This is a genomic window from Actinosynnema sp. NPDC037264 (genome assembly GCF_055603705.1).
Genome location: NZ_JBVJVK010000028.1, coordinates 1 through 106,537, shown reverse-complemented (window position 1 = coordinate 106,537; position 106,537 = coordinate 1). Strand labels below are relative to the sequence as shown.

General features: G+C 72.4%; 110 protein-coding genes and 1 pseudogene. 55 read left to right on the top strand and 56 right to left on the bottom strand.

Annotated features, from left to right (window positions below):
* Positions 1–220 precede the first annotated feature (220 nt).
* A complete protein-coding gene (locus tag ACZ7GX_RS27030; protein WP_498780570.1) occupies positions 221–1,429 on the bottom strand; it encodes a hypothetical protein in 1,209 nt (402 codons plus the stop codon).
* A gap of 408 nt (positions 1,430–1,837) precedes the next feature.
* On the opposite strand from ACZ7GX_RS27030, the gene ACZ7GX_RS27025 reads away from it, so the two are divergent.
* Positions 1,838–2,905, top strand: coding sequence for an adenosine deaminase (locus ACZ7GX_RS27025; protein ID WP_498780568.1), 1,068 nt, complete (start codon positions 1,838–1,840; stop codon positions 2,903–2,905).
* Positions 2,906–3,059: 154 nt separating this feature from the next.
* Here ACZ7GX_RS27025 and ACZ7GX_RS27020 read toward each other — a convergent pair whose 3' ends face one another.
* The 5 genes from ACZ7GX_RS27020 to ACZ7GX_RS27000 form a co-directional block, all read right to left on the bottom strand.
* Positions 3,060–4,268 carry a SatS C-terminal domain-containing protein gene (locus ACZ7GX_RS27020; RefSeq protein ID WP_498780567.1) on the bottom strand — a complete coding sequence of 403 codons (1,209 nt, stop codon included), beginning with the start codon at positions 4,266–4,268 and terminating at the stop codon, positions 3,060–3,062.
* Positions 4,269–4,333: 65 nt separating this feature from the next.
* Positions 4,334–4,891, bottom strand: a complete 558-nt coding sequence (locus tag ACZ7GX_RS27015; RefSeq protein WP_498780565.1) for a YbaB/EbfC family nucleoid-associated protein — start codon at positions 4,889–4,891, stop codon at positions 4,334–4,336.
* Positions 4,888–5,262, bottom strand: a complete 375-nt coding sequence (locus ACZ7GX_RS27010) for a YbaB/EbfC family nucleoid-associated protein (RefSeq protein WP_498780564.1) — start codon at positions 5,260–5,262, stop codon at positions 4,888–4,890. Before ACZ7GX_RS27010 ends, ACZ7GX_RS27015 begins: the two co-directional genes overlap by 4 nt.
* A gap of 14 nt (positions 5,263–5,276) precedes the next feature.
* Positions 5,277–6,446: a C40 family peptidase gene (locus ACZ7GX_RS27005; protein ID WP_498780562.1), complete on the bottom strand. Its 1,170-nt coding sequence runs from the start codon at positions 6,444–6,446 to the stop codon at positions 5,277–5,279.
* A gap of 1 nt (position 6,447) precedes the next feature.
* Positions 6,448–6,771 carry a hypothetical protein gene (locus tag ACZ7GX_RS27000; RefSeq protein ID WP_498780560.1) on the bottom strand — a complete coding sequence of 108 codons (324 nt, stop codon included), beginning with the start codon at positions 6,769–6,771 and terminating at the stop codon, positions 6,448–6,450.
* A 185-nt stretch (positions 6,772–6,956) separates the two neighbouring features.
* On the opposite strand from ACZ7GX_RS27000, the gene ACZ7GX_RS26995 reads away from it, so the two are divergent.
* From ACZ7GX_RS26995 to ACZ7GX_RS26955, 9 genes are all read left to right on the top strand, one after another.
* Complete coding sequence (locus ACZ7GX_RS26995) at positions 6,957–7,466, top strand: SMI1/KNR4 family protein (protein WP_498780559.1); 510 nt, start codon at positions 6,957–6,959, stop codon at positions 7,464–7,466.
* Between the two features lie 161 nt (positions 7,467–7,627).
* Positions 7,628–9,001 carry a collagen-binding domain-containing protein gene (locus tag ACZ7GX_RS26990; RefSeq protein ID WP_498780558.1) on the top strand — a complete coding sequence of 458 codons (1,374 nt, stop codon included), beginning with the start codon at positions 7,628–7,630 and terminating at the stop codon, positions 8,999–9,001.
* A 79-nt stretch (positions 9,002–9,080) separates the two neighbouring features.
* The gene (locus ACZ7GX_RS26985; protein WP_498780557.1) at positions 9,081–9,668 is read left to right on the top strand and encodes a type II toxin-antitoxin system antitoxin SocA domain-containing protein; all 588 of its coding nucleotides are present in this window, start codon (positions 9,081–9,083) and stop codon (positions 9,666–9,668) included.
* Positions 9,668–10,243 (top strand): Fic/DOC family protein, encoded by a 576-nt coding sequence (locus tag ACZ7GX_RS26980; RefSeq protein ID WP_498780555.1) that lies wholly within the window; start codon positions 9,668–9,670, stop codon positions 10,241–10,243. The genes ACZ7GX_RS26985 and ACZ7GX_RS26980 overlap by 1 nt, the downstream gene beginning before the upstream one ends.
* 59 nt (positions 10,244–10,302) lie before the next feature.
* Positions 10,303–10,830 (top strand): RNA polymerase sigma factor, encoded by a 528-nt coding sequence (locus ACZ7GX_RS26975; protein ID WP_230570390.1) that lies wholly within the window; start codon positions 10,303–10,305, stop codon positions 10,828–10,830.
* Complete coding sequence (locus ACZ7GX_RS26970) at positions 10,827–11,594, top strand: zf-HC2 domain-containing protein (protein WP_498780552.1); 768 nt, start codon at positions 10,827–10,829, stop codon at positions 11,592–11,594. Before ACZ7GX_RS26975 ends, ACZ7GX_RS26970 begins: the two co-directional genes overlap by 4 nt.
* 14 nt (positions 11,595–11,608) lie before the next feature.
* Positions 11,609–12,397, top strand: coding sequence for an ABC transporter ATP-binding protein (locus ACZ7GX_RS26965; protein ID WP_498780550.1), 789 nt, complete (start codon positions 11,609–11,611; stop codon positions 12,395–12,397).
* Positions 12,394–13,737, top strand: coding sequence for a hypothetical protein (locus tag ACZ7GX_RS26960; RefSeq protein WP_498780548.1), 1,344 nt, complete (start codon positions 12,394–12,396; stop codon positions 13,735–13,737). Before ACZ7GX_RS26965 ends, ACZ7GX_RS26960 begins: the two co-directional genes overlap by 4 nt.
* Entirely contained in the window at positions 13,734–14,303 is a 570-nt protein-coding gene (locus ACZ7GX_RS26955; protein ID WP_498780547.1) for a hypothetical protein, read from the top strand. The genes ACZ7GX_RS26960 and ACZ7GX_RS26955 overlap by 4 nt, the downstream gene beginning before the upstream one ends.
* Positions 14,304–14,308: 5 nt before the next feature.
* On the opposite strand, the gene ACZ7GX_RS26950 is transcribed toward ACZ7GX_RS26955, so the two are convergent.
* The 9 genes from ACZ7GX_RS26950 to ACZ7GX_RS26910 all read right to left on the bottom strand — a co-directional run bounded on the left by ACZ7GX_RS26950 (position 14,309) and on the right by ACZ7GX_RS26910 (position 22,566).
* Complete coding sequence (locus ACZ7GX_RS26950; protein ID WP_498780545.1) at positions 14,309–15,202, bottom strand: aldehyde dehydrogenase family protein; 894 nt, start codon at positions 15,200–15,202, stop codon at positions 14,309–14,311.
* Complete coding sequence (locus tag ACZ7GX_RS26945) at positions 15,195–16,622, bottom strand: aldehyde dehydrogenase family protein (RefSeq protein ID WP_498780544.1); 1,428 nt, start codon at positions 16,620–16,622, stop codon at positions 15,195–15,197. Before ACZ7GX_RS26945 ends, ACZ7GX_RS26950 begins: the two co-directional genes overlap by 8 nt.
* Before the next feature lies 1 nt (position 16,623).
* Entirely contained in the window at positions 16,624–17,589 is a 966-nt protein-coding gene (gene deoC / locus ACZ7GX_RS26940) for a deoxyribose-phosphate aldolase (protein WP_498780543.1), read from the bottom strand.
* Positions 17,590–17,774: 185 nt separating this feature from the next.
* Positions 17,775–19,973 (bottom strand): bifunctional polysaccharide deacetylase/glycosyltransferase family 2 protein, encoded by a 2,199-nt coding sequence (locus tag ACZ7GX_RS26935; protein WP_498780542.1) that lies wholly within the window; start codon positions 19,971–19,973, stop codon positions 17,775–17,777.
* Positions 19,973–20,344: a hypothetical protein gene (locus ACZ7GX_RS26930; RefSeq protein ID WP_498780541.1), complete on the bottom strand. Its 372-nt coding sequence runs from the start codon at positions 20,342–20,344 to the stop codon at positions 19,973–19,975. Before ACZ7GX_RS26930 ends, ACZ7GX_RS26935 begins: the two co-directional genes overlap by 1 nt.
* 66 nt (positions 20,345–20,410) lie before the next feature.
* Positions 20,411–21,067: a DUF1707 SHOCT-like domain-containing protein gene (locus ACZ7GX_RS26925; RefSeq protein WP_498780540.1), complete on the bottom strand. Its 657-nt coding sequence runs from the start codon at positions 21,065–21,067 to the stop codon at positions 20,411–20,413.
* Positions 21,068–21,101: 34 nt separating this feature from the next.
* Positions 21,102–21,536 carry a hypothetical protein gene (locus ACZ7GX_RS26920; RefSeq protein WP_498780539.1) on the bottom strand — a complete coding sequence of 145 codons (435 nt, stop codon included), beginning with the start codon at positions 21,534–21,536 and terminating at the stop codon, positions 21,102–21,104.
* 8 nt (positions 21,537–21,544) lie between these two features.
* Positions 21,545–21,712 (bottom strand): DUF397 domain-containing protein, encoded by a 168-nt coding sequence (locus ACZ7GX_RS26915; RefSeq protein ID WP_498780537.1) that lies wholly within the window; start codon positions 21,710–21,712, stop codon positions 21,545–21,547.
* Positions 21,713–21,729: 17 nt separating this feature from the next.
* The gene (locus tag ACZ7GX_RS26910; RefSeq protein ID WP_498780535.1) at positions 21,730–22,566 is read right to left on the bottom strand and encodes a helix-turn-helix domain-containing protein; all 837 of its coding nucleotides are present in this window, start codon (positions 22,564–22,566) and stop codon (positions 21,730–21,732) included.
* Between the two features lie 95 nt (positions 22,567–22,661).
* On the opposite strand from ACZ7GX_RS26910, the gene ACZ7GX_RS26905 reads away from it, so the two are divergent.
* The gene (locus ACZ7GX_RS26905; RefSeq protein ID WP_498780533.1) at positions 22,662–22,850 is read left to right on the top strand and encodes a hypothetical protein; all 189 of its coding nucleotides are present in this window, start codon (positions 22,662–22,664) and stop codon (positions 22,848–22,850) included.
* Here the strand turns inward: ACZ7GX_RS26905 and ACZ7GX_RS26900 are convergent.
* Positions 22,838–23,821 carry a Gfo/Idh/MocA family protein gene (locus ACZ7GX_RS26900; RefSeq protein WP_498780532.1) on the bottom strand — a complete coding sequence of 328 codons (984 nt, stop codon included), beginning with the start codon at positions 23,819–23,821 and terminating at the stop codon, positions 22,838–22,840. The two genes, ACZ7GX_RS26905 and ACZ7GX_RS26900, sit on opposite strands and share 13 nt — an antisense overlap.
* A gap of 1 nt (position 23,822) precedes the next feature.
* Positions 23,823–28,943 carry an NACHT domain-containing protein gene (locus tag ACZ7GX_RS26895; protein ID WP_498780530.1) on the bottom strand — a complete coding sequence of 1,707 codons (5,121 nt, stop codon included), beginning with the start codon at positions 28,941–28,943 and terminating at the stop codon, positions 23,823–23,825.
* 29 nt (positions 28,944–28,972) lie between these two features.
* Between ACZ7GX_RS26895 and upp the strand changes: the two genes are divergently transcribed.
* A complete protein-coding gene (gene upp / locus ACZ7GX_RS26890) occupies positions 28,973–29,599 on the top strand; it encodes a uracil phosphoribosyltransferase (protein WP_498780528.1) in 627 nt (208 codons plus the stop codon).
* 64 nt (positions 29,600–29,663) lie between these two features.
* On the opposite strand, the gene ACZ7GX_RS26885 is transcribed toward upp, so the two are convergent.
* A complete protein-coding gene (locus tag ACZ7GX_RS26885) occupies positions 29,664–30,539 on the bottom strand; it encodes an NAD(P)H-binding protein (protein ID WP_498780527.1) in 876 nt (291 codons plus the stop codon).
* Between the two features lie 163 nt (positions 30,540–30,702).
* On the opposite strand from ACZ7GX_RS26885, the gene ACZ7GX_RS26880 reads away from it, so the two are divergent.
* Complete coding sequence (locus ACZ7GX_RS26880; RefSeq protein WP_498780525.1) at positions 30,703–32,010, top strand: glycoside hydrolase family 18 protein; 1,308 nt, start codon at positions 30,703–30,705, stop codon at positions 32,008–32,010.
* Between the two features lie 66 nt (positions 32,011–32,076).
* Here the strand turns inward: ACZ7GX_RS26880 and ACZ7GX_RS26875 are convergent, their stop codons facing one another.
* Positions 32,077–32,673 carry a TetR/AcrR family transcriptional regulator gene (locus tag ACZ7GX_RS26875; protein ID WP_498780524.1) on the bottom strand — a complete coding sequence of 199 codons (597 nt, stop codon included), beginning with the start codon at positions 32,671–32,673 and terminating at the stop codon, positions 32,077–32,079.
* A 75-nt stretch (positions 32,674–32,748) separates the two neighbouring features.
* On the opposite strand from ACZ7GX_RS26875, the gene ACZ7GX_RS26870 reads away from it, so the two are divergent.
* The 5 genes from ACZ7GX_RS26870 (at position 32,749) to ACZ7GX_RS26850 (ending at position 36,168) form a co-directional block, all read left to right on the top strand.
* Entirely contained in the window at positions 32,749–32,955 is a 207-nt protein-coding gene (locus ACZ7GX_RS26870; RefSeq protein WP_015105038.1) for a type II toxin-antitoxin system VapB family antitoxin, read from the top strand.
* 408 nt (positions 32,956–33,363) lie between these two features.
* On the top strand, positions 33,364–33,747 hold the full coding sequence (locus ACZ7GX_RS26865; RefSeq protein ID WP_053718933.1) for a type II toxin-antitoxin system death-on-curing family toxin: 384 nt from the start codon (positions 33,364–33,366) through the stop codon (positions 33,745–33,747).
* A gap of 85 nt (positions 33,748–33,832) precedes the next feature.
* Positions 33,833–34,216, top strand: coding sequence for a MerR family transcriptional regulator (locus tag ACZ7GX_RS26860; RefSeq protein WP_498780523.1), 384 nt, complete (start codon positions 33,833–33,835; stop codon positions 34,214–34,216).
* Positions 34,217–34,260: 44 nt separating this feature from the next.
* Complete coding sequence (locus ACZ7GX_RS26855) at positions 34,261–35,169, top strand: aldo/keto reductase (protein WP_498780588.1); 909 nt, start codon at positions 34,261–34,263, stop codon at positions 35,167–35,169.
* A 69-nt stretch (positions 35,170–35,238) separates the two neighbouring features.
* Positions 35,239–36,168, top strand: a complete 930-nt coding sequence (locus ACZ7GX_RS26850) for an aldo/keto reductase (protein WP_498780587.1) — start codon at positions 35,239–35,241, stop codon at positions 36,166–36,168.
* Positions 36,169–36,171: 3 nt separating this feature from the next.
* Here the strand turns inward: ACZ7GX_RS26850 and ACZ7GX_RS26845 are convergent, their stop codons facing one another.
* Positions 36,172–36,597, bottom strand: a complete 426-nt coding sequence (locus tag ACZ7GX_RS26845) for a TM2 domain-containing protein (protein WP_498780522.1) — start codon at positions 36,595–36,597, stop codon at positions 36,172–36,174.
* A gap of 89 nt (positions 36,598–36,686) precedes the next feature.
* On the bottom strand, positions 36,687–37,136 hold the full coding sequence (locus ACZ7GX_RS26840) for a flavodoxin family protein (protein WP_498780585.1): 450 nt from the start codon (positions 37,134–37,136) through the stop codon (positions 36,687–36,689).
* A 205-nt stretch (positions 37,137–37,341) separates the two neighbouring features.
* Between ACZ7GX_RS26840 and ACZ7GX_RS26835 the strand changes: the two genes are divergently transcribed.
* Complete coding sequence (locus tag ACZ7GX_RS26835; RefSeq protein WP_230570411.1) at positions 37,342–37,674, top strand: hypothetical protein; 333 nt, start codon at positions 37,342–37,344, stop codon at positions 37,672–37,674.
* Positions 37,675–37,678: 4 nt separating this feature from the next.
* Here ACZ7GX_RS26835 and ACZ7GX_RS26830 read toward each other — a convergent pair whose 3' ends face one another.
* Positions 37,679–39,295: a phospho-sugar mutase gene (locus ACZ7GX_RS26830; RefSeq protein ID WP_498780521.1), complete on the bottom strand. Its 1,617-nt coding sequence runs from the start codon at positions 39,293–39,295 to the stop codon at positions 37,679–37,681.
* Complete coding sequence (locus ACZ7GX_RS26825) at positions 39,292–40,104, bottom strand: purine-nucleoside phosphorylase (RefSeq protein WP_498780519.1); 813 nt, start codon at positions 40,102–40,104, stop codon at positions 39,292–39,294. The genes ACZ7GX_RS26830 and ACZ7GX_RS26825 overlap by 4 nt, the downstream gene beginning before the upstream one ends.
* A gap of 331 nt (positions 40,105–40,435) precedes the next feature.
* On the opposite strand from ACZ7GX_RS26825, the gene ACZ7GX_RS26820 reads away from it, so the two are divergent.
* Complete coding sequence (locus tag ACZ7GX_RS26820) at positions 40,436–41,581, top strand: MFS transporter (protein ID WP_498780518.1); 1,146 nt, start codon at positions 40,436–40,438, stop codon at positions 41,579–41,581.
* A gap of 41 nt (positions 41,582–41,622) precedes the next feature.
* Here the strand turns inward: ACZ7GX_RS26820 and ACZ7GX_RS26815 are convergent, their stop codons facing one another.
* Positions 41,623–43,293, bottom strand: coding sequence for a serine/threonine-protein kinase (locus tag ACZ7GX_RS26815; RefSeq protein ID WP_498780517.1), 1,671 nt, complete (start codon positions 43,291–43,293; stop codon positions 41,623–41,625).
* Positions 43,294–43,395: 102 nt separating this feature from the next.
* On the opposite strand from ACZ7GX_RS26815, the gene ACZ7GX_RS26810 reads away from it, so the two are divergent.
* The 7 genes from ACZ7GX_RS26810 (at position 43,396) to ACZ7GX_RS26780 (ending at position 52,951) form a co-directional block, all read left to right on the top strand.
* Complete coding sequence (locus ACZ7GX_RS26810) at positions 43,396–45,360, top strand: methylmalonyl-CoA mutase family protein (RefSeq protein WP_498780583.1); 1,965 nt, start codon at positions 43,396–43,398, stop codon at positions 45,358–45,360.
* Positions 45,357–47,567 (top strand): methylmalonyl-CoA mutase, encoded by a 2,211-nt coding sequence (gene scpA, locus ACZ7GX_RS26805; protein ID WP_498780516.1) that lies wholly within the window; start codon positions 45,357–45,359, stop codon positions 47,565–47,567. The genes ACZ7GX_RS26810 and scpA overlap by 4 nt, the downstream gene beginning before the upstream one ends.
* Positions 47,560–48,561, top strand: coding sequence for a methylmalonyl Co-A mutase-associated GTPase MeaB (gene meaB / locus ACZ7GX_RS26800; protein WP_498780515.1), 1,002 nt, complete (start codon positions 47,560–47,562; stop codon positions 48,559–48,561). Before scpA ends, meaB begins: the two co-directional genes overlap by 8 nt.
* 104 nt (positions 48,562–48,665) lie before the next feature.
* A complete protein-coding gene (locus tag ACZ7GX_RS26795; protein WP_498780513.1) occupies positions 48,666–48,992 on the top strand; it encodes a hypothetical protein in 327 nt (108 codons plus the stop codon).
* Between the two features lie 193 nt (positions 48,993–49,185).
* Positions 49,186–50,352 carry a M20 family metallopeptidase gene (locus tag ACZ7GX_RS26790; protein ID WP_498780511.1) on the top strand — a complete coding sequence of 389 codons (1,167 nt, stop codon included), beginning with the start codon at positions 49,186–49,188 and terminating at the stop codon, positions 50,350–50,352.
* Positions 50,349–51,611, top strand: a complete 1,263-nt coding sequence (locus tag ACZ7GX_RS26785) for an amidohydrolase (RefSeq protein ID WP_498780509.1) — start codon at positions 50,349–50,351, stop codon at positions 51,609–51,611. Before ACZ7GX_RS26790 ends, ACZ7GX_RS26785 begins: the two co-directional genes overlap by 4 nt.
* Positions 51,612–51,775: 164 nt before the next feature.
* Positions 51,776–52,951, top strand: coding sequence for a hypothetical protein (locus tag ACZ7GX_RS26780; RefSeq protein ID WP_498780507.1), 1,176 nt, complete (start codon positions 51,776–51,778; stop codon positions 52,949–52,951).
* Positions 52,952–53,078: 127 nt separating this feature from the next.
* On the opposite strand, the gene ACZ7GX_RS26775 is transcribed toward ACZ7GX_RS26780, so the two are convergent.
* The gene (locus tag ACZ7GX_RS26775; protein ID WP_498780581.1) at positions 53,079–54,809 is read right to left on the bottom strand and encodes a glycerol-3-phosphate dehydrogenase/oxidase; all 1,731 of its coding nucleotides are present in this window, start codon (positions 54,807–54,809) and stop codon (positions 53,079–53,081) included.
* Positions 54,810–54,991: 182 nt separating this feature from the next.
* Here ACZ7GX_RS26775 and ACZ7GX_RS26770 point away from each other — a divergent pair, with 182 nt between their 5' ends.
* Positions 54,992–55,732, top strand: a complete 741-nt coding sequence (locus tag ACZ7GX_RS26770) for an MIP/aquaporin family protein (RefSeq protein ID WP_498780506.1) — start codon at positions 54,992–54,994, stop codon at positions 55,730–55,732.
* A gap of 14 nt (positions 55,733–55,746) precedes the next feature.
* Entirely contained in the window at positions 55,747–57,252 is a 1,506-nt protein-coding gene (glpK, locus tag ACZ7GX_RS26765) for a glycerol kinase GlpK (RefSeq protein ID WP_498780505.1), read from the top strand.
* Between the two features lie 49 nt (positions 57,253–57,301).
* Here the strand turns inward: glpK and ACZ7GX_RS26760 are convergent, their stop codons facing one another.
* Positions 57,302–58,705: an NAD(P)H-quinone dehydrogenase gene (locus tag ACZ7GX_RS26760; protein ID WP_498780504.1), complete on the bottom strand. Its 1,404-nt coding sequence runs from the start codon at positions 58,703–58,705 to the stop codon at positions 57,302–57,304.
* Between the two features lie 136 nt (positions 58,706–58,841).
* Between ACZ7GX_RS26760 and ACZ7GX_RS26755 the strand changes: the two genes are divergently transcribed.
* Positions 58,842–59,291, top strand: a complete 450-nt coding sequence (locus tag ACZ7GX_RS26755) for a gamma-glutamylcyclotransferase family protein (RefSeq protein ID WP_123745455.1) — start codon at positions 58,842–58,844, stop codon at positions 59,289–59,291.
* A 197-nt stretch (positions 59,292–59,488) separates the two neighbouring features.
* Here the strand turns inward: ACZ7GX_RS26755 and ACZ7GX_RS26750 are convergent, their stop codons facing one another.
* From ACZ7GX_RS26750 to ACZ7GX_RS26715, 8 genes are all read right to left on the bottom strand, one after another.
* Positions 59,489–60,283, bottom strand: coding sequence for an ESX secretion-associated protein EspG (locus ACZ7GX_RS26750; RefSeq protein ID WP_498780503.1), 795 nt, complete (start codon positions 60,281–60,283; stop codon positions 59,489–59,491).
* Positions 60,283–61,587: a PPE domain-containing protein gene (locus tag ACZ7GX_RS26745; protein ID WP_498780501.1), complete on the bottom strand. Its 1,305-nt coding sequence runs from the start codon at positions 61,585–61,587 to the stop codon at positions 60,283–60,285. Before ACZ7GX_RS26745 ends, ACZ7GX_RS26750 begins: the two co-directional genes overlap by 1 nt.
* A 28-nt stretch (positions 61,588–61,615) precedes the next feature.
* Entirely contained in the window at positions 61,616–61,993 is a 378-nt protein-coding gene (locus tag ACZ7GX_RS26740; protein ID WP_230570428.1) for a transcriptional regulator, read from the bottom strand.
* 114 nt (positions 61,994–62,107) lie between these two features.
* The gene (locus ACZ7GX_RS26735; protein ID WP_498780500.1) at positions 62,108–62,695 is read right to left on the bottom strand and encodes a DUF3558 domain-containing protein; all 588 of its coding nucleotides are present in this window, start codon (positions 62,693–62,695) and stop codon (positions 62,108–62,110) included.
* Positions 62,696–62,701: 6 nt separating this feature from the next.
* Entirely contained in the window at positions 62,702–63,142 is a 441-nt protein-coding gene (locus ACZ7GX_RS26730; protein WP_498780498.1) for a GNAT family N-acetyltransferase, read from the bottom strand.
* A 135-nt stretch (positions 63,143–63,277) separates the two neighbouring features.
* Positions 63,278–64,150, bottom strand: a complete 873-nt coding sequence (locus tag ACZ7GX_RS26725) for an HAD family hydrolase (RefSeq protein ID WP_498780497.1) — start codon at positions 64,148–64,150, stop codon at positions 63,278–63,280.
* Entirely contained in the window at positions 64,147–64,536 is a 390-nt protein-coding gene (locus tag ACZ7GX_RS26720) for a DUF1707 SHOCT-like domain-containing protein (RefSeq protein ID WP_498780495.1), read from the bottom strand. Before ACZ7GX_RS26720 ends, ACZ7GX_RS26725 begins: the two co-directional genes overlap by 4 nt.
* 10 nt (positions 64,537–64,546) lie before the next feature.
* A complete protein-coding gene (locus ACZ7GX_RS26715) occupies positions 64,547–66,325 on the bottom strand; it encodes an acetyl/propionyl/methylcrotonyl-CoA carboxylase subunit alpha (protein WP_498780493.1) in 1,779 nt (592 codons plus the stop codon).
* Positions 66,326–66,488: 163 nt separating this feature from the next.
* Here ACZ7GX_RS26715 and ACZ7GX_RS26710 point away from each other — a divergent pair, with 163 nt between their 5' ends.
* Positions 66,489–67,115, top strand: a complete 627-nt coding sequence (locus ACZ7GX_RS26710; protein WP_498780491.1) for a hypothetical protein — start codon at positions 66,489–66,491, stop codon at positions 67,113–67,115.
* 86 nt (positions 67,116–67,201) lie between these two features.
* Here ACZ7GX_RS26710 and ACZ7GX_RS26705 read toward each other — a convergent pair whose 3' ends face one another.
* Complete coding sequence (locus tag ACZ7GX_RS26705) at positions 67,202–68,527, bottom strand: dicarboxylate/amino acid:cation symporter (protein WP_498780489.1); 1,326 nt, start codon at positions 68,525–68,527, stop codon at positions 67,202–67,204.
* A gap of 178 nt (positions 68,528–68,705) precedes the next feature.
* Positions 68,706–69,314 carry a Maf family protein gene (locus ACZ7GX_RS26700; protein WP_498780488.1) on the bottom strand — a complete coding sequence of 203 codons (609 nt, stop codon included), beginning with the start codon at positions 69,312–69,314 and terminating at the stop codon, positions 68,706–68,708.
* Between the two features lie 184 nt (positions 69,315–69,498).
* On the opposite strand from ACZ7GX_RS26700, the gene ACZ7GX_RS26695 reads away from it, so the two are divergent.
* Positions 69,499–69,900, top strand: a complete 402-nt coding sequence (locus ACZ7GX_RS26695; protein WP_498780487.1) for a hypothetical protein — start codon at positions 69,499–69,501, stop codon at positions 69,898–69,900.
* Between the two features lie 196 nt (positions 69,901–70,096).
* On the opposite strand, the gene ACZ7GX_RS26690 is transcribed toward ACZ7GX_RS26695, so the two are convergent.
* The gene (locus ACZ7GX_RS26690) at positions 70,097–70,312 is read right to left on the bottom strand and encodes an acyl-CoA carboxylase subunit epsilon (RefSeq protein ID WP_498780485.1); all 216 of its coding nucleotides are present in this window, start codon (positions 70,310–70,312) and stop codon (positions 70,097–70,099) included.
* Positions 70,309–71,940 carry an acyl-CoA carboxylase subunit beta gene (locus tag ACZ7GX_RS26685; RefSeq protein ID WP_498780483.1) on the bottom strand — a complete coding sequence of 544 codons (1,632 nt, stop codon included), beginning with the start codon at positions 71,938–71,940 and terminating at the stop codon, positions 70,309–70,311. Before ACZ7GX_RS26685 ends, ACZ7GX_RS26690 begins: the two co-directional genes overlap by 4 nt.
* Before the next feature lie 235 nt (positions 71,941–72,175).
* Between ACZ7GX_RS26685 and ACZ7GX_RS26680 the strand changes: the two genes are divergently transcribed.
* The 9 genes and pseudogenes from ACZ7GX_RS26680 to ACZ7GX_RS26640 all read left to right on the top strand — a co-directional run.
* Positions 72,176–72,964, top strand: a complete 789-nt coding sequence (locus ACZ7GX_RS26680) for a biotin--[acetyl-CoA-carboxylase] ligase (protein ID WP_498780482.1) — start codon at positions 72,176–72,178, stop codon at positions 72,962–72,964.
* A gap of 45 nt (positions 72,965–73,009) precedes the next feature.
* A complete protein-coding gene (locus ACZ7GX_RS26675) occupies positions 73,010–73,540 on the top strand; it encodes a PH domain-containing protein (protein ID WP_498780481.1) in 531 nt (176 codons plus the stop codon).
* Complete coding sequence (locus ACZ7GX_RS26670) at positions 73,527–74,456, top strand: hydroxymethylglutaryl-CoA lyase (RefSeq protein ID WP_498780479.1); 930 nt, start codon at positions 73,527–73,529, stop codon at positions 74,454–74,456. The genes ACZ7GX_RS26675 and ACZ7GX_RS26670 overlap by 14 nt, the downstream gene beginning before the upstream one ends.
* A gap of 10 nt (positions 74,457–74,466) precedes the next feature.
* Positions 74,467–75,024 carry a GNAT family N-acetyltransferase gene (locus tag ACZ7GX_RS26665; RefSeq protein WP_498780477.1) on the top strand — a complete coding sequence of 186 codons (558 nt, stop codon included), beginning with the start codon at positions 74,467–74,469 and terminating at the stop codon, positions 75,022–75,024.
* Positions 75,021–75,686 (top strand): adenosylcobinamide amidohydrolase, encoded by a 666-nt coding sequence (locus ACZ7GX_RS26660; RefSeq protein ID WP_498780475.1) that lies wholly within the window; start codon positions 75,021–75,023, stop codon positions 75,684–75,686. The genes ACZ7GX_RS26665 and ACZ7GX_RS26660 overlap by 4 nt, the downstream gene beginning before the upstream one ends.
* 15 nt (positions 75,687–75,701) lie before the next feature.
* Positions 75,702–76,184 carry a YbaB/EbfC family nucleoid-associated protein gene (locus ACZ7GX_RS26655; protein WP_498780473.1) on the top strand — a complete coding sequence of 161 codons (483 nt, stop codon included), beginning with the start codon at positions 75,702–75,704 and terminating at the stop codon, positions 76,182–76,184.
* Positions 76,181–76,489 (top strand): WXG100 family type VII secretion target, encoded by a 309-nt coding sequence (locus ACZ7GX_RS26650; protein ID WP_498780472.1) that lies wholly within the window; start codon positions 76,181–76,183, stop codon positions 76,487–76,489. The genes ACZ7GX_RS26655 and ACZ7GX_RS26650 overlap by 4 nt, the downstream gene beginning before the upstream one ends.
* A 14-nt stretch (positions 76,490–76,503) precedes the next feature.
* The gene (locus tag ACZ7GX_RS26645) at positions 76,504–79,245 is read left to right on the top strand and encodes a TNT domain-containing protein (RefSeq protein WP_498780471.1); all 2,742 of its coding nucleotides are present in this window, start codon (positions 76,504–76,506) and stop codon (positions 79,243–79,245) included.
* Positions 79,242–79,490 (top strand): annotated as a pseudogene (locus tag ACZ7GX_RS26640) (hypothetical protein); the annotation flags it as partial. The gene ACZ7GX_RS26645 and the pseudogene ACZ7GX_RS26640, both read left to right, overlap by 4 nt.
* Before the next feature lie 73 nt (positions 79,491–79,563).
* Here ACZ7GX_RS26640 and ACZ7GX_RS26635 read toward each other — a convergent pair.
* Together ACZ7GX_RS26635 and ACZ7GX_RS26630 are read right to left on the bottom strand one after the other, a co-directional pair.
* On the bottom strand, positions 79,564–80,838 hold the full coding sequence (locus ACZ7GX_RS26635; RefSeq protein WP_498780470.1) for an ATP-binding protein: 1,275 nt from the start codon (positions 80,836–80,838) through the stop codon (positions 79,564–79,566).
* Entirely contained in the window at positions 80,838–81,503 is a 666-nt protein-coding gene (locus tag ACZ7GX_RS26630; RefSeq protein WP_053718971.1) for a response regulator transcription factor, read from the bottom strand. The genes ACZ7GX_RS26635 and ACZ7GX_RS26630 overlap by 1 nt, the downstream gene beginning before the upstream one ends.
* Positions 81,504–81,542: 39 nt before the next feature.
* On the opposite strand from ACZ7GX_RS26630, the gene hisN reads away from it, so the two are divergent.
* Positions 81,543–82,328, top strand: a complete 786-nt coding sequence (gene hisN, locus ACZ7GX_RS26625) for a histidinol-phosphatase (RefSeq protein ID WP_498780469.1) — start codon at positions 81,543–81,545, stop codon at positions 82,326–82,328.
* 7 nt (positions 82,329–82,335) lie between these two features.
* Here hisN and ACZ7GX_RS26620 read toward each other — a convergent pair whose 3' ends face one another.
* The 3 genes from ACZ7GX_RS26620 to ACZ7GX_RS26610 are packed head-to-tail and all read right to left on the bottom strand — an operon-like array spanning position 82,336 to position 85,728.
* Positions 82,336–82,887, bottom strand: coding sequence for a GtrA family protein (locus ACZ7GX_RS26620; protein WP_498780467.1), 552 nt, complete (start codon positions 82,885–82,887; stop codon positions 82,336–82,338).
* 36 nt (positions 82,888–82,923) lie between these two features.
* Positions 82,924–83,439, bottom strand: coding sequence for a GtrA family protein (locus ACZ7GX_RS26615; RefSeq protein WP_498780579.1), 516 nt, complete (start codon positions 83,437–83,439; stop codon positions 82,924–82,926).
* Between the two features lie 36 nt (positions 83,440–83,475).
* On the bottom strand, positions 83,476–85,728 hold the full coding sequence (locus ACZ7GX_RS26610) for a sigma-70 family RNA polymerase sigma factor (protein WP_498780465.1): 2,253 nt from the start codon (positions 85,726–85,728) through the stop codon (positions 83,476–83,478).
* A 147-nt stretch (positions 85,729–85,875) separates the two neighbouring features.
* Here ACZ7GX_RS26610 and ACZ7GX_RS26605 point away from each other — a divergent pair, with 147 nt between their 5' ends.
* On the top strand, positions 85,876–86,682 hold the full coding sequence (locus ACZ7GX_RS26605; protein ID WP_498780463.1) for a GGDEF domain-containing protein: 807 nt from the start codon (positions 85,876–85,878) through the stop codon (positions 86,680–86,682).
* Between the two features lie 238 nt (positions 86,683–86,920).
* Here the strand turns inward: ACZ7GX_RS26605 and ACZ7GX_RS26600 are convergent, their stop codons facing one another.
* The gene (locus ACZ7GX_RS26600) at positions 86,921–87,403 is read right to left on the bottom strand and encodes a ricin-type beta-trefoil lectin domain protein (protein ID WP_498780461.1); all 483 of its coding nucleotides are present in this window, start codon (positions 87,401–87,403) and stop codon (positions 86,921–86,923) included.
* A gap of 261 nt (positions 87,404–87,664) precedes the next feature.
* Here ACZ7GX_RS26600 and ACZ7GX_RS26595 point away from each other — a divergent pair, with 261 nt between their 5' ends.
* From ACZ7GX_RS26595 to ACZ7GX_RS26565, 7 genes are all read left to right on the top strand, one after another.
* Entirely contained in the window at positions 87,665–88,081 is a 417-nt protein-coding gene (locus ACZ7GX_RS26595) for a GntR family transcriptional regulator (protein ID WP_498780459.1), read from the top strand.
* Positions 88,078–88,950 carry an ATP-binding cassette domain-containing protein gene (locus tag ACZ7GX_RS26590; RefSeq protein WP_498780457.1) on the top strand — a complete coding sequence of 291 codons (873 nt, stop codon included), beginning with the start codon at positions 88,078–88,080 and terminating at the stop codon, positions 88,948–88,950. The genes ACZ7GX_RS26595 and ACZ7GX_RS26590 overlap by 4 nt, the downstream gene beginning before the upstream one ends.
* A complete protein-coding gene (locus tag ACZ7GX_RS26585) occupies positions 88,947–89,927 on the top strand; it encodes an ABC-2 membrane transporter-related protein (protein WP_498780455.1) in 981 nt (326 codons plus the stop codon). The genes ACZ7GX_RS26590 and ACZ7GX_RS26585 overlap by 4 nt, the downstream gene beginning before the upstream one ends.
* A 130-nt stretch (positions 89,928–90,057) precedes the next feature.
* Positions 90,058–91,254, top strand: a complete 1,197-nt coding sequence (locus tag ACZ7GX_RS26580) for a 5-(carboxyamino)imidazole ribonucleotide synthase (RefSeq protein WP_498780453.1) — start codon at positions 90,058–90,060, stop codon at positions 91,252–91,254.
* A gap of 17 nt (positions 91,255–91,271) precedes the next feature.
* Positions 91,272–91,757 (top strand): 5-(carboxyamino)imidazole ribonucleotide mutase, encoded by a 486-nt coding sequence (gene purE, locus ACZ7GX_RS26575; protein ID WP_498780578.1) that lies wholly within the window; start codon positions 91,272–91,274, stop codon positions 91,755–91,757.
* A gap of 52 nt (positions 91,758–91,809) precedes the next feature.
* Positions 91,810–92,973 carry an acyl-CoA dehydrogenase gene (locus ACZ7GX_RS26570; protein WP_498780451.1) on the top strand — a complete coding sequence of 388 codons (1,164 nt, stop codon included), beginning with the start codon at positions 91,810–91,812 and terminating at the stop codon, positions 92,971–92,973.
* Positions 92,974–93,189: 216 nt separating this feature from the next.
* Entirely contained in the window at positions 93,190–93,519 is a 330-nt protein-coding gene (locus ACZ7GX_RS26565; protein ID WP_498780450.1) for a hypothetical protein, read from the top strand.
* 25 nt (positions 93,520–93,544) lie between these two features.
* On the opposite strand, the gene ACZ7GX_RS26560 is transcribed toward ACZ7GX_RS26565, so the two are convergent.
* The 4 genes from ACZ7GX_RS26560 to ACZ7GX_RS26545 all read right to left on the bottom strand — a co-directional run bounded on the left by ACZ7GX_RS26560 (position 93,545) and on the right by ACZ7GX_RS26545 (position 95,733).
* Complete coding sequence (locus tag ACZ7GX_RS26560; protein WP_498780448.1) at positions 93,545–93,742, bottom strand: hypothetical protein; 198 nt, start codon at positions 93,740–93,742, stop codon at positions 93,545–93,547.
* Between the two features lie 9 nt (positions 93,743–93,751).
* Positions 93,752–94,813, bottom strand: coding sequence for a VanZ family protein (locus tag ACZ7GX_RS26555; protein WP_498780576.1), 1,062 nt, complete (start codon positions 94,811–94,813; stop codon positions 93,752–93,754).
* Between the two features lie 112 nt (positions 94,814–94,925).
* Positions 94,926–95,405, bottom strand: coding sequence for an SRPBCC family protein (locus tag ACZ7GX_RS26550; RefSeq protein WP_498780446.1), 480 nt, complete (start codon positions 95,403–95,405; stop codon positions 94,926–94,928).
* Positions 95,395–95,733 carry an ArsR/SmtB family transcription factor gene (locus ACZ7GX_RS26545; protein WP_498780444.1) on the bottom strand — a complete coding sequence of 113 codons (339 nt, stop codon included), beginning with the start codon at positions 95,731–95,733 and terminating at the stop codon, positions 95,395–95,397. Before ACZ7GX_RS26545 ends, ACZ7GX_RS26550 begins: the two co-directional genes overlap by 11 nt.
* 143 nt (positions 95,734–95,876) lie before the next feature.
* Between ACZ7GX_RS26545 and ACZ7GX_RS26540 the strand changes: the two genes are divergently transcribed.
* Positions 95,877–96,284, top strand: a complete 408-nt coding sequence (locus ACZ7GX_RS26540) for a DoxX family protein (RefSeq protein ID WP_498780442.1) — start codon at positions 95,877–95,879, stop codon at positions 96,282–96,284.
* Between the two features lie 3 nt (positions 96,285–96,287).
* On the opposite strand, the gene ACZ7GX_RS26535 is transcribed toward ACZ7GX_RS26540, so the two are convergent.
* The 4 genes from ACZ7GX_RS26535 to ACZ7GX_RS26520 all read right to left on the bottom strand — a co-directional run bounded on the left by ACZ7GX_RS26535 (position 96,288) and on the right by ACZ7GX_RS26520 (position 100,911).
* Positions 96,288–96,983 (bottom strand): TIGR03089 family protein, encoded by a 696-nt coding sequence (locus tag ACZ7GX_RS26535; RefSeq protein WP_498780440.1) that lies wholly within the window; start codon positions 96,981–96,983, stop codon positions 96,288–96,290.
* Between the two features lie 54 nt (positions 96,984–97,037).
* Positions 97,038–97,910 (bottom strand): hypothetical protein, encoded by an 873-nt coding sequence (locus ACZ7GX_RS26530; protein ID WP_498780439.1) that lies wholly within the window; start codon positions 97,908–97,910, stop codon positions 97,038–97,040.
* A 173-nt stretch (positions 97,911–98,083) separates the two neighbouring features.
* Entirely contained in the window at positions 98,084–99,295 is a 1,212-nt protein-coding gene (locus ACZ7GX_RS26525; RefSeq protein ID WP_498780438.1) for an LCP family protein, read from the bottom strand.
* A gap of 83 nt (positions 99,296–99,378) precedes the next feature.
* Positions 99,379–100,911 carry an LCP family protein gene (locus ACZ7GX_RS26520; RefSeq protein WP_498780437.1) on the bottom strand — a complete coding sequence of 511 codons (1,533 nt, stop codon included), beginning with the start codon at positions 100,909–100,911 and terminating at the stop codon, positions 99,379–99,381.
* Between the two features lie 170 nt (positions 100,912–101,081).
* Between ACZ7GX_RS26520 and rfbB the strand changes: the two genes are divergently transcribed.
* A complete protein-coding gene (gene rfbB / locus ACZ7GX_RS26515) occupies positions 101,082–102,074 on the top strand; it encodes a dTDP-glucose 4,6-dehydratase (RefSeq protein WP_498780435.1) in 993 nt (330 codons plus the stop codon).
* A complete protein-coding gene (rfbD, locus tag ACZ7GX_RS26510) occupies positions 102,074–102,967 on the top strand; it encodes a dTDP-4-dehydrorhamnose reductase (RefSeq protein WP_498780433.1) in 894 nt (297 codons plus the stop codon). The genes rfbB and rfbD overlap by 1 nt, the downstream gene beginning before the upstream one ends.
* A 9-nt stretch (positions 102,968–102,976) precedes the next feature.
* Here the strand turns inward: rfbD and ACZ7GX_RS26505 are convergent, their stop codons facing one another.
* Positions 102,977–103,459, bottom strand: coding sequence for a GNAT family N-acetyltransferase (locus ACZ7GX_RS26505; protein ID WP_498780431.1), 483 nt, complete (start codon positions 103,457–103,459; stop codon positions 102,977–102,979).
* A gap of 36 nt (positions 103,460–103,495) precedes the next feature.
* On the opposite strand from ACZ7GX_RS26505, the gene ACZ7GX_RS26500 reads away from it, so the two are divergent.
* Both ACZ7GX_RS26500 and ACZ7GX_RS26495 read left to right on the top strand, forming a co-directional pair.
* Positions 103,496–104,239, top strand: coding sequence for a hypothetical protein (locus tag ACZ7GX_RS26500; protein ID WP_498780429.1), 744 nt, complete (start codon positions 103,496–103,498; stop codon positions 104,237–104,239).
* A gap of 44 nt (positions 104,240–104,283) precedes the next feature.
* Positions 104,284–105,150: a GNAT family N-acetyltransferase gene (locus tag ACZ7GX_RS26495; RefSeq protein WP_498780427.1), complete on the top strand. Its 867-nt coding sequence runs from the start codon at positions 104,284–104,286 to the stop codon at positions 105,148–105,150.
* On the opposite strand, the gene ACZ7GX_RS26490 is transcribed toward ACZ7GX_RS26495, so the two are convergent.
* The 3 genes from ACZ7GX_RS26490 to ACZ7GX_RS26480 form a co-directional block, all read right to left on the bottom strand.
* Positions 105,147–105,587 (bottom strand): Imm1 family immunity protein, encoded by a 441-nt coding sequence (locus ACZ7GX_RS26490; protein WP_498780425.1) that lies wholly within the window; start codon positions 105,585–105,587, stop codon positions 105,147–105,149. The two genes, ACZ7GX_RS26495 and ACZ7GX_RS26490, sit on opposite strands and share 4 nt — an antisense overlap.
* 237 nt (positions 105,588–105,824) lie before the next feature.
* Positions 105,825–106,088 carry a DUF397 domain-containing protein gene (locus ACZ7GX_RS26485; protein WP_498780423.1) on the bottom strand — a complete coding sequence of 88 codons (264 nt, stop codon included), beginning with the start codon at positions 106,086–106,088 and terminating at the stop codon, positions 105,825–105,827.
* The gene (locus ACZ7GX_RS26480; protein ID WP_498780575.1) at positions 106,070–106,471 is read right to left on the bottom strand and encodes a DUF5753 domain-containing protein; all 402 of its coding nucleotides are present in this window, start codon (positions 106,469–106,471) and stop codon (positions 106,070–106,072) included. The genes ACZ7GX_RS26485 and ACZ7GX_RS26480 overlap by 19 nt, the downstream gene beginning before the upstream one ends.
* Positions 106,472–106,537: the final 66 nt, after the last annotated feature.

Below are 106,537 nucleotides of genomic sequence, written 5' to 3'. Positions count from 1 at the left end.
CCACACCCCCCCCATCCCCCACCACGGAGGGGGTGTTTTTGTCCGAGTTTGTTGGGGGGGGGGGGGGGACCCCCCGAAACCCGACCAACAACGGACCCGCCGCCGAACCACCCACCGGCACACAAAAAAGCCCGGCCCGCACACAATCACGGACCGGACCTTCTCGGTTTACTGCTCACAAGCGATCAGCGGCACCACACCGTGATCAACCGGGAGCGGATCAGGCGCCCTCAGCCGTCAGATCGTCATCGTCCACGTTCCGGTTCTCCCCGGGCTTCGGCCCGTTCTTCCGGGTCCGCCGCTGAGGCCGCGGCAACGCGGTGGGCGGCGGGGGCGGCGTGGGCGAACCCCCGCCGAGGATCAGCTCGGCGAACGTCGCCATCGCCTCGTCCAACTGCCCGCCGATGCGCAGCTCCGACTCCTGGTTGCTCTTGCGCACCAGGCCGGCCAGCGAGTCGACGTCCGGCCGGGTCGCCAGCGTGCCCTCGACCTTGGCGATGCCCTGCTCCACCACGCCGGACAGCTCGCCGAGCCGCGACGCGAAGTCGTCCTCGACCGAGTCGAGCCGGGTCGCCATGGTGTCGAGCCGGGACGTCACCTGCTCCAAGCGCTGCGCCAGCGCCTCCAGGCGGTCGGTCGCGTCGACCTGGTCGCGGGTCTCGTCCAACGCCGCGTGCAGCGCTTCGCGGGCCTCGTCCAGCTTGCCCGTCATCGTGCTGCGCGTGTCGGCCAACTGCGCCACGAGCGACTCGCGCGTCTCGGTCAACGCCGCGTGCAGCCCGTCCCGCGTGCTGTTGACGTTGTCGCGGGTCTCGTCCAGCTTGCCGGTCAGGCCGTTCGCGGACTCCGTGACCGAGCGCTGCAACGCCTCACGCGTGCCGTCGAGGTGCTCGTGCACGCCCTCGTCGACCTCGTCCAGGCGACCGCGCAGCGCGGCCTCCAACGCCTCGATGCGCTCGCGCAACGGCCCGGTCACCGCGGCCGGCACCTGCTCGACCTTGCCGTCCTGCTTGTCCAGGTGGCCGTCGAGGTCGTCGAGGCGCTTGTGGATGTGGGAGAGCTTGTCCTCCAGGCCGTCCATCCGCCCGGCGACGCCCTCGAACCGACCCGTCACCCCGTCGAGCCGACCGTCGAGCTGCGCGAACGGCTTGGCGAGCTTGTCGACCAGGCCCTCGACGGCCCGACCGATGCCCTGCACGGCGGCGTCCTGGGCCTCCAGCTTGGCCAGCGCCTCGTCCAGCCGCTCGGCCAGCACGCTGACCTCGGTCCGGTCGGGCAGCTCGGACAGGCGCTTGCGAACGGAACCCAGCGACTCGAGCGGGGACATCCGCGCGTGGATCTCGTCCAGTGCGTCGAAGATCTGCTGCTGTTCGCTCTCACGGATCTCCGCGGCGCGCGTGAGCATGTTGCGCATCCGATCGAAGGACATCGTGGAGTTGTTGTTCTCGTTCACGGCTCGGGTGCCTTCGTCCAGGGGAGGGGAGACCTCCGGGAGCCTAACCAGGTTGGGGCGGCGGGCAGTAGCGCCCCCCGACCGGGACCGCCTGGATCGACCTTGCGTGTACTCCGTTGGAGTGACAGTTGTCGACCTTACCCCAACGTAACCGGCAGCGCGCCTGTGACTGCTCCGTGTGAGCATCCGCCGAGTGAGTGACTAAAGCCCGGTCACCAGTAGCGGAAAGTTCTGCATCACGACTGCACAACGGGTTCACGACAGCGAAAGCGGCACCTGATCGAGTGGTTCTGAACACACCGGGTGACGTGGGGGTGATCATACCGGTTCTTGATCAACGCAGCTCCGAACGACACGGCGTGTCACCGGTATACGGTGGCGCCCATGCCGACCCCGCTTACCCAGGAAGACCTTCGCCGCGCGCCGAAGGTGCTCCTGCACGACCACCTCGACGGTGGCCTCCGCCCGCAGACGGTGATCGAACTCGCCGAGGCCTGCGGCCACCAGGGCTTGCCCACCACGGACCCGGTGGCGCTGGGCGAGTGGTTCCGCGACAACGCCAACTCCGGCTCGCTGGTCCGTTACCTGGAGGGCTTCGCGCACACGTGCGGCGTCATGCAGGACGAGTCCGCGCTGGTGCGCGTCGCCTCCGAGGCCGTGCAGGACCTCGCCGCCGACGGCGTCGTGTACGCCGAGATCCGCTACGCGCCGGAGCTGTTCACCGACAAGGGCCTGAGCATGGAGCAGGCCGTCGAGGCGGTGCAGGAGGGCTTCCGCCAGGGCGAGGCCGCGTCGGGCGGCCGCATCCGGGTCGGCACGCTGCTGTGCGCCATGCGCCAGAACGACGGTTGGCAGCGCATCGCCGACCTCGTGGTCCGCTACCGGGACTCGGGCGTGGTCGGCTTCGACATCGCGGGCCCGGAGGCCGGGTTCCCGCCGAGCAAGGAGCTGTCCGCGTTCGAGTACCTGCGGCAGCAGAACGCGCACTTCACCATCCACGCCGCCGAGGCGTCGGGCGCGGAGTCGGCCTGGGAGGCCGTGCAGCTCGCGGGCGCCGAGCGGCTGGGCCACGGCGTGCGGCTGGCCGAGGACATCAAGGGCGACGAGGTCGGCCCGCTGGCCGCGTACGTGCGCGACCGGCGCATCGCGCTGGAGATGTGCCCGACGTCGAACGTGCACACCGGCGCCGTGGCGTCGCTGGCCGAGCACCCGATCAAGCGGATGCACGACCTCGGCTTCCGGGTCACCGTGAACACCGACAACCGGCTGATGAGCATGGTGTCGCTGACCGGCGAGTTCGCCACCGTGGTCGAGAACTTCGGCTTCGGCTGGGACGACCTGCGCAAGTTCACCGTCAACGCCGCCAAGGCCGCGTTCATCTCGCACGACGAGCGCCGCGCGCTGATCCAGGACGTCATCGAACCGGCTTACGCCGCTCTGTCCCAGGACTAGTCGCACGAACCAGTAGTCGCACAGACCGGTGGTCGCACAGACCGGTGGTCGCACAGACCGGTGGTCGCACAGACCGGTGGTCGCACAAACGCAGAGGTCGCGGGCTCCGATGGCTGCCCGCGACCTCTGCCTTTTCACTCGACTCTCTCGGCCTTTAGTGGACCTTGAGCCGGTCCTCGAACGCCGCCACGAGCGTCCGCCACGCCACCTGCTCGTCGTCGAACGGCGCGCTGGGCGCGAGCCGCGTCGGGTCCGGCTTGAGCACGTACGACACCAGCCACCCCAGCCGCTCGGACTGGTTCAGCGCGACCTTCACGGTGTCGTCGTTCGCCCACTCGCCGGCGTCCTCCAGCAGTTCGACCACGAGGTCGAGCTGCGTGGGGTCGATCGCGTCCGGGCCGTCGGCGATGTCCTCGTCCAGCCCCGTGAGCACGTAGACGTTGTCCGGGTCGACCTCGACCTCCAGGTCGCCGCCGGTCGCCTTGGTGACCAGCTCGCCCCAGGTCGACACCTCGGCCAGGTCGTTGTCGTCGGCCTCGACGATGAACCGGGCCAGCGCGCGCGGCGACCCGAACACGTCGATCCGGCCCTTGCGGCCGAGGAAGACCGGCTGGTCGTCCAGGTAGCAGCGCAGCGTGTAGTACTCGCCCGCGCCACTGATGATCTTGATCGGGTCGATGCCGACCTCGCCCCAGAAGCCGACCGGCTCGTCGCCTTCCTCTTCGTCCTCCTCCGCGGCGGCCGCGGCGGCCGCGTTGGCCTCCTCGAACTCGGCCAGTTCGTCCTGCGCGGCCTTGAGCGTGGTCTCGTCGACCTCCGGCGTGGTCACGACCTCGTCGATCGCGTCCAGCACCTCGTCCCACTTCTCCGCGACGACCTGGGAGATCTCGGTCCACAACGCCTGGCCCTCGCGGCCGGTGAACGGCAGCGTGCCCTGCGGGAGCAGCGCGAAGCCCTCCGCCGAGTCGAGGACCTCGTGCACCTTCTCCAGCTCGCAGACGTCCGCCAGCGACCGCACGATGGAGATCACGTCGGCGAGTTCGCCGATGACCCACGTGTCGGGCTCCTCGGAGACCAGCTCGGGCACGCCGACCAGGTCGAACTGGTGGTTGTCGTCCGGCGACAGCTCACCGACCGACAGCGCGGGCACGACGTGCCACGCGGGGTGGTCGGTCAGGTCGTGCTCTTCGGCCTTGCGCACGAACGCCGCCAAGTGCGCGGCATCGGGGAACGCGTACAGGTCCTCCTCGTGGCCGAGGAAGGCTTCCCACTCCTCGCCCTCTTCCCGCCAGCGCGGGGCCCACAGGGTGACGACATCACCCTGGGTGAGCCCCAGCTCGATCGGGACGATGTCCTGTGCCATCCGACCTCCCGGTCACGCCATGCCCCTTTGCGATGCGGGGGCAAGAGTACGGGGTCGATCACGCACTACTGCCGTTGACCACGGAAAGGGTCCGCGAAGTAGTCGTCGTCGTCCGTTTCCTCGGGTTGCGGGCGGGGCGCGGGGCGGCTCTTCACCTGTCCCGCCCACGGCGGCGGAGGCGTCCCGGTCGCGCTCCGCCGGTGTGCCGCCGGCGGCGTGACCTGCGACTGGACGGCCGCCTGCGGCTGAACGGCCGCCTCCGGCCGAGGGATCGCCGCCGACTCCGCCTGCGACCGAAGGGCCGCACCCGCCGTCTGCAAGGGCGGCGGCCCGGCGAACGCCTCCACCGCCATCGCCATGCTGTCGCCCAACGACTTGGCCAACTCGTTGTAGCTCTTCTGCACCGCCGCGTCCGTGGCCAGCCGCGCCGTCTCCACGACCAGCCTGCCGACCGCGTCCGGACCCTGCGCCAACGCGTTCGGGTGCAGGTCGAGCGCCTTGAGCTCACCCGACGCGGTCGCCGTGGCGCGGGCCAGGCGGGTCGGGTGCTCGGCGCTGCCGGTGGTGCGGGCCAGCACCTCGGTCAGGCCCTCGGCCGCCGCGAGCCGTTGTTCCTGCGTCACCGCGACTCCCTCAGGTACGTGCCGTCGAACTCGTCGTCGTCCGGACCGCGTTCGAAGCCGATCTCGGCCAACGCCCGCACCGCCGCCGGGTCGACCACGCGTTCCACCGTCCGGTGCAGGCGCGACGCCGCGTCACGGGACGCCCGCGCCGACACGCGCAGGATCTCGTCCGCCAGCGCCCGCGGTCCCATGTTCAACGCCGACGGCGAAACCCGCACCTCCTGCGGCGGCCCGCCGGGCGCGGCGACGACCGTGACCGCGCCGTCGGGTGACGACGCCCGGCCGAGCACCGGGCCGGTGCGGGCCGCGTGCTCGACGACCTGCCGCTCGGTGTCGGCGACCCGCCGGGCCGCCCGCTGCGTCTCGTCCACGTCCTCAGCCCGTCTCAGCCGGTCGGTCGGTAGAAGCCCATGAAGCCCATACCGCTGTTGCTCGTGCGGATCGGGTTGACCTGCACGGGGTCGCCCGCCTCCACCATCTGCCCGTTGCCGATCACCATGGCCACGTGCCCGTCCCACACCACCAGGTCGCCGGGCAGCAGCTGGTCCGGCGGCACGGACGCGCCCATCGCCTGTGACGACGCGGGCCGCGGGATGTCGAACCCGGCGCCGCCGTACGCCCACTGGGTCAGGCCGCTGCAGTCCGTGCCCTGGGGCGGGTTCGCGCCACCCCACACGTACGGGGTGCCCAGAGCGGACAACGCGTTGCGCACGGCGCGTGCGGCGGTCTCGTTGGGCGCTTCGGCGGAGCTGCCGTCGGGCAGGTTCACGCCGACACCGGTGCCGGGCTGCGGCGGGATCGCCACGGGCAGGCGCGGCCCGGTGGGCTCACCGCCACCGCCACCGCCACCGCCACCGCCACCGCCACCACCGCCACCACCGCCGCCACCGGACCCGCCACCCGACCCACCGCCGGACGAGGAGGACGACCCGCCGCTGCCACCCGCGTCACCGGCCGACGACGTCGACGTGGCGCCACCGCTCTCCACGCCCAACGGGTCGCCGATCCCGGCGAAGTTCGGGTGCGCCAAGCCCTGCAACTGCGCGACGACGGCCGTCAGCTCGTTGCGGACCTTGTCCAACTCCTGACCGGTCCTGCCCTCGTACTCACGGGCCTTCGCGGTCACCTCCGCCGCCACCGCGAGCACCGCGCCGATCCCGCCGAACGCGCCCGCCGCGACCGCCGCCGCCAGCCGGGGCCACGCCCAGCCGGTGAACTCGTCGATCAGGCCCTGGATCGCGGTCTTGCCGGCGTTCACCGCGTCCACCGCCGTGGTGGCGGCCTGCTGGGTGGTCGTCGCGTTGCGCGCCAACGTGCCGACGCCACCGGAGAACGCGGCGACGCGGGTCTGGAACGCGTTCGCCTTCTCCCCGTACCACTGGCTCATCGCGGCGTTCGCCGCGCCCGTGTGCCTGCCGTCGAGCTCGGTCAACGCCGTGGACGCCCGCCCGAACGCCTCGGCCGCGCCCGTCGCGCCGCCGGTGTCGCCCTCCAGCTTGGCCAAGTGGTCCTTCATCGGCTGGACCAGAGCCGCCAGGAAGCCGCCGACGTCCACGTCAGACCTGTGCCGCCCGGTCGAGGTCGGCGCTGGTGCGCGCCTCCTGCTCGGTGTACGCCTGGCCGGTCTTCGCGACCTCCGCGGCGAACGCCGACAACCCGGCCGACGCGGCGGCCACACCGTCCACTTGGGCCTGTGCCGCTCGCTGGAACGCCGCGCCGAGGCCGACCTCGTCGCCGATCTTGCCGAAGCTGCCCGCGGCCAACGACGTCGTGCCCGCCAACGTGGACGTGCCGACCGCGCCGACCTCGCTCGCCAGACCCGCCGCCGTGCTGCCGTACGCCGACAGCGCCGCGGTGTCGACGCCGAAACCCCGTTCCACCCTCGTCCCCCTTTTGGTGCCGTGCGAGCGCGATCCTGCCCCATCCGCCGGCGGGTTGTGCGGCGTTCGGCGAGATCCTGCCCCGATGAGCGGTACCACGGGCGGTGTCGTCACCTGATCATGTGTGTGTGGGTGTTTTGCGCCATTGGGAACGGATTGTGGCGTGGCTCGACCACCACGCCCCCTTGACCGGATCGGCGTTCGTGCCCCCCGAGGACAGCGCCGCGGTCGAGGCGTTGGCGGTCGCGAGCGGCCTCGAGCCGCCCGCCGACCTGCGCGCGTGGTGGGCGGTGTGCGGTGGCACCGCCGATTTGGCGTTCGCGGAGGTGCTGCCGCCGTTCTACACACCGCTCGGTCCGTCCAACGCGTTGCGCTCGTGGCGGTTGAAGGAGCGGTTCTGGCCGGCGGACCTCGCCACCGAGGCGGGCACGCCGACGACCGGGTTCCACCCGATGTGGCTGCCGATCGCGTTCGACGGGTGCGGTGACGCGTTGGCGGTCGACCTGCGGCCGGGCGTGCTGTCGGGGTGCGTGGTCGAGTGGGACCGCGAGGCGGGCGAGATGCTCAAACCGGAGTGGACGAGCCTGGACGAGATGCTGGACCAGGTCGCGACGGCCCTGGAGCACCGCGGCCGGCTCGGGCACTGCGAGCCGTTGGTGACGACGGACGGCCGGCTGGGCTGGTTCACGAACTAGTGGTCGTCGGTATTGGGCGTCGAACTCGGGGGTCCCGGGAGTCCGATCCGCGCGGGTGATCACCCTGGCGGGTGAAACGCGAGCGTGCCGGCGTGCCGAGTCCGGGTAGTTGCCCTTGGCTGCTCGGTGGGGTGGCGGATCGACCTCACCGGGAGCCGGACATGCAGATCAGTCGCGTTGGCGCGGTCGGCGCCGCGGTCGTCGTCGCCGTTGTCGCGATCGCCTGGGCGCCCAGCGCCGAGCCGAGGCTCCTGGCCGAGGTGAACCCCCTGCGGCCGGTCGCGCCGGGTGACGTGTACGCCGACCCGAGCCACGGGTTCCTCGTGCTGGTCGAGGGCGACGCCGGGCTGTACGAGAACGAGACCGAGGGGCCGGTGGCGGTCGGCGGCGACGTCCGGTTCCGGCAGTACAACGCGGGGCTCAACCACGCGGGCACCTACGTCCTGCCCGGTGACACCCGACCGACCAGCTTCGTGGTCGGCGGCGCGATCGACTTCGCCGGGAGCACCGGCACGCTCAGCGTGCTCAACAACTCCTACGCCAAGATCGGCGACCTGAGCGGAGCGGACGTGATCCCGTCCGGCGGCGTGACGTGGGTCGTGCCCGACGGCGCCGGTCCGGGCACCACACCGGGCGTCTCGATCCAGACCTCGGAGCCCGCCGAGTCGGTCGGCGGCGCGAGCGGGTTCGACTTCGCTTCGCTGTTCACGACGTACCGGAGCCTCAACGCGGAGATGTTCGCCTGCCCGTCCACCGTGACGCTGACCGACCAGAACGGCCAGGGCCCCTGGAACGGCACCGACCCGAACGCGACGATCGGCCTGCAGCCGGGCCAGAACGTGCTGACCCTGACGCCGGAGCAGCTCAGCGCGCTGGACAACATCAACCCGCGCAACGGCTACCTGCAACCCGGCGACGACGCGTGGTTGATCATCAACGTCGACGTGTCCGGCGACTACACCTTCGACCCGCCGAACGTGAGCTGGCAGGGCAACGAGCCGTCGCAGCACGTGCTGTGGAACTTCACCACGTCCGGGACGATCACGCTGCCGCCGAGCTCGCCCACGGTCTGGGGCACGATCTACGCGCCGAACGCCACCCTGGTCGACCTGAGCCCGTCCAACATCGAGGGCGCGGTGGTGGTCAAGTCGCTCGTGCACGGCGGTGAGACCAGCGGCAGCGGCGGCGAGATCCACTACGCGCCGTTCGACGACATCGTCACCACCTGCCGCACCAGCCCAACCACGACCACCACCACAACGACCACGACCACCACCACGACCACCACCACCGGCTCCACCACCACCGGCTCCAGCACCACAGGCGCGACGACCACCGGCACCACGACCGGCACCACGACCGGCGGCGCGACCAGCGCGACCACGAGCCACCCGGCGGCCGTCCTCCCGGAGGACGACCACCACCTGGCCGCCACCGGCACGTCCGTGCGCGGCCTGCTGGTGCTCGGCGGCGCGCTGCTCCTGTCCGGCGCGACCGCGCTGGGCCTGACCGGGCGGCGCGACCGGCGGAGCTGACCCACCCCAGCGCGCCCACCGCCGCCGCGATCTCCGGTAGAATGAGTAGTCGCAGCTCAGAGCACTCGCTGGAGGTGGCATGGCGGACGTCCACGACGTGGCCGCGGCCGTGCTCGACGGCACCGGGCCCGAGTCGCCGATGAAGTTGCAGAAGCTCCTCTACTACGCCCAGGCGTGGTACCTGGCCGAGCACGGCGAACCCCTGTTCGACGCCCGGATCGAGGCGTGGCGGCGAGGTCCCGTGGTGCCCGACGTCTACTACCGCCACCAGGGCCAGTCCGAGGTCTGCGCGTGGGAAGAGGGCGATCCGCACCGGCTCACCGACCGTGAACGCGCCGTCGTCGGTTCGGTGGTCGAGCGGTACGCGCACTTCAGCAGGCACGAGTTGAGCGACATGGCGCACGACGAGGAGCCGTGGCGCGCCGCGCGCGGCGACTTGGCCGAGTCCGAGCCGAGCAGCGCACCCCTCTCGCACGAGGTGATGGCCCGCTACTTCCGCCGGTTGACCAGCGGTGGCGAGGAGGCGATCGCCGAGGCCGTCGGCAGCGCCCGGCTGGAGGGCCTGGACGTGCCGGACGACGTGGTGGCCACGATGCGCGCCGTCGCGGCCGGCGAGCTGACCGCGGACGAGGCGATCGCCAGGGAGATCGAGGCGCTGCGCCGGTAGTGGACGACGACCCCTACCTGGACCCCGCGTCCGGGGTGCTGCGCAACAACCTGGGCCTGACCGACCCGATCGAGTGCGATTTCGCCGAGACGCGCCTGAGCACGATGCGCGTCGAGCAGCTCGCGCTGGCGCCCCTGCCCGGCCTGTACGACCTCGCCCACCTGCGTGCCTTCCACCGCCGCATCTTCGGCGACTTCTACCCGTGGGCCGGTGAGCTCCGGCGGGTCAACATCGGCAAGTCCTCCTTGTTCGCCGCCTGGCGGCAGATCGAGCCGTACGCGATCGGCGTGTTCGACGACCTGAAGAAGGAGCGCTACCTGCGCGGCCTGCCGCGCGAGGCGTTCCTGGACCGGTTCACGCACTACTTCGCCGAGGTCAACGCCGTGCACCCGTTCCGGGAGGGCAACGGGCGCGCGCAGCGGGCGTTCTTCCGCCAGCTGGCGCGGGAGGCGGGCTGGCGGGTCGCGGTGCACACGCTGGACCGGGTCGCGTTCACCGCCGCGTGCGAGCAGAGTCTGACCAGTTCGAACGACTCGTTGCGCGACCTGTTAGACACGGTGCTCAGCGTCGCGTGATGCGACTCAGCTCACACTGAGTCGAGAACCTTTTCCGCGAGCGGGGCGTCTTGCCGGGTGTGAACGAGGAGCAGTTGGTGCGCGCGGTGGCCCGTGGCGACCGCGCGGCCTTCGAGGAGCTCTACCGCCGCACGTCGCCGTGGCTGGCCGTGCGCCTGCGCCGCCGGTGCGCCGACGAGCAGGTCGTGGCCGAGGTCATGCAGGAGACGTACCTGGCGGTGTGGCGGGCGGCGGGGTCGTTCGCGGGCGCGGCGGTCGACGGCACGGCGGTCGGCTGGCTCTGGACGATCGCGGCACGGCGGCTGGTGGACGCGTTCCGCCGGCGTGCGCACCAGGCCCGGCCGCTGCCGGTGGCCGAGACCGCGGCCGCGCCCGCCGCCGAGGACGAGGTGCTGGCGGGCGCGCTGGGCGACGACGTGGGCGGCGCGCTGCGCGACCTGGCGCCGGAGCTGCGGCAGGTGTTGCAGGCGATGGTGCTGGACGGGCTGACCGTGCGCGAGACCGCGGTGCTGCTCGGGGTGCCCGAGGGCACCGTGAAGACCCGCGCCCGGCGGGCCCGGATCGCGATGCGGGAGGCGCTGTCATGAACGAGCACCCGAGTGCCGACTCGATCGCCCGCTACGCGGGCGGTGACGACCTGCCCGCCGACGTGCTGTGGGCGGTCGAGGCGCACCTGGAAACGTGCCAGACGTGCCGGCTGCGCCTGGCCGACGTGGCTCCGCCGCAGGTCACGGCGTTGACCGAGACCGTGTGGGCCGGGTTGGAGCCCGCCGGGCCGCCCGCCCACCGACGGCACCGGCTCGCGCGGTGGGCCACGCCGTCGTTGCTGCCGTGGCTGGCCATGACGGCGTTCGTGGTGCTGGCGGCGTTGTCGCTGGACGGGCTGCCCGGTCCCTCGGCGTCGTCCGCGGTCCTGCTGATCGCGCCGATCGTGCCCGTGCTCGGCGTGGCCGCGGCGTGGTCCCGGGGGATGGACCCGGCCTACGAACTGGTCGTCTCCACGCCACGGGCCGGGCTGCAGCTGGTGTTGCGCCGCACGTTCGCGGTGCTCGTGGCCGTGCTGCCGGCGTTGCTCCTCGGCGGGTGGCTGGCCGGCGCGTCGCCCGCGTACTGGCTGCTGCCGTGCCTCGGCGTCACCGCGGTGACGCTCGCGCTCGGCGGCGTGATCGGGATGCGCCGGGCCGCCGTGGCCGCCGCGTGCGCGTGGGCGGTGCTGGTGGTCGGTCCGGCGGTGGTCGTCGGCGGTGTGCCCGGTGTGCTCGCGCCGGGCGCGGCGCCGGTGTGGGCGGCGGTGCTCGTCGGGGGCGCCGCCGCCGTGTTCTTCAGGTCCGCGGCCTACGCGCGGCTGTGACGGAGGGAGGGCTCGTGGCACGTGTGGTGAGCGCGGCGGAAGTCGCGCCGACGGGGTACGCCTGGCAGGTCGAGGCGAGGGGTCTGCGCGTGCGCGCCGGCCGGACGATGGCGGTGGACGGGCTGGACCTGCGGCTCGGCCGCGGTGTGCACGGGCTGCTCGGGCCGAACGGCGCGGGCAAGACCACGCTGATCCGGTCGCTGGCGACCGTGCTGCGGCCCGTGTCGGGGACGTTGGAGGTGTTGGGCACGTCGGTGTCCGGGCGGCTGGACCTGCGCCGGGTGCGCCGCGCGCTCGGCTACCTGCCGCAGGACTTCGGGTACTACAAGCGGTTCACGGTGCGGGAGTTCGTCGAGTACATGGCGTGGCTCAAGGAGATGCCGAAGCGGGACGTCCCCGGCGCGGTGCAGCGGGCCGTCGAACGGGTCGGGCTGGCCGACCGCGCGGACGACCGGCTGAAGACGCTGTCCGGCGGCATGGTGCGGCGGGCGGGCATCGCGCAGGCGATCGTGAACGACCCCGAGGTGCTGCTGCTCGACGAGCCGACCGCCGGGCTGGACCCCGGCCAACGGGTCCGGTTCCGGGAGTTGTTGCAGGAGTTGGGTTCCGACTCGTGCGTGGTCGTGTCGACGCACCTGGTCGAGGACGTCGCGGCGGCGTGCACGGACGTGGTGCTGGTCTCCGCGGGCAAGCTGGTCTTCCAGGGCACGCCCGCCGAACTGGCGGCGGCCGGCGGGCCGGACGACGTCGGCGACAGCCCGATCGAGCGCGGCTACTCGGCGCTGCTGGGCGGTGCGTGGTGAGGATCCTCGGGATCGAGGTGAAGCGCAGCACGGCGTTGGTGCTCGGCGCGCTGATCGCGGTGGTCATGGTCGGCATGCTGTTCTGGGGGCCGTCGACCAAGAGCAGCACCGCGTGGAACCGGCAGTGGACGACGTTGGCCGAGTGGATCCGGTTCATGCTGGCGTTCTCGTGGCCGTTGGCGCTCGGCGCGGGCGCGTTGCAGGGCCTGCGCGACCGGCGGTCGGGGGTGGAGGAGCTGTTCGGCTCCACGCCGCGGCCGCGTGCCCAGCGGGTCGGGTGGACGCTCGGCGCGGTGGCGGTCGGGATCGTCGTGGCGTACGCGGTGGTGTTCGCGGTCGGCGCGGTGCAGGTGGTGTCGGCGACGGACTACTTCCACTGGGGCTGGCTGCCGGCCGCCCTGGTCGGCGCGCTGGCGCTGGTCGGCGTGGCGTGGCTGGGCGTGGGTCTGGGCCGGCTGGTGCCGTCGCCGTTGACGCCACCGGTGCTGGCGGTCGCCGGGTTGGCGTTGACGTCGCTGGGGGTGGGCCGGCCGGGGGACGGTCTGCCGTGGACCGCATTGCTGCCGACGCTGCCGTTCCCGAGGTCGGTGTTCGCGGCGGTGCCCGGTCCGGTGAGCGCGGTGCAGGCGGTGTGGTTCGTCGGGATCGCGCTGACCGGGTTCCTGCTGGTGGCGCTGCGCCGGCGGTGGCTGGGCGCGCTGCCGGTGCTGGTCGCGGCGGCGGTCGCGGTGCCGTTGCTGCCCGCGACGGCGGAGGAGGCCGTCAAGGCCGATCCGGTGGCCGCGGAGCTGATCTGCGTCGAGCAGCTGTGCCTGACGCGGGCGCACGAGCACGAACGGGCGGCGTTGACGGGGCCGGCGCGGGAGGTGCTGCGGTTGATGGCGAAGCTGCCGTCGCCGCCCACGTCAGTGCGGGAGGTCGGGCTGGAGGAGCGCGGGGAGCGGGACCTGCGCCTGCCGGAGGCGACCGACGCGGTGTGGGTCGACCTGGACGAGTTCACCTACTTCCGCCGCACACCGCTCACGGCGGACCAGGTGACGACTTACTGGTTGGCCGGCGCCGGGACGCGCACCTGCTACGGCGATCACATCCCGAGGACGGTGACGCGCGAGGTCGCGGCCCGCACGGTGATGACGGGGTGGCTGACGGGCCGCCTGGAACCGCTGCCCGTGTACCGGCTGTGGTTGGGCGAGGAGACCGACGGGCTGGTCGCCGACGCCTGGGAGCACCTGCGCGCCCTGCCGGAGCCCGAGCAGGCGGCCCGCGTCCAGGCGGCGCGCGAGGTGCAGGCGGCCTGCTCCGGCGACCCGCTGACCACCCTCACGGGCGGTGCCCTGTGACGCGGTGGCTGGTCCTGCACGCCCGGTCCCGGTTGGTGCCGGCGTCGGCGGCGGCCGTGGTGGGTGGGGTGGTCGGGCTCGTCGCGCTCGCCCCGCCGCACGGCAGCCCGCAGTTGGCCGCCTTCGGCGCGGCCATCGGGGTCGCCGCGGTCGCGACCGGCTTGGGCTCGCACGACCTGGAGCTCGACCGCACGGCCGCGTTCGGCTGGCCGCCCCGCCGGGCCGCGCACCTGCTGCTCGGCGGCACGTTCGTCCTCGCGCTGCTGCTCGTGGCCGGCCGCGTCGCCGACCCCATCGCCACCGACGCGTTCCTGCTCCGCGACGTGGTCGGCCTCGGCGGCCTGGTGGCACTGGGCGCGCTGCTGTTCGGCCCCCGTGCCGCCTGGGCGCTGCCGGTCGGCTGGACCGGCGTCACGCTCGTCGTCCCGCGCGGCGACGAGCACTGGCTCAGCCGCCTGCTGACCTGGCCGGTGCAACCGCCCGGCACCACCTCGGCCACCGTCACCGCGGTCGTGCTCGGCTGCACCGGCCTGCTCGCCTACAGCTGGTTCGGCTGCCGCCGCTGACCGGCTCAGACGCCGATCGGGTGCCAGACCGTCTTCAGCTCCAGGAACGCCCGCAGCCGGGCCAGGTCCGGCTCGCGGGTGAAGTCCTCCGACGGGCGCGCGCGCAGCACGCGCTTCACCGTCCCCGCCGCCGCGCGCTCCAGGTCCGCCCGCGTCGACTCCGGGGCGCCGGTCAGGTCCAGGGCGTTCACGTCCGCGTGCGACGCCAGCCAGGGCGCGATCTCCGCCGTCCGCCCGGTCAGCACGTTCACCACACCGCCGGGCAGGTCGGACGTCGCCAGCACCTCCGCCAACGTGACCGCGGGCAGCGGCCGGTCCTGCGAGGTCACGACCACCGCCGCGTTGCCGGTCGCGATCACCGGCGCCACCACGCTGATCAACCCCAGCAGCGACGACTGCTGCGGCGCGAGCACCGCCACCACGCCCGTCGGCTCCGGCACGGAGAACGAGAAGTACGGCCCGGCCACCGGGTTCGACGCGCCGAGCACCGTGGCGACCTTGTCGGTCCACCCCGCGTACCAGACCCACCGGTCGATGGCCGCGTCCACCAGCGACTGCGCCTTCTTCACCGCGACGCCCTCGCCGGCGGCGACCTCGGCGGCGAACTGCTCCCGCCTGCCCTCCAGCACCTCGGCCACCCGGAACAGCACCTGCCCGCGGTTGTACGCCGTCGCGCCCGACCAGCCGGGGAACGCCTTGCGCGCCGCCGCGACCGCGTCCCGGGCGTCCTTGCGAGAGCCCTGCGCCGCGTTGGCCAGGAACGCGCCCTTCGCGTCGACGACCGGGTAGGACCGGCCGGACTCCGAGCGGGGGAACGCGCCGCCGATGTAGAGCTTGTACGTCTTCGCGACGGCGAGCCGGTTTTCGGCCTTGCCGAGGGAAATCCGGTTCTCAGACATCGAGGTAGGCCTCCAGCCCGGTGCGGCCGCCTTCGCGGCCGAAGCCCGACTCCTGGTAGCCGCCGAACGGGGCGGTCGGGTCGAAGCGGTTGAACGTGTTGGCCCACACCACGCCGGCGCGCATCTTCTGCGCCGCCCACAGGATGCGCGACCCCTTCTCGGTCCAGATGCCGGCCGACAGCCCGTACGGCGTGTTGTTCGCCTTGGCCACGGCCTCGTCCGGCGTGCGGAACGTCAGCACCGACAGCACCGGGCCGAAGATCTCCTCGCGCGCGATCCGCATCGCCTGCGACACGTTGGAGAACACCGTCGGCGCGAAGTAGAAACCCTTGTCCGGCAACGGGCACGCGGACGTCCACCGCTGCGCGCCCTCGGCGTCGCCCGTCTCGACCAGCTCCTGGATCTTCGTCAGCTGCTCGCGCGAGTTGATCGCGCCGACGTCGGTGTTCTTGTCCAACGGGTCGCCGACGCGCAGCGTGGACACCCGGGCGTGCAGCTTCTCCAGCAGCTCGTCGGCCACGGACTCCTGCACCAGCAGCCGCGAACCCGCGCAGCACACGTGACCCTGGTTGAAGAAGATGCCGTTGACGATGCCCTCGACCGCCTGGTCCAGCGGCGCGTCGTCGAACACGATGTTCGCCGCCTTGCCGCCCAGCTCCAGGGTGAGCTTGCGGCCGGTGCCGGCCAGCTGCCGCTGGATGATCTTGCCGACCTCGGTCGACCCGGTGAACGCGACCTTGTCCACGTCCGGGTGCGACACGAGGGCCGCGCCGACGTCGCCCGCGCCGGCGAGGATGTTCACCACGCCGGGTGGCAGGTCGGCCTGCTGGATGATCTCCGCCAGCACCAGCGCGCTCAGCGGCGTCGTCTCGGCGGGCTTGATCACCACCGTGTTGCCGGTCGCCAGCGCGGGCGCGATCTTCCACGCCGCCATCAGCAGCGGGAAGTTCCACGGGATGACCTGGCCCGCCACGCCGAGCGGGCGCGGGTCGGGGCCGAGGCCCGCGTAGCCGAGCTTGTCCGCCCAGCCCGCGTGGTAGAAGAAGTGCGCGGCGGCCGTCGGCACGTCCACGTCACGTGATTCCTTGATGGGCTTGCCGTTGTCCAACGACTCCAGCACCGCCAGCTCCCGCGACCGCTCCTGGATCAGGCGGGCGATGCGGAAGATGTACTTGGCGCGCTCGGAGCCGGGCATCCTGCCCCAGACCCGCTCGTAGGCGCGGCGCGCGGCCTTCACGGCCTTGTCGACGTCGGCGGGCCCGGCCGTGGAGACCTCGGCCAGCACCTCCTCCGTGCCGGGGTTGACGGTCTTCAGCGGCTCACCGGAGCCCTCGACGAACTGGCCGTCGACGAACATCCGGTAGTTCGGCTTGAGGTTCGCGATGTCCCGTGATTCGGGCGCGGGCGCGTATTCCCACATGTCAGTCCACCGTCACGTAATCGGGGCCGCTGTAGTGGCCGGCCAACTGGGTGCGCCGCTGCATCAGCAGGTCGTTGAGCAGCGTGGAGGCACCGAAGCGGAACAGGGTCGGGGTCAGCCACTCCGGTCCCGCGACCTCGTGCACCGCGACCAGGTACTTGATCGCGTCCTTGGTCGTGCGGATGCCGCCGGCCGGCTTCACGCCCCTGAGCTCGCCCGTCTGGGCGTGCCAGTCGCGGACGGCTTGCAGCATCACGTGCGTGACGGGCAGCGTCGCGGCGGGGGACACCTTGCCGGTGGACGTCTTGATGAAGTCGCCGCCCGCGAGCAGGCCGAGCCACGACGCCCGGCGCACGTTGTCGTAGGTCGCGAGTTCGCCGGTCTCCAGGATCACCTTGAGGTGCGCGTCCCCGCAGGCGTGCTTGACCTGCACGATCTCGTCGAACACCTGCCCGTACCGGCCGGACAGGAACGCGCCCCGGTCGATCACCATGTCGATCTCGGTGGCGCCCGCGTCGACGGCGTAGGCGGTGTCCTCCAGCTTCACCTTCAGGCTCGACCGGCCGGACGGGAACGCGGTCGCGACGCTGGCGACGTCGATCCCCGTGCCCCGGAGCTCCTCGACGGCCGTCTCCACCATGTCCGGGTACACGCAGACGGCGGCGACCTTCGGCACGTCCGGGTTGTCCGGGTCGGGCCGCCGGGCCTTCGCCGCGAGCGACCGCACCTTGCCGGGGGTGTCCGCGCCTTCGAGCGTGGTCAGGTCGACCATGCCGATGGCGGTGTCGATGGCCCACATCTTGGCGGCCTTCTTGATGCTGCGGGTGCCCAGACCGGCCGCGCGCTGTTCGACGCCGACCTGGTCCACACCGGGCAGTCCGTGCAGGAACCGGCGCAGCGACGCGTCGTCGCGGACGGCGTCCGCGAGCGCCGGGGGCAGCGACGGCGATGTCGATGGAGCAGCCATGTCGCCGAGTCTAGGCGGAATGGGACGGGCGTCCTAAGTGAGCGGCTTCGGGCAGGTCAGAGGGGTTGTGCGGGACGTGCGGCGGGTGCCTGGCGCGGGTTGCGGACGGCCGTCGGGCCGACTTCGGGCTCACCGGCTCGGTCCGCCCTCGAGGCCGCTCCCGGACCAGGGACCGCCACGCCTGCTCAGCCGACGTGAAGCGGCTTCGTGACCTCGTCCTCGACGGCCCACCCGCGCCGGTCCAGCGGCTTGGTCACCTCGTCCGCGGGCGCCAGGTCGGGCGGCGCCAGGTCGGGCGCGTGCTGGGCCGCCGTGCCGGCGCGCTTGAGCTTCTGCCACGGCAGCCGCGCGCCGGCCAGCGCGGTGATCAACGACTGGATCACCACGAGGTACATCAGCTGCCGGTAGACGACCGGTTGCAGGGCCACCGCCCACAGCGGGCGCAGGCTCTCGCGGTCCAGGCGGAACGCGATCACCGCGGGCACGAGCTGCAGCACCAGGAACCCCAGCCACGCCGCCGCGCCGCGCACCGGGTCGGTGAACAGGCTGAGCACCGCGAACACGTCGATCACGGGCGCCAGCACCGGCAGCACGACCTGGTACAGCGCCAGGTACGGCAGCCCGCGCCGGCCCAGCCGACCGCCGAGCCCGCGCTCGCGCACCGCGCCCCGGTGCTTCCACATCGCCTGCAACGTCCCGTAGCACCACCGGTAGCGCTGGCGCCACAGCTGGCCCAGCGTCGCGGGCGCCTCGGTCCACGCCCGGGCGGTCTCGCGGTACGTCACGGCCCACCCGGCGCGCTCCAACGCCATCGTCAGGTCGGTGTCCTCGGCCAGCGTGTCCTCCGGCACCCCGCCGACCTGCCGCAACGCGCTGAGCCGGAACCCGCCGACCGCGCCCGGCACGGTCGGCATGCACTCCATCACGTCGTACATCCGCCGGTCGAGGTTGAAGCCGATCACGTACTCGATGTGCTGCCACCGCCCGAGCAGCCCGCCCCGGTTGCCGACCTTCGCGTTGCCCGACACCGCGCCGACGCCCGGATCGGCGAACGGCTGCACCAGCTCGGCCACGGTGTCCGGCTCCAGCACCGTGTCGCCGTCCACCATCACCACCAGCTCGGTCCGGCAGTGCCGCAGACCGGTGTTCAACGCCGCCGCCTTGCCCGCGTTCGCCTGCCGGATCAACGTCACCCCGGGCAGGTCCAACGCGCGCACGACCTCGCTGGTGCGGTCCGTGGAACCGTCGTCCACCACGATGACCCGCACGTCGGTCGTGGCGGCGAGGATCGAGCGCAGGGTCGCCTCGATGCCCGCTTCCTCGTTGTACGCGGGCACCAGCACCGTCACCGGTTGCCGGGGCAGCCGCCGTGCGTGACGCCCGATGTTGCGCGCACGGCGCGCGTGGACGCCGGTCGTGCCCAACAACAACAGCGCCCGCAGCAACGCCAGCACGCTCGACACCACGACCAGCCACGTCATCACCGAGGTCGTCGCCGCGGCGGCGCGCACGGCCAGCGACACGGCCGTCCCCTCCGCCTGCTCGACGAAGCTCGCCGACCGGGCGATCGGCACGCCCAACGCGTCGCTCGCGGTGCGGAACTGGCGCCCCTCCGCCCGCAGCTTCGGGATGACCTGCTCCAGCGCCGCCACCGTCTGCGACCGGTCACCGCCGCCGTCGTGCGCCAGCACCACCGCGCCGCGCCCGTCGGTCGGCGTGGCGGCGGCGACGATCGCGTCCACGCCCGGGTTGCGCCAGTCCTCCGTGTCGTGGGTGGACAGCAGCACCAGGTGCCCCGAACCCACCATCCGCTCGACGGCGGCCAGGTCCTCGTCGTCCAGCGCGTCGGCGCTCGCGGAGTACGGCGGCCGCACGAGCGTGCTCGCCCGACCCGTCGCCGCGGCCACCACGAGCTGCGTCTGACCCAGCTCCACCGCCGTGCGCGCCTCGCCGACCGTGCCGAGGTCGACGTGCGTGAACGTGTGCAGGCCCACCTCGTGACCGTCGTCGGCCATCCGCTCGACCAGGTCCGGGTACCGGGCCGCGGCGACGCCCGTGACGAAGAACGTCGCCTTGACGTCGTTGCGCCGCAACACGTCCAGCACCTGCGGCGTCCAGCGTGGGTCCGGCCCGTCGTCGAACGTCAGCACCACCGCGCCGTCCGGCACCGCGCGCGACGTCAGCCCCTTGCCGTCGGTGCCGATCAGCGGGCCGCCCGTGCGCACGGACTCGGGCACGCGATCCGCCGGACCGGCCGTCGGCGCCTCGCCCTGACCCACCCGCTGCACCACCAGGAGGTCCAGCAGCAGGAAACCGAGCACCACCACCAGCGTCAGCGCCAACAACAGCCAGTGCGCGCGTGGTGACGGCAGGTGCGCGCGCATCAGCCCCTGCCGACGGACGTCGGCCGGTTCGAGGCGCCGGGCGGAGGTTCGGTGCGACGACCCTGCGTCTTCGTCGTCGTGGTCGTCGTCGGTTCGGCCGCCGTCGTCCTCGGCACGTCCGCGACCGTCGTCCCGGTCGTGACGCGCACCGGTGGCTCGGTGGTGGTCGGCACGGCCGTGGTCGTGGCGACGACGGCCGGCGCCTCCTCCTCCGGCACGGGGAGCAGCGACGACGGGTTCACCGGGCCGCCCGCCAGCGCCACGGCGAGCAGCGTCAGGTAGGCGAGCACGCACGCCACGGCGGCGCCGATGACGATGCGCAGGACCCACCGGCGGCGGCCGGACGGGTCGACGAACACAGGGCTGGACATTCGCGGCTTCGCAGGAGGGGGCGGCGGGCGGGGACGACGAAGGGTAACGCCCCCCGTTGCCCGCGACTAGCCCTCCAGCTCGCCGTGGTTGCGGCCCTTGAGTTTCTTCTTCTTCGGGTTCTTCGGGCGCCGCACCTCGACCGCGCCCATCATCGCGAACCCGGTGATCTTCACGACCGGTCCGCCGGGGATCGTCGGCGCGCCCTTGTGCGTGGCGTCCTCGAACGCGCCCATGAAGCCGATGCCGGTCACGTGGACGGTGACGTCCTCCGGCACGATGATCTCCACGGCGCCCATGAGCGCGTAGGCGTTGATCGTCGTCTCGCCCTGCGCGAAGCGGGCCCGGGTCAGGTCCAGCTCGACTCCGCCCATGACGGCCACCGCCGTGTGCGTCGGGGGCACGACCCACTCGCCGCGGCGTTCCACGCCGGACCAGAACGCGACCGAGACCGTGGTGCCGGGCGTGCCGCCGATGCGCGACGCGGGGGCGTTGTGCGGCATCGGCACGGGCATGACGGACGGCGCGGGCACGCCGAGGTCGGAGGTCAGCGGCACCAGGTCGCCGTAGGTCTTGGCCGAGTACAGGGCCGCCAGGCGTTCGTCCAGCTCGTGCAGGTCCAGCCGGCCCTCGCCGTGCGCCTGCTGGAGCACTTGGGCGACCTTCTCGCGGTCGGCGTCCGAGGCACGCATCTGACGGGGATCCGGCACCAACTCGTCGCTCACCCGGGTGAGTCTAGGAGGGTGGTCGTCGGTTTGGTCAGTTTCCCGTCGCGACGAGGACCAGCTCGCCGGATTCCGGTTCGAGGAAGGCCGACGCGTGCCACCGCTCGTGGTCGAACGCCGCGTCCAGCGCGTCCCCGGTCAGGAACGGCCCGTCCGGCAGTTCCGCGCGCATGCCGTCGACCACGTCGGGCGTCCTGCCCTCGGCGGTCGGCGCGTACGCGGTCATCAGCCGTTCGGCCGCGGCCGGGTCGAGCGCGACCACCGCGTCGATCCAGTAGGTGGACGGTCCGGGCACGTCGGCGCGCCCGAACGTGCCGGACATCCACCGCGCCCCGCCCGCCGCCTGGAGCACCGGGAAGCGCGTGACGAGCGGCTGGAGGTCGGTCCTCAACTCACCGGTTCCCGACTTCGCCGCCGGTTGCGCCTGCCCTTCGCACCCGACCAGCACCACGGCCGCGACGAGCGCCACGACCCACTTCACCTCGCGAACGCCGACCAGTCGACCTTGCCGAAGAACAGGACCGGGCCGTCGGGGTTCTTGGAGTCGCGGACGGCGGTGCGGTCGGCGACGCGGGCGACCTCGACGCAGTTGGCCTGGCCACTGCTGCGGCTGCTCTTGCGCCAGTGCGCGTTGGTGAGGTCCATCGGGTGCGCTCCTCGCATCACGTCGACTTGCCGGCGAGCTCGGCCATCAGCCCGACCGACTTCTCGGGGGACAGCGCCAAGTCACGCAGCTTCTGCCAGGCAAGCGTAGCGTCGTTCAGGTAGCGCTCCTCCTCCAGGAAAGTGCTGGTGCTCCGGCTCTCCACGTAGACGAGTCCGGGCTGGTCGGCGAACTCCAGGCGAACGAACGGGCCTTCCAAGCCGGGGTGCGCCGCCGCCTCGAACGGCACTACCTGGATCAAGATGTTCGCCCGCCCGGTCAGCGCGGTGAGATGGCTCAGCTGGGCTCGCATCATGGCGGGATCGCCGAGGTGGCGGCGGAGTGCGCCCTCGTCGATCAGCAGGTGCACCTGCGCGCGCCCCAGCACGACCTGCCTGCCCATGCGCGTGGCCACGAGGGTGTTGACCTCCGCTTCCGACAACCCGTCGTGGGTGCCTCGGATGATGGCGCGGGCGTAGTCGGGGGTCTGGGCGAGACCTGGCACGAGGAGCGGCTCGTAGTTGTAGAGGGCCGTCGCTTCCGCCTCGAAGCCGATGAGGTCCTTCCAATTGCTGGGGAGCTTGCCGTGGATGGCGTGCCAGTTCCGGTGTTCTCCGGCGCGGACCAGGTCGACCAGTTCTTGCCGCAAGGCGGCCGGCGCGCGCAGGTAGCCGAGGATCGCGGCCACCTCGTCGGCGCGGAGCCCTCGCGTCCCCGTCTCCATCCGGCTGATCTTGCTCTCCGAGCAGCCGATCGCGCTTGCCACGTCGGCGCAGCTCAGGCCCCTGGCCAAGCGCAGCGCGCGCAGTTCCGTCGATACCCGCCGTTGTCGGACGGATGCCCCCTTGCGTGTCATGGCGCGACTGTTCCGCCTTGCCACGTGGGCAAGGAAGTCGTGTCACCCGAAGGGGAGCGTTGCGGGACCGCGTGGCAAGGGGCGACCGTTCCGGTGTGGAGAAGACCTGGGAGATCACGGGCGTGACCGGCACCTGGAAGATGACCGTGGCCCTCGACCCCGAGGACACCGACCTACCGCCGGCGCCCGAGGGTGCCGAACCGGATTTCGAAGGGCTGGTCGAGCACTTCCGCACGCTCGTCGACCTGAGCGACGCGCACCGGCGACTGGATCAGCTCGGCTGACGCACCGGCAGCCCGGCGGCGCGGTAGATCTCGTCCACGACGCGCAGCGTGGCCACCGCGTCGTCCGCCGTCGTGGGGAACGGCTTGCCGTGCAGCACAGCGTCCGCGAACGCCTCCAACTGGTACTCGTAGGACGGCCGCCGGTCGAAGCGCTCGACTCGTCGGTGCCCGTTCAGCTTGACGACGAGCCGGTGGCCGAACTGCGGCGCGAACGGGTTGAACACGCGCAGCTCGCCGTTGGCGCCCAAGACCTTCGCCGACAGCCTCAGCAACGACCGCGACCACATCGACGTCACCACGGTCCCGGTGTGCCCGGCCGGGAACTTCAACTCCGCCCGCATCGCCCGGTCGACGCCGTCACCCTTCAGCAGGGCCCGCGCCGACTTCACCTCCGGCTCGGCGCCGCCCAGGTGCCGCACCAGGTTCACCGGGTAGCACCCGGCGTCCATCAACGCCCCACCGGCCAGCTCCAGCGAGTACCGGATGTCGCCGAACCTCGGCAGCGGGAAGCACATCCGCGCCTCCACGTGCCGCAGTTCGCCCAACTCCGCGACCACGTCCGGCAACCGCAGCGCCAACGGGTGGTACCGGTAGTGGAACGCCTCCATCACCACGAGCCCGCTCGCCCTCGCCGCCTCCGCGACGGCCGCCGCCTCGTCCGCGTTGGCCGCGAACGGCTTCTCGCACAGCACGTGCTTCCCGGCCGCCAACGCCGCCGTCGTCCACTTCCCGTGCAACCCGTTGGGCAGCGGGACGTAGACGGCGTCCACGTTCGGGTCGTCCAACAACTCCTCGTAGCTCCCGTGGACGCGAGGAATCCCGTGCCGGTCGGCGAAGTGCTGCGCCCGCCCGACGTCGCGCGCCGCCACCGCCGACACCTCGACCGACGCCACCGACCGCCCCGGTCTCACCAACGCCGCCGGCACGATCCGCGCCGCACCCAGAACCCCGATCCGCACGTGGTCGGCCATGTCAGGACGTTACCCCCGGCAGCGGCTCGTCAACCCCGAGCCGGTTGATCCCCGGGTAGTACGCGTCCAGCTCACCGACCTCGAACCGCACCTGCTTCACCGCCCACCACAACCGGTCGCCGACGTCGCCGAAGGCCTGGTAGGACCCGTCGGGCAGCACGACCGCCGACCCGCCGACACCGTGCACCAGCACCGCCCGCTCCGCACCGGTCGCGGCGTCCCAGATCCGCGCCGTGCCGTCGTCGGCCGTGGTGGCGACCCGCTGCCCGTCCGGCGAGAACGCCACGCCGCGCACGTCGCCGGTGTGGCCGGTCAACGTCACCAGGTGCTCACCGGTCGCGCGCCAGACCCGTGCCGTCCCGTCCGTGGACGCCGTGGCGACCCGTTGGCTGTCGCGGGAGAACGCCACGTCCCAAACCCCGCCGTCGTGCCCCAGCTCGGCCACCTGCTTCCCGCCGAGACCCCAGACGCGCGCGGTGCCGTCGACGGACGCGGTGGCGACCCGGTGGCCGTCGGGCGAGAACGCCGCGCCCAACACGCCGTCGGTGTGCCCCGCCAGCTCCACCCTGCCCAACCTGTGCAGATCCCAGAGGTACGCGAGGCCGTCCTGGTGCGCGGTGGCGAAGTGGCCACCGGCCGGGTGCACCGCCACGGCGTTGATCGGCGCGCCCTTGTGCTCGATCCGGGTGACGCGAACCTGGTCGGGCAGGTTCCAGCACGTCACGACGTTGGCCGCGGACGAGGCGACCAGCCGGCGGCCACCGTTGGACAGGGCCAGCGAGGTGACCACCCCGTCGACGCGGATCACGCCCTCGCCGGCACCGGTGATCTGGATGCCCGACGGGATCGCGACCGCCATCGTCGTGCCCGTCGGCGAGAACGCCGCGACCCGCCTGAGCCCGGGCTCGCCCCGGAAATCGCTCCGAACCGCGCCCGTCCGCAGGTCCCACACGCGGACTCTCCCGTCCACGGACGTGGTGAGCAGCGACCGGCCGTCCGGCGAGTACGACGGGGAACCGACCGGGTTCTGGTCGTCGCACAACCACTGCGACTGCTTGTCGTCCGCGGTGTGGGCGGAGGCCAAGCCGTCGTCGGTGGTCAACGCGAAGCGCGTGCCATCGCCGATCGGCGTGACGCGCGTTATCCGACCCGGCAGCGACGAGGTCGTCACGTGGGCTCCGTCGGTGGTGAGGACGGAGTACTGGGAGCCCTGCGTGAGAACGAGCCGACGCTCGTCCAGGAACACCATCCCGTCGACGCGGCTCAGGTAACTGGGGATGATGGCCAGCCTGCCGCCGGAACGCGCGTCCACGATCGTCACCTCCTGCAGCGCGCCGTGGGCGACCGTCGTGCCGCCGGGCGAGACGGCCAACCTGACGCCGGCCCCCGGTGCGAACGCCATGACCACCTCCAGGTCGTCCGTGCGCCGCACCTCCACCTCGTGGTCCGACCTCGTGACGATCACGCTCCCGTCGGCCGACGCGACGAGGTCGTGGTGCAACCGCGGCAGTTCGCGCACGACCTCCCCGGACCTCGCGTCCCACAACCGGATCGCGCCGTGGCGGCCCCTGGTGACGAAGCGATCACCTCCGGCCACGAAGTAACCGTGCCCGACCTGGTCCTGCCGCAGTCGGACGACCGGTTCGCCGGTCTCCGCGTCCCACATGTACGCCCCGCCGTCCGCTTCGAGCGTGGCGATCAGGCGGCCGTCCTGGGCGTAGGCGACGTCGACGACCGGGTGCGCGCGTCGGCGCCAGACCCGCACCGGCCGGTTGGCGCCCAGGTGCCGCAGCTCCACCACGTGCCGGTGCGCCACGGCGGCCAGCTCGCCGTCCGGTGAGAACGCCACCGCCGCCACGTCCGCCCCGAGCGGCGCGAGGGTCGGCGTCGCCGGATCGCGCCCGCTCACCGCCGCCTCCTCCGGCGCCGGTCCGGCCACGCCCAGCAGGGCCGCCCGGCGCCACCGGCTGCCCGTCAGCACGGCGCCGGTCAGGTCACCGCCGATCAGCCGCACGCCGGTCAGGTTCGCGCCGGAGAGGTTCGTCCCGGCGAAGGCCTTGGCGTAGAGCCGCTGTCCGCTCAGGTCGGCCCCGCTCAGGTCGGCGCCACGCAGGTCCAGGTCGCCGAAGTCGAACGCGCGCAGGTCCGCGTTCGCCAACGACAGGTGGACCCGCGCCTCCAGCCGCCTGGCCACCTCGGTCGCGTTGTGCTTGGCCGCCTCCGGCGCGTCGACCTCCGCCAGCACGTCCCGCGCCCAGCTCAACGCGGCCTCGTGACCGGCCAGGTCGCACAGGAAGTCGACCATGAGCCGGGACATCTTCCGGTTGACGATCTCCGTGCCGGGCAGCTCGTCCGCCGCCACCTTCGCGACCAGCCACTCCATCACCGACTGGTGGACGAACGCGAACCCGCCCGCCTCCGTCCGCACCAGCAGCGACCCAGAACCGACGGCGTGCGCGGCCTGGTCGATCGAGTACTCGCGCTCGGTCAGCCGGGTCAACGTGCGCACCACGGTGTCTTCCAGGTCCGCCGTGTCGATGGTCGTCGCCGTGGTCTGCCACAGCCGCAACGCCAGCGCCGTGCACGCCGACAGCCGCTCCGCCCCGTCGAACGACGGCGTCCCGTGCCGGTGCCGCTGCCGGTCCACCTCCTGCACCAGCCAGAAGTCCACCAGCTCCCGGTACAGCTCGGCCGCGCTGATCCGGCCGTGCTGCCGGCGCACCTGGTGCAGCCGCTCGTCGTCCAGGTCGGCGATGAACGACAGCATCCTCGGGTTCCGGGACAGGCCCAGCAGGTCGTTGATCGCGCCCAACAGCTCGAACCGCGCCGCCGCACGGGCCGCGTCACCGTCGTAGTGCCTGGTCAGGAAGTCGCGGATCTGGTCGTCGGTGAAGTCCTCCAGCACCGCGACCCGGCTCGCGGTCAACGCCGACACCCGCCGGCCCAACGCGTTCAGCACCTGGTCGGTGGACTGGAAGTGCTGGCTGCGGCTCGTCAGCACGACCTTCGCCCGGTCGGTCACGGCCTGCAGCAGCGTGGACAGGTAGTCGGCCGCGTTGTCGTACCCGACGCGCAGCTCGAGCTCGTCGAACCCGTCGAACAGCAGCGCCAGCCGACCGCTGCTGATCATGTACCGCAGCTTGGCCACCTCGACCGCGTCCACGCCCTCGCGCACGAGGTGCTGCGCCAGCAGCTCGTCCAGCGTCGGACCCTTCTCCAGGCTGCGCAGCTCCACCAGCACGGGCAGCAGGCCGGGGTGCTCGGCGGGCAGGGCGCGGGTCAGCTGCCGCAGCAGGAACGACTTGCCGCGCCCGAAGTCGCCGAGCACCACCACGAACCGGGCCACGTCCTCGCCGAGCCAGCCGAGGACCCGTCGCAGCAGGTCGTCGCCGCCTTCCTCGGACCCGGCCAGCACGAACCGCTGCGGCACGTACAGGTCGGCGGGGTAGACGCGGTCACCGGCCAGCCGCCGGGTCTGCCGCTGCGCCAACGGCCGCAGGTCCAGCAGTCCCTGGTACTCCACGAAGCTGCGCAGCCGCACGCCGCGCCGTCGTGCCGTGACCACCAGCCCGGCCTCGGCGGGCGCTCCGCTGTAGACCAGCTCGGACGGCACCGCCGGGTCGGCCGCGGCGAAGGAGGCGTGCACTTGCTCGACGAACGCGTCCACCACGGCGGCGGTCAGCTCGGCGACCACGCCGACCGGCCACTGCTCGAAACCGCCGCCGGGACGGGGCTTCGACACCCGGATGTAGTTCTCCTCGGCACGCGGCGTCACGGTCGCCGCGGGGTGTGCCACGCGGGTCGCTTCCAGCACGCGGTCGAAGAAGGTGTCCACGCCCCTGGCCGACCGCACAGGTGCCGCGGTCCACTCAGCGCCGCGGACGGGCGCCGCGACGAGCGACCAGGTGGCGGGCTCGTCGCGGAGGCTCGTGAGCGGGAGGTCGACGTCCACCGGGACCTGCGCCGGTCCCTGGACCGCGCTCAGCCGCCTGGCGGTCGCGTTGCGGTGATCCCGCAGGAGCTCGCCGAACCGCTCGACCTGCCGTTGGCCCAGGCCGAGGCCGTCGTCCTCGTGGGTGACCGGGATGGTCGAGTTGAGGCCGGCGACCACGAGCTCCAGCTCGGGGTAGTCGAACAGGGTCCACGGCTCGTCGGGCGTGAAGCTGAACCGCGCGCCGTGGAACTCCTCGAACGCGGCGGCGAACGGTCCCCACTTCGGCCAGTAGGGCGGCTTCGGGGTCCGGCCCCACGCCTCCTCCTGCCGGAAGTACGCCTCGCACGCCAACAGGTTCACGTCCCGCGCCCCGGGCACGACGACCACCCGTTCGCGGGGCAGCTTCACCGCGTCGGCCAGTTCGGCCAGGAACCGGAAGCCGCGCTCGAACTCGTCCGGCCTGCCGTGCTCGGTCAGGTCGCCGGTGAACACCACCAGGTCGGGGCGCAGCTCGGCGAAGTCGCCCGGCGGCCAGACGTCGTGCCCGGAGCCGAACCGCGTGCCGGCCAGGTGCAGCACGCTCAGCTCGTCCGGCCCGCCGGGCAGCTCCTCGCGCAGCCGGTCGGCGGCGACGGCGTAGCTGTCCTGGGAGGCGGCCGTCGCGATGATGCCGACCACGCGGCCGGTGCGGTTGTCCCACACCGGGCTGCCGCTGTACCCGCGTTGCACGGCCAGGGCGGACTCGCTGTCCAGCTGCACCAGCCGTCCGCCGACCTGGCCGCGGACCACGGCACGCGTCCAGGAGCCGTCCGGCCGGTTCGCCGGGTAGCCGAACACGTCGACCGCGGTGCCGGGGGGCGGGGGTGCGGCGGCCAGGCGGGCGGGCGTGACGCCGGCGGGGAGGTCGAGGTCGAGCGTGGCGATGTCGTCGCCCAGGCGGCCTTCGCGCGGTGGTGGCGGCGCCCACGTGCGCACGCGTGCCGTCACCGGTTCGCCGTTCAACGCGGGGAAGTCGACCTCGACCGCCTCCGTCGGCCGGGTCGCCGAGCGCGGGTCGAGGCCCAGGGCGAGGTTGACCACGTGGGCGCACGTGACGACGTGACGGCCGAGCACGACCCCCGCCCCGACGGTCCGACCGGCCGCGCCGGTGAAGCGGACGACGGAGCTGGGTAACGAGCCGTCGGGCATCGGTTAGAGGTACCACATACTGTTCGACCATGGACGTCCTCGTTGTCGATCACCCACTTGCCAGGGCGCGGCTGACCACCATGCGCGACGCCCGCACGGACAACGCGGCGTTCCGCGCCGCGCTGCACGAGCTGACCGTGATGCTCGTGTACGAGGCCACGCGCGACCTGCCCGTGGCCGAGGAGCGGGTGCACACGCCCGTCGCCCGGACCACCGGCTACCGCCTGGCGAACCCGCCGCTGCTGGTGCCCGTGCTGCGGGCCGGTCTGGGCATGGCGGACCAGGCGCACAAGCTGATCCCGGACGCGCAGATGGGCTTCGTGGGCCTGGCGCGTGACGAGGAGACCCTCCAGCCGACGCCGTACATGGAGTCGCTGCCGGACTCGCTGGCCGGCCGTCCGGTCTTCGTGCTGGACCCGATGCTCGCCACGGGCGGCTCCATGGCGTACACGATCCGCCTGCTGACCGACCGCGGTGCCACCGACGTGACCGCGATCTGCGCCCTGGCCGCCCCCGAGGGCATCAAGCACCTCGAAGACGCCGCCCACCCGATCCGCCTGGTCACCGCCAGCATCGACGAACGCCTGAACGACTCGGGCTTCATCGTCCCCGGCCTGGGCGACGCCGGCGACCGCCAGTACGGCGCCGTCCACTGACCCGCGCGTCGAGCGCTCAGGTCCCGTGCGTCCTGAACGCGGGACCTGAGCGTTCGACTCGCGGTCAGGTCAGGTCGGTGGCGTGGTGGGCGGCCCAGGTGGCGAGGGTGCGGCCCCGGCGGCCCGTGACGGTGGTGAAGTCGGGGGTCACGGTGGCCGGTTCCTCGTTGTGCTGGGCCATGTAGCCGAGCAGGTACTCGGCGACGTCGTAGGGCAGGCCCTCGTCGCGGATCAGGGCGGCGCGGGCCTGGCCGTAGGTCAGCCGCTCGAAGCGGATCGGACGGCCCAGGCCGCGACCGATCGCCGCGGCCTGCTCCACGTGCGTCAGGGCCTCCGGCCCGCTCAACGTGTACGCCTTGCCCGCGTGCCCGTCGCGCAGCAACGCGTGCACCGCCACCTCGGCCACGTCGTCCTCGTGCACCGGCGCCCCGACCGACTCCGGGAACGGCGCCCGCACCACGTCCTCCTCCCGGATCGTCCGCGCCCAGATCAGCTTGTTCGCCATGAACTCGCCCGGCCGCACGTGCGTCCACTCCACGCCGGACGCCTCGATCACCCGCTCCACGTCGTGGTGCAGCTCGTAGCTCCCCGGCCGCCGCACGGTCACCGCGCTGCTCGACAGGAACACCACCCGCCGCAGGTCCGGCGCGCGTTCCAGGAACGCCCGCGCGTGCCCCGCCGCGTCCTCCGACTCGATCGCCGCCAGCAGGAACACCGCCGTCACGCCCGCCAACGGCAGCTCGCCCGGCCGCGTCAGATCACCTCCCACCACCTCCACGCCCGCGGGCAGCGCGGCCCGAGCCGGGTTCCGCGTCAACGCCCGCACCGGCACGCCCGCCTCCGCCAACTGCCGCACGACCGCGCCGCCGATCGTTCCGGTCGCGCCGGTGACCAGGATCGCCACAAGTCCTCCCCAGACCAAGTATTCAAACTTGAACAAGGCCCGAAGCTAGCGCGATCACCACCCGCTCCGCACATGCAAAAGTTTGCAGCGCATGCGAGAACAATTCGCATTATTGGATTCGGCCGAACGGCCGTAGAGGTGGTCTAGACCTCATCACTACCGTGGTCCAGACCACACCGGAACGCCCGCGAGGAGAAGCATGTCGAGCAGGAGATGGGTGCTCCCCGCCCTCCTGGCCACCGCGATGGCCGTGTCGCCGGCGCAGGCCCTCGCGCACGGCGGCCACGGGGACCACGGCGGTCACGGTGGCCACGACAAGCGCGAGCGGGTCGTCGGGTACTACACCCAGTGGAGCGGCTACGACCGCAACTTCCTGGTGCGCGACCTCGTGGCCAACGGCACCGCACCGCGGCTCACCCACCTCAACTACGCCTTCGGCTTCCTCGACGAGTCCGGCAAGTGCGTCAGCGCCGACCCGTGGGCGGACTACCAGCGGCCGTTCAGCGCCGAGCAGAGCGTCAACGGCGTCGCGGACGTCGCGGGTCAGCCGCTGTCGGGCAACCTGAACCAGCTCAAGCAGCTCAAGGCGAAGCACCCCGGGCTGCGGATCAACATCTCGCTCGGCGGCTGGACCGGCTCGAAGTACTTCTCCAACGCCGCCCTCACGCCCGAGTCGCGCGCCGCGCACGTGGCGTCCTGCCTGGACCTGTGGCTCAAGGGCAACCTGCCCGACGCCGCACCCGGTGCGGCGGCCGGCGTGTTCGACGGCGTCGACCTGGACTGGGAGTGGCCCTCGTCCGAGGCCGCGCCCGGCAACGTCGTGCGGCCCGAGGACAAGCAGAACTTCACCGCGCTGCTCGTGGAGTACCGCAAGCAGCTGGGCAAGCTGACCTGGCGCACCGGCAAGCGCTACGACCTCACCGCGTTCCTGCCCGCCAACCCGGCCCAGGTCGACCGCGGCTTCGAGGTGAAGAAGGTCTTCGACCTGCTGACCTTCGGCACCATCCAGGGCTACGACTACCACGGCGCCTGGGAGCCGCTGACCAACCAGCAGTCCTCGCTGCGCACGCCGGCGGCCGACCCGACCGCGCCGCCGTTCAGCTCGCAGGTCGCGATCGACCACTACCTGCGCAACGGCGCGCCGAAGAGCAAGGTGGTGATGGGCGTGCCGTTCTACAGCCGGGGCTGGACGGGCGTGCGGGACGAGAACAACGGCCTGTTCCAGCCCGCCACCGGCCCCGCGCCCGCGACCTACGAGGCCGGGTACGAGGACTACCGGATCCTCAAGGCGCAGTTGGCCCAGTTCACCGTGCACCGGGATGCCAAGGCCGGTCACGCGTGGTTGTTCGACGGCACCACGTTCTGGACCTGGGACGACCCGGTCGAGATGAAGCGCAAGGGTCGCTACGTGGCCGAACGGCGCCTTGGCGGCGCGATGATCTGGTCGCTCGACGGCGACACCGCCGACGGCGAGCTGATCAAGGCGCTCACGAGCGGACTGTCCTGAGCTGGACGGTCCACGGGGTCCGGGGAGGTTTCGCGGCGGCCACCTCCCCGGGCCCCACCCCCGTCTTCACGCGCTGCGCCACCCGTCCGCGTTCGCGCGGAGGGCGCGCTCGTAGACGGGAGCGATCTCGACCCCCGGCGGCAGGTTGCCGTTGAGCTCCAGGCTCACCAGGCCGTGCACCGTGCCCCACATGGCCAACGCGATCTGCTCGGGCGGCGGGTCCTGCACGAACGCGCCGGACTCCACCGCGCGCCCGACGTCCCGGACGACCGGCAGGAACGTCTGCACGGCCGCCTCCTTCGTCTCGTCGGACGGCTCGAAGTTCGGCACCACCTTGCTGAACATCACCAGGTAGAACTGCGGGTCGGCCAGCGCGCTCTCCCGGTACGCCAGGCCGATCTGGACCAGGTCCTCCACCGGGTCGCCGGTCTGCGGCACGGTCGCGATGCGTTCACCGAATCGGCGGAACGCCTCCTCGTACACGGCGTTCAGCAGCGCCGGCTTGCCGCCGAACAACGAGTACACGGCCGTGGTCGAGGTGTTGACATCCGCCGCGAGCCTGCGCAAGCTCAAAGCGCCCGGGCCTTCGGTGGACAGCAGTTCGCCCGCCCGCTCGAGCAGTCGCCCGCGGAGCGCGTCGTCGTGTGTCTTCGGTCGTGGCACCGGGGCATCGTATCGCAACACTGTTATAATTCGCGGCCTGGTCATCGTGGTATCAAGTTGGTACCGTCATTCTCCATGGCGATGACTCTGCGTCTGAGCGACGAGGAGAACCGGCGGCTCGACGAACTCGCCGCAGCCGAAGGCCGTTCGAAGCAGGAGGTCGTGCGCTTGGCGTTGGCCGAGCGGTGGGCCAGATTGCAGAAGGAGGAGCAGCTCTCCGAGGTCCTCGGACGCGTGCTCCCCAAGTACCGGGGCCTGCTCGACAGGCTCGGCTCCGCCTGATCCCGGCCCGCCCCGATTGCGGGTTCCCGTACCGAGGGCGCCCGACCGATTACTCGCTGCCCACGACGCCACACCTTCGGGTGATCGCACCCGCGCGCCCTCGCCGTTCGAACATATGTTCGATACGATCAATCCATGCAGCTCAACCGGTGCGGCATAGGGCGTTCACCCATATACCTCTGTGAACGTCCACGGGGGTCCGAAGCGCACCGGTATGGTGCGCCGTTGAAGATCGGGCTGCGTCCAGGTTGCGCTTCGGTGCACAACGCGGCCGACAACATCCTCGCCGCCTCCGGGGCGGGGAGGCGATACGGACCTGAGGGGGTGGGTAGTGGCGCCAGAGACGTCCCGGATGCGGCGTGGCCGCGCCGGAGTCCCCGCCCCTCAGGACAGGGAGCGCGTCAAGCAGTGGTCAACTACCTCGACGCCGGCGACTTGCTCGTGCTGGCGACCGCCGTCACCGGCGGGGATCTGGTCGTGCGCGACTTAGGTCTCCTCGACTCCGCAGCCCACCGCCCCAGGGCCACAGTGCTGGGGGTCGAGGCGTACGACACGCTCTGGCTCAAAGCTTCCGCGTTGCTCGACTCCATCGTCCGCACGCGCCCGTTGGCCGAGGGCAACTGGCGGCTGGGCTGGGTCGCCGCCGTGACGTTGTGCGACATCAACGGCTGGTGGATCGACGCCGAGGAGGACGAAGCCCTCGACCTGGTGCGGGCGCTCGGCCGGGAGCAGATCGACGTGGGCGGCATGGCCGCCCACCTGGAGGCCTGGGGCATGCCCAAGGACGACTGACCGACGGCCCCCGCGACGGGCGACGGCGCCGGATACCGCGAATCGGGTTGACCTGGAGTGCACTCCAGCTCCTACCGTCGACACCGTGACTTACTCGATCGCTCAAGCGGCCGAGCGCAGCGGGTTGTCGATCGACACGCTGCGCTACTACGAACGGATCGGCCTGGTCGACCCGCCTGCCCGGGACTCCGGCGGGCGGCGCAGCTACAGCGACGACGACCTCGGCTGGCTGGTCTTCCTGACCCGGCTGCGCACCACCGGCATGCCCATTCGCATGATGCGCGAGTACGCGCAGCTCAGGCACCGCGGCGCGGCCACCGCCGGCCGCCGCAAGCAGATGCTGTTCGAGCACCGCGCCGCGGTCCGCGCGCGCATCGCCGAGCTGCAGTCGTGCCTGGACGTGCTCGACTACAAGATCACGCACTACGAGCAGATCGAGCACACCTTCGTCGAGGGGATCACCGCGTGAGGGCGTTGGGCGGACTCCGGGTCGGCGACCAGGGCCTGGGCTGCATGGGCATGAGCCAGTCCTACGGCGCGGGGGACGAGGCCGGGTCGATCGCCACCATCCACCGCGCGCTCGACCTCGGCGTCACGCTCCTCGACACCGCCGACGTCTACGGCGCCGGCGCGAACGAGGAGCTGGTGGGGCGGGCGATCAGGGGCCGCCGCGACGAGGTCGTGCTCGCGACGAAGTTCGGGCTGGGCGACCCGGACCGCAGGCCGCGCGGTGACGCCGCCTACGTCGAGCAGGCCCTCGACGCGTCGTTGCGCCGCCTGGGGGTGGACCACGTCGACCTGTACTACCAGCACCGGGTCGACCCGGACGTGCCGATCGAGGAGACCGTCGGCGCGATGGCCGAGCTGGTCGCCGAGGGCAAGGTCCGCCACCTCGGCCTGTCCGAGGCGAGCGCCGCGACGATCCGCCGCGCGCACGCCGTGCACCCGATCAGCGCCCTGCAGAGCGAGTGGTCGCTGTGGACGCGCGACGTCGAGGCCGAGGTCGCGCCGACGTGCCGCGAGCTGGGCATCGGCATCGTGCCGTTCTCGCCGCTGGGCCGGGGCTTCCTCACCGGCCGCGTCACGTCCGTCGCCGACCTGGCCGAGGACGACATGCGCCGCGGCCTGCCCCGGTTCGCCGAGGAGAACTTCGCCCGCAACACGGCCATCGTGGACGCGCTGCGCGCGCTGGCCGCCGAACGCGGCGTCACGGCCGGTCAGCTGGCGCTGGCCTGGGTGCACCACCAGGGCGAGCACGTCGTACCCATCCCGGGCACCAAGCGGGTGGAGTACCTGGAGGAGAACGTCGCCGCCGCCGAGCTGCAACTGGACGCGGACGAGCTCCGCGCGATCGAGGCCGCCGCACCCGCCGTCGCCGGCGACCGGTACCCGCCGGAGTTCCTGCGGCTGTCGAACAAGTGAGCTGGGAGGACCACCGTGGAGAAACGCCGGTTGGGCGCGCTCGAGGTGAGCGCGCAGGGCCTGGGCTGCATGGGCATGAGCGACTTCTACGGCCCCGGTGACGAGGCCGAGTCGACCGCCACCATCCACCGCGCCCTCGACCTGGGCGTCACGCTCCTCGACACGGCCGACATGTACGGGCCGTTCACCAACGAGGAGCTGGTCGGCCGGGCGATCAAGGACCGCCGCGACGAGGTCGTGCTGGCGACGAAGTTCGCCATCGTCCGCGACCCGGGGCTGCCCCGGTCCCAGTGGGGCCTGCGCGGCGACCCGGAGTACGTCCGGCAGGCCGCGGACGCGTCGTTGCGCCGCCTGGGCGTGGAGCACATCGACCTGTACTACCAGCACCGGGTCGACCCGAAGGTGCCCATCGAGGACACCGTCGGCGCGATGGCCGAGCTGGTCGAGCAGGGCAAGGTCCGGCACCTCGGCCTGTCCGAGGCGGGCGCGGAGACGATCCGGCGCGCGCACGCCGTGCACCCGGTCGCGGCCGTGCAGACCGAGTGGTCGCTGTGGTCGCGCGACATCGAGGACGAGGTCGTGCCCACGTGCCGCGAGCTGGGCATCGGCGTCGTCGCGTACTCGCCGCTCGGCCGCGGCTTCCTCACCGGCCGGTACACCTCGAAGGACGACTTCGCGGCCGGCGACTTCCGCCTGGTCGGCCAGCCCCGGTTCGCGGCCGGGAACTTCGACCGCAACCTCGCGCTGGTGGAGTCGCTGCGCGAGGTGGCACGGGAGCACGACGTGACGGCGGCGCAGATCGCGCTGGCGTGGGTCCACCACCAGGGCGCGGTGCCGATCCCCGGCACCAAGCGGGTGAAGTACGTGGAGGAGAACGCCGCCGCCGCGGACCTCTCGCTGACCGACGCGCAGCTGGCCCGCATCGCCGCCGCCGTGCCGCCCGACGCGGTCGCGGGCACCCGCTACCCGAGCGAGGTGCTGCCCTCGCTCGGCCGGTAGCCGCTACCGGACCACGATGCCGTTGCGCCGGTTGAAGTCCTTCGCGCCCTGCATGGCCAGCACGATCGACACGATCACCAGCACCACCCACACGGGGAACGCGACGATCAGCCCGAGCACCGTCATGGCCAGCAGGACCAGCGGGAAGTTCACCAGCAGCAGGATCACGCCGAGCACCGTCTGACCCGCGTAGAGGTTGCCCGCCCCGAGCCACAGCAGCGACAGCAGCACCGCGATGCCGGGGTTCTTGGCGGTCACCACGCCCCGCACCTGCACCCCGTAGGGCGCGGGGTGCGCGGGCGGGTGCGGCGGCGGCGCCTGCGTCACCGGCCACTGCGTCGCACCGCAGACGGCGCAGTTGACGCTCGGCGGCTGCAGGTACGCGCCGCAGGAACCGCACATCGGCGGTGGACCTACCGGTTGGGTCATTCGACTGCCTCCACGTGTCGTCGCGGCAGTCTGTCGGCCGGGGGAGGCGGAGCGTTACCGATCACATCGGAGCGTGATGGATCGCCCGGTCAGAGCAACGTCGCGGCGACCGTGGCGCCCAACTCCCGGCACCGCTCCCGCGCGTCGCCGTCCGGTGCGCCGGTCAGGCTCAGCGTCGGCGCCACCGGCCGCCACGCCAACCCGGTCGTGATGTCCCGCAGCGCCTTCACCGCGCCCTCCGTGCCCAGGTTGCCGTGCACGTAGGCCCCGAACGGCCGGCCGCGCGTGGCGTCCAGGCACGGGTAGTAGATCGTGTCGAAGAAGTGCTTCAGCGCGCCGCTGATGTAGCCGATGTTGGCGGGCGTGCCGAGCAGGTAGCCGTCCGCTTCCAGCACGTCGGACGCGGTGGCCGACAGCGCGGGCCGCCGCACCACGTCGACGCCCTCGACCTCCGGGTCGTTCGCCCCCTCCAGCACCGCCTCGAACAACTCCTGCATGGCGGGCGACGGCGTGTGGTGCACGATCAGCAGGCGGGGCACGCGGCCCAGGTTGCCGCGATCGGTGTGACGCGGCAACCGCTCGGTGGCACCGGTCCCGTCCGGGAAGTCGTCGTGCCTGGTCAACGGCTCGGGCGGGTGGCCGGGTCCGCGGCCGGGCGGTCGGCGTAGCAAGATCGACAAGCGGCGGGTGGGAACCGGCGGGGCCGCCGCACGTCTGGAAGTGTGTAGTCACCGGGAGGGAGTCATGGAAACTCGCAGCATCGCCACGATGAAGCGGAACCGGCGGATCACCTGGGGCGCGGGGGTGGGGATCGGGGTCGGGTTGATCGGCCTGCCGCTGGTGTTCATCGCCCTGTGGCCGGGCGTCGACCACAGCCCGTGGGACGTCAACACGATGATCCTCGCGACCGGCGTCGCGCTGTGCACCGTCAGCTACATCTCCGGCCGCATCTCGGTCGCCGCCGTCACGCAGCACCGGTCGCGCCCGGTGAGCCCGCCGACCAGGCGTCCTTACCTGGTGGCGGGCGGTGCGCTCGTCGTCGCCGTGCTGTGCCTGCTGCTCGCCCTCGCGTCCTGACCGCTCAGTCCGCGAGCAGCTCGGACACCCGGGCCCGCAGCTCGGCCAACCGCTCCCGGGCACGCACCCGGGCGGCCGGCAGGTCGTCGGACACCGGTTCGACGACCTCCAGGTACGCCTTGAGCTTCGGTTCCGTGCCGGACGGCCGCACGACCACCCGCACGCCTTCGCGGGTCAGCCTGACCACGTCGGCCTCGGGCAGCAGGTCCTCGAACGCGAATCCCGCCGGCGGCTCGCCGCGCAGCCGGGCCATCAACGCGCCGATCCGGCTCAGGTCGGTGAACCGCAGCGAGACCTGGTCGGTCAGGTGCAGGCCGTGGTCGACGGCGAGCTGGTCCAGCGCGTCGAGCAGGGTGCGGCCGGACGCCTTCAGCCCGGCCGCCAGGTCGCACGCCACCACGGCCGCAGAAATGCCGTCCTTGTCGTTGACGCAGGCCGGGTCGACGCAGTTGCCCAGCGCCTCCTCGTAGGCGAACACCAGGCCGTCGCCCGCGCGCACCAGCCACTTGAACCCGGTCAACGTCTCCGCGTAACGCGCGCCGTGCGCCCGGGCGATCGACTTCAGCAGCGAGGACGACACGATCGTGGTGGCCACCAACGGATCCGGGCTCTCCACAGTGGACAGCACCAGGGAGCCGAGGAGCACGCCGGTCTCGTCGCCGCGCAACATCCGCCACGACCCGTCCCGCTCGCGCACGCCCAGCGCGCACCGGTCGGCGTCGGGGTCCAGGGCGATGGCCAGGTCGGCGTCCTCCGCCGCCGCCAGCGCCAGCAACCGGTCCGCCGCGCCCGGCTCCTCCGGGTTCGGGAACGCCACGGTCGGGAAACCCGGGTCCGGCACGGCCTGCTCGCGCACGACCCGCACGTCGGTGAACCCGGCCCGCCGCAACGCCTCCACCGCCGTCGCGCCGCCGACGCCGTGCATCGGCGTCAACACCACGCGCAGGTCGCGCTGGACGCCGCGCGGCAGCGACGCGACCCGCTCCAGGTACTCGTCCACCTCGGCGTCCGACACCGGCAGGTAGTCGTCCGACAGCGGCACCGACACGGCCGCGGGCACGCCCCGGATCGCCGCCTCGATCTCGCGGTCCTCCGGCGGCACGATCTGCCCGCCACCGGCCAGGTACAGCTTGTAGCCGTTGTCCGCGGGCGGGTTGTGCGAGGCGGTGATCTGCACGCCCGCCACCGCCGCGTGCCGCTTGACCAGGAACGCCAGCACCGGCGTCGGCAGCGGTCCCGGCAGCACCCGCACGGTGAACCCCGCGCCCGCCAGCACACCGGCCGCCGCCGCCGCGAAGTCCTCCGAACCGTGCCGCGCGTCCCGGCCCACGAACACCGTGCCGACGTGCCCGTGCGCCTTGAGCCACGCGGCGAGGCCGGCCGTGGTGCGGATGACCACGGCCCGGTTCATCCCGTTCGGCCCGGCCCGCACGGGACCGCGCAGCCCCGCCGTGCCGAACGCCAGCGGGCCCGCCATCCGGTCGGCCACCTCGTCGGCCGCGGCGGCGTCACCGCCCATCGCCCGCGCCACGACGGTCTGCAGCTCCAGGCGCGTCGCCGGGTCGGGGTCGTCGGCGATCCAGCGGAACGCGGCGTCGCGCAGGGCCGGGGCGAGGGTCATGCCCGCGTCACCAGCTCCCGCAGCAGCGCGCCCATCCGGCTCGCCGCCGCCTGGCCCGCCTCCAGCACCTCTTCGTGGTTGAGCGGCTCGCCGGTGATGCCCGCGGCCAGGTTCGTCACCAGGGACAGGCCGAACACCTCCACGCCCTCCGCGCGGGCCGCGATGGCCTCCAGCACGGTCGACATGCCGACGAGGTCCGCGCCCATCGTGCGGAGCATCCGGATCTCGGCGGGCGTCTCGAAGTGCGGTCCGGGCAGGCCCGCGTAGACGCCGTCCTCCAGCGACGGGTCGATCTCCCGGGCGAGGTCGCGCAGGCGCGGCGAGTAGAGGTCGGTGAGGTCCACGAACCGCGCCCCGACCAGCGGTGACGACGCGGTGAGGTTCAGGTGGTCGCTGATCAGCACCGGCTGGCCGACCGCCATGCCCTGCCGCAGCCCGCCCGCCGCGTTGGTCAGCACGACCGTGCCGACACCCGCCGCGGCGGCCGTGCGCACGCCGTGCACGACCTTGGCCACGCCCTTGCCCTCGTACCCGTGCGTCCGGCCGAGCATGACCAGCACGTGCTTGTCGCCGACGCTCACCGAGCGCACCGTGCCGCCGTGGCCGACGGCGGTGGGCGCCTCGAACCCGGGCAGCTCGCCCATGGGCACCTCGGCGTCGGGCTCGCCGATGAGGTCGGCGGCGGGGCGCCACCCCGACCCGAGGACGACGGCGATGTCGTGCCTGCCCACCCCGGTCCGCTCGGCCAGCGCCTTGGCCGCGTCGGTGGCCAGGGCCTCAGGGGTGGTGTTCTCACTGATACCGGTCACGCCGCGAGCCTAATCGCCGCCTGTCCCCGTTGCCCGCAGTGCCGTGGGTCCCGGTGGTACCGCCGCCGGGCGAAGCGGTCGACGGGTGGAGCAGCGGACGCGGCATCCGACCGGTCGACGATCCGCCACGCCGGGCACGACCCCTCCGGCTCGACCGCGGTCGTGCGCGCCGCGGAATCCAGGAAACGAAAGGCCACGCGGTTCGCCGAGCGAATGGTCGAGAATCCGCCGGCATCCGGATTGGCGCCTCCCTACGGTCGATTCCGTGAATGTCCACCCTGTCGCCAAGAATCCGATAGTCGCCCGACCGCGTGGCTCCGCGGTGTGGTTCATGTCGCTCGCGGCCGCGCTCGGGACGTCCACGACCTACCCGCTGCAGCCCGCGATCGCGGACGTCGCGGATTCCCTGGGCTCGTCGATCGCCGCGGTCGGAATCGCGCTCGCGTGCGGCCCGGTCGGCTACCTCGTCGGACTCGGCCTGCTCGTTCCGCTGGTCGACCGCTTCTCCCCGAGACGGGTGCTCGCGGCCCAGTTCGGGGTCCTGGCGGTCGCGTTGGCGGCGTGTGCCGCGGTGGGCAACGCGGTGGTGTTGGGACTGGTGATCGGCGTGGTCGGAGCCTGTTCGGCGGTGGGGGCGGGCCTCAGCTCGCTGGCGGGCCGGCTGGCCGGCGAACGTCGACGCGCGACCGTCCTGGGCATCGTCACCGCCGGGATCTCGGGCGGGATCCTCGCCGGCAGGATCGTGGGCGGTCGCCTCGCCGACGAGATCGGCTGGCGCGGGATGCTCCTCGGGTTCGCCGCCGCCTGCGCGCTGGTCGCGCTGTGGTCGCTGCGGGTGCTCCCGGCCGCGCGGGGCGGCGTCGGGCACGGCTACCTCGCCACCCTGCGCTCGGTGCCCGGGTTGTTCGCCCGGCACGCGCCGCTCCGGCTCGCGGCAGTGCGCGGCGCGCTGTGGTTCTTCGGGTTCTGCGCTGTGTGGTCCGGGCTCGCGGTAGCCCTCTCCGCGCCGCCGCACTCGCACTCGGCCGAGCGGATCGGCCTGTACGCGCTGGCCGGCCTCACCGGTGTCCTCGCGACCCAGGTCGCCGGCGCCTGGACCGATCGGGTGGGCGCGCGGCGCGTCGTCCTGGCGGGCTTGGCCGTGGCCGGGACCGCTGCGGTCGTCCTCGGCTTCGCGCTCGAGAACACCGTCGTGACCCTCGTGTGCCTGGCCCTGTTCGACGCCGGTCTCTTCGCCGCCCAGGTCGCGAACCAGAGCACCGTCCTGTCCATCGACCCGGCGGCCCCCGCGCGTTTCAACAGCGCGTACATGCTGGTGTACTTCGTGGGCGGCAGCCTCGGCACCGCTTTCGGCGCGACCGCCGTCGAGTGGTTCGGCTGGCCGATCACCGCCGCGATCACGGCCGCCGTCATCGCCATAGCGGCCACGATCACCGTCCTCGCACCTCAGGGTGCGACCACACGTTCGGTTCCGTGATCCGGCGACCGGTGTTCGGCGGCCGATGTCGCCGCATTCGCCTAGTCGTTCACCCGGAACGTCGGCGCGATCGTGTCGAACAGCCGGCTCCGCCCCGTCTCCTCCTGCTCGGTCGGCACGACGACCTCGACCACCCACAGGTCGTTGCCGCGGGGCAGCACCCGCGAGTACCGGCTGCGACGCAGGTCAGGGCCGGGGGAGACGGTGTCGCGGCCCAGCGGGGTGGCCCGTTCGACGGTCCGGTAGCTGTACTGGACGCCCGGCTCCTTGCCCCCCGGCGGCAGTGCGTCGGTCGCTTCGAGGGCCTCGCCGAAGTACTGGTCCTCCGCCCACCGCGAGCGCACCAGCCGCAGGTAGTCCTTGATCGTGTTCCGCTCGTAGTAGTCCGGGAACCGCTGCACCGTCACCTCGTACCACCCGTTCGGCGCGACCAGGTGCACCACCGTGCTCGGGCCGAGCCTGTTGTTCGCCCGCTGCTCCAGGAAGCTGGTCCAGTCCGGCCCCACCTCGATGGTGAACTCGGCGCCCTGCTCGCCGTTCGCCGCCGCGGCCGACGCCGTGGTCGGCAGCAGCGACGGCGTCTCGACGATCGCGGGCGGTGACGGCGTCTCCTGCGTCGGCGGGGGCAGCAGGGACGCACCGGCGACCGTCCTGGTCAGGGCGAAGCCCGACACGCTGCCGATCGCGAACAGCACCACCGCCGACAACGCCACCAGCACCGCCGGCCCCGGACGCCGGGTCAGCTCGCGCGTCGGCGCCTGCGCCACCATGAACGGCAGCGGCCCGGGATCGGCGGCCAGCGGCGTCTCCGGCGGTACCGGCGGCTTGACCGGCGCCGGCCGCACGACCTCCACCACCGGCCGGGTGGCCGCCGACGCCGGGAACACGTCCGTGCCCGGCTCCGGCAGCAGCGGCCGGACCAGCCGCCGCACCTCGGCCAACGTGATCCGCTCGTCCGGCGCCTTCACCATGAGCCCCGCGACCACGGCCTCCAACGCGCCGCAGGCCGACGCCGACGGCACGTCGCCGTGCACCACCTGGTTGATCGTCTGCAGCACGTTCGCGCCCTCGTACGGCTGCTGGCCGGTCATCGCCGCGAACAGCGTCGCGCCCAGCGACCACTGGTCCGCCGCGAACGACACCGCCGCGCCCGCCGCCACCTCGGGCGCGATGAACGCGGGCGTCCCCAACGTGATCCCGCGGCTGGTCAGGGTGGCCTCGGCGACGTTGCGGGCGATGCCGAAGTCGGTCAGCTTCACCCGGCCGTCGTCGGCCACCAGCACGTTGCCCGGCTTCACGTCCCGGTGCGTGATCCCGGCCCGGTGCGCGGCCTCCAACGCGGCGGCCACCGCGTCCGCCACCACCGCGCCCTGCACGTCGGTCAACGGACCGCGCTGCCGCACGACCTCCGCCAACGACGACGACGGCACCAGCTCCATCACCACGTACGGGTCGCCGTCGACCTGCACCACGTCGTACAGCGTCACCAGGTTCGGGTGCGCGAGCGCCGCCGCCGACCGGGCCTCGCGCAGCGTCCGCTCCCGGATCACCTCGTCCTCGTCGTCCGAGCCGCCCGCCGGGCGCAGGATCTCCTTCACCGCGACGTCCCGCCGCAGCACCTCGTCGTGCGCCGCCCAGACGGTGCCCATCGAGCCGCGCCCCAGGACGTGCCGCAGGCGGTAGCGGCCGGCGATCAGTCGCTCGGATTCCACTGCGCCATCATCCACCAGCGTGGAAGACTGCAATCTGCATCGTTCACGGCGGTGAACCTCACATAGCCGTCGAACTACCGGTGAGTAACACTGCGGAGCATGATGGAGCCGTCAGGCGAGTTGGCGTTGGCCGCCGAATTCACCACCCCTGACCGCGAGCAGTGGCTGGACCTGGTCCGAGGCGTGCTGCGCAAGTCGGGCGCGGACTTCGACTCCCTGGTCACCACCACCTACGACGGCATCGCCGTCCAGCCGCTCTACACCGCCGCCGACCAGGCGCCGGACGCCGGTTTCCCGGGGTCGGCCCCGTTCACCCGGGGCGGTCGGCCGCAGGGCGCGGTCGAGGGCTGGGACGTCCGCCAGCAGCACCGGGTCGCCGACCGCGAGGCGGTGATGGCGGACCTGGAGAACGGCGTCACGTCGCTGTGGCTCAAAGGGCTCGACCCGGCCGCCTACGACGAGGTGCTGGCCGACGTCTACCTGGACCTCGCGCCGGTGGTCGTGGACGCGGGCGCGGACTTCCTCGAAGCCGGGCGGGCCATGCTGCGGGTCTGGGACCAGCGGCCGGTGCTCGCCAGTGAGGTGCGGGGCAACGTCGGCGCGGACCCGTTGGGCGTGCAGGCGCGCACGGGGCGGCCCGCCGACCTCGCCGCCCTGACCGACCTGCTGGGCAAGACCCGCGAGTTCCCCGGGCTGCGCCTGGTCGTCGTGGACGGCCTGCCGTTCCACGAGGCCGGCGGTTCGGACGCGCAGGAGCTGGGCGCGTCCCTCGCGGCCGGTGTCGCGTACCTGCGGCACCTGACCGAGGCCGGGCTGGACGTCGCGGAAGCCGTGCGGCTGCTGGAGTTCCGGTACGCGGCGACCGCCGACCAGTTCTCCACCATCGCCAAGTTCCGGGCCGCCCGGCGGCTCTGGGCGCGGGTCACCGAGGTGGCCGGCGCGCCGAGCCCGCAACTGCAGCACGCGGCCACGTCGCCCGCGATGATGACCCGCCGCGACCCGTGGGTGAACATGCTGCGCACCACCGTGGCGTGCTTCGGCGCGGGCCTCGGCGGCGCGGACGCGGTGACCGTGCTGCCGTTCGACCACGCGATCGGCCTGTCCGACGACTTCGCCCGGCGCATCGCCCGCAACACGCAGTCGCTGCTGCTGGAGGAGTCGAAGCTGGCCGCCGTGATCGACCCGGCGGGCGGCTCCTGGTACGTGGAACGGCTCACCGACGACCTCGCGCGCGCCGCCTGGGCGTGGTTCCGCGAGATCGAGGCCGCCGGCGGTCTGCCTGCGGCGTTCGACCTGGTCGGAGACCGGATCGCGGCCACCTGGGACCGGCGCCGGGCGAACCTGGCCGACCGGACCGACGCGCTGACCGGCGTCAGCGAGTTCCCGAACCTGGGCGAGCAGCCGGTGGTCCGCCCGCCCGCCCCCGAAGACCGGCCCGCCCCCGAAGACTCCTCTGCACCCGAAGACCGGCCCACCCCCGAAGTTCGGCCCGCACCCGGAGGACCGTCCGCACCCGGAGAACCGCGAGAACCGGGCCAGGCCAACGGCCACGCTGCGCAGGAGTCCCCCTCGGGGGATCCCCGGTCTTCATTCTCCCAGAAGGGTCCGACAATCTCGGGCCCCCGAACCCGGCCCCTGCCCCGCATCCGGTACGCCCAGGACTTCGAGGCGCTGCGCGACGCGGCCGACGCGAGCCCCGAGCGCCCGAAGGTCTTCCTGGCCACCCTCGGCCCGGTCGCCGCGCACACCGCGCGGGCCGCGTTCGCGGCGAACCTGTTCCAGGCGGGCGGCATCGAGACGCCCGACGCCGGGCCCACCGGGACCGTGGACGACGTGGTCGCGAAGTTCCGCGAGAGCGGCGCCCGGATCGCCTGCCTGTGCGGCAGCGAGAGCAGCTACGCCGAGCTGGCCGCGCCCGTGGCGCGAGCGCTGCGCGAAGCGGGCGCGGAGCGGATCCTGTTGGCGGGCAAGAAGTCCGACGCGGAGATCGACGAGTACGTGTTCACCGGCTGTCCCGCCCTGGACGTGCTGGAGCACACGTTCGAATCCCTTGGAGTCCAGCGATGATCCCGAACTTCGCCGACATCGACCTGGGCGAACCCACCGCCGCCGCCGACGCCGCGCAGTGGCACGCCGCGCTCCAGGAGGCGACCGGCAAGGGCGCGGACGCGCTGACGTGGGAGACGCCCGAGGGCATCGGCGTCAAACCCGTCTACACGGCCGCCGACACCGAGGGCCTCGACTTCCTCGCGACCTACCCGGGCATCGCGCCGTTCCTGCGCGGCCCGTACCCGACGATGTACGTCAACCAGCCGTGGACGATCCGGCAGTACGCCGGGTTCTCCACCGCCGAGGAGTCCAACGCCTTCTACCGCCGCAACCTCGCGGCCGGCCAGAAGGGCCTGTCCGTCGCGTTCGACCTGGCCACCCACCGCGGCTACGACTCCGACCACCCCCGCGTGGCCGGTGACGTCGGCATGGCGGGCGTGGCCATCGACTCGATCTACGACATGCGCCGGCTGTTCGACGGCATCCCGCTGGACAAGATGAGCGTGTCGATGACCATGAACGGCGCCGTCCTGCCGATCCTGGCGCTGTACGTCGTCGCGGCCGAGGAGCAGGGGGTGGCGCCCGAGCAGCTGGCCGGGACCATCCAGAACGACATCCTCAAGGAGTTCATGGTCCGCAACACCTACATCTACCCGCCGAAGCCGTCGATGCGGATCATCTCCGACATCTTCGCGTTCACCTCGCGGCGGATGCCGAAGTTCAACTCCATCTCCATCTCCGGCTACCACATGCAGGAAGCCGGCGCGACGGCAGACCTGGAGCTGGCCTACACGCTCGCGGACGGCGTGGAGTACCTGCGGGCGGGCCGCGGCGCGGGACTGGACATCGACGCGTTCGCGCCTCGGCTGTCGTTCTTCTGGGCGGTCGGCATGAACTTCTTCATGGAAGTAGCCAAGCTGCGCGCCGCCCGGCTGCTGTGGGCGAAGCTGGTCAAGGGCTTCGACCCGAAGTCGCCGAAGTCGCTGTCCCTGCGCACGCACTGCCAGACGTCCGGCTGGTCGCTGACCGCGCAGGACGTGTTCAACAACGTCGCGCGCACGTGCGTCGAGGCGATGGCCGCCACGCAGGGGCACACGCAGTCGCTGCACACCAACGCGCTGGACGAGGCCCTGGCGCTGCCGACGGACTTCTCCGCGCGCATCGCCCGCAACACCCAGCTGCTGCTCCAGCAGGAATCCGGCACCACGCGGGTGATCGACCCGTGGGGCGGCAGCGCGTTCGTGGAGCGCCTCACGCACGACCTGGCGCACCGCGCCTGGTCGCACATCACCGAGGTCGAGGCCGCGGGCGGGATGGCGCAGGCCATCGAGGCGGGCATCCCGAAGCTGCGCATCGAGGAGGCCGCCGCGCGCACCCAGGCGCGCATCGACTCCGGCCGGCAGCCGGTGATCGGCGTGAACAAGTACCAGGTCGAGTTCGACGAGAAGATCGACGTGCTCAAGGTCGACAACGCCGGTGTGCGCGCGCAGCAGCTGGCGAAGCTGGCCCGGTTGCGCGAAGAGCGCGACCAGTCCGCCGTCGACTCCGCGCTGACCGCGCTGACCGAGGCCGCGGGCTCCGACGGCAACCTGCTGGAGCTGGCGATCTCCGCGGCTCGCGCCAAGGCCACCGTCGGGGAGATCTCCGAGGCGCTGGGCAAGGTGTGGGGCAGGCACTCCGCGCAGATCCGCACCATCACCGGCGTGTACCGGGAGGAGGCCGGGTCCGTTTCCCCGGGAGAGAGGACGCCAGTGGTGGCTACCCTCGAGGCGGCCGCGGCGTTCGCCGAGGCCGAAGGGCGTCGACCGCGCATCCTGGTCGCCAAGATGGGCCAGGACGGGCACGACCGCGGCCAGAAGGTGATCGCGACCGCGTTCGCCGACCTCGGCTTCGACGTGGACGTCGGCCCGCTGTTCCAGACGCCGGAGGAGGTCGCGCGCCAGGCCGTCGAGGCCGACGTGCACATCGTCGGCGTGTCGTCGCTGGCCGCGGGCCACCTCACGCTGGTGCCCGCGCTGCGCTCGGCGCTGGCGGGGATGGGCCGCGAGGACATCATGATCGTGGTCGGCGGCGTGATCCCGCCCCAGGACTTCGACGCGCTGCGCGAGGCGGGCGCGGCGGCGATCTTCCCGCCCGGCACGGTCATCGCCGACGCGGCGGGCGACCTGCTGCGCGAGCTCGCCGGGCAGCTCGGCCACGACGACCTGCCGGGACGAGATGGCTAGGCCGGTCGACGTCGGCGAGTACGCCAAGGGCGTGCTCGCCGGCAACCGGGGCACGCTGGCCCGGGCCATCACGCTGGTCGAGTCGACGCGCCCGGACCACCGCGCGTCGGCGCAGGAGCTGCTGGTCGAGCTGCTGCCGCACTCGGGCAACGCGCACCGCGTCGGCATCACCGGCGTGCCCGGCGTGGGCAAGTCGACGTTCATCGACGCGTTCGGCTCGATGCTGACCGCGCGGGGCCACCGGGTGGCGGTGCTGGCGGTCGACCCGTCGTCCACCCGCACCGGCGGCTCGATCCTGGGCGACAAGACCCGGATGGCCCGGCTCGCGGTGGACGAGGCGGCGTTCATCCGGCCGTCGCCGACCTCCGGCACGCTCGGCGGCGTGGCCAGGGCGACCCGCGAGACGATCGTGCTGGTCGAGGCCGCGGGCTACGACGTGGTGCTGGTCGAGACGGTCGGCGTCGGCCAGTCCGAGGTCGCGGTGGCCAACATGACCGACTGCTCGCTGCTGCTCACCCTCGCCCGCACCGGCGACCAGCTCCAGGGCATCAAGAAGGGCGTGCTGGAGCTGGCCGACGTGATCGCGGTCAACAAGGCCGACGGCCCGCACGAGCAGGACGCCCGCAAGGCCGCCCGCGAGCTGGCCGGCGCGCTGCGGCTGCTGCGCCCGCCGGACGCCCCGTGGCACCCGCCCGTGCTGACGTGCAGCGGGCTGGACGGCTCCGGGCTCGACACCGTGTGGCGGCAGGTCGTCCAGCACCGGGAGACCCTGGAGGCGGGCGGCGGGCTGGCCGAGCGGCGGCGTCGCCAGCAGGTCGACTGGACCTGGGCCATGGTGAACGACCAGCTGCTCACGAGCCTGCGCGCGGCGCCGGGCGTGCGCTCGGTCGTGCCCGAGGTGGAACGGCAGGTGCGCGCCGGCGAGCTCACCGCCACGCTGGCCGCCGAACGCATCCTGGCCGCGTTCCGCGCCGACCCGGGTCGAGGCTGGTAGCGGGCACGTGGCGGGCTCGTTCGCTCACAGCACGTGAACAAAAGCCGGTTTGGATGACCACCGACAGTGGTAACCACGAAACGCGGTGGCTAGGCTTGGCGACCATGTGGCGATCTGTGCTCGCGGTGTGCCTGTTCGTGCTGGCCGGTGTGTTCACCGCGTCGGGCACAGGGGCCGCCGTGACGCCCGCGCCGCACCTCGCGGTCCAGCCCACGGAGACCCTGGCGCCCGGCGGCACCATCCAGCCCGACGGCACCGTGCCGCCCGGTCCGGAGATCAACGCGCCCCAGGAGGAGCAGCAGCCCGCGTCCAGCGGCGAGACCCGCCGCAAGCTGTGGATCGGCGGTATCGCGCTGCTGCTGTTCGCCCTCGTCTACTGGCGCAACAAGAAGCGCTGGTCGAAGTGGAAGGCCGGGCGCAAGTCCGGGTGATTCCACCTGGTGGGAACCCGGTGGCGGCATGTGGTCGCCATCTAGCATGGCCTGCGCGAACGCGCACTGTCGCGCGCACGTGATCGGTCTGACCGAACATCGCGCACCGCTCGGCGCAGCCCCGCGACCGGTTGCCGGTTGATCAACCAGGGGTGCGACGCGCTCGCCGGACCGTGATGCAGGATGGACGCAAATGAGTACCGACTTCAAGATGAGCACACGCTCGGCCGTCGAGCGGTACTCGACTGCGCTGGTGGACCTCTCCCGCAGCATCCACGCGGAGCCCGAGCAGGCGTTCGCCGAGCACCGCAGCGCGGCCAAGGTCGCCGACCTGCTGGCCGCCGAGGGCTTCGAGGTCGAGCGCGGTGTCGCGGACCTGGAGACGGCGTTCACCGCGTCGTTCGGCTCCGGCGAGCTGGTGCTGGGGCTGTGCGCGGAGTACGACGCGCTGCCCGAGGTCGGCCACGCGTGCGGGCACAACGTCATCGCCGCCGCCTCGGCCGGAGCGGCCCTCGCCCTGCGTGACCTGGCCGACGAGCTCGGCCTCACCGTCCGGGTGATCGGCACCCCGGCGGAGGAGGTCGGCGGCGGCAAGGTGCTGATGCTCGAACGCGGGGTATTCGACGACGTGGCGTTCTCGATGATGGTGCACCCGGCCCCGTACGAGGCCGTGGCCGCGCGATCGCTCGCCATCACCGACGTCGAGGTCCACTACACCGGCAAGCCGTCCCACGCCGCCGCCGCGCCCCACCTGGGCGTGAACGCGGCCGACGCGATCACGGTCGCCCAGGTCGCCATCGGGCTCGCCCGCCAGCACCTGGAGCCGGGACAGATGGTCAGCGGCATCGTCACGCGCGGCGGCGCCGTGCCCAACATCGTGCCCGCGCGCACGTCGGCGATGTTCGACCTGCGCGCCGACGACCTCGAATCGCTGCGCCGGCTGGAGGAGCGGATGAACCGCTGCTTCGAGGCGGGCGCGGTCGCCACCGGCTGCACCCACGAGGTCGTGAAGGTCTCGCCGGTGTACGCCGAGCTGACCCCAGACCCCTGGCTCGCGGACGCCTACCGGCACGCCGCGATCGAGCTGGGCAGGCATCCGTTGAGCCCCGAGGAGGAGCTCAAGGAGAAGATCGGCAGCACCGACATGGGCAACATCACCCGTGCGCTGCCGGCCATCCACCCGACCATCGCCATCGACTGCGGAGACGCGGTGAACCACCAAATCGAGTTCGCGACCGCCTGTGCGTCGGCCTCGGCCGACCGAGCTGTGCTCGACGGGGCGCTCGCACTCGCCTGGACCACAATTTCCGCTGCCACCGACGGTGCGCAGCGCTCTCGACTGCTGGCGGGTGTGGCATGACGGTCGTGGACTCGCGTCGGCCGGAGGAGGGTGCCGAGGTGCTGTTGACCGATCGCGGGGTCAGCATTGCCCCTGTGGATGATCCCGGTGAGGGGCGCGGACCCTCGTGGCTCGACGACTGGCTGGCGGCGAACGCCTCCGAGGTCGTCGCCTGGCGCCGGCACCTCCACGCGCACCCGGAGCTGTCCCGGCACGAGTTCGCCACCACCGAGCTGATCGCCGACGTGCTGCGCTCGGCCGGCCTCAAGCCGCGCATCCTGCCCGGCGGCACCGGCCTGGTCTGCGACGTCGGCTCCGGGACGCGCTGCGTGGCGCTGCGCGCGGACATCGACGCCCTGCCGCTGCCGGAGAACACCGGCGCCCCGTACTCGTCCACTGTGGACGGCGTGGCGCACGCGTGCGGGCACGACGCGCACACCACCGTGCTGCTGGGCGCGGCGCTGGCGCTGGCGTCGGCCACCGAGCTGCCCGGACGGGTCCGCCTGGTGTTCCAGCCCGCCGAGGAGGTCATGCCGGGCGGTGCGCTGGACGTGCTGGCGGCGGGCGGTCTCGACGGCGTGGAGCGCATCTTCGGCCTGCACTGCGACCCGCGGCTGGAGGTCGGCCGCATCGGCACCCGGATCGGCGCGATCACGTCGGCCAGCGACATGCTGGAGCTGCGCCTGACCTCCCCCGGCGGCCACACGTCCCGGCCGCACCTGACCGCGGACCTGGTGCACGCGCTGGGCACCGTGATCACGGGCCTGCCGGGCCTGCTGTCCCGCCGCGTGGACCCCCGTTCGGGCACCGTCCTCGTGTGGGGCGCGGTGCACGCGGGGGAGGCCCCGAACGCCGTGCCGCAGGACGGCGTGCTGCGCGGCACGCTGCGCACCGGCGACCGCGACATCTGGGCCGAGCTGGAGCCGTTGATCAAGGAGCTGGTGGGCGCGCTGCTGGCCCCGACCGGTGTCGGCTTCGACCTGCACCACCGGCGCGGCGTCCCCCCGGTCGTGAACGACCGGGAGAGCACGGTGCTGCTGCGCGCGGGCGTCGAGGCGGCGTTGGGCGAGGACGCGCTGGCCGGCACGGAGCAGTCGTCGGGCGGCGAGGACTTCGGCTGGTACCTGGAGCACGTGCCGGGCTCGTTCGCGCGCCTGGGCGTCTGGGACGGCGTCGGCAAGCAGAAGGACCTCCACCAGCCGGGCTTCGACCTGGACGAACGCGCCCTGCTGGTCGGCGTGCGCGTGATGGTGCACGCGGCCCTGGCCGCCCTGGCCTGACCCGGTCCCGGCGCTCGCCGACCACGCGGCGGTCGAAGTCGCGTGGTCGGCGAGCGCGTGAGGGCCGCACTTCCGCCCCAGATTCTCCCCAGGTCGTCCGACCACGATGAGGTCCCGCGGTGCTCGACCACCGCCGGACCCGTGCGACGATCCAGGGGGATCACATGCGAAGAGCAGTGGCGCTCACGCTCATCTTCGGGCTGGTCGGGGCGCTCGGCCCGGGATTGACGCCGGGTGTGGCCGCGGCCCAGGCGGCATCGCCGACGCCGACGCCGATTCTCGGCACCGCGCAGTTCGACCTCAAGGTGGACCTGACGAGCATGAGCGGGCGGGTCGCCAAGGTGGAGAAGCGGCTCGCCGGCGGACGGGTCCCGGTGAAGGACCTGGTCGCGGGCCGCGGGCGCGCCACCGAGCCTTGCGACGACAGCGAGAAGAAGGCGGCCGAGAAACTCCGATCGGTCGTGACATTGCGGTGTTGGGACCACCCCGACAAGGGGCAGAAGTCGTCCGACTCCAACAACGCGTGGATGCCCCAGGGCGTCACCAGCACCTCGGACGCCGACCCGACGAACCACTACGACGGTCGCCAGGCCCTCGCCGTGACCTCTTATCGGAAAGGGACCGACCACGCCCGGGTGACGTTCCTGCCCAACTTCGCGAACGAGGGGTACAAGCACATCTCACTGGTGGAGCCGAAGGGCTCCGACTGGGCGCGCGTGACCTGCCACGCGGGCGGCTCCGTGTGGTACGGGCGGTACCTGCTGGTGGCGTGCACCAGGGAGATCCGGGTGTTCGACTGGGAGAAGGTCTACAAGACCGACAAGAAGGACCCGCTCGCCACGGCGTCCTTGGTGATGATCCAGACGGGTCGGATCACCGGCAAGGCGGTTGGCCAGTTCTCCTCGCTGGGCCTCGACCGCTCCGTTCAGCCGAACCTGCTGGTGGTGTCCCAGTGGTCGAAGCCGAATTCGCCCGGCGCGTGCCCGCCGGACGAGTGCCGCTTGTTCCGGTTCGAGTTCCCGGCCTCTGGTCAGCTGTCCGGAACGGGGTTGCGCACCCACGACGCGTACCGGACCCACTTCTTCTCCATGCAGGGGGCGGTGAGTCGCGGCGACACGGTGTGGTTCTCCAGCAGTGCCGGGAAGAAGGACCCGGGGCAGCTCCGCACCTGGAACGTCAAGGACAAGAGGCCCAACGCGGTCACGTCGAAGCCGTGGACCACCGGTGCGGAGAGCATCTCGTACTGGAACCGCGGCAACGGCACCGGCGTGCTGCTGAACGTCACCGAGTACAAGGACAAGCGCGTGATCGCGGCCGTCGAGTCGGACTACTACGGATAATCGCCCGGCACCGAGGGAGGCGGTCGCCGGTGGCGCCGGACCCCTGCGCGTTCTGCGGGGGTCCCCGCCGGTGGCGGGGTCCCGGCGCGGGCGGCTGCTCCGCGCCCGACCGGGACCCCGACCACCGTCAGCTCACCGGTTCCACGATCTCCGGCCGGGCCTCGGGGGCGGCCGAGCGGACGGCGTCGGCGGCCTGGTCGTCGGGTTCCGCCTGCGACGCGCGCTCGGCGTCGACCCGGGCCGTGTAGACCGACACCTCGTGCGCCACCATGGCGTCGTCCCAGCCGTGCACGCCGGCCATCAGGCGCGCCACCGGCAACGCGCACTCCACGCCCCGGTGCGGGTACTCGATCGAGATCCTGGTCCGCCGGGTCAGCACGTCCTCCAGGTGCAGCGCACCCTCGTGCGACGCGGCGTAGACCACCTCCACCTGGAGGTAGTCCGGCGCGCCGGGCACGGGCTTGAGCAGCTCCGCGTCCGCCGACCCCAGCACCTCGTGCACCAACGACCCGTAGCGGTCCAGCAGGTGCCTCACCCGGTACGGGTGCAGGCCGTACCGGGTCGCCAACTGGTCCGCCTGGTTCACCAGCGCGTGGTAACCGTCCGCCCCGATCAGCGGCACCTTGTCCGTGATCGACGGCTGGATCCGCCCCGGCAGGTCGACCGAGGCCGCGTCCACCGCGTCGGCGCCCATCACCCGGTACGTCGTGTACTTCCCGCCGGCGATCGCGACCAACCCGGGCGCCACCCGGGCCACCGCGTGCTCGCGCGACAGCTTCGACGTCGACTCGCTCTCACCCGCCAGCAACGGCCGCAGCCCGGCGTACACGCCCTCGATGTCGTCGTGCGTCAACGGCGTCGCCAGCACCGAGTTGACGTGCTCCAGGATGTAGTCGATGTCCGACCGGGTCGCCGCCGGGTGCGCCAGGTCCAGGTTCCAATCGGTGTCGGTCGTTCCCACGATCCAGTGATTCCGCCACGGGATCACGAACAGCACCGACTTCTCCGTGCGCAGGATCAACCCCGACTCGGACACGATCCGGTCCCGCGGCACGACGATGTGCACGCCCTTCGACGCGCGCACCCGGAACCGGCCGCGACTGCCGGACAGCCGCTGCAGCTCGTCGGTCCACACCCCGGTCGCGTTGATCACCGCGTGCGCCCGCACGGACGTCTCCCGCCCGTCCTCCACGTCGCGCACCCGCACGCCGGACACCCGGTCCGCCTCCCGCAGGAAGCCCACGACCTGCGTGGACGTCCGCACGACCGCCCCGTAGTGCGCCGCCGTGCGGCCGACCATCATGGTGTGCCGCGCGTCGTCCGCCTGCGCGTCGTAGTACCGGATCCCGCCGATCAGCGCGGAGGGCCGCAACGCGGGCACGAGCCGCAGCGCACCGGCCCTGGTCAGGTGCTTCTGCCCGGGCACGGACCGCGCGCCGCCCATCGTGTCGTACATGAGCAGCCCGGCCGCGGTGTACGGCCGCTCCCACCCGCGGTGCGTCAGCGGGTACAGGAACGGCACCGGCTTGACCAGGTGCGGTGCCAGGCGGGTCAGCATGAGTTCGCGTTCCCGCAGCGCCTCGCGCACCAGCCCGAACTCCAGCTGCTCCAGGTACCGCAGCCCGCCGTGGAACAGCTTCGACGACCGGCTCGACGTGCCCGAGGCCAGGTCGCGCGCCTCGACCAGCGCCACCCGCAGGCCGCGCGTCGCGGCGTCCAGCGCGGAGCCGACGCCGACCACGCCGCCACCGATGATCACCAGGTCGAACGTCTCCGCGCCGAGCCGGTCCCAGGACTGGGAGCGTTCGAGCGGCCCCAGCCGGCCCGCGGTGGCGGGGTACTGCTCGCGCGTGACCACTGACGCCTCCCTGATGCTCGAACCGACCGGGCGGACCAGGACTGACTCGACCACGTTACCCGTCGGTACGCCACCCGTGGACAACTGATCAGGTCGGAACTAGCGTCATGCCCCATTGTGGGGTGGGCAGCGCCGCCGGACCCGGACCGTGCTGCCTCCTGTCAAGGCGAGGAGGTCGGCGAGTGAGCAGTGGCTCGATCTTCGTGTGGGAGATGCTGGGCACCGCGATCCTGATCCTGTTGGGTGCGGGTGTCGTCGCCAACGTGGTCCTGAAGGACACGCTGGGCAACACCGGCGGATGGCTCCTGATCAACATCGGCTGGGGTTTCGCGGTCTTCGCGGGCGCCAGCATCGCCGCGCCGAGCGGCGCGCACCTCAACCCCGCGGTGACCCTCGGCCTGGCCGTCGCGGACAAGACACCGTGGGACGACGTGCCCATCTACTTCGCCGGTCAGCTGGTCGGCGCGTTCATCGGCGCCGTGCTCGCGTGGCTGGCCTACAAGGCGCAGTTCGACGCGCACGACGACCCGGCGGGCACCCGTGGCATCTTCTGCACCGGCCCGACCATCCCCAAGGCCGGCTGGAACGTCGTGACCGAGGTGATCGGCACGTTCGTGCTGGTCGCGTGGGTCCTGCTGAGCCCGGCCGCGAAGGGTGCGGCGGACGGCGTGCCGCAGCTGGGCAACGCCGCCCTCGGCTACGCCGGCGTCGCGTTCGTCGTCATCGGCATCGGCGCCTCGCTCGGTGGGCCGACCGGCTACGCCATCAACCCGGCGCGCGACCTCGGCCCGCGCATCGCCTACGCGGTCCTGCCCATCCGCGACAAGGGCAGCGCCGAGTGGGGCTACGCCTGGGTGCCGGTGGTCGGTCCGCTGCTCGGCGGCCTGCTCGCCGGTCTCCTGTACCTGGTTCTCCCGGTCTGAAAGGACTCCAGCGCATGACGAAGCACGTGGCCGCGATCGACCAGGGCACGACGTCCACCCGGTGCATGATCTTCGACCACTCGGGTCGCGTGGTCTCCGTCGACCAGAAGGAGCACGAGCAGATCTTCCCCCGGGCCGGGTGGGTCGAGCACGACGCGAACGAGATCTGGACCAACACCAGGCAGGTGGCCGCGGGCGCGTTGGCCAAGGCCGACCTGACCACCGCCGACATCGCCGCCGTCGGCATCACCAACCAGCGCGAGACCGCGCTCGTCTGGGACAGGACCACCGGGCAGCCGGTGTACAACGCGATCGTCTGGCAGGACACCCGGACCGACAAGATCTGCCAGGACCTGGCGGCTCTGGGCGGCGGGCAGGAGCGGTACCGGGACAAGACCGGCCTGCCGCTGGCGACGTACTTCTCCGGTCCCAAGATCCGCTGGATCCTGGACAACGTGGAGGGTGCCCGGGAGCGCGCCGAGGCCGGTGACCTGCTGTTCGGCAACATGGACACCTGGGTGCTGTGGAACATGACCGGCGGTGTGGACGGCGGCGTGCACGTCACCGACCCCACCAACGCCTCCCGCACGCTGCTGATGGACCTCGACACGCTGAGCTGGGACGAGGGCATCGCGGCCGACATGGGCGTGCCGCTGTCGATGCTGCCGGAGATCCGGTCCTCGTCGGAGGAGTACGGCAAGGTCCGGGAACGCGGCGCGCTGGCCGGCGTGCCGATCGCGGGCATCCTCGGCGACCAGCAGGCGGCCACGTTCGGGCAGGCGTGCCTGTCGCCCGGCGAGGCCAAGAACACCTACGGCACCGGCAACTTCGTGCTGCTCAACACCGGCACGGACAAGGTGATGAGCGAGAACGGCCTGCTCACCACGGTCTGCTACAAGATCGGTTCCCAGGCGCCGGTGTACGCGCTGGAGGGTTCGATCGCGGTGACGGGCTCGTTGGTGCAGTGGCTGCGCGACAACCTCGGGATGATCACGACGGCCGCCGAGATCGAGGAGCACGCCCGGACGGTGGAGGACAACGGCGGCGCGTACTTCGTGCCCGCGTTCTCCGGCCTGTTCGCGCCGTACTGGCGCTCGGACGCGCGCGGCGCGATCGTCGGCCTGACCCGGTTCGTGAACAAGGGCCACCTGGCCCGCGCGGTGCTGGAGGCGACGGCGTTCCAGACCCGTGAGGTGATCGACGCGATGAACGCCGACTCGGGCGTGCCGCTGAAGTCGTTGAAGGTCGACGGCGGCATGGTCGTGAACGAGCTGCTGATGCAGTTCCAGGCGGACATCCTGGGCGTGCCGGTGATCAGGCCGGTGGTCAACGAGACGACCGCGCTCGGCGCCGCCTACGCGGCGGGCCTGGCGGTCGGGTTCTGGGAGTCCGAGGACGACATCCGGCAGAACTGGGCGCAGGACAAGCAGTGGGACCCGGCGATGGACGACGACACCCGGGCCAAGACCTACGCGCAGTGGAAGAAGGCCGTGACCAGGACCTTCGACTGGGTGGAGTGACCCCGACGGGGCGTCGCCACCGGGCGGCGCCCCGTTCTCCCGGTGCGTGTCAGTCGAGGTCGTCGTGGCGCATGAGCTGGCGGCCGGCCTCGGTGATCGAGCCGGTCAGCGACGGGTAGACCGAGAACGTGGTCGCCAGGTCGTCCACCGTGAGCTGGTTCTGCACGGCGAGCGTGATCGGCAGGATCAGCTCGCTGGCGTTCGGCGCGACCACGACGCCGCCGATGACCACACCCGTCGCCGGGCGGCAGAACAGCTTCACGAAACCGCGCCGCAGGCCTTCCATCTTGGCCCGCGGGTTGGTGGCCAGCGGCAGCATGATCGTGCGGGCGGGCACCTCGCCGGAGTCGATCGCCTGCTGGCTGATGCCGACGGAGGCGATCTCGGGGTTGGTGAACACGTTCGCCGCGACCGTCTTGAGCCTGATCGGGCTCACGCCCTGGCCCAGCGCGTGCCACATGGCGATGCGGCCCTGCATGGCGGCGACGGACGCGAGCAGCAGCAGGCCAGTGCAGTCGCCCGCCGCGTAGACGCCGGCGATGTTCGTCCGCGACACCCGGTCGACCGGGATGTACCCGCCGCGGCCGAGCTCGATGCCGATCTTGTCCAGGCCGAGGTCGGCGGTGTTCGGGACGGAGCCGACCGTCATCAGGGCGTGGCTCGCCTCGATCGTGCGACCGTCTTCCAGGTGAATCAGGACGCCGTCGCCGACGTTCTCGACCCGGTCCGCGCGGGCGTGCTTGACCACCGCCGTGCCGCGTTCGGCGAACACGTCCTCCAGCACCACGGCCGCGTCGGCGTCCTCGTGGGGGAGCACCCGATCGCGGCTGGAGACCATGGTCACCTTCACGCCGAGTTCCGTGTACGCGGAGGCGAACTCCACACCGGTGACACCCGACCCGATGACGGCCAGGTGCTCCGGCAACTCGGGGAGGTCGTAGATCTGCCGCCAGGTCAGGATCCGCTTGCCGTCGGGCTCGGCGCCGGGCAACACGCGCGGGGTCGCACCCGTCGCGATGAGCACCACGTCGGCCGGGAGGACTTCCTTCGTGCCGTCCTCGGCGATGGTCACGACCTCGTGCTGGGCGAGCCCGCGGGCGTTGTCGCAGAACTTGCCGATGCCGTTGACGATCCGCACGCCCTCGCGCTGGAGGCGGGCCCGGACGTCGGCGGACTGGGCGAGCGCCAGGCCCTTCACCCGTCCGTGCACGACCGGCAGTTCGACCGCCGCTTCCGCGTTGTTGGTGCGAATGCCCAGCTCACCGGCGTTGCGGAAGGCGCTGCGGCCGCCCGCGGAGGCGATGAACGTCTTCGACGGCACGCAGTCGTAGAGCACGCAGGCGCCACCGAGGCCCTCGCGTTCCACGATGGTCACGTCGGCCCCGTGCTGGGCCGCGACCAGTGCCGCCTCGTAACCTGCGGGGCCACCGCCCATGATGACGATGCGGGTCACGACACGTCCTCCTCGTGGTCTTCGGCGCTGTTTGCGCCGGTTGCAGCCGCTGGTAACCGTACGCGGTCGGGTGTCGGGGTGTGTCGTCCGGTCTTCTGGTACCTCGCGGTGATCGCGAGGTCGCTAGGCTGTCGTCGTGCCGCTCTATGCCGCGTACGGGTCCAACATGGACCCGAACCAGATGATGGAGCGAGCCCCCTACTCCCCGATGGCGGGGACCGGGTGGCTCGCCGGATGGCGTCTGACGTTCGGTGGCGAGGACCTGGGCTGGGAGGGCGCGCTCGCCACCATCGTCGAGGACCCCGACTCCCAGGTGTTCTGCGTGCTCTACGACGTGAGCCCGCGTGACGAGTCCCGCCTCGACCGCTGGGAAGGCGCCCTCGGGCTCTACAAGAAGATCCGCCTGCGCGTCCAGACCCTGGAAGGTTCGGTGACCGCCTGGCTCTACGTCCTGGACGCCTACGAAGGCGGTCTGCCCTCGGCCCGCTACATCGGCGTCGTCGCCGACGCCGCCGAAGCCGCGGGCGCCCCGGACGACTACGTCTCCGACCTCCGCACGCGCCCCTGCCAAGGCATCGGCCCCTGACCCCACGCGCGTCGAACACTCGGGCCCGGCGTGTCGAACGCCCAGGGCCCGAGCGTCGAGCGCGCGGGCCCCGGGCGTGCCACGTTCGGAACGCGCGAGCCCGTGTCCGGGACCGCCGAGCTCAGGCGGGTGCGCGGGTGTGCCCCGTGGCGGTCCGGGAGCGTTGAACTCGCCCGTCCTGGGGTTCGACCCGCCGCTCAGGCGCTGGTCAGGGATTCCAGGTGTTGGATCAGGCGGCGGGCGTCGACGGGGGAGACGGTGCTCCACGGTTGTTGGCCCGGGGTCGCCCGGCGGAGTTGGATGTAGCGGCCGTGGGGGTTGTCGAAGAACGACACGACGTGCTCCTGGCGGACGCGCTTGCCCCACTTGTCACGGCTCGCGGCGCCGAACTGGCCGCGGTTGCCCGCGTCGCGGAACATGTCGGCGAGGGTGCGGGCGTCCTCCTGCCGGATGCCGCGCGCCAAGAGGGCCTGCTGAAGGTCGTCCGCGGTGTTGGCCTGGGCCGCGGCGGCGTCCAGGTCCGCGCTCGGCAGGGTGACGGAGTGGCCCGGGCCCGCGGCCAGCGGCGGGAGCACGGAGAGGGCCTCGCGCGGGAGGCCCTCGGCGGACGCCGGGCGCAGGGTCAGCTGGTCGTGGGACAGGACCGCCAGCACGCCGGACTGGCCCTTGGCCGCCGCCAGCACGCGGACGCTGTGGCCGAGCCACAACCGCCCGTCCACCTCCTGCTGCGGCCGGTTCAGCAGGTGCAGCAGGTCCTCCAGCATCGGGTCCAGCGACACCGGCCGGCCCAACCCGCGACGGTCGAGCCCGCCCCACGCCTGCCGCTCCAGCTCGGCCCGCTCCGCGTGCGTCTTGCCCGGTGACGGCACCTTGAGCACCAGCGGCATGGTCTCCAGCCGCAGGTGCTCCCAGAGCACGTCGAACTCCAGCGCCGAGATCGTCACCGGTTCGCGCAGGTCGTTGCTGCCCAAGTCCAAGCCGAACGTCGTCATCAGTGGGTGGTGCTCTCCCCGATCACCGGAGGCGAGATGATCCCGCCAATGCCGTAGATGTCGTCCGTCTGCCGAAGGTAGTCGGCTGCGTCGTGCGTGGCATCTTCTTCCTCTTCCGCGCCACGAGCCGCACCCAGGCCGCCGAACGGGTCGAACGCGGGCTGCGCCGGCGCCGGGACGCTGCGCTTGTGCACGGTGTCCTGGCCGCCGACCTGGCCGCCGGCGCCGAGCATCGAGCCCGTCGACCCGCCCGGCCCCGCCGTCGCCGCGTGCTGCGTGCTCGCCGCGAACGCCCCGATCTCCACCGAGCTCACCGACGTCGTGCCGCTGGGCAGCAACGGCCCACCGGGCGCACCCGGGAGCAACTGCTGGTTGGCGCCGGCGGCGTGCTGACCGTTCGTCGTGTCGGAGGACGACGACGAAGAAGACGAAGACGACGAGGCCTTGCGCCGGTCCTTGTCCTGCTGACCACCCGCACCGCCACCGCCGACCACACCACCGGGCCCGAACACCCCCGAACCCGACCCGGACGCCGGTAACGCCGCCGACGAAGTCCTGGTGGAACCGGACGTCCCGACGGACGCCGTGCCCGTCGAACCGCCGAACGAGGGCTGCGGCGCCGGACGCTGAGGCGAGTAGCCGCCGCGCCACCCGCCGCGACCGCCGCGCCACCCGCCCCGACCGCCGCCACGCCCACCGCGCGGACCGCCGTAACCCCAACCGGGACCGGACACGCCCGCCGAGTCGTTGCGCACCACCTCGGGCGCGTTGATCACCAACTGCGGCGGCTGGTGGAACTGCCCCAACGTGCTGGTGTTCGACACGGTGCTGGAGGCGTAGGTCGTCATCACCTCGCGCGCCCGCTGCTCGGCGGCGTTGCGCGCCTTCTCCTGCTGCTCGAAGTCCGTCTGCCCGCCGACCAGGTTGGTCAACGCGCTGACGAGCAGGTTCGGCTCCTCCGCGGTCACCTTCACCGGCGGCGGCATGTCGGCGCGCGCCTTGGCGATGTAGTCCGCCTGCAGCTCGGCCGAGATGCGCATGACCTCCGCGCCGGCACGGGCGTCGTCCGCCCACGCGGCCAGCGGGTTGATGCCCATCCGCGCCTTGTCCGCGGCCGAACCCTCCCAGGACGCGCCGGACTTCAGCACGCCGCTGTGCAGCTCGGCGTTGATCTCGGTCAACGCGGCGGAGACGCCCTGCCACCGCTCCATCGAGGCGTGCGAGGCCTTGGGCCCCGGCCCCGAGTTGATCTGCTCGTACAGCTCTTCGTGGCTGTACCCGCTCCAGCGGTGTCCATCGGGCATGAACGCTCCCCTTGCCTGCGCCGGGCGCTCAGCGGCTGCCCTGCTGTCCCATCAACCCGGTGTTGTCTTCTTCGATGGACTGGTACTGCTGCTCGACCAGGGTGAGCGCGTCCATGGCCGACTTGAGCTGCCGCTGGTAGTTCTCCAACGCGATCAGCGCCGAGTCGCCCGATTCGAGCGACCGCTCGTTGAACCGCTCCGCGGCGTCCTGGCTCACCGGGTCGCCCGCCCACGGGCGGACCCTGACCTCGGTGATCGCCTGCTCGATCTGCTCGTCCAGCTTCGACAACGCGCCCGCGAACGCGTTGCGCAGGCTCGGGATCGCGCTGGGCTCGACGTTCAAGGTGTGCGACAGGGGCGGTGGTGAGCCCGTGTCAGCGCCGTGGCCGTGGTCTTCCGACGGCATGGACAACCTCCCGCCTTCCTCGTTCCCGTCGCGCCATTCCGTTCTCGCGCAAGGTCACTCTAGCCACCCGGTCCGACAGCGGGGAGTGGGTGGAGCGCACATCCCCCGCGTGGATCAGCGCCGTTGCAGCAAACCGGCTACCGCCGCTTCTGCCGCCCGTTGCGCCCCTTGGCACAGAGTGTCCTGCTTGGCCGCCGTTTCGTTACCGCCGTCGCGGAACATCACGTCGAGGAACTGCCCCTCCGCGACGTCCACCTCGACGTTGCACACGTTGTCCATGCCGGGCGTCCGCACGGTCAGGCCGGGGAAACCGGCCACCGTGGTCTGCTCGGCGTGCACCTGCGCGTTCTCGCTGAGCCACACGCCGACGCCCTCGACTGTGACGAGCGCCAGCCGGACGACGTTCCCGCTGATGTTGCTGCGCATGGTGCACGCCTTCGCGTTGCCGAAGCTCGCTTCCACATATGCGCTCGGCGGGTTGTCCAGGCTCAGCGCGATGCGCTGTTCGGGTGAGAGCACGGCGCACGGGTCGACGTCGTCCAACCGCACCTCCCGCGGCCGCGGTGGCAACGACGGCACGGTGGTCGTCGCGACGGGCAGCGGTTCGTCGACCCGGCCATCGGCCTTCTTGTCCGGAACGGGCGTGCAGGAGGCCATCGCCAACGCGCAGAGCGTGGCGGTGAGCACCCGAGCAGCCCTCATGGACACCTACCGTAGCCGGGTCCACACGCCAAGTGGACCCTCGGCTGTGAAGCCGCACTTCTCGGCCACGCGACGGGCCGCGTCGTCCGGGGGTCTGGCGGTGATCAGCGGTAGGTCGAGGAACCCGAAGCCGAATCGCAGCACGGCGCCGGTCGCGTGCGTCGCGATGCCCTTGCCGCGCAGGTCGGGCGTGATCCAGCAGTGCAGCTCACCGGTGCTGGACAGGGAGATCTCGCCGACGGCCGTGCCGGTGAGCTGGTCGCACACGGCCCAGGAGCAGGACTCGTCGGTGTGCCACTGGTCCGCGCGTTCGGCGATGTGCGCGCCGGCCGCGTCGAGGTCGGGGCAGAGGCCACCGCCCACCAACGCCGGCCGGTCGTCGATGCGGTCGTCCACGCGGAGTCGGCGCAGGTAGAACTCCCCCGCGTTGATCTCGACGGCCTCCATGCCGAATCGTCCTCGCTCCGCTCGGACGGGCGAGGTCGCCCGGAAGTCGGCAGGCTGGTTTCGCGACGATAGTAAAGCGTGATCGCCGCGAAATCAGGCTCGACCTGCCGACGCGACCCCGCGAGCGCCGGGGGATCAGTCCGTGACGAACCCGTCGTACCGCCCGGCCAGCTCTTCGAGCAGGCCGCGGTGGGCGGACGCGGGCCGGTCGTCGGGACCGGTGGTCAACTCCACGACCCAGTCGGCGTCTTCCAGGTCGTCCTCTCCGGCCAGCACGTCCTTGTGCACCGCGCACGGCGACCACCCGGCCGCCGCCAGCTCCCGCGCGGCTTCCTCCGCGTCGTCGCGGTCGTGCAGGACCAGCAACAACGGACCCGCGGTCCCGGGCGGACCCGTGCCGACGCCGTCGTCCAACAAGCCGCGCGACGACAGCGCCTCGTGCAACGCGGGGAAGTCCGGCGTGTGCACGGCGTCGATGCCGATCGTCCGCGCCGCCTCCGCGTTCACCGCGTTGTCATCGCAGAACAACGTCCCCGACGGCGAGTGCTGCAGCACCCGCAACGCGCGCCGGAACGCCTCGGGCGCGGGCTTGGCCACCCCCAGCCGCGCGGACGACACGACCGCGTCGACCTCGCGGTCCAGCCCCAGCTCCGCCAGGTCGCGCGGCAGCCGGTCGGTCGCGTTGGAGAGCAACGCCACCCGGCACCGCTCGCGGACCCGCCGCACCAGGTCCAGCGCCTCGCCGATCACCTCGCCGGTCCGGGTCCACGCCGCCACCGCGCCCGCCGCGCGCGCCGGCGAGAGCCCTTCGACGACCAGCTGCTCCCGCACGGCCGCGCGCCACTCCTCGTCCGTGGCACGGCCGGCGGTCGCGGGACCGGCCAGGGCGAACGACACCCGCGCCAACGTGCCGCGGGGCAGGCCGAAAGCGTCCTCGACCGGTCCGTCCGGCGGGAACCGCCGCAGCACGCCGTCCAGGTCGAGCAGCAGCAGCGACGGCGCGCTCACCGCCTGCCCATCCGGCCGATCAGCAGCATCGCCGCGGGGATCAGCAGGAACACCAGCGGTGTCTTGGCCAGGAAGAACAACGCCACGCTGACGATCGCGACCGCCGTGACCGCCGCGCTGCCGACCCGGAACTCGAGCGGGGCGGTGCGCCGGGCGGACACCGGCGACCGGGTCTCCGGCGGCTCGACCTGCGGGAACCGCGGCCGTGGCGCGGGCAGGTCGCCGAACAACGCGTACAGGTCGCCCCGGGTCTTCGCGGTGGCGACGCGGGCGGAGCGGTCGCCGTACTCGTCCACGCTCAGCCGCCCCTCGCCGAGGTGCGTGCCGAGCAGTTCGAGCGCGTGCTCACGCTCCGCGTCGCCGATCCGGATGTCCCGCTCGCTCACACAGGTGAGCCTATTCCTTGATCTCGCAGAGGACCGTGCCCTGGGTGACCGCCGCGCCCGGCTCGGCGGACAGCCCCGTGACCACGCCGGACTTGTGCGCGGTGACCGGGTTCTCCATCTTCATGGCCTCCAGCACGACGATCAGCTCGCCCGCCTCGACCTGCTGGCCGTCCTCGACCGCGACCTTGACGATCGTGCCCTGCATGGGCGCGGCCACCGCGTCGCCGGAGACCGCCGCGCCGCCCTTGCCGCCGCCCCGCTTGCGCGGCTTGGCCTTCACACCCGCCCTGGCCGCGCCACCGGCGCCACCACCGCCGGCGAACGCCAGGTCACCGGGCAGCGAGACCTCCAGCCGACGTCCGCCGACCTCGACCACCAGGGTCTGCCGCGGCTCGTCCTCCTCGGCCTCCGCGCCGTCGGCGAACGGCGCGATGGTGTTGTCGAACTCGGTCTCGATCCACCGCGTGTGCACGGTGAAGCCGTCCTCGGAGCCGACGAACGCCGGGTCCCGCACGATCGCGCGGTGGAACGGCAGCACGGTCGCCATGCCCTCGACCACCATCTCGTCCAGCGCGCGCCGTGCCCGCTCCAAGGCCTGCGTCCGGTCCTCGCCGGTGACGATCAGCTTGGCGAGCAGGGAGTCGAACTGGCCGCCGATGACCGTGCCGCTCTCCACGCCCGCGTCCACCCGGACACCGGGACCGGACGGCGAGGTGAACGTGGTGACCGTGCCGGGCGCGGGCAGGAAGTTGCGGCCCGCGTCCTCGCCGTTGATGCGGAACTCGATCGAGTGGCCGCGCGGGGTGGGGTCCTCGGTGAACCGCAGCACCTCGCCGGCGGCGATGCGGAACTGCTCGCGCACCAGGTCGACGCCCGCGGTCTCCTCGCTGACCGGGTGCTCGACCTGGAGGCGGGTGTTGACCTCGAGGAACGAGATCGTGCCGTCCACCGCGACCAGGTACTCGACCGTGCCGGCGCCGTGGTAGCCGGCCTCCTTGCAGATCGCGCGCGCCGACCGGTGGATCTCGGCCCGCTGCTCGTCGGTCAGGAACGGCGCGGGCGCCTCCTCGACCAGCTTCTGGTGGCGGCGCTGCAACGAGCAGTCGCGCGTGCCGACGACGACGACGTTGCCGTGCTGGTCGGCCAGGACCTGCGCCTCGACGTGCCGCGGCTTGTCCAGGTACCGCTCGACGAAGCACTCGCCGCGGCCGAACGCCGTGACGGCCTCGCGCACCGCGCTGTCGAACAGCTCGGGGATCTCCTCCAGCGTGCGCGCCACCTTGAGGCCGCGACCGCCGCCGCCGAACGCCGCCTTGATCGCGACCGGCAGACCGTGCTCCCGCGCGAACGCGATGATCTCGTCCGGGCCGGAGACCGGGTCCTTGGTGCCGGGGACCAGCGGCGCGCCCGCGCGCATCGCGATGTGCCGCGCGGTGACCTTGTCGCCGAGGTCGCGGATGGCCTGCGGGGTCGGCCCGATCCAGATCAGGTCAGCGTCCAGCACCGCCTGCGCGAAGTCCGCGTTCTCGGACAGGAAGCCGTAGCCGGGGTGCACCGAGTCCGCGCCCGCGCGCTTGGCCACGTCGAGGAGCTTGTCGATGGACAGGTAGCTGTCCCCGGGCGTGCTGCCGCCCAGGGCGAACGCCTCGTCCGCCAGCCGGACGAACGGGGCGTCCCGGTCCGGGTCGGCGTACACGGCGACGCTGGTCAGGCCGGCGTCCCGGCAGGCACGGATGACCCGGACGGCGATCTCACCGCGGTTGGCGACGAGGACCTTGCGCAGCGACACGACGTCCTACCTCCTGGCAACGCTGGGACTTTGAGCGGCAATGGGTTCGGAGTTTAGTGACCCGTCAGTACCCGGAGACCGAGAGACAGCTCACGCTTGGGTGGAACAATCGGAAATCGTGACACGCCCGCCCGCCGCCGCGCTTCTGACAGCTTGCGCAGCTGTGCTCATCACCGTCGCGGGACTGGTCATGGCCTGGTCACTGCGCCCGACCGCGGCCACCGACCCCGACGCCGTGACGCCGCAGGACGAATTGCGGTGCGGCGCGACGGCGTGCCGTTCGGTGGTGAAACAGGAGGTCGGTGTCGATTCAGTGGAATTGGTCGTCGGCGAGGGCGTGGGCCGGATCAGGACCAGCGGGGCGTCCGGGCCGAACATCTTCGAGTTGACCATCGCCACTTCGGGCGCCCGGATCGACGAATCGTCGTTGCAGTGCGTCGACGCCGAGGTCGCGGTGTGCCTGGTTCGCGGCGAGGTCGGCGGCGAGGTGCTCGGGGAGGTGCTGGTGCGCAGGTCGGGCGCGTGGTCGCGGGCGCAGGTGCCGTACGTGGCCAGCGGGGCGTACTTGGCGCTGCACGACGTGGACCACGACGCGGTCGCGGACGTGGTGGCCGTGCAGCGGGCGTGCCAGGCGGGCGTGGACTGCTCGCGGTGGTTCGCGCAGGTGTTCTCGATCGCCAGCAACGGCGGCGAGCTGGGGTGCACGCCGGTCGTGCGCGAGGCGGAGTCGTTGCCGGGCTGGCCCACCGTCACGCCGGACCCGTCCGACCTGCGCCACTGCGGCGCGTGAGGGGTCCCGGACGCAGGACGCGCGCGACCTGGACGTAGGACTCGCGAACGAGCGTGTCCTACGTCCAGGTCGGGTGGGTCGAGCGGTCAGGCGGGGACGGGCTCGCGGGTGGGGGTGGTGGTCAGCAGGGGCGGGTCGCTCGGGGTGTTGAGGACCTCGTCGTCCAGCAGGCCCTCGGAGCGGGCGACCAGGACCGGGACGGTGATCTGGCCGGTCACGTTGGTGGCCGTGCGGACCATGTCCAGGATCGGGTCGATCGCGTAGACGACCGCGACACCGGTGGCGATGACCTCCGGCGGCATGTTCACCGCGCCCAGGGTCAGCGTCAGCATGGTGAACCAGCCGGTGGTGCCCGCCGTGGCCAGCGCGCCGAACACGGCGACCGCGACGATCGCCACGTACTGCCACACGCCCAGCTGCACGCCGAACAGGTTCGCGATGAACACCGTGGCGACGGCCGGGTACACGGCGGCGCAACCGTCCATCTTCGTGGTCGTGCCCAGCGGCACGGCGAACGACGCGTAGTCGTCGTCCACGCCGAGGTTGGCGGCGGTCTGCCTGCTCAACGGCAGCGTCGCGCCCGACGAGCGGGACACGAACGCGAACTGGATCGCGGTCCACGCCTTGGCGAAGAACGTCACCGGCGACACCCGGCCGACGAACCGCAGCAGCAGCGGGTACACCACGAACAGCACCAGCAGCGCCCCGCCGTACACCGAGGCGATCAGCGAGAACAGCGGCTGGACGAACGAGTTGCCGTACGTCGCGAAGGCCGTGCCGATCAGGCCGAACACGCCGATCGGCGCGAGCAGCACGATCCAGCCGACGATCTTCTGGATCAGGTCGAACGCCGAGCGGGTCAGCGCGACGAACGGCGTGGCCCTCTCGCCCAGCGCGTACGCGGCGAAGCCGACCAGCACCGAGACGAACACGACCTGGAGCACCTCGCCCTCGGTGAAGGCGCTGAACAGGTTGGACGGGATCAAGGTCTCCAGCAGCGTGCCCCACGAGCCCGGGTCACGGGCGGCGAGCTTCTCCACCGCCGCCGCGGACGGCTCGACCTGCACGCCCGTGCCCGGCTTGAAGATCAACGCGATGGCCAGGCCGATGAGCACGGAGATGAGGGAGGTGATGGCGAACCACAGCAGCGTCTTCCCGCCCAGCCGCGCGGCGCGCGAGCTGCCGAGCCTGCGCAGGCTCGTGATGCCCACCACGATCGCGGTGAACACCAGGGGGATGACGGTGAACTGCAGGAGGCTGGTGAAGACGTCGCCGATCGAACCGAGGGTGGTGGTGAGCCACTCCTGGCCGGTGCTCTTGGCGACGTACCCCGCCAGGGCGCCGAGGACGAGCGCGGCGAGGACGGTGAAGCCGAACACCTTCGGCTTCTTGTAACTGCGGACGAACGACACGACTGCTCCGGGTTGGCTGCGCAGGGGTGGACGACGGGGGCGGCGTCAGCCGCGACAACCCGTGTTCGTCCTGCGCCCGAAGTCGATGTGACGGCGGCGCGTCAGCAGTTCACCCACAGCTCCCCCAACGCGAAAGCCCTTCGTCGAGCTTCCCGGATCAGGGAAAATGTGACAACGGCTACCAGATGTCGGACACCGCGACGTCCACTTGACGCAGCAGCCCGCGTGTGAGCGGCAGGCTGATGCCGATGACGCTGGACGGGTCGCCGTCGATGGCGTCCACGAACCAGCCGCCCAGGCCGTCGAGCGTGAACGCGCCCGCGACCCCCAGCGGCTCCCCGGTCGCGAGGTACGCCTCGAGCTCGTCGTCGGTGGGGCGGCCGAACCGGACCAGCGTCGTCTCGTGCCCGACCGCGCGGGCCACCACCCGCCCGCCGCTCATCCGCAGCACGGCGTGCCCGGTCAGCAGGGTGCCGGTGGTGCCCGCCATCTTCTTCCAGCGCTCGCGCGCGACCTCGACCGTGCCGGGCTTGCCGTGCACCTCGCCGTCGGCGGTGCGCAGCATCGAGTCGCAGCCGACGATCACCGCGTCGTCGTCCTCGTCCCGGGCGATCGCCTCGGCCTTCGCCGTCGCCAGGGCCGTGACCAGCTCTTCCGGGGTCGGGTCGGCGAGGGAGGCGGCCAGCGCGTCCTCGTCGACGCCGGACACGCGGACGACCGGCTCGACGCCGGCGGCACGCAGCACGGCCAGGCGGGCGGGGGACTGGGAGGCGAGGACGAAGCGCACGACGTCCAGCCTAGGGCGCGGCCCGCGGACGCCCGAACGGAAGGCGGCCGGGTGGTGGGCGCCGCGGGACTCGTGCGCGATCCCGAACCGAAACCCCTGATCAGGTGACTTCGGGAGGCCGTGGCGCACGCGGTGCGTAGAACTACCGATGCGCGCCGTCACGGGGTTCGGCAGCCTCGGGGTTGTGCAGCGCTTGGCTCTGGTGGTCCGCCGGAACGACCGGGGTCGAGGCCGGTACCGGTGGCTCTGGGCGGCGCCGGCCGTCCTGGTCCTCGTCCTGACCGGCCGGGTCGTGTCGACGGACCCGGTCGGGTACGGCGTGCCGTTCTGGCCGTTCGCGAACGGCAGCGACCGCGTCGAGTCCGAGGTGATGGACCAGGTGACGTCCATCGCGCGGGCGTTGCGGCGGCTCGACGAGGTGCCCTCGGCGGTGGCCGCGAAGGGCGTCGAGGTGCTGGAGGCGCGGGTCGGCGTCGGCACCATGTGGATGCGGGTGCGCCTGCACGTGCCGGACGGCACCCGCTGCCGCGAGGTCTCGGTGCTCGGCGACGGCGCCCAGGTCAACTCCCGCCGCGTGGAGTGCTAGCCCGAGCCGGGAACCACCGGCGGCGTTCGCCGGCGTCGCGGGCACGGTTGACCACCACGCGAGGACGCGTCGGTCGTTCGAGTCCTGATTACCCGGCGATCACGCTCTTCGATCGTCGGGTAATCAGGGCGCGAACGACCGACTTCCGGGCGTCCGAGCCGCCGTCTGCGGAGCAGCGGCTATCCAACACAGCACATCAGCCCGGCAGGGTCGAGGCCCGCCACGCGCCGGGGCCGTGCGGCAGAGGTCGTCGCACCTGCCTGGACTTGTCCGACCACGCCGACCGGCGCGGTGCGTCGTCCTCGGTGGGACCGCCGGCCGTTGCCAGGCCCACCACGACCGCCGTCACGGCGGCCAACTCGACGTCGTCCGGGTTGCCTCGCACCACCCGGAGGTGCGGCGCGGCGCTCACAGCGGGATGTTCCCGTGCTTCTTGGGCGGCAGCACCTCGCGCTTGTCGCGCAGCACCGCCAGCGCCCTGGCGACGTACGAACGCGTGAAAGAGGGAGGGATCACACTGTCAACATAGCCGCGTTCGGCCGCCACGTAAGGGTTGCAGAGGGCATCTTCGTATTCTTGCTGCAAACGGGCCCGAAGCGCGTCCACGTCCTCGCCTTCGGCCGCCGCGCTCGCCAGCGCCTTGCGGTGCACGATGTTCGCCGCGCCCTGCGCGCCCATGACCGCGATCTGCGCCGTCGGCCACGCCAGGTTGATGTCCGCGCCCAGGTGCTTGGAACCCATCACGTCGTACGCGCCGCCGTAGGCCTTCCGGGTGATCACGGTGACCAGCGGCACGGTCGCCTCGGCGTAGGCGTAGATCAGCTTCGCGCCGCGCCGGATGATGCCGTTCCACTCCTGGTCGGTGCCGGGCAGGAAGCCGGGCACGTCCACGAACGTCAGCACCGGGATGTTGAACGCGTCGCAGGTCCGCACGAACCGCGCCGCCTTCTCCGAGGCGTCGATGTCCAGGCAGCCCGCGAACTGGGTCGGCTGGTTGGCCACGATGCCGACCGAGTGGCCGTCCACCCGGCCGAAGCCGACCAGGATGTTCGGCGCGAACAGCGGCTGGACCTCCAGGAACTCGCCCTCGTCCAGCACCCGGGTGACGACCTCGTGCATGTCGTACGGCTGGTTGGCGGAGTCCGGGATGAGCGTGTCGAGCTCCCGGTCGGCGTCGGTGATCGAGTCCTCGACCGAGCCGTGCACCACGTCGTCCGGGGCGTCGAAGACGGGCGGCTCGGACATGTTGTTGGCGGGCAGGTAGGACAGCAGCTCCTTGACGTAGGAGATGGCGTCCTCTTCGTTGTCGCCGAGGTAGTGCGCGTTGCCGGACTTGGTGTTGTGCGTGCGCCCGCCGCCGAGCTCCTCGAAGCCGACGTCCTCGCCGGTGACGGTCTTGATCACGTCCGGGCCGGTGATGAACATGTGCGAGGTCTGGTCGACCATGACCACGAAGTCGGTCAGCGCGGGCGAGTAGACGTGCCCGCCCGCGTTCGCGCCCATGATCAGCGAGATCTGCGGCACGACGCCGGACGCGGCCACGTTGCGGCGGAAGATCTCGCCGTAGAGGCCGAGCGAGACGACACCCTCCTGGATGCGCGCGCCGCCGCCCTCGTTGATGCCGATGATCGGCCGGCCGGTCTTGATCGCCAGGTCCATGACCTTGACGATCTTCTCGCCGTACACCTCGCCGAGCGAGCCGCCGAAGATCGTGACGTCCTGGCTGAACACGCACACCGGGCGGCCGTCGACGGTGCCGTAGCCGGTCACCACGCCGTCGCCGTAGGGCCGGTTGCGCTCCTGCCCGAAGTTGGTCGAGCGGTGGCGCGCCAGCTCGTCCAGCTCGACGAACGAGCCGGGGTCCAGCAGCAGCCCGATGCGCTCGCGGGCCGTCTTCTTGCCCTTGGCGTGCTGCTTCTCGACCATGCGCGCCGAACCGGCGTGCACGGCCTCCTCGTTGCGCCGGTAGAGGTCCGCGAGCTTCCCGGCCGTGGTGTGGACGTCCGGCTCCTCGCCGTCGGGGGCGGTCGCACTGCTCATAGCGCCGCAGCTTAACCAGCCGGTAACGTCCGCGCGTGGCGTAGTAGCCCAGGTCACTGGACGCCGGAGTTGACCTCCAGCGCGGTGGAGGTTGCAGGCTTGTCCACGCGACCCGCCCCACGATCCACACCGCTCCGACAAGCGCGTGGGGCGGGTCGCGACCTCCGGCGCGGACCCGCGGTCGCCCGCGGACTGCACCCTGCGGGCCGGCGTCGTCGCTCCTAAGGTGCGTGCCGTGACCTTGGATGCCACCGCCCTCCGCTCCGCTCTCATCGGCCCCTACGCGACGGTCGACGTCGTCGCCGAGACCGGTTCCACGAACAACGACCTGCGTGACGCGGCGAGCCGGGGCGCGCACGACCGCACCGTCCTGATCGCCGAACGGCAGACCGCGGGCCAGGGTCGCCGGGGCCGCGGCTGGACGTCGCCCGCCGGCGGTCTGTACCTGAGCGTGCTGTTCCGCCCGACCAACGTCTCACCGGCCCGGTTGCCGTGGGTGACGCTGCTCGCGGGCGTGGCGTTGGTCCGCACGGCCCGGAGCGTCGGCGTCGAGGCGTCCCTGAAGTGGCCGAACGACCTGCTCGTCGGTGACGCCAAGGCGGCGGGCGTGCTGGCCGAGACCAGCGCGGGCGTGGCGCAGGCGGTGGTCGTCGGCATAGGGCTCAACGTGGCGAAGCTGCCCGAGGACGTCGAGCCCGGCGCGGGCGGCCTGCTGCCGACCAGCCTCGAGGACCACGCCGGACCGCTGGACCGCACCGAGGTGGCGATCACGCTGCTGCGCGAGCTGGCCGCGCTGGAGGAGCAGTGGCGGCGGGCGGACGGCGACGAGCCGTCGTTGCGCGAGGAGTACCGGCGGCACTGCACCACGCTCGGCAGCCAGGTGCGGGTGGAGCTGGCCAGGGGCGAGTCGCTGCTGGGCACCGCCCGGTACCTGGAGACCGACGGCACGCTGGTGGTGCGCGACCACGCGGGCGCCGACCACTCCGTTTCCGCCGGGGACGTGGTGCACCTCCGGGTACGGTGAGGCGAGCCGCACCCGAGGCGAGCCGAGCCACCGAAAGGGACCGTCGTGGCCTACCCGGACGACCTGCTCAGCACCGGCGAGCACGTCGTGATCCACCGGCACCCGCACTGGAAGACGCTGGTCGTCCCGGTGCTCGTGCTGCTCGTCGCGGTCGGTGTCGGCGCCTACCTCGCGGTGCAGGTGGCCGACTTCGCCTGGGCGTCGATCGCCTGGATCGCGCTCGCGGTGATCGTCGCCGTGCTGGTCGCCTGGCTGACCCTGGCGCCGGTCGTCCGGTGGCGCACCACGCACTTCATCATCACCAGCGAGCGCGTGATGTACCGGATCGGCGTGTTCAAGCGCACCGGCCTGGACATCCCGCTCGGCCGCGTCAACAGCGTCCGCTTCGAGCACACCCTGGTGGACCGGCTGCTCGGCTGCGGCACGCTGATCATCGAGTCGGCCTCGGACGAGCCGTTGGAGTTCGACGACATCCCGCGGGTGGAGAAGGTGCACTCGCTGCTGTACCGGGAGATCAACGACAACCCGGCCGACGACCACCGGACGGAGGACAGGGTCACAGATGGGCGCGCGTGAAGTCGGTCTGCCGGACACGGTCGGCGCGGGCGGTCTGCCCGACCGCGTGACGATCTGGGAGGTGGGACCGCGCGACGGGCTGCAGAACGAGTCCGAGGTCGTGCCGGTCGACGTCAAGCTGGAGTTCCTCGACCGGCTGGCCGACGCGGGCGGCACGGTGCTGGAGGCCACGAGCTTCGTGCACCCCAAGTGGGTGCCGCAGCTGGCCGACGCCGAGGAGCTGCTGGCCGGCCTGGTCAAGCGGCCCGGCGTGAGCTACCCGGTGCTGGTGCCCAACGAACGCGGGCTGGAGCGGGCGCTGCGGGCGGGCGTGGACCACGTCGCGATCTTCGCCAGCGCCACCGAGACCTTCGCGCGGCGCAACCTGAACCGGTCGCTGGACGAGCAGTTCGCCATGTTCGACCCGGTCGTGTCCCGGGCCAAGGCCGAAGGCCTGGCGGTGCGCGGGTACGTGTCGATGTGCTTCGGCGACCCGTGGGAGGGCGCCGTGCCGCGCGAGCAGGTCGTCGGCGTCGGCAAGCGGCTGCTGGACCTGGGCTGCGACCAGCTCTCGCTGGGCGACACGATCGGCGTGGCCACGCCGGGCCAGGTGACCGCGCTGCTGGCCGGTTTCGACGACGTCGACCGGCTCGCGGTGCACTTCCACGACACCTACGGGCAGGCGTTGGCGAACACGCTGGCCGCGATGCAGGCGGGCGTGCGCACGATCGACTCGTCCGCGGGCGGGCTGGGCGGCTGCCCCTACGCCGAGTCCGCGACCGGCAACCTCGCCACCGAGGACCTGGTGTGGATGCTGGACGGGCTCGGCGTGGCGCACGGCGTCGACCTGGACAAGCTCGCCGACACCAGCGCGTGGATGGCCGAACGGCTGGGCCGGCCGAGCCCGTCGCGGGTGGTCCGGGCGCTGCGGGGGTAGCGCGGTGCGGGTGGTCGAGCTGACACCGCAGACCTGGCCGTCGCTGGAGGAGCTGTTCGGGCCCAACGGCGCGCAGTCCGGGTGCTGGTGCACGTGGTTCCTCCAGACCAACGCCGACATGCGGGCCAACGGTTCGGCGGGAAACAAGGAGCTGCTGCGCTCCCGCGTCGGGTCCGGTGTGCCGGTCGGGTTGCTGGCGATCGACGACGACGACCGGCCGGTCGGGTGGGTCGCGGTCGCGCCCCGGCTCGGCTACGCCCGGTTGGCGCGCACCAAGGTGGCGGCGCCGGTGGACGACGACCTGACCGACGTGTGGTCGGTGACGTGCTTCTTCATCCACCGCACGGCCCGCCGACGCGGCTTGGGCGCGGTGTTGCTGGAGCACGCCGTCGGGTACGCGCGCAACGGCGGCGCGCGGTCCGTCGAGGGCTACCCCGTGGACACCGCCGGTGCGAAGAAGGGCTCCGGCGACCTGTACCACGGCACGCTCGGCATGTTCACCGACGCGGGGTTCGAGCTGGTGGAGCGCCGCGGCGCGAACCGGGCGCTCGTGCGGCTCGCGACGTGATCGAACGGCACCCCGGCGTCCTCCTCTGGCGGCTGTCGAAGCCGGTGCTGGCGATCTCGTCCGGCCCGCACGGCGGCGGCCTCGGCGTGCGGCACTGGGCGCTGAACGCGACCGTGCCCAAGGACTACGCCCGCCTCGACCCGGACGCGCACGTCGCCGAGATCGCGGCCGACCTCGGGTTGCGCGGCCCCGGCACCGGGCTGCTCACCGCCGTCGACGTGCGGGACGCGGTGCTGGAGGCCGACGGCGGGGTGCGGTCGTGGGTGACGACCGGGATCGGCGCGCACCCCACGTGGGCCGCCGGACCGCCCGCCGACGGGCTGCCCGACGTCGGCACGATCAACGCGGTGTGCGTGCTGCCCGTGCGACTGGCGGACGCGGCCCTGGTCAACGCGGTCGCCACGGTCGCCGAGGCCAAGGCGCAGGCGTTGGGCGAGGCGGGCGTGCCGGGCACCGGGACGGTCACCGACGCGGTCGTGCTGCTGTGCCCGCTGGACGGCCCGGTCGAGCCGTACGGCGGGCCGCGGTCGGTGATCGGCTCGGCGTTGGCCCGAACGGTGCACCGCGCCGTGCACACCGGGATTTCGTCGGAACGGGCGGGAACCGGGGTAGGGGTCGTAACGTCCAACGCGCGACCGACGACCATGCCCGGCGACGGCTGAAGACCGGAGGTGGCCGTGACGACCGATCACCGCGCCCAGGTGGACGAGTTGCTGGCCGACTACCGGCGCAGCCGCGACCAGCTGGCGTCCGTGCAGCGCGACCTGGCCCGGATCTCCGGGTCGGCCACCAGTCCCGACGGCTCGGTGACCGTCGTGGTCGACGCCAAGGGCACGCTCACCGACCTGGAGCTGCGCGACGACGCGTACCGGCTGCGGCCGGCGCAGCTCGCCCAGCTGATCGTGGGCACCACCCGGGAGGCGGTGGCCAGGGCCACCGAGGACGCCTACCGGACGTTGACCCCGGTGCTGCCCGCCGGCACGGATCCCGAGGCGTTGTTGCGCGGCACGGCCGACCTGCGGCCGGGGGAGATCGGTGCCGAGGAGGTCCAGCCGCCGCAGCCGACCCGGAGGCGTCCCGCCGCCGAGGACGACGAGGACTTCGAGCAGCGCGAGTGGATGACCGACGTCGACGCCAAGGCTTCGAGGAGAACGAGATGACCGGCTTCCGGACCGACCTCGCCCGCCTCGCCGAGGGGGCCGACGACTTCGCCGCGTTCGCCGAGCGCGCCGGGAAGATCGCGGGCGAGCTGGGCGGCGTGCTCGGCTCGATCGGCGAGTGCTGGGGCGGTGACGCGATCGGGCAGAGCTTCGCGGCGAGCCACGTCCAGCCCTCCGGCGAGGTGCTGGGCGGGCTGAACGGGTTGAGCGCCGGGTTCGGCGGTGTCGGGGAGCGCTTCGCCGAGACGGCCCGCACGTACCGCGAAGTCGAAGAGGGCAACCGCAACGCGCTCGGCGCGATCTGACTCAGGGGGCCGTGATGGGGATCGAGCTGCCGGCCGAGTTGGCCGAGGTCGCCGCCAAAGCCGGGGTGTCGTGGCCCCAGGCCGACGAGGACAAGCTGCGCGCGTCCGCCACCGCGTGGCGCGAGGCGGGCGCGAAGCTGTCCACGTTGGCGGGCGAGTCCGACGGTGCCGCGGGCAAGGCGCTGACCGCGATGACCGGGTCGACCGGTGACGCGGCGCGCGGCCACTGGAACAAGTTCACCGCGCCGGACGGCACGCTGAACGCCGTGCTGCGCGGTTGCCACGCGGCGGCCGACCGGTTGGACCACGCGGCCGAGCAGGTCGGCGCGGCCAAGGTCGAGCTGGTGCGCGAGCTGGTGAACCTGGCGAAGAACAGCGACGCCGCGCAGCAGGCCGCGAACGCCGGGCACCCGACGGCGTTGCTGGGCCTGGACACGGCGTTGCGCGGCGCGGCGGCGAACGTCGCCCACCTGACCGACACGTTGACCAGCGCGGTGCGGTTGGACAGCGGCGTGCAGATCGGCGGCCACCAGCCACCGGTCGCCGCCAACCCCGGCGTGCACGCGCCCGACGCAGTCCCCGGTCAGGGCCCGGGTTCCGGTCAGCCCCAAGGCGGTTCGCCCGGCGGCGGCGGTCTGCTGGGTGGTGGTCTGCTGGGCGGGGGTCAGGGCGGTGGTCTGCTCGACGGGTTGCTGCCCGGCGGGTCCGAGGCCCCGGCCGGCGGTGGCGCCGCCGCTCCGGGCGCCCAACCGCCCGGCTTGGTGGAAACCCTGCTGCCCACGGGCTCCGGCGCGGCCCCGGGCAACGGCCAGGCGCCCGGTCTGGTCGGCGGTCTGGTCGGCGCGGTGACCGACACGGTGAACGCGGTGACCGAGCCGGTGGTCGACGTGGTGGAGACCGTCGCGCCGCCGCTGGCCGCCGTGGTGGAACCGGTGCTGGACACGGCGGGCGAGGTCGTCCAGGACGTCGGCGGCGCGGTGGACGACACGGTCGGCCGCACCGTCCAGGGCGCGGCGGAGACGGTCCAGAGCGTGGCCGAGACCGTGGTCCCCGGCCACGACAACGGGCCCGGCCGATCCGACAACGCGCCAGGCCAGGGCAACGGACCCGGCAACGGGCCCGGAAACGGACCCGGCAACGGGGCTGGTCAGGGCAACGCGGTCGGCAACCTGCTCGGCAACGTGGTGAACCCCGTCCTCGGCGCCGCCGGACCGGTCGTGGACGCCGTGACGCGCCCGGAGGGCACGGTCAACCAGTCGTCGGCGGCGGTCCTGGACCGTCCGCTGCTCCCGCACGCCGAAGCGCCGCACGCGACGGCTCAGCCGGCGGCTCCGGCCGCGAACCAGGCCGGGCCGCAGGGACCGTCGTTCAGCGGACCGTCCGTCGGCGGCGGGCCCGCGGCGGCTCCGGCGGCGGCAGCGGCCGCGGCGGCGGCCGTCGCGCAGAACCCGGCCGCGAACGCCGCCGCGAACACCCAGGCGCCCGGCCAGCAGGCGGGTCAGCAGGCGGCGGCGAAGGCCGAAGCGCGCGCTGCCCAAGCCACCCAAGCCGCCCAACCCCAGCCCGGTCAGTCACCGGCGGGCCAGACTCCCGCGGGCCAGGGCCAGGGCCAGGGCCAGGGTTCGGGCCAGAGCCAGTCCGGCTCCGGTCAGGGTCAGGCAGGCCAGAACCAGAACCAGAACCAGGGCGCTCAGGCCAAGGGCGAAGCCGCCGCGAAGGCCGAGGGCCAGGCCAAGGCGGAGGTCCAGCCGAAGGGCGAGGGCCAGGCCAAGGGCGACAGCTCGGCCAAGACCGACCTCAAGGACGTCCAGCAGGGCCTCAAGGACGCCCTGGCCGCTGTCGGTCAGCAGGTGAAGGACGGCGACCTCGCGTTCGCGATCGTCCCCGTCCCGCTCGGCGGTCGCGACACCACCGCGCCGCCGCTGCCGGCCGGGGCCACGTCCGCGATCCTGCCGACCGAACCCGACGACACCCCGCCCGCGCCACCGGTCAAGGCCGCGGCGACCGCACAGCCGACCACCGAAGCGGCGGCGTTGTTCCTGCTGCACATGTTCCCCGGCGGCACGCTCCCGCCGCCCAGCGCGAAGCCCGCGCGCCAGCTGCCGCCGCCGTCGGAGGACGAGACGTTCGCGGCGGGCCTGCGCTTCGAGCCGCAGGGCCACCCCGACGGCCACCTGGTCGACGCCTCCGCCCAGTTCGGCCTCGACCTGCGCGCGGTGAGCCAGGACGCGCTGCGGTCACGGCTCTCCGGCGTGGAGCCGACCGGTCCGGTGTCGACGGACCCGGTGCCCGCGGTCAACCGGCCGCGCCTGGCCCTCACGCCCGGCGTCGCGCCCGATCCCGTGCTGCTGGCGGGCTACGACCCGTTGGCGGGCATGCACGAACGCGACTGGGAGCGCCGGTTCCTGGTCCGCGCCGACCCGCCCGAGTACGCCTGGCCGCCCGGCGAGCTGTTCCCGGAGGGCGGCTACGAGGCGGGCCAGCCCGGCGTGCTCGCGGTCGGCGTCGAGCTCGACCGGTTCGGCGGGCCGGAGGGCCGGGTGCTGTCCCAGCTCGGCACGGCCTACGCCGAGCGCTCGCTGCCGCCCGCGCTGGTGGACGCGGGCTACCACCGCTACCGGGTGGCCAAGGTGCTGCCGGTGTGGTTCACCCTGTCCGCCGAGTGGTTCGGCCAGCCCGGCGGCGGCGCCCGCTTCCGCGCCACCTACCCGGTCGCCGACCTGGTCGCGCTGGGCTACCTGGAGGAGATGGCATGAACGCGGAGTCGATCCAGGGCTGGCTGCTGGCGGTCGGCGTGCCCGCCGAGGTCGTGTCGATCGGCGCGGAGGCCGACAACACGTGGTGCCTGCTGCCGACCGAGGAGGGCGTCGAGGTCTTCTGGCGCGAGCAGGGCAACCGGTACGACTGGGCCGCGTTCACCAGCGAGGACGTCGCCTGCCACTACCTGTTCGGCCGCCTGGTGTGGGCTCAGGTCGTGCGCGGCGCGGTCGGCGTGCTGCCCCAGGAGGCCAAGCCCGAGGAAGCCAAGCCCTCTGAGGACGCCAAGGCCGGAGGAGCCCAGCCGGAGGCCGCGCCTAGCGGGGCGTGAGGTCGGTCCGCCAGCTCACGCCGACCACGTCCTCGGCCTTCGGCACGGGCAGGAACAGCGCGAACGTCGCCGGCCGGGCGGTCGACAGCTCCAGCCGCCCGCCGTCGGCGTCCACCAGGGCGCGCGCCAACGCCAACCCCACGCCGGTGGACCCGCCGCCGGACACCCCGCGCTCGAAGATGTGGTGCGCCAACTCGTCCGGCACGCCCGCGCCGCCGTCGGCGACCTCCACGACCACCGTCCCGTCGTCACGGCGCGCGGAGACGACGACCTGGCCCTCGCCGTGCCGCAGCGCGTTGTCCAGCAGCACGCCGATCGCCTCACGCAGCCGCGCGGGCGTGGCGCGTGCCAGCAGACCGTCCGGCACCCTCACCCGCAGCGCGCGCCCGGCCCGCCGCAGCGGCTCGCGCCACTCCTCGGCGATGGCGGTCAGCTCCGCGCCGAGGTCGAGCGGTTCCGCGCCCACCGCGCGGGCGGCCCGGGCCGCGGCCAGCATCTCGTTGAGCACCTCGGCCAGCCGTTCGGCCTGCTCCAACGCCGCCCGCGCCTCGGCCGCCATGTCCGGCTCCGGGTGCAGCGCCAACGCCTCCAGCCGGAGCTGCAACGCGGTCAGCCTGCTGCGCAGCTGGTGCGAGACGTCGCCGACCAGCTCCCGCTCCCGCTGCACGAGCTGCGCCAGCGCGCCCGCCGAGCGGTCGAGCGCCTCGGCCACCAGGTCCAGCTCCGGCACGCCGTGGCGCCGGTCGTCGCGCCGGAAGTCACCCGCGCCCAACCGGGCCGCGCGCGCCGCCACGTGCCGCAACGGCATGGCGAGCTTGCGGGCGGTCACCGTGGCCACCACCGTGCCGGTGCTCACCGACAGCACGACCAGCAGCACCACCAGCGCCGCCACCTGGTACTGCGCGGTGTGCATCGGCGCGGACGACACCTCCAGCCGCACCGTGCCCTGCTGCGCGATCGGCACCTCCACCGACAACGGGTCCGGTCCGGGGCGGCGGCCGAACTCGAGCACCCCGGAGGCCGACGTCACCACGAGGTGGCCGCCCTCCGGCACGCCGACCTCCACCGGTCCGAGGTCGATCTGCCGGCCGCTCGCGAGCTGGTCGTCGATGGACGCCGCGATCCGCTGCGCCCGCGCGGTCAGGTCGGTGCGGGCGCCGTCCTCCACCAGCCGCAGCGCCGTGTAGCCGAGGGGCAGGCCGAGGGCGAACCCGGTGACCGCGACGGCGAGCAGGATGGCCCGCAGGATCCGGCTGCGCATCAGTCGGCGGTGTTGAAGCGGAAACCCACGCCGCGCACGGTGGCGATGCGGCGCTCCACCGAGCGCACGTCGCCGAGCTTGCGGCGCAGCCACGACATGTGCATGTCGAGGGTCTTGCTGCTCTTGAGCTCCGGGTCGTTCCAGACCTCGGACAGGATCTCGTCGCGGTGCACCACCTGGCCCGCGCGCTGGATCAGCACGCGCAGGAGCTCGAACTCCTTGTTCGCCAGCTGCACCTCCAGCCCGTCCACGGTGACGCGCCGGGCGGCGAGGTCCATGCGCACGCCGTTGACCTCCAACGTGCCCGGCGCGCGCCGGCGCAGCAGCGCGCGGATGCGGGCCATCAGCTCGGCCAGCCGGAACGGCTTGGCCACGTAGTCGTCCGCGCCCGCGTCCAGGCCGACGACGAAGTCGACCTCGTCGGACCGCGCGGTGAGCATCAGCACGGGCAGGCCGCGACCGCCCGCGCGCAGCCGGCGGCACACCTCCAGCCCGTCCATCCCGGGCAGGCCGAGGTCGAGCACCAGCAGGTCGATGCCGCTGTGCGTGGCGGCGTCCAACGCGCCGGGGCCGTCGGTGACCACCTGCACCTGGTAGCCCTCCCGCTGTAACGCGCGGGACAGCGGTTCGGCGATCGCCGGGTCGTCCTCGGCCAACAAGACCACGCTCACGACTCCCAGCGTAGGCGTGGCACGATCCCGTGCGTGCCCGACCACCGCGCAGATCTGTCCCTGGCCCTCCGCCTCGCGGACGAGGCCGACAAGATCACCACCGCCCGGTTCCGCTCCCGCGACCTCGTGGTGGGGAGCAAACCCGACCGCACGCCCGTGACGGACGCCGACGTGGCGGTCGAGGACGCGATCCGCGCGGTGCTCGCGCTGGAGGCGCCGGACGACCAGGTCGCGGGCGAGGAACGCGGCGGCACGGCGGGCGACGGCCGGGCGTGGGTGGTCGACCCGATCGACGGCACCAAGAACTTCCTGCGCGGCGTGCCCGTGTGGGCGACGCTGATCGCGCTGGTCGTGGACGGCGCGCCGGTGGTCGGCGTGGTGAGCGCGCCCGCGCTGGGCCGTCGGTGGTGGGCCGCGGCGGGCGGCGGCGCGCACACGTCGGACGCTTCGGGCGTGCGCGAGATCTCCGTGTCGGCGGTGCGCGAGCTGTCCGACGCCTACCTGTCCACCACGCACCTGGGCACGTGGGTCGAGCACCACTCGCGCGAGGCGTACCTGGCGCTGGTCGACGCGTGCTGGGAGAACCGGGCGTTCGGCGACTTCTGGCAGCACTGCCTGGTCGCGGAGGGCGCGATCGACCTGGCCGCGGAGCCGATCGTGAACGCGTGGGACGTGGCGCCGTTCCAGGTGCTGGTCACGGAGGCAGGCGGCCGGTTCACCGACCTCGGCGGCGTGGCGCGGTTCGACGGGGGCAACGTGCTGACCAGCAACGGGTACCTGCACGACGCCGCGCTGGGAGTGCTGGCCGAAGGCCGCTGACCGCCGGTCAGGAGTGCCCGGGCGCCTGCTCGTCGTCCGGGCGGTCGTAGGCCCGCGTCACGCGGCGCGGCCGGAAGTCCGCCTCGGGGAAGACCCACTTCTTGTAGCCCCACCAGCGGAACACCATGGCGATCAGGGTGCCGATGACCTGCGCGCTGAGGAAGTCGGCGACCTCCTCGCCGAGCCTGCTCACGTGCGGCTCCTGCAGGTGCAGCAGGTACCGCGACACCCACAGCGGCAGCGAGTTGAGCGCGATGCCGATGCCGTTGACGAGGAAGAACAGCGCCGCCTCGTGGCTTCGCTCACGTCCGCCCCTGGTCTTGAACGACCACTCGCGGTTGAGCACGTACGACACGATGGTCGCCACCAGCGTCGCCACGATCTTCGCGGTGACCGGGTTCTCGCTCAGCACGATCGTCTTGAGGCCGAAGAAGATGACCGTGTCGATCACGAAGCAGGTGCCGCCGACCACGGCGAACTTCAGCAGCTCCCGGTGCTTGAGGGCCAGGGAGCGCAGCGGTTCGGGCAGGCGGAGGACGACGTTCTCGACTACGGACACCCCGGCAGTCTACGGAAAGCGGGGTGAAAGGCCTGTTCAGGCGACTTCGCGGGATTCCGCCACGACGTGCAGCGGCTGGACCGACGGCCGCGCGTCGGCCTGGGGGAACACGAACTTCCGCATCGCCCAGAACTTGAAACCCGTGGCCAGGAGCATGCCGATCACCGAGCCGGCGGCGAAGTCGGCGACCTCCGAGTGCAGGTCGAACACGTGCCGCGAGACGTACAGCGGCAGCAGGTTGACGCCGATGCCGACGCCGCTGACCAGGAAGAAGAGCGCGGCCTCGTGGTGTCGCTCACGTCCGCCGCGGGTGTGGAACGACCACTCGCGGCTCAGCACGTAGGAGGAGATGACCGCCACCAGCACCGCGATGGCCTTCGCGGTGACGACCTTGTCCTCCAGGACGGTCAGCTTCAACGCGTACCAGACGCCGTTGTCGATCACGAAGGTCGTGCCGCCGACGACGGCGAACCGGATCAGCTCGCGGTGCTTGTTGATCAGGAAGCGGACCGGTTCCGGCAGGAGACCCAGCACCCTGCGCACTAGTGGCAGCACCGGGGCAGGCTACCGACCCGCGTGATCGAACGATCACGAAGGGGTACGGCAGTGGCCGGGGAACGGGTCGTCCCAGCTCGGCGGCAACCACGGCGGCCTCGGTCGGCACGGTTCGCCGCGCGTGGGCGGCGGCGTGGTCGGGGTCGGGGTCGTCGGGGCGGTCGTCGGCTCCGTCGTGGTCGTGGTCGACGCGGGCGGTTCCGTGGTCGGTGCCGACGGGACGGTCGTCGTCGTCACCGGCGGTTCGGTGGTCGTCGGTGTGGTCGACCTGGTGGTGGTGGTCGTCGTCGTGGGCGGCGTCGACTTGGTGGTGGTAGGTGCGGTGGTCCGCGTCGGCGTGCCGGCCGGCGGCTCGGGCTCGTGCGGCTGGCCCGGGCGCAGCGAGATCGGCACCTCGACCTGCTCGGCCGCCGTGCCGAGGGTCGCCGAGACCCGCACCACACCCTCGCGGTGCGGCGACCCGATCGCCCAGACGGCCAGCCGGAACGACTCGCCGCGCGCCAGCGGCACCTCGCACACCACCCGCTGGCGGGACCTGTCGCAGCCGGGCCACAGCGCGACCAGCGTGATGTGCCGGTCGGACTCGACGACCAGGCGCAGGTCGCCCGCCCGGCCGCCGGTGTTGGTGGCCTTGACGTCCAGCCGCGGGTCCCAGAGCCCGTGCTGCCACCGGTGGACCAGCAGTTCCAGGTCGTCGTGCACCGGGCGCACCTCGACGTCGACCGCGATCGCCACGCTCAGCGAACCGCCCGCGGTGACCGTGCCGGTGATCCGGCCGGTCGTCGCGTCCGGGTCGGCCTGCACCCGGAACACGAACGTCGCCGAGCCGCCGGGCGCGATGCCCTGCGCGGTGGCGCACGTCACCGTGCCGGTGCCGGCCGGGCAGGCCACGGTCTGGTCGGCCGCGCCGTCGAGCCGGACGAGCCGCCCGCCCGCGAACGAGTCGGCGGGGCCGACGGACCGGACGCCCGGCGGCAGGTCGAGGGCGGCGCTCGCCGGCTCCGAGGCCGTCTCACCGGCGTTGCGCACGGTGATCGGCAGGTCGACCGGGTCCTCGCCGGGCGTCAGCACGAACCCGCTCGGCACCACCGGCACCAGGTTCGGCGGCGTGGGCTCGGGTGCCGGCTCGGGCTGGGGTTCGGCGGGCGGTGTCGTCGTGGGCGGCGGGGTCGGGGCGGGCGCCGGTTCGGTCGTGGGCGCGGGTTCGGTCGTGGGCGAGGGCTCCGGCGACGGCACGACGGCAGGCGGCGGCACGGGTGGCGGCGGCTGGGGCGGTTGGGCCGGCTGCGTGGTGACCACCGGGGCGGCCTGCGCCGCGGGCACCTCCTGCTCGCCGCCGGAGGCCAGGCCGATCGCCACCGCGACCACCAGGGCGGCGGCCGAGACTCCGGCGACGAGGAACTGGCGCGGCGCGGCCGCGACGGCGCCGGCCGCGCCACCCGTGCCCGCGGCGGCGGCGACCGTGACGGCCTTGGCGGTGCCCGCGCCGGCCGCGGCGAGGTAGCCGGACGCGCCGAGGCCGAGCACCAGCGGCGCGATGATGCCGCGCAGCGCGCCGTTGACGTCGGCCAGCTCGGCGGCCAGCGCCCGGCAGGAGCCCGTGCACTCGTCCAGGTGAGCCTCGACCTGCGTGGTCTCCCGCTTGGACAGGCCGCCGCGCGTCCACGCGCCGAGCCGCTCCACGGTGGCGCGGCAGCGCTCGGTCTGCGTCTCGGCCAGGTGCACCTGCAAATAGGCCTGCTTGAGGCCCTCGCGGGCGCGGTAGGCCAGCGCGGAGACGCCGTTGGCGGTCAGACCGAGCAGCGGCGCGATCTCGGCGGGCGACTGGCCCTCGATCTCGGTGTGCCACAGCACGGTCTGCCAGCGCTCGGGCAGCCGGGCGAACGCCTTGGCCGCCATCGACCGCTCCAGCCCGGCCACCGCGGTGTCCTTGAACGGCACGCTGGTCGCCTCGGGCGCGACCTCGGCCACGTCGTCGGCCAGCTCGAGCTTGCGGTCCCGGCGCGTCTTGTCGTAGGCGGTGTGGCGCAGCGCGGTGAGCAGGTAGGCGCGGAACGCCGAGTCGGGCCCGCGGCCCGCCCGCAGCGTGTCGAGGACCTTCGCGAAGGCGTCGGAGACCAGGTCGTCGGCCTCGGCGGAGGACCTGGAGAGCTGGCGGGCGAGGTTGTACGCGGCGGACACGTGGCGTTCGTAGAGCTGCCCGTAGGCCTCGATGTCCCCGGCGCGCACGGAGTCGATCAGCTCCGCATCGCTAGGTCCCTGGACTTCGGCAGGAACGGTCGCCACGTGTTCTTCCCTCCTCGCGCGGCGTCAGTGTGACCTACGGAGTCGCACACCGTCACCCAGAACCCCCCGACTGGGTGGACTTAATGCCGTCATGGCTGAGTGGCGGCGACGTCTCGTAGGCGAAACCGACGTCGAGGAGGCATCCGGGTGGATGTTCGGGAAGCGGTCGCACGGCGTGGCGGCGCCGAGGGGACGCGGGCACTGCGGTCGAGGTGGCGCACGGCCACGATGGCCGCCGGCTGGGCGTTCCCGGCGGACTGGCCGTTGGCCGAGGTGGACGGGGTGTGCCGGGCGGTGCTGGACCAGGAGGACGTGAGCACGGCGCTGTACCGGCTGGGTGCCGCGCGCGCCGAGGCGGGCGCCGGGCTGGCGGAGACGCTGCTCGACCTGGCGGCGCTGCACGCGGTGCTGGCGGAGCCGCCGGGGTCGACGGGCATCGTGTCGCCGGGGGTGGACGCGATCCCGTCGCCGATGCTGCGGTCCACCGCGCTGGGCTGGGGCGACGTGATGAGCAGGCGTGCGGCGGCCTGCGCCGCGGACAACCCGCTGACCGGCCTGGCCACGCCCGCCTACCTGCGCACGAGGCTGCGCGAGGTGTACGCGGAGGCGCGGGCCGTCGGCCGCCAGGACCACGTGCTGGTGTTCGTGGCGCTCGACCTGACCCGCACGTCGGGGTGGTCGCGCGTGGTGGCGATGACCCTGCTGGCCGACGCGCTGAAGGAGGTGTTCGACGGTGGCGAGACGGTGGCCTCGATCGGGTCGTCGGTGGCGTGCGTGCTGCTGCGCCGGGACCGGCACCTGCCGCGGGCCGTGCTCAACCTGCGGGTGCTCGCCGCGGACCGGCTGGCCGTCGACCCCCACGTCGCGCCGACCGGCCCGGTCGAGGTCTGGGTGGAGGAGCTGCCCCCGACCTGCGAGGACGCGGTGGCGTTGATCGCCGGTCTCGGCCGCTGAGAGCCCGGGCGCCGAACCCCTGTCCGGCGTCCGACAACTGAAGACCCCCCTCCCCCGAAGGAGCCCGGCGCCTGGTTTCCCAGCGCGCCGGGCTTCTCGCTCTCAGGCCCCTCCGGGAGACATTCCCGGCCGATTCCGGTGCGGAACCCGCGGCGGGTGGTGGTCTCCCGGTATCGAGGTCGGCGAATCGGGGACACCTGTCACCAATGGACCGGTGGGGTGAGCCGAGTGCCTTCGGCTATCGCTCGATGAGGTGCCACAACTGGTCGACCCGGTCCTCCTCGCACCTCGTGAGGATCAGCGCGTTGTAGGTGCCGTTGTGGGTGACGCAGAGATTGGTGCCCCTCAGTTCGACCTTCCAGACGCGCCAATTGTCACGGGGAGAGAGGTCCCACTCCTGATTCGGGTAGGCGCCGCAGTCCCGGCCCGCCAACGTACCCTCGATCGAGGTCACGCACCATCCGTACTGCTTGTTCCTGATGGTGCCGTCACCGGGCCAATACCATTGCTGGTTGTCCCCGCCGTGGCGCGGGTGGGCGATGACCGGGTAGTCGGGGTTCCAGGCCCAGTTGGTCTGGTCCCATACGTCGTCGGTCACGGTATCGCTCTGGATCTCGTAGAACGTCTGCTGCGTGTCGGGCTGGGCCGCGTTGGCGAGCGGCGCGACGAGCAACGCCGAGACGGTCGCGACAAAGGTGACGAGGAGTCGTGCGAATTTCATTCGCTTTCCTTTCGGTACCGGGTTTCGTGCACGCTCCAGTAAAAGGGCCGGACCGGATTCCCGAGCGGCGGGAACAACCATCGTGGCGATAAACGACCCGGCCGGTCGGGGCGGACGTCGCGCCGGTCACGGACGCGGGAGGGGGCGACACCCCACCGTGCGCGGCGGGGTGGGTCCGCGGGTGACCCGCTTGACAACCTCGGGGCGTTCCGCAACCGTGTGTCAGTGTCTTAGTCGAGTGACACAATTTGGAGGCGCCGGGTGGAGTTCCGCATCGACCGGTCCAGCGGCCTCCCCGCGTACCTCCAGCTCGTGCGCCAGGTCCGGGAGGCGCTGCGCCTGGGCTGGCTAGGGCCGGGAGACCGGCTGCCGACCGTCCGCGACGTCGTCGCGAGGAGTGGTGTGAACGCGAACACGGTGCTCAAGGCCTATCGCGAACTGGAACTGTCCGGCCTGGTCGAGGCACGCCAGGGCTCGGGCACGTTCGTCAAAGCCGGGCTCGGCTCGACCGACCCGCGGGTGATGGACGCGCTGAGAGCGCGGCTCGCCGTGTGGGTCCGCGAGGCGCGCGAGGCGGGGTTGGACGCGGAGGACATCGACGCGCTGGTGCGCTCGGTCCTCGCCGCCGACGAGGGCGGCGAGCAGCAAACGGCAGGGGAGGGGGTGGCGGTCCCGTGAGCACCGGGGTGGAGACCGCCGACGCGGCCGCGGTCGCGGTCCGGGCGCGGTCGCTGGGCAAGCGCTACCGTGCGAAGTGGGCGTTGCGAGAGTGCACGTTCGAGCTGCCCGCGGGTCGCGTGGCGGCGCTGGTCGGCGCGAACGGCGCCGGCAAGACGACGTTGATGACCGTCCTGGCCGGACTCCTCGACGCCGACGAGGGGTCGGCGGGCGCGGTGGGCCGGGTGGCGTTCGTGTCGCAGGAGAAGCCGGTCTACCGGAACTTCGCGGCGGCCGACGTGCTGCGCCTCGGCGCGCGGCTCAACGTCGTCTGGGACGAGGCGCGCGCCCGTCGCTGGCTGGAGCGCTTCGAGATCCCGTTGGACCGGGCGTGCGGCAAGCTGTCCGGCGGCCAGCAGGCCCAGGTGGCGTTCGCGCTGGCCATCGGCTCGCGGCCGGACGTGCTCATGCTGGACGAGCCGCTGGCCAACCTCGACCCGCTGGCCCGCCGCGAGGTGACCGCCGAGCTGCTGGGCGAGGTCGAGCAGACCGGCATGACCGTGCTGCTGTCCACGCACGTCGTGGCCGAGCTGTCCGGCGTCGCCGACTACCTGCTGCTGCTCGCGCACGGCCGGCTGCTGGCGGGGGGTGACCTGGACGAGCTGCTCGGCAGGCACGTCAGCTACACCGGGCCGCGCTCGGACGTGCCGCCCGCGTTGGGCGGGATCGTGGAGGCGCGGCACACCGCCCGCCAGTCGACGTTCCTGGTCGAGCTGCCGGAGGGGCAGCCGCGGCCGGTGGTGGCGGGCCCGTGGGTCGAGCGCGCGCCGACGTTGGAGGACTACGTGCTCGCGCAGCTCGAAGCCACTCGGAAGGGGGCCCGCGCATGACCACCACGACGGACACCACGTCGGTGACCAAGCGTGCCGGCGTCGGGTGGGCGGACCTGGCGTGGCTGACGTGGCGGCAGCACCGGTGGGCGATCGCCGGCGTGGTCGTCGTCGCCGGCGCGGCCATCGCGCTGGCGCTCCTCCTCGCGTGGCGGGTCGAGGCCACGGGCGACGCACGGGGGCTGTTCGGCCGCTGGCGCTTCATCAGCGTGGGCAGCGTGGTGATGCTGGCGCCGATGGTGACCGGCCTGGCCGTCGCGGTGTTCTGGGCGGCGCCGGTGCTGGCGCGCGAGTACGAGCAGCGCACGCACCTCGTCGTGTGGAGCCAGGACATCACCCCGACCCGCTGGCTGGCGGGCAAGGCGGTGCTGCTCGGCGTGCCCGCGGTGGCCCTCGCCGTCGTGGTCGGCCTGGCGTCGAGGACGCTGATCGACAGCATCAACGCCACGACCGACCGGCCGATCTTCCCGCCGTTCACGATGCCGGCGTTCGAGGCGGCGCCGCTGGTCCAGGCCGGGTTCGCGGCGTTCGGCTTCGCGCTCGGGCTGGCGCTCGGCGCGGTCACCCGGCGCACGGTGATGTCGATGGGCCTCGCCCTCGGCGTGTTCGTCGCGGTGCGCGGCGTCGTGGCGGGCCTGTGGCGGCCGAACTTCCAGGAGCCGCTGCTCAAGGTGGAGCGGTACGACGCCTACGAGCGGTCGTGGGACGGGCCGGGCGACGGTTCGTGGACGGTGGCGAGCGGGTTCTCGGACGCGGCGGGCAACGAGGTCGCGTACCCCTCGGCGTGCTCGAACGTCCACGACAGCGACGCCTACACGAAGTGCATGAACGACAACAACGTGCTGTTCTTCACCGAGTACCACCCGGCGGAGCGGCTCGTGCCGTTCCAGCTGTTCGAGTCCGCGATCTTCCTCGTGCTCGCCGCGGGCCTGCTCGCGCTGGCCTTCGTGCGGGTGCGCCGCGCCAGTCGGGTCTGACCGAGGACCGGGTTCGCCGCCTTCACACCGCGGCGGCCCTGCCGTGGGGGTCCCGCGCGCGCCACCGACCGCGCGGGGCTTCCGCACCCGGTCCGGAGCACCCTGTTTGTGCACGTAGAATCACGAAACCGTGGACTCCCGAACCCGCCTCCCCGTCGTCGGCATGATCGGCGGCGGCCAGCTCGCCCGCATGACGCACCAGGCCGCCATCCCGCTCGGCCAGTCGCTGCGGGTGCTCGCCGAGTCGGACTCCGACCCCGCCGCGCTCGTCGCGCGCGACGTGGAGCTGGGCAAGCACACCGACCTGGACGCGTTGCGCGCGTTCGCCAAGTCGTGCGACGTCGTCACGTTCGACCACGAGCACGTGCCGCAGGAGCACCTGCACGCGCTGGTCGCCGACGGCGTGAAGGTGTTCCCCGGGCCCGACGCCCTGGTGCACGCGCAGGACAAGCTGGTCATGCGGGAGCGGCTGTCGGCGATGGGCGCGCCCGTGCCGCCGTTCGCCGCGGTGCTGGACGCGTCCGACGTGCTCAAGTTCGGCGCTCGGCACGGCTGGCCGTGCGTGCTGAAGGCCGTGCGCGGCGGCTACGACGGCCGCGGGGTGTGGATGCTCAACACGCCGCAGAGCGCGCAGCGGGTCGTGCCCGAGCTGTTGGCCGCCGGCACGCCGTTGATGGTCGAGCAGTGCGTGCCCATGCACCGGGAGCTGGCCGCGCTGGTCGCGCGCTCGCCGTTCGGCCAGGGCGCGGTGTGGCCGCTGGTGCAGACCGTGCAGCAGGAGGGCATCTGCGTCGAGGTGCTGGCGCCCGCGCCCGAGGTGGACCCCGCGCTCGCCGAGCAGTCGCAGGAGCTGGCGCTGCGGATCGCCGCCGAGCTGGGCGTGGTCGGGCTGCTGGCCGTGGAGCTGTTCGAGACCGCCGACGGGCTGGTCGTCAACGAGCTCGCCATGCGCCCGCACAACTCCGGCCACTGGACCATCGAGGGCGCCCGGACCTCGCAGTTCGAGCAGCACCTGCGCGCCGTGCTGGACTACCCGCTCGGCGCGACGGACCTCGCCGCGCCCGCCGTCGTGATGGCGAACGTCCTCGGCGCGGCGGACTCGCCCGAGATGGGGCCCGACGAGCGGCTGCACCACCTGTTCGCCCGGTTCCCCGACGCGCACGTGCACCTGTACGGCAAGGCGGAGCGGCCGGGGCGCAAGATCGGTCACGTGACGCTGCTCGGCGAGCGGATGGACGAGGTGCGGCAGCGGGCGAGGCTCGCGGCGCACTGGCTGTCCGACGGTGCGTGGCTGGACGGGTACGACATCCACGGAGGACAGCAGTGACGCACGTCGGCGTGATCATGGGCAGCGACTCGGACTGGCCGGTGATGAAGGGCGCGGCCGAGGCGCTGGCGGAGTTCGACGTCACCTACGAGGTGGGCGTGTACTCGGCGCACCGCACGCCGCAGCGGATGCTGGACTACGCCACCACGGCCGCGTCCCGGGGGTTGCGGGTGATCATCGCGGGCGCCGGCGGGGCCGCGCACCTGCCGGGGATGGTGGCCTCGGCGACCGCGCTGCCGGTGATCGGCGTGCCGGTGCCGTTGAAGTACCTGGACGGGATGGACTCGCTGCTGTCGATCGTCCAGATGCCGGCGGGCGTGCCGGTGGCCACGGTGTCCGTGGGCGGCGCGCGCAACGCGGGGCTGCTGGCCGTGCGGATCCTGGCGGCGGCGGACGAGGAGCTGCGGAAGCGGATGGAGGCGTTCCAGGCGTCGCTGTCGGAGTTGGTGCTGGCGAAGGACGCCGCGCTGCGGGCTGTTGCGGACGGCACAGCGGCGAATTGAGTGAACGCGCGCTAACATCCCGGTAGGACGCCCTACCGGGAGGTAACTTAACGTGGACCCGAGCTTCGGTACCTATCAGCTCGCCGAAGAGCACGAGGCGCTGCGCGAGGCGGTCCGGTCGCTGGCCGACAAGGAGATCGCGCCGCACGCGGCGGACGTGGACGAGCAGGAGCGCTTCCCGGTCGAGGCGTTGAACGCGCTGGTCAAGTCCGGTTTCGCGGCCGTGCACGTGCCCGAGGAGTACGACGGCCAAGGCGCCGACTCGGTGGCGACGTGCATCGTGATCGAGGAGGTGGCGCGCGTGTGCGCGTCGTCGTCCCTGATCCCGGCGGTGAACAAGCTGGGCACGATGCCGATCCTGCTGTCGGCGTCGGAGGAGTTGAAGCGGCAGGTGCTGCCGTCCATCGCGTCGGGCGAGGCGATGGCGTCGTACGCGCTGTCCGAGCGGGAGGCGGGCTCCGACACGGCGTCGATGCGCACGCGGGCCAGGCTGGACGGCGACCACTGGGTGTTGAACGGCACGAAGTGCTGGATCACGAACGCCGGTGAGTCGACGTGGTACACGGTCATGGCCGTGACGGACCCGAACGCGCCGAAGAAGTCGCAGGGCATCTCGGCGTTCGTCGTGCACAAGGACGACCCGGGTTTCGTCGTGGGTTCGAAGGAGCGCAAGCTCGGCATCAAGGGCTCGCCGACCCGTGAGATCCACTTCGAGAACTGCACGATCCCGGCGGACCGCGTCATCGGCGAACCGGGCACCGGCCTGAAGACCGCGCTGCGGACGCTGGACCACACGCGTCCGACCATCGGTGCGCAGGCGGTGGGCATCGCGCAGGGCGCCCTGGAAGCCGCCGTGGCCTACGTGAAGGACCGCAAGCAGTTCGGCAAGTCGATCTCCGAGTTCCAGGGCGTGCAGTTCATGCTGGCCGACATGGCGATGAAGATCGAGGCCGCCCGGCACATGGTCTACGTGGCCGCGGCGAAGGCCGAGCGGGGTGAGCCGAACATCGGCTTCATCACGGCGGCGGCCAAGTGCTTCGCGTCGGACGTGGCGATGGAGGTCACGACGGACGCCGTGCAGCTGTTCGGGGGCGCGGGCTACACGCGCGACTTCCCGGTGGAGCGCATGATGCGTGACGCGAAGATCACCCAGATCTACGAGGGCACGAACCAGATCCAGCGGGTCGTGATGTCGCGCTCGCTGCTCAACGGCTAGTCCGCCCGGCACGCCGGCCCGACGGCGGCCTGATCTTCGTCGATCAGGCCGCCTTTGTCTTGTCTACGGACATCCGCACGCTCCTCGGTGGATTATCACCGTTGGTAGCGTCGCATTACTCTGATGGTCGAGTGTGTTCGGTGTGGCCTGCCCTTAGCGTTGCGTCCCGGTTCGACGAATCGAGCCGCAGGTACTGGAAAAAGGGGAGCAGGCCTCATGAAGAGCATCAAGACCGCGGTCGCCGCACTCGCGCTGGGCGCCGGTCTCACCGTGTCCGGCGGTGTCGCGACGGCCGCTCCGGTCGAGGCCACGGGCGGTGACGTCGGTGTCCAGTGCACCCGGCAGTACGTGCTGACCAGCAATGCGACGCTCCGTCACTCGCCCGGGGGATCCGTCAAGGCGTACGCGTTCGTCGGGGACAAGTTCAACGTGCCCAACCCGTCGGGCAATTGGTACTACGGCAACCTCTACGACCAGTACAACACCCACTTCGGTGATGGTTACATCCTCGCTTCGGCGCTCGCCTACACCGGTATCTGCTTCTGATCGGTGAATTGATACGGGTTCCCTCTCACGGGTTCCAGAACTTCGTGTCCCCCAACGGCGTGTACGCGTCCTCCGGGCCCTGCGGGTGGCGGCCGAAGGACACGTACACGTCGCCGTACCCGGTCGGCACCGAGAACTGCTCCGCCTGGTCCAGCTCCTCCTCGCAGTAGCGGTGGAGGAGGGTGAAGAAGGTTCGGTACTCGTCGTCCGACAGCGGTCCCATGGGGTGAGGCTAAGGGCTGGTCAGGGCGGTTGCGGGGGTTGGGTCGGTCGGAACGGCACGGGTTCCGGCGGCCAGGTCCGGCAGGCTCCGCTGGTCCCGGCGCAGGACCGGGATGACGAACGTGCCCAGGACGAAGAACGCCAGGACGGTCAGGTCCACGGCGAACGGCCACGGGGTCGGGGCCAGGGTGGTGTAGGTGATCAGGCCCGTGACGCCCAGGAGCTCCCGCAGGGCGATCCGGAACGGGTTCGCGCGGTCGCCGTCGGCACGGCGGAGTCGGTGGCGCAGCAGCCAGCCGCCCGGGGTCCGGCCGGTGACCGACGGCAGGACGACGCGGATCACGACGGTCAGGGCCAGGAGCCACCAGCGGTTGTCGTCGAAGAGCAGGTGGGTGACGACGATCAGGATGGTCACGTCCACCGCCAGCGCCATCAGGCGACGCGGCACGGTCACCGTGCGAGGTGGGGCCGTCGACGCGTCCGGGTGCGGCACGGCGGGGACGACCAGCGCGACCGGGGCGAGCATCCAGCCGAGCAGCGCACCGGTGGTGTTCGAGATCAGGTCGTCGACGTCCGCCACGCGGTACGGGCACGGGTACGCGCCCAGGTTCCCCGTGTACTGCACGACCTCGACGGCCAGCGAGATCCCCAGCCCGATCACGACCACGGTGACCGCGCCCCGGCCGTAGGACTTCCGCAGCACCACGCCCAGCGGCACGAACAGCGCGACGTTGAACGCCTGCTGGACGAACGCGCTCGACGTGACGACGGCGCCCACCCCGGAACGCCCGTTCGCCGCCAGGTTGTGGCGCATGTCCGTCACCCACTGGAACGGCGTGGTGGACAGCATCGCCTCGCCGTCGCACACCAGCGCCGACGGGAACGGCAGGAAGATCAGCGCCAACGCCACCAGCCCGTAGGCCAGCAGCCCGTACAGGACCACCGCCCGCCGCGGCTCCACCCGCCCGAACCGGTAGTAGTGCAACGCGATCAACGGCAGCAGGACGAGCACGCCGACGCCGACGAACGCCGCGAACCCCGTCCGAACCGACTCCAGGTACGAACTCAGCATCTCCACCGATCCGGTCCACCGATCCCGCGACGTAGGTCAACCGCTCTGTAACCCCGATCGCGTGAACCCCAAACCCGATCGGCTCACGTTGCCGCCGAACGGACGTGCAGGGTCAGCCCGTCGACGTCAGGTAGGCCGCCAGCCGCTCGTAGCTGGTCTCGGCGCCGTCCTTCATCCCGGTCTCCAGGGCCCGGTCCCGGTCGGCCCGCGACGGGAACTCCATCGTCTGCACGACCGTCGTGCGGTCACCGTCCGCGATGAACCGGGTGGTGTTCACCGTCGAGGGCCACTCCGGACCCCACGACTCGGTCTGCACCGTCTTCGACCAGGGCGTGACCTCCCGGTACTCGCCGGTCATCGCCATCTCGCTGCCGTCGGCCCGCCGCCACACCATGTGCCACCGCCCGCCCGGCCGCAGGTCGATCTCGCAGACGGGCATGGTCCAGCCCTCGGGCCCGAGCATCCAGTGCACGACGTGCTCCGGCTTGGTGAACGCCTCGAACACCAGCTTCTGCGGCGCGTCGAACGTCCTGGTCATGGCCACCTCCACCGCGGACGGCGTGGTCCACGAAACGGTGGTGTCAGTCGTCATCGTCCTGCTCCTTCATGCGTTCGAGGTAGCCGTCCAGGCGGCGGTAGCTGTCGTCCCAGAACCGGCGGAAGCCGTCGGCCCACTCGCTGACCTCGCGCAACGGCGTCGCGTCGAGCGCGCACGGCCGCCACTGCGCATCACGACCCCGCGTGATGAGCCCCGCCCGTTCCAGCACGCGCAGGTGCTTGGACACCGCCGGCCCGCTCATCGCGAACGGCTCGGACAGCTCCTTCACAGTCGCCGCGCCGTCCGCGAGCCGCGCCAGGATGGCCCGCCGCGTCGGGTCGGCCAGGGCCGCGAAGGTGGTGCTCAGGGGATCGTCCGCCATGGCTACCTAACCACTCGGTTATCTAACTGACTGGTTTTCTACGCCCCTGTCGAGTCGCTGTCAACCTCGCCCGCGGGCCGGGAAGTGGTTGAAACTTCATATAACTTCGAGGCGTTCGACAGTCGACGTGAAGGGGAAACGCAATGCTCAAGGACGTGGCAGCGCTCATCGGCCGCATCGGCGTGGGAGTGGTCTTCATCGCCCACGGCTGGCAGAAGGTCACCGAGTGGGGTCTCGACGGCACCGCCACCGCCTTCGCGGGCATGGGCGTGCCGCTGCCGACGCTGTCCGCCTGGTTCGCCGCGATCGTCGAACTCGTCGGCGGCGCGCTGCTGGTCCTGGGCGTGGCGATGCCCGTGGTCGGCGTGCTGCTGGCGCTGAACATGCTCGGCGCGCTGATCCTCGTGCACCTGCCGAACGGGCTGCTCGGCCAGGGCGGCTACGAGCTGGTCCTCGTGCTCGCCGTGGCCGCGATCGCGGTGGGGTTCAACGGCGGGTCGCTGTCCGTCGCCCGGTTGGCGAAGGGGCGCAAGGCCGAACAACCCGCCTGACGTTCAGCCGACCAGGTCCAGGGTCGTCTGCTCGCTGGCGCGGCGTGCGGCCAGCAGGTCCGGTGCGGCGTTGCTGCACTGCACCAGCGAACCGCCGCCCGCCAGCACGGCCAGGAAACCGTTCAGCAGGCCGTCCGGCAGGCCCCACTCCACAGTGGACAGCACGCGGGACGTCGTGGTGATGCCCAACGTCGCCGCCCGCTGGTGCGCCTCCTCCACCACCTCGTCCACAGTGGACTTCAGCAGGGCGGGCGTGGTGCCGGGGATCGGCTCCCAGGGTGCGAAGTCGTCGCCGAACACGCGCACGTCGTCGTTGTAGTCCACGGGCGCGCCGCTGCCCAACCCCATGGGGTGCAACGACGCCACGGCCGTGACCACGGCTCCGGGCGCCTCGACGCCGGGCGCCACGACGGCCACCTTCGCGCCCGCCGGGTCGTCCGTGACCGCCGCGCCGCACCACCACGCGCCCAGCAGCACGCCGGCCGTCTGCCAGTGCGCGGGCAGCAGCACGGCCACCGGGTCGCCGGGCTCGACGTCGTGCTCGTCACGGAGCCAGTTCGCCGTCTTGGCCGCCCAGTTCCGGATGGTGGCGCGCGACAGCTCCACCCGCGTGCCCGCCGCGTCGTCGTAGTGCGTGATCAGGGGACGGCCGGGATTCGCCGCGAACAGGGGCGCGAACAGGGCATCCGTGACGGTCATGCGCCAACCTTGCCACGCCCCGCCACCCCCGCGCCCATCGCCCCGAGCACCGGGTCAGTCGGCGGTCAGGACGCGGAGGGCGTTGGCGGTGACGATGCCGCGCCACTCCAGCGCGGCGGCCGGGCCCGGTGGCCGCCAGGTCACCGGCCAGCCGCCGTCCTCGCACTGGGCGGCGGCGAGCGCGGTCAGGTGGGCGGTGATCGCGTCGGCCGGGAAGAGGGCGCGCAGCGGGTCGGTCGGCAGCGGCGCGAAGTCCAACGGGGTCAGGCCGTAGCCCTCGCCGGGGTAGAGGTGGAACAGGCTCAGATCCTCGACCGACAGCCCGTGCCGACCGGCCCACTCCCGGTCCGGGGTGGTCGCCAGGAAGTGCAGCACGTTGACCGCCGTGTGCGCGTCGACGTCGCCGGACAGCGCCTCGATCCGCACGCGGCAGAACTCGTCGGCGGAGTCGACCCACGCGGCGGACACGCCGGCCTTGCGCAGCCCCGCGACGATGCCCGCCGTCGGGTTGAGGCCGACCGGGAACCGGCCGTCGCCCCAGTGCTCGGCGCGGGCGTGATCGGCGATGTCGGGCAGCACGATCGGCAGCCCGCCCTCGGGGGAGGTCACCGAGTCGAGGTACGGCACCAGGCTCCCGGCGAACCCGGCGACCTTCTCCCGCACCACGGCGTCGGCCGCGGCGGGCGAGTCCAGCACCTGCCCGAGCACGCCGAGCGCGAAGTCGACGGCCAGCGGCTGGCTGTGCGGCGCGCGGACGTCCGGTTCCAGCGCGTGGCCCAGCCCGCCGTCTGCGTTGCGGTAGCCCGCCAGCGCGTCCACGACCGCGACCGCCGCGACCGGGTCGGGCCGGGACCACAGGAGGGCGAGCCGTCGTTCGAGCAGCCGGGCGTGCGTGTCCAGGAACGCGTGTGCGCGGGCGAGGTCCATGCCGACGATGCTGGCACCTGCGCCGCCCGCGGGTCTTGAACGAATCGGCCGTCAGCCGACGCAGGCCGGTCAGCCGACGCGGGCCGTCAGTCGACGCGGGCCGTCAGCCGACGCAGGCCGGTCAGTCGACGCGGGCCGTCAGTCGACGTGGGCCGTCAGCCGACGCGGGCCGGTCAGTCGACGCAGACCGGGCCGGCCTGGACGACGCGGTGACGGGGGCCGTCCAGGCTCACCAGGCGGTCGCCCGCGAGGCGCTGGGTGGGCGGAGCGCCGGCCGTGGTCGAAGTCCCGGTGGCCGGAGGGGCAGCCGAGGTCGGGGGCGGGGCCGGCGCGGGCGTCTTCTCGCCCAACAACTCCGCCACGAACGCCTTCACCTGCGCCGGGTCCACGGTCACGATGCTCTGGCCGCGGTCGTTGCGCGCGCCGACGCCGGTCACCGGGATGGTCGCGAACTCGACGTTCCCGCCGGCCAGCCCGCGCGCCTGACCGGCGAACTTCGCCAAATCCAGGGCCTCGTCCACCACGATCGACTTGTTCACCGCGTCCAGCAGCCCGGACAGCCGCGTCGGGTCCGCCAGCGTCCCCGCCGACAGCAGCTTCGACATCGCCGCCGACATGAACACCTGCTGCCGGGTGATCCGGCCCAGGTCGCCGTTCGGGATGCCCTTGCGCTGGCGCACGAACGCCAGCGCGTCCCCGCCCGAGATCGTCTGCACGCCCGCGCGGAAGTTCGCGCCCGAGTCCGGGTCCGACGTGCCCTGCTTCAGGCACACCTCCACGCCGCCGATCACCTCGGTGAGCAGGTAGAACCCGTAGAGGTTGATCTCCGCGTAGTGGTCGACCCGCACGCCGGTCAGCTCCTGCACCACCTGCACCAACGCCCGCCGCCCGGCCTGGTCGCCCGCCTTGGAGCGCTCGGTCAGGTCGGACATGCCCGACGCCGCCAGCCGCTCCATGGTGAAGAACTTGGTCAGCCCGTACGCCGAGTTGATCTTCTCCTCGCCGACCTCCGGGATCGGCACGTAGGTGTCCCGGGGGATGGACACGGCGTGCGCCTTGCTGCCGTCGTGCGGCACGCGCATCACGATGATCGTGTCCGTGTTGAGGGTGTCCGTCGCCTCCGTGCGCAGCTTCCGCAGCACGTGCTCCGGCAGCGGCACGCCCTGGGCGTCGGTGCGGCTGTCGCTGCCGACCAGCAGGATGTCGGTCGCGCCGTCGGCCGCGGGCGGCGCGTTCGGCACGTCCGACAGCGCGGTCAGCACGTCGGTCGTGTTCACGCTCTCCTGCACGCGCTGCAACGTCGACCAGCCGTACCCGGACGCCGCCAGCACGGCCGCGGACAGCAGCGCGACGAGCACGCGTCCCGCGATCACCGCAGCCCTCACCGGCGCTCCTCCTACGAATGGGTGTCCGACCAGGCTAACCACCCTCGGCCGGTCGGACGTCCGGATTCACCGGGAGGTGGTGCTCAGTTGACGCAGACCACACCGTCGGCGGTGATCGGCGGGGTCGAGCTCGTCGAGGGCGGGCTGTCCGTGCCCGGCACGCCGACCGACGCCGGGTCGGACTGGTCCGGCGGCGCGTAGTCGGCGCCGGCGTACACGAGAACCTGCCCCCTGGGCACGGAGTCGTCCTCGATGGCCTCGGCGTTACCGGTCAGGGCCGAGATCACCTTGTCGGCGCTCGCCCGCTCACCCGGCGCGTACCGCACGGACGTCGTCTCCGCGTACGCCCCGGAGTCCGCCCGACCGCGCTTGAAACCCTTCTCCACCAACATGTCCAGCACGCTCGCGGCGAGCCGGTTCACCCCGGCGGAGTTGTAGACGTGCACGGTGATCGCCGAGGGCGGCGGCCCGGACGGCGTCGTGGTCGTGGCGGGCGCCTTCGACGGGTCGTTGTCGGTCGCCAGGCCCTTGATGAACTGGCGCACCCGCGCGGGGTCGACCGGCAGCACGTTGCCGTCGCTCCACGTGTCCATCGGGTCGCCCACCGGGATCGTGCGGAACTGGATGTTGCCGCCCACGAGGCCCTGCATCTGGGTGGCGAACTCGGTGATGTTCCACCCCTCGCTCAGCACGACGGACTTCTTCACCGCCGTCACGAGCCGGTCGAGCTGGTCGAAGTCGGTCAGCGTGCCCGTGGAGAGCACCTTGCGGGCCAACGCGCCGATGAACACCTGCTGCCGCACGATCCGGTCCAGGTCGCCGCCGGGCAGCCCGCCGCGCTGGCGGACGAACGACAGCGCCTTGGCGCCCTCGATGGTCTGCCGCCCGGCCGGGAAGTCCGCGCCCGAGTCGCGGTCGCTGGTGGCCTCGTTCAGGCACACCTCGACGCCGCCGAGCGCCTTCGTCACCTCGTAGAAGCTGGCCAGGTTGACTTCGGCATACCGGTCGACGGTGACGGAGCCGCCGGTCAGCCCCTCGATCGTCTTGATCAGCGTCTTGCGGCCGGCCAGCGTCGACTCCAGCTCGATGCGGGCCTCGTCGGTCACGCCCTTGTCGCGCAGCTCCTGCGCCTTGTCGTTCTTCTGCCTGGCCAGCGCGGAGTTCAGCTTGTGCTTGCCGAACCCGTCCGCGATCTCCACGTACGCGTCACGCGGGAACGAGATGGCCACCGCACGCGTGCCGTCCTGGGGGATGTGCACCAGGATCATCGTGTCGGTGTTCTGCGTGCCGTCCGCCACACCGCCGTTGAGCAGCGCCAACACCTCGTCCGACAGCGGGTTGCCCTGCGCGTCGGTGCGGCTGTCGACCCCGACCAGCAGGATGTCGACCGCGCCGTCGAGCGGCCTGCGGGGCACGCCGTCGGCGTCCTCGGTCACCGAGGACGCGATGACGTCGGTCGTCGTGATGTCCTCGTCGATGTCGCTGAGGTAGTACCAGCCGTACCACGTGACGACGAGCACAGCCGCCGAGACCAGCGCCAGCAGTGAACGCGCGGTGATCGCGAGTGCACGCAGTGCAGCCGATCCACCGGCTGTTCCTGGCGGACTGGAGTCCACTGCCTGCCTCCCCCGTGCGCTCAGGCGTGCCTGGTCGACATTACTGGCGCGGAGGTTGGCCGCGCCGGACATTCCTCTTATACGGGAGACGCTGTAACAACCAGGTGGGTTGCACGAATGGCACTCGTGACAGACTGCGATGAGCAACCGCCTTCAGGAGGACACTGAGCATGCGGGTACTGGTAACGGGTGGGGCCGGGTTCATCGGTTCGCACTACGTGCGGGAGATGGTGGCCGGCGCGTACCCGGCCTACGCCGATGCCGAGGTGGTGGTGCTGGACAAGCTCACCTACGCCGGCAACGAGGCGAACCTGGCGCCGGTCGCGGACAGCCCGAGGCTGACCTTCGTCCGGGGCGACATCTGCGACCGCGAGCTGGTCGCCGACCTGATGGGCCGGACGGACGTGGTGGTGCACTTCGCCGCCGAGTCCCATGTGGACCGCTCGATCTCCGGCTCGGCCGACTTCGTGCTGACCAACGTGCTCGGCACCCAGACGCTGCTGCAGGGCGCGCTGGAGGCCGGTGTGGAGAAGTTCGTGCACGTCTCGACCGACGAGGTCTACGGCACGATCGAAGAGGGTTCCTGGACCGAGGACCACATCCTGGAGCCGAACTCGCCCTACTCGGCGTCCAAGGCGTCGTCGGACCTGCTGGCGCGGTCGTTCTTCCGCACCCACGGGCTGCCGGTGAGCATCACCCGGTGCTCGAACAACTACGGTCCGTACCAGTTCCCCGAGAAGGTCATCCCGCTGTTCGTGACCAACCTGGTCGACGGCAGGAAGGTGCCGCTGTACGGCGACGGCCTCAACGTCCGCGACTGGCTGCACGTGGACGACCACTGCCACGGCATCCAGCTCGTGCTGGAGGGCGGGCGCGCCGGTGAGATCTACAACATCGGCGGCGGCACGGAGCTGACCAACCGCGAGCTGACCGAGCGCCTGCTGGAGGCCACGGGGCGTGACTGGGACTCGTTCGTCGAGCCCGTCACCGACCGCAAGGGCCACGACCGGCGCTACTCGGTGGACATCACCAAGATCAGCACCGAGCTGGGCTACGCGCCGCGGGTCGACTTCGCCGAGGGCCTGGCCTCGACCGTGCGGTGGTACCGGGACAACCGGTCGTGGTGGGAGCCGCTCAAGCAGCGCGCGGCGCTGGCCGGCTGATGGCGCTCGCACTCCTCGTGCCCGGTGGCCGCGGCCAGCTCGGGCGGGACCTGGTGACGGCGGCGCCCGGCGACGGCCTCGTGCACGCGCCGTCGTCGGCCGAGCTCGACCTGACCGACGCCTCGGCGGTGGCGGACGCGGTGGCGGTGTTCGCCGCGAGCGCCCGTGACGCGGGGTTCCGGCCGGTGGTCGTGAACGCGGCGGCCTACACGGCGGTGGACGCGGCGGAGACCGACGTCGACCGGGCCGCGGAGGTCAACGCGGTCGGGCCCGCGAACCTGGCCACGAGCTGCCGCGAGCACAACGTGCCGCTGCTGCACGTCTCCACGGACTACGTGTTCCCCGGCGACGGCACGCGGCCGTACGAGCCGACCGACGAGACCGGGCCGAAGTCCGTCTACGGCCGCACGAAGCTCGACGGCGAGCGCAACGTGCTGTCCACATGGGACCGTTCGTGGGTCGTCCGCACCGCTTGGGTCTACGGCGAGCACGGCAACAACTTCGTGAAGACCATGGCCCGTCTGGCCGCCACGAACGACACGCTGTCCGTTGTGGACGACCAGATCGGCTCGCCGACGTGGTCGCTCGACCTGGCGCACGGGCTGGTGGACTTGGCCGCCGCCGTCACGTCGGGCGGCACGCCCGCCCGGGTGCTGCACGCGACCGGCGGCGGCGAGACCACGTGGTGCGGCTTCGCCCGCGCCATCTTCGCCGAACTCGGCCTCGACCCGAACCGCGTGCGCCCGTGCACGACCGCCGACTTCCCCCGCCCCGCCCCGCGCCCGGCGTACTCCGTGCTGTCCAACAAGGCCTGGGAGGACTCGGGCCTGACCCCGCTGCGGCACTGGCAGGAGGCGTTGGCGGCGGCCGTGAAGGCGAACGCGGTGCCCTGAGCCGTCGGTTCAGGCCGGCAGTTCCTTGCGCAGCATCGTGCCGCGAGGCCCGTACCCGGCCGACGCGTAGAAGCGGACGGCGTCCTCGTTGAGCGTCAGGACGCCGGCGTAGAGGACGGTCACACCGCGTGCCGAGGCGGCTTGCTCCGCCCCGGCGAGCAGGGCCTTGCCGACGCCGCGGCCGCGGTGCGCGTCCAGGACGACCGTGTGCACGTCGGCCGCCGGGCGCGGCACCGCGATCTGGTGCGCGGGCGGGTCCGGCAGGGGCACCACTTCCGCCATGCCCGCGACCTCGCCGTCGACGTCCGCGACGAGGACCAGGACGTCCGACCCGCCGGAGAGCACGTCCTCGAAGTGCTGCCGGACGACGTCGGCCTCGGGCAGCCGGTAGACGGCCGGGTCGAGCCGGACGTGCTGCTCGGCGTTCGCGAGGCGGAGGCGGACGAGCGCGGGCACGTCCTCCCGCGCGGCTGCCCTGACCGTGGTCGTCACGGCCCGCAGTTTCCCAGACGGGGGGAGGATGCGGGGGTGCGCGTGATCACCCTCGCTTCGCGGCCCGACCTGGCCGACGCCGTCTACGGGATCCCCTACCCGCCCGACTCGCCCCGGTTCATGCAGGGCGACCTGGCGTCCCTGCTCGTGCGGGGACGGCGGGTCGCCGCGCGGTGGCCGCACCTGGTGGTGGCGCTGCTGGACGGCGACAGGCCCGTGGCACGGGGGATCATGGTCGCCTTCCTGGCCGACCGGGACTCCCGGGAGCGGTTCCCCGACGGCGGGTGGGACCAGGTGGCCGTGTGGGCGGCCGAGGACCTGATGGACGGCGTCGAGCCCGACACCGCGTGCGCGCTGGAGATCGCCGTGGACCCCGCCCACCTGGGACGCGGGCTGTCCGGCGCGGTCGTGGCGGCGATGCGCTCGGCGGTCGCGGCGGCGGGGCTCGCCGAACTCCTGGTGCCGCTCCGGCCACCGGACAAGGCGACCAAGCCCGAGGTGCCGATGGACGAGTACGCCGCGCGGACCCGTGCCGACGGGCTGCCCGAGGACCGGTGGCTGCGGACCCACGTGCGGGCCGGGGGACGGGTCGAGGGCGTCGCGTGGTGCTCGTCGACCGTGCAGGCGACGTTGGCGCGCTGGCGGGAGTGGACCGGGCTGCCGTTCGACCGGGACGGGCCGGTGCTCGTGCCCGGCGCGCTCGCCCCGGTGCTCGTCTCGACGTCGCAGAACGTGGCCGTGTACGTCGAGCCGAACATCTGGGTGTCCCACCGGACCTGAAACCGGGGTGCGGCCGGTCGGTGCGGTGGTGTGTGATGCGGGGCATGGCGATCGAGTTGGGCACGCCGTCCGTCGACGGGCTGGCCGGTGCGGTGGACGCGCTGCGCGAGTGGCAGCACGATGGCGCGCCGATGCAGCTGCACCCCGGCGACATCGGCTGGTTCTGGCGGTACGGCGCGGAGGCGACGGCGGCGGCCGTGCGGACCTGGAGCCGGGGCGGGCGGATCCTCGCCGTCGGGCTGCTGGACTCGCCGGACCTGCTGCGGATGACCATCGCGCCGGACGCCCACCAGGACGAGGAGCTGGCCCGGCGGGTGGTCGAGGACGTGACCGCTCCCGAGCGCGGGGTGCTGGTCGCGGGCGAGGTGTACGTCGAGGCGCCGAGGAGCGCGCTGGTCCAGGACCTGCTGGCCGAGGCCGGCTGGGACACCGACGAGCCGTGGACGCCGCTGCGGCGTGACCTGGCGGAGCCGGTGGAGGACCCGGGCGTGCGGGTCGAGGTGATCGGACCGGAGCGGGCGCACGTGCGGGCCGCCGTGCAGCGGGCGTCGTTCAGCAGTTCCACGTTCACCGACGAGCGCTGGCACGCGATGGCCGCCGGAGTGCCTTACACCGACGCCCGGTGCCTGGTCGCGCACGACGAGCAGGACAACGCCGTGGCCGCCGTGACGGTGTGGTCGGCGGGTCCGGGCCGGCCCGGGTTGATCGAGCCGATGGGCGTGCACTCGGACCACCGGGGCCACGGCTACGGCAAGGCGATCACGGTCGCGGCGGCGGCCGCGCTGCGTGAGCTGGGCTCGTCGAGCGTCCTGGTCTGCACCCCGAGCTCCAACGTCGGCGCCGTCGCCACCTACAAGTCCGCCGGCCTCGAAGCGCTCCCCGAGGTCCGCGACCGCCGCCGGGACGCTTAGGCGGCCTGCCAGGTGACGCCCTCGGGGCGCTTGGCGGTGGCCAGGAACTCCTTCAGCGCGGTCGCCAGGACGTCCACCGGGACGCCCGCGCCGGCCGGGTAGTCGACGTACTCGGAGCGGTACTCGGGGGAGGCCGGGTCGCCGGCCAGGGTCGAGTAGTCGTGCTCGGGGTCGGCGTAGGTGAGGTAGCCGTAGCCCTGGTGGATGGCGGCGGCCATGTCGTGGTCCGGGATCTTGGCGCTGCCGGGCGCGCCGAGCAGGCCCTCGGTGTCGGTGATCAGCTCGCGGTCCTGGTGCTCGATCACGGCCGGTCCCGCGCCGGGTTCCGCCAAGCGGGTCAGGAGGGTGTCGACGTCCTCCGGCGTGCCGACGGTCATCTCGTCGGCGGCGTCGGCGTCGCGCTCTTTCATGATCGGCCACACAGCCGTGAAGCTCATGGCCGGCATCATCGCAGTGGACGCGCTGAGTGACCACCGGAGGGGTCGGTTGGGCCGTTGGGGTGGAGTAGGTTTATCGCACTGGTTTTGCGCTCAACCGGTGCGAGAACCTTTCCGCCATGTCCGCGCTCGGGCGATCCCCTGAAGCGACCGCGCCTCGTCCTGACGGCGAGCGGCAGCGGTTCTTGCGTCGCGTCTGTGCCGTGACCGGGTCACGGCAGATCTCGTGGAGCGTCCTCAAGCCCGCCCAGGCCGACCGGCAACCCGGCCACTCGTAGCGAGGAACGCCAGCCAGGCGGAACGGGGGACGGTGAGGGTGCCGGTGTCCGGCGACTTGCTGTCCCTGATTCCGACGGCGGTGGACGCATGTGCCACCTCGACGCAGTCGGAGTTGCCGCCGCTGTAACTCGACTTGCGCCACGCCACCTCGACGCAGTTCGAGTTGCCGCCGCTGTAGGTCGCCTTGCGCCACGTCCCGAAGGTCAGCTCCGCCGCTCCCATTCGCTGTGCTCCTCCTTGACGTACTTCCGCAGCAGGGCCAGCGAGTCCGGCCCGCTGAGGGCGGTGCCGCACAAGTGCTGGAACGCCAGCCTATACCGCTCCACCTCGGCTTCTTCCTCCAAGAAGAGGGTGCCGGTGAGGTGGTCGATCGCGACCGTGCCGTAGCCGTCGTCGAAGCGGAAGCAGGAGAAAGGCACACCCATAGCGATGTGCTCGCCCGCGCGCGTGGGGATGATCTGGAACTGGATGTTCGGAAGGGAAGCCAGCTCCAGCAGGCGGGAGAGTTGGGCGGTGTGCACCTCCCGGCCACCGACCGCGCGGAGGATCGCCTCTTCGGTGATTACCGCCCAGACACCTAGTAGTGCTTTGTTAGGTTTGTCGATAGTTGTTGCGGTGTAGCGGTTTCACGGTTTGGTGGCAGGTCGGGCATGCGCCGGTCCAGGTCGCGA

What these genes read in the sequence shown, in the direction of transcription:
- ACZ7GX_RS27030 (WP_498780570.1), bottom strand. Translation starts at nt 1,429, where the DNA reads ATGTCCTTCGATCGGATGCGCAACATGCTCACGCGCGCCGCGGAGATC.
- ACZ7GX_RS27025 (WP_498780568.1), top strand. Translation starts at nt 1,838, where the DNA reads ATGCCGACCCCGCTTACCCAGGAAGACCTTCGCCGCGCGCCGAAGGTG.
- ACZ7GX_RS27020 (WP_498780567.1), bottom strand. Translation starts at nt 4,268, where the DNA reads ATGGCACAGGACATCGTCCCGATCGAGCTGGGGCTCACCCAGGGTGAT.
- ACZ7GX_RS26990 (WP_498780558.1), top strand. Translation starts at nt 7,628, where the DNA reads ATGCAGATCAGTCGCGTTGGCGCGGTCGGCGCCGCGGTCGTCGTCGCC.
- ACZ7GX_RS26985 (WP_498780557.1), top strand. Translation starts at nt 9,081, where the DNA reads ATGGCGGACGTCCACGACGTGGCCGCGGCCGTGCTCGACGGCACCGGG.
- ACZ7GX_RS26970 (WP_498780552.1), top strand. Translation starts at nt 10,827, where the DNA reads ATGAACGAGCACCCGAGTGCCGACTCGATCGCCCGCTACGCGGGCGGT.
- ACZ7GX_RS26950 (WP_498780545.1), bottom strand. Translation starts at nt 15,202, where the DNA reads ATGTCTGAGAACCGGATTTCCCTCGGCAAGGCCGAAAACCGGCTCGCC.
- ACZ7GX_RS26945 (WP_498780544.1), bottom strand. Translation starts at nt 16,622, where the DNA reads ATGTGGGAATACGCGCCCGCGCCCGAATCACGGGACATCGCGAACCTC.
- deoC (WP_498780543.1), bottom strand. Translation starts at nt 17,589, where the DNA reads ATGGCTGCTCCATCGACATCGCCGTCGCTGCCCCCGGCGCTCGCGGAC.
- ACZ7GX_RS26935 (WP_498780542.1), bottom strand. Translation starts at nt 19,973, where the DNA reads ATGCGCGCGCACCTGCCGTCACCACGCGCGCACTGGCTGTTGTTGGCG.
- ACZ7GX_RS26930 (WP_498780541.1), bottom strand. Translation starts at nt 20,344, where the DNA reads ATGTCCAGCCCTGTGTTCGTCGACCCGTCCGGCCGCCGCCGGTGGGTC.
- ACZ7GX_RS26915 (WP_498780537.1), bottom strand. Translation starts at nt 21,712, where the DNA reads ATGGACCTCACCAACGCGCACTGGCGCAAGAGCAGCCGCAGCAGTGGC.
- ACZ7GX_RS26910 (WP_498780535.1), bottom strand. Translation starts at nt 22,566, where the DNA reads ATGACACGCAAGGGGGCATCCGTCCGACAACGGCGGGTATCGACGGAA.
- ACZ7GX_RS26900 (WP_498780532.1), bottom strand. Translation starts at nt 23,821, where the DNA reads ATGGCCGACCACGTGCGGATCGGGGTTCTGGGTGCGGCGCGGATCGTG.
- ACZ7GX_RS26895 (WP_498780530.1), bottom strand. Translation starts at nt 28,943, where the DNA reads ATGCCCGACGGCTCGTTACCCAGCTCCGTCGTCCGCTTCACCGGCGCG.
- upp (WP_498780528.1), top strand. Translation starts at nt 28,973, where the DNA reads ATGGACGTCCTCGTTGTCGATCACCCACTTGCCAGGGCGCGGCTGACC.
- ACZ7GX_RS26880 (WP_498780525.1), top strand. Translation starts at nt 30,703, where the DNA reads ATGTCGAGCAGGAGATGGGTGCTCCCCGCCCTCCTGGCCACCGCGATG.
- ACZ7GX_RS26870 (WP_015105038.1), top strand. Translation starts at nt 32,749, where the DNA reads ATGGCGATGACTCTGCGTCTGAGCGACGAGGAGAACCGGCGGCTCGAC.
- ACZ7GX_RS26855 (WP_498780588.1), top strand. Translation starts at nt 34,261, where the DNA reads ATGGGCATGAGCCAGTCCTACGGCGCGGGGGACGAGGCCGGGTCGATC.
- ACZ7GX_RS26850 (WP_498780587.1), top strand. Translation starts at nt 35,239, where the DNA reads ATGGGCATGAGCGACTTCTACGGCCCCGGTGACGAGGCCGAGTCGACC.
- ACZ7GX_RS26845 (WP_498780522.1), bottom strand. Translation starts at nt 36,597, where the DNA reads ATGACCCAACCGGTAGGTCCACCGCCGATGTGCGGTTCCTGCGGCGCG.
- ACZ7GX_RS26835 (WP_230570411.1), top strand. Translation starts at nt 37,342, where the DNA reads ATGGAAACTCGCAGCATCGCCACGATGAAGCGGAACCGGCGGATCACC.
- ACZ7GX_RS26830 (WP_498780521.1), bottom strand. Translation starts at nt 39,295, where the DNA reads ATGACCCTCGCCCCGGCCCTGCGCGACGCCGCGTTCCGCTGGATCGCC.
- ACZ7GX_RS26820 (WP_498780518.1), top strand. Translation starts at nt 40,436, where the DNA reads ATGTCGCTCGCGGCCGCGCTCGGGACGTCCACGACCTACCCGCTGCAG.
- ACZ7GX_RS26810 (WP_498780583.1), top strand. Translation starts at nt 43,396, where the DNA reads ATGGAGCCGTCAGGCGAGTTGGCGTTGGCCGCCGAATTCACCACCCCT.
- scpA (WP_498780516.1), top strand. Translation starts at nt 45,357, where the DNA reads ATGATCCCGAACTTCGCCGACATCGACCTGGGCGAACCCACCGCCGCC.
- meaB (WP_498780515.1), top strand. Translation starts at nt 47,560, where the DNA reads ATGGCTAGGCCGGTCGACGTCGGCGAGTACGCCAAGGGCGTGCTCGCC.
- ACZ7GX_RS26795 (WP_498780513.1), top strand. Translation starts at nt 48,666, where the DNA reads ATGTGGCGATCTGTGCTCGCGGTGTGCCTGTTCGTGCTGGCCGGTGTG.
- ACZ7GX_RS26790 (WP_498780511.1), top strand. Translation starts at nt 49,186, where the DNA reads ATGAGTACCGACTTCAAGATGAGCACACGCTCGGCCGTCGAGCGGTAC.
- ACZ7GX_RS26785 (WP_498780509.1), top strand. Translation starts at nt 50,349, where the DNA reads ATGACGGTCGTGGACTCGCGTCGGCCGGAGGAGGGTGCCGAGGTGCTG.
- ACZ7GX_RS26780 (WP_498780507.1), top strand. Translation starts at nt 51,776, where the DNA reads ATGCGAAGAGCAGTGGCGCTCACGCTCATCTTCGGGCTGGTCGGGGCG.
- glpK (WP_498780505.1), top strand. Translation starts at nt 55,747, where the DNA reads ATGACGAAGCACGTGGCCGCGATCGACCAGGGCACGACGTCCACCCGG.
- ACZ7GX_RS26750 (WP_498780503.1), bottom strand. Translation starts at nt 60,283, where the DNA reads ATGACGACGTTCGGCTTGGACTTGGGCAGCAACGACCTGCGCGAACCG.
- ACZ7GX_RS26745 (WP_498780501.1), bottom strand. Translation starts at nt 61,587, where the DNA reads ATGCCCGATGGACACCGCTGGAGCGGGTACAGCCACGAAGAGCTGTAC.
- ACZ7GX_RS26740 (WP_230570428.1), bottom strand. Translation starts at nt 61,993, where the DNA reads ATGCCGTCGGAAGACCACGGCCACGGCGCTGACACGGGCTCACCACCG.
- ACZ7GX_RS26735 (WP_498780500.1), bottom strand. Translation starts at nt 62,695, where the DNA reads ATGAGGGCTGCTCGGGTGCTCACCGCCACGCTCTGCGCGTTGGCGATG.
- ACZ7GX_RS26730 (WP_498780498.1), bottom strand. Translation starts at nt 63,142, where the DNA reads ATGGAGGCCGTCGAGATCAACGCGGGGGAGTTCTACCTGCGCCGACTC.
- ACZ7GX_RS26685 (WP_498780483.1), bottom strand. Translation starts at nt 71,940, where the DNA reads ATGAGCAGTGCGACCGCCCCCGACGGCGAGGAGCCGGACGTCCACACC.
- ACZ7GX_RS26670 (WP_498780479.1), top strand. Translation starts at nt 73,527, where the DNA reads ATGGGCGCGCGTGAAGTCGGTCTGCCGGACACGGTCGGCGCGGGCGGT.
- ACZ7GX_RS26650 (WP_498780472.1), top strand. Translation starts at nt 76,181, where the DNA reads ATGACCGGCTTCCGGACCGACCTCGCCCGCCTCGCCGAGGGGGCCGAC.
- ACZ7GX_RS26645 (WP_498780471.1), top strand. Translation starts at nt 76,504, where the DNA reads ATGGGGATCGAGCTGCCGGCCGAGTTGGCCGAGGTCGCCGCCAAAGCC.
- ACZ7GX_RS26635 (WP_498780470.1), bottom strand. Translation starts at nt 80,838, where the DNA reads ATGCGCAGCCGGATCCTGCGGGCCATCCTGCTCGCCGTCGCGGTCACC.
- ACZ7GX_RS26600 (WP_498780461.1), bottom strand. Translation starts at nt 87,403, where the DNA reads ATGAAATTCGCACGACTCCTCGTCACCTTTGTCGCGACCGTCTCGGCG.
- ACZ7GX_RS26585 (WP_498780455.1), top strand. Translation starts at nt 88,947, where the DNA reads ATGACCACCACGACGGACACCACGTCGGTGACCAAGCGTGCCGGCGTC.
- purE (WP_498780578.1), top strand. Translation starts at nt 91,272, where the DNA reads ATGGGCAGCGACTCGGACTGGCCGGTGATGAAGGGCGCGGCCGAGGCG.
- ACZ7GX_RS26565 (WP_498780450.1), top strand. Translation starts at nt 93,190, where the DNA reads ATGAAGAGCATCAAGACCGCGGTCGCCGCACTCGCGCTGGGCGCCGGT.
- ACZ7GX_RS26560 (WP_498780448.1), bottom strand. Translation starts at nt 93,742, where the DNA reads ATGGGACCGCTGTCGGACGACGAGTACCGAACCTTCTTCACCCTCCTC.
- ACZ7GX_RS26555 (WP_498780576.1), bottom strand. Translation starts at nt 94,813, where the DNA reads ATGCTGAGTTCGTACCTGGAGTCGGTTCGGACGGGGTTCGCGGCGTTC.
- ACZ7GX_RS26550 (WP_498780446.1), bottom strand. Translation starts at nt 95,405, where the DNA reads ATGACGACTGACACCACCGTTTCGTGGACCACGCCGTCCGCGGTGGAG.
- ACZ7GX_RS26545 (WP_498780444.1), bottom strand. Translation starts at nt 95,733, where the DNA reads ATGGCGGACGATCCCCTGAGCACCACCTTCGCGGCCCTGGCCGACCCG.
- ACZ7GX_RS26540 (WP_498780442.1), top strand. Translation starts at nt 95,877, where the DNA reads ATGCTCAAGGACGTGGCAGCGCTCATCGGCCGCATCGGCGTGGGAGTG.
- ACZ7GX_RS26535 (WP_498780440.1), bottom strand. Translation starts at nt 96,983, where the DNA reads ATGACCGTCACGGATGCCCTGTTCGCGCCCCTGTTCGCGGCGAATCCC.
- ACZ7GX_RS26530 (WP_498780439.1), bottom strand. Translation starts at nt 97,910, where the DNA reads ATGGACCTCGCCCGCGCACACGCGTTCCTGGACACGCACGCCCGGCTG.
- rfbB (WP_498780435.1), top strand. Translation starts at nt 101,082, where the DNA reads ATGCGGGTACTGGTAACGGGTGGGGCCGGGTTCATCGGTTCGCACTAC.
- rfbD (WP_498780433.1), top strand. Translation starts at nt 102,074, where the DNA reads ATGGCGCTCGCACTCCTCGTGCCCGGTGGCCGCGGCCAGCTCGGGCGG.
- ACZ7GX_RS26495 (WP_498780427.1), top strand. Translation starts at nt 104,284, where the DNA reads ATGGCGATCGAGTTGGGCACGCCGTCCGTCGACGGGCTGGCCGGTGCG.
- ACZ7GX_RS26490 (WP_498780425.1), bottom strand. Translation starts at nt 105,587, where the DNA reads ATGAGCTTCACGGCTGTGTGGCCGATCATGAAAGAGCGCGACGCCGAC.
- ACZ7GX_RS26485 (WP_498780423.1), bottom strand. Translation starts at nt 106,088, where the DNA reads ATGGGAGCGGCGGAGCTGACCTTCGGGACGTGGCGCAAGGCGACCTAC.